The sequence below is a fragment of the Streptomyces sp. NPDC044033 genome (genome assembly GCF_056434425.1).
The window spans coordinates 766513-881534 of sequence record NZ_JBWKFF010000002.1 but is presented as its reverse complement, the minus strand read 5'-3'; the positions used below and the strand labels follow the sequence as shown (position 1 = coordinate 881534).

The following is a 115022-nucleotide window of genomic DNA, read 5'->3' as shown; positions in this document are numbered from 1 at the left end:
GTCCACGGCGAGCCCGCCCCCGACCCCGGCTGGCTCATGGCCCTGGGCACCTTCGACGTGGCGGCGCTGGAGAACGGCGGCCACGCCGAGGACGCCTCCGACCGGTTCTACTCCCCGCCGCTGAACCCCATCCGCCCTGGCCGCTCCCGCAAGATGGACGACGGCTGGGAGACGCGCCGCCGCCGCGACAAGGGCCTCGACTGGGTGCGCTACCGCCTCACCGCGCAGTCCCTGATCCGGGCCGTCGAGATCGACACGGCCTATCTCAAGGGCAACGCCGCGGGCTGGGCAGCCCTGTACGTCCTCGACGCCGCCACCGGCGCCGACCCCGCCGACCACACCGCCGGATGGACCGAGATCCTGCCCCGCACCCGCCTCCAGCCCGACACCCGGCACCGCTTCCCGCTGACGGACGTCCCCGCCGCCACCCACCTGCGCATCGACATCCACCCCGACGGCGGCATCGCCCGGCTGCGCGCCCACGGCTCCCTCACCGCCGACGGCACCCGCCGACTGGCCGCCCGCCACCGGGAGCTCAGCGGTTGAACCCGCCCGGACCGCGCGCCTCACGCACCGGCCCGCATCGGACCGCGCGCCTCACGCACCGAACCGCATCGGACCACGCGCCTCATGCACCGGCCCGCGCCGCCCCGGCCGACGCGGGCGAATGGGCGAGTGGACCCGCCGGCAGGACGTCACGCTCCGGCGAGCGTGTTCCAGAACATCAGCTCGTACGCCTGGAGGAGGCGGCCGTAGCGGTGCGCCAGCCGCTCCGTGACCCGGCCCGCGTCGAGCCCCGCCCGTACGGCGGACAGGCACTGCTCGGCGGCCTTCGGATCGGGCTCGGCGAAGAAGTCGAAGAAGCCGCACGCCTCGGCCCCGAAACCGTAGTGCTCGCGCAGCGCCCCACGCATGGTCGCGCAGTAGCCGCCCCACGCCGCGAAGTTGACGGCGAGCGCGATCACCACATCCGCCGGCTCGGCGTGCAGCGCGAGCCACGCCGCGTACGCCGGGTACGCCTGGCAGCCGGCCCGCGGCTCGTACGCCCGCACCGCCGCGTCATCCAGCCCGCACGCCTCGGCCAGCGCCCCCAGCCGCTCCAGGGCCACGGTCTCGCCCTGCGCCAGGGCGTCGAAGAAGGGCACCACGGACGGCTCCGCCGCCGCCCGCAGCGCCAGCTGATGGAAGCTGCGCCGGTCGCTCGTGATGATGTGGTGCTGCTCCAGGGCGAAGGCGGCTATGGCCTCGCGAGGCGCCTTGCCCTCGGCGATCAGCGGCACGAAGCGGTTCGCGGTGCTGCCCGGGGCCAGCTCCCGCACCGCCCCCGCCACGACCTCTTCAGCTGTACGGGCCATCGCTCCGCCTTCCTGCGCTGTGGACGGCAACCGGACCCCAGGTTCCCAGAAGCCGCTGACAATCCTCAGCGCACCGGGCGAAAAAGCCGAAAGCCGCCGTGCCGGGAGCGGAGAATCTCCGCTCCCGCCGCGACGGCCCGTCCACGAACCGTCAGCGCACGGCGGCCCGCGGCGCCTTCCCGACGTGGCCCGCCCCCGCGGAGCGGCCCGCGTCGTACTCCGCGACGGCCTTGTCGACGAACGCGTCGAGCACCTTGTCGCCGACGACCACCGGTATCTTCTTGCCGTTCATGTCGACATAGACGAACGACGTGGCGGTCTTGACCTGACCGGACAGCCGCTGCCGCAGCCGCTGCGCCGTCGCCCCGTCCCCGTCGCGCACCGCGTCGACCATGGCCAGCGCCGTACGGGCGGCCGTGCCCCACGCCTTCGTCGAGTCCAGCCACGGGCCGGAGTCGTCGATGAACCCGCGGTCCGCCAGCCGGGCGCGGAGCACGTCGGGCGCGGACCGCAGCGTGCGCAGCGTCGCGTCCAGCCGCCGGACATCGCCGTTCTTCCAGAACTTCTGGAAGGCGGCGGCCAGCTCGGGCGACTGCTGCGGGTTGAGCCGGGAGCCGTAGTTGGCGTCGGCGAAGGCCCGCAGCGCCCGCTCGGTCCGCGTGTCACCGCCGGCGACCTCGCGCAGCGCCCCGTTCCACGAGGCGCCGGGGTCGTACGCCCGGTCGTTCCAGGCGTAGTCGGCGACCGTGTAGAGCGCGATCTTCGAGGCCGAGGGCTGGATCATCGGGTTGGCGGTGATCCCGGCGAGGTCCCCCGCGAGCCCCTTCTCGCGCCCGTTGAACGGGCCGAGCAGCAGATGGTCGGTCACGTAGTCGTTGACCGGGTAGTTGTCCCAGGTCAGGATCGGATGCCCGAAGAGGTCCCGGGCGGTCTTCGCCTGCGCGCGGGTCATGGTCGGCGCGATCACGCCAACGCCGGTCCACTCGACCAGGACGTTCTTGTCGAGCTGGTCGGCGATCGCCTTCTTGTACGGCGACGGCTTGATGTCGTAGTACTCCGTCGGCACCATCTGCAGGGGCTCGGCGCCCTTGTGGGCGGCGATGAAGTCATGGTTCACGCGGTTGAGCAGATGCGCCTGAGCCGCCCCCGCCGCACCCCCGCCCGTACCGAACTTCTCCTTGTCGGCGTCGCAGTTCCACTTCGTGTAGCTGATGTCGTCGAGCGGCACGGCGAAGGTCCGTACGCCGATCTTCCACAGCGTCTCGAACTTGGCGGTCAGCGCCTTGGCCTCGGCGTCCGAGCTGTAGCAGACGGACAGCCCGGGGGAGAGGGCGTAGGTGAACTCGACATGGTCGGCGCGCGCCCGGTCCACCAGCTCCTTCAACTGGGTGAGCTGCGCCGCGGGGTAGGGGTCGCGCCACTTCGCGCGCAGATACGGGTCGTCCTTGGGCGAGTACGCGTAGATGTTCATCTTGTGCGCGGCGTAGAAGTCGAGCTGGTCCAGGCGGGCCTTGTGCGACCACGGGGTGCCGTAGAAGCCCTCGATGACCCCGCGCAGCGGTGTGGCGGGCCAGTCCCGGACCGTGACGCCGCGGACGTGCGCGTACGCGTGGCGGGTGTGGGGGAGCAGCTGGCGCAGCGACTGCGCGGCGTAGTACGTGCCGGTGGCGTCGGCTCCGGCCAGCGCGATCCGCCCCTCGCCGACGGCGAGCGCGTACCCCTCGGCGGGCAGTCCGGCCGTGCCGCGCGCGCCCAGGATCCGGAGCGCCTTCGCCGCCGACGGGCCGTCCACGTACACGGCCAGGTGCCCCGCCCGGGCGGCGGCCCGCCGCTCGACGCGGTGGGCGCCGGCCTGTTCGAGGGAGCGCCGCACCAGAGCGACCGCGGCCGGATCGGCCTTCGGGCCGGTCACGAGGTCGACGGTGCGCGTGATCGTGACGCCGCCGTGGCGGGCGTGTACGGACTGGGGCGTGGGCGTGATGGTGGGGGCGGCCGACGCGGGGGCCGCGCTCCCGCCGCCGCGGTCCGTCGCGCCGGCGGGGCTGAGGGGCAGAGCGGCGAGGGCGAGAGCGAGGGCGGCGGCCGCCGCCGGGCGCGTTCTGAGCATCCTGTGGTCCTCTCGGGTGAACGAGGTTTCCTGTGGCGCACGGGCATCAGACTCGGTGCATGATCCACCGACATCACACCGGGTGGCAATGGTCTTGCACGCCGTGCGCGGGATGTCGCCACGGCGCGGAACCAAACCCGCCGGGCCGGTCGTTCGCTCCGTTGAGAGGACGCGCTCCGCCCACAGCTGCTTCAGTGGCCGTGCCGCGCCCCTTGAGATCGTGCTCCTTCATGACCCGTCAGGAGAGTCCGCTGTGACCTTGCGGCAAGAGATCGTCGGCAACGCCATGCAGATGGCCGTCTGCACCCTGCAACCCGGCCAGACCGTCTACTGCGAGGCCGGAAAGTTCCTCTTCAAGACGGCGAACGTGACGATGGAGACCCGGCTGTCCGGACCGGGCGGCGGGCAGCCGGGCGGCGGCGCGGGCGCGGGCGGCGGCGGGCTCGGCGGCATGCTGCGGGGCGCCATGGGCACCGCGATGCAGGTCGGCCAGCGCGCGCTCGCGGGCGAGTCGCTCGCTTTCCAGTACTTCACCTCCACCGGCGGCGAGGGCACCGTCGGCTTCGCCGGCGTACTCCCCGGTGAGATGCGCGCCCTCGAACTGGACGGGAACCGCGCCTGGTTCGCCGAGAAGGACGCCTTCGTCGCCGCCGAGTCGACCGTAGAGTTCGGCATCGCCTTCCAGGGCGGACGGCAGGGCATGAGCGGCGGCGAGGGCTTCATCCTGGAGAAGTTCACCGGCCACGGCACCGTCATCATCTGCGGCGCCGGAAACTTCATCGACCTCAATCCGGCCGATTTCGGCGGCAAGATCGAGGTCGACACCGGCTGCATCGTCGCCTTCGAGGAGGGCATCCACTACGGCGTGCAGCGCATCGGCGGACTCAACCGCCAGGGGCTGATGAACGCCGTCTTCGGCGGCGAGGGCCTCTCCCTCGCCACGCTGGAGGGCGACGGCCGCGTCATCCTCCAGTCCCTGACCATCGAGGGCCTCGCCAACGCGCTCAAGAAGGCACAGGGCGGCGACAAGCAGGGGCCGACCGGCGGACTGTTCTCCACGCACGCCGGCTAACGGGCCTTGGTCGGGCCGGTGTCGGTAGGGGTATGCCGCGGCGGCAGGCGGGGCATACGCCGGTCCATGTCGCGAGGAGGGTCTGTACCTCGCGCACTACGCGGTGAGGCTCGGGCCGGCGCCGTGTCTTTGAGGGCTGTGGGCGGTCGTCGCAGCGTGCGGAGGGCGACGGGAGTGCCGTGGTGGTGTCGGCCGTTCCGCGTCATACCCGTCGGCACCGGCCGCGGCGTTCAGTGATCGGGCGGCAGCAGCCGCTCCAGGTAGGTGTCCAGTGCCAGCGCCGCCTCGGCCGGGGGCATCGCCTCGGGGGCGGTGACCGCGTCGAACATGAGGCCGTCGACCAGCGCGAGGAGCAGCCGGGCCTCGCGCTCCGGGGCGGGGGCGGGCTGTCCGCTCGACGCGGCGAGCGCCGCACCGAGCGCGAGCCGCAGCTCGTCGCCGATCGCGGTCAGTGTCTCGCGTTGAATGTCCGCGAGGACGGGCGAGGTCACGGACCGGGCCGCGAAGGCGAGGTAGACGCGGCACTCCGCGAGGCGCTGTGCGTCGAGCGGCAGCAGCTGACGCAGGGCGGCGCGCATCGACTGGCGCGGGCCCGCCGTCGCGTCGAGGCGGGCGATCCGGGCGCGGGTGCGCTCCACGACCCGCCGAAAGGCGAAGGCCAGCATCTCGTCCTTGGTCGAGAAGTGGTACTGCACTGCCCCGATGGACACGCCCGCCGCGGAGGCGACCTCGCGGACGCTGACCTGATCGAGGCCGCGGGTGCCCGCGATGTGCAGCAGCGCGTCGGCCAGCTGTTCCTGCCGAGATTCACTCATGCGAGTACAATACGACTGTATGGGACGCTATAGAAGCAGCCGGCATGCAGCGCTCGGTCTGTTCACCGTCACCGGGGTCGCGGTGGGCCTGGTCTGGGCGTGGTGGCTCATCGACCCCACCGCGCCGCAGGGCGCCCTCCTGCCTGCCGTCGTCAGCGCCGCTCTCGCGGCCAACATCCCCCTCACGCTGGCCAGTACGCGCCTTAAACGCGCCCTGGTGACCCCCGTGCAGCGATACCTGATCAACCCGCCGATCCGTCTTCTCCTGCACGTGGGGCTGATGCCGCTCGGCTACGCCCTGCTGGAGACCCGAGGTCGCGTCAGCGGCCACCCCCGCACCACCCCGGTCGGCAACGGCCGCCAGAAGGACACCTTCTGGATCGTCGCCGAGCATGGGCGGCGCGCCGGATACGTGCGCAACATCCAACGCTGTCCGCAGGTGCGGGTCAGGCTGCGCCAGGGATGGCGCTTCGCGTGGCGCGAGGGCACGGCCCACCTGCTCCCCGACGACGACCCGTACGCCCGGCAGCGACGGCTGGCCCGCTTCCACCCGCTGCGCGCCCTGAACGCGATCGTCGTCCGCGTCATGGGCAGCGAACTGATGACGGTGCGCATCGACCTGGCGCCCCACCCGCGGCGCGGCGCGCGCGGCCCAAAGCTCGGGGCCGGGCGCTGACAGCACCGCGACCGGCGGTACCGGCCTCGCTCGGCACTGCCACGGCCTCTCCCGCGGCGGCCACCCCGCCCGGCCTTTCCTGCCACACGGGCACGCACAACAACGATCCGCTGATGGGGTTCGCTCTGTGCACGAACAACGGCACCGCGCCCCAGACCTTCTGGGTACACGTGATCTGCGCCAGGGGAATCGATCAGGATGGTGACCACCTCACGATCGCACCCGGCCAGGTCAACCAGTCCACCGCCCGCTGCGGCATCACCGCCACCAGAGTCACGGAGGTCACGGTTCAGCCGTAGCCGTAGCCGTAGCCGTAGCCGTAGCCGCGAGGTAAATGGGGACACCGCTTCCTGCCACCCGCGTCGTCCCCGACCTCACGGGTCAGTACACCTACTGCGACCTCGCGCCGGCCAGGTAGAAGATCAGGAAGAAGAAGCCGACGATGAAGTGGACCGCCACCAGGTAGATGAAGACCCGGATCGTGAACCCCATGGGGGCCCGGTCCTCCTCGTTCATCTTCTCCGCCGGCGGCCGTACGGGGCCGTCGGCGGGTGTGGCGGGCGCCGTGCTCTCGGTGGGCTCGGCGACTCCGGCGGGCTCCGCACTCCCGGCGGGCTCCGCGCCCCCGGTCTTCGCGGCCCCTTCGGAGTCCGCGGCCCGCTCCGTTTCGAGGTCCCGCGTGGCATCGCTCATGGCATTCCCCTCCTGGCCTGCGCGACGTCGCCGAGGCACAGCTCGGCCACCCCGCTCTGCATCAGCGTGTGAACGAACAGCAACTCCGCACCGCCCGGCGTGGTGGCCGCGATGCGATGCGGGGTCAGCGAGTCGAAGTGGGCCGCGTCGCCGGGGCCCAGCGCGTAGACGGCCTCGCCGAGCGTCAGCCGCAGCCGGCCCTCGGTCACGTACAGCCACTCCTCGCCGGGATGCACCCTGACCAGCGACTCCTGCCGGCCCTCGCCCTGCGGCACCCGGAGCCGCAGGGCCTGCATCGCGCGGCCCGAGCCGCCGGCCCGCCAGTACGTCCAGCCGGCCGCCTCCTGGGCCTCCATCCGGTCGGCCCGCACGATGGGGTCCCGCTCGGGCGGGACTTCGCCCAGCAGGTCGGATACCGTGGTCCCGTACGTACGGGCCAACGCCAGCAGCATCGGCAGGGACGGCGTCCGCTGCCCCGTCTCCAGGCGGGACAGATGAGCGGGCGACAGCCCCACCCGCTGGGCAGCGCGTTCCAGCGTCATGTTGCTCCGCTTGCGCAGCGCGCGAAGCTGAGGGGCGACGGCGGGCACGTCGTCGGCGGGGCCCGCGGCCTCGGTGTCGGACTGGATGGTCATGTGTCCGGTATAGCCCTACCGTGCCTCAGCGGCAAAAGTATTGCCTCAGAGGCAAAAGTGCCGAACGGTATCAGCCGGGCAGCCCCCAGGGCGCCGATCCGCCGTTCGCCGGCACGTCACGCGGGCCGGGATGCGCGCGATGACCGCGCGGGGTCACCAGCGCCGTCTCGCCCCGCCGGAGCTCCACCGCGATGCGGCCCGCGCCGACCCGGCGCCAGCGCGGCCGGCGGCCGTCCTCGACCCGTACGTCCAGTTCGCCCTCCATCCCGTGGTCCAGCACGAGCGGGGACCCGGCCTCGCTGTGGACCCGTACCCAGTTCGTACGGCCGCGGCTGCGGTCGGCGTCCACGAGGAACGCGCCCTGGGTGCGCAGCGACGCGAACGAGGCGTCGGACCAGCGCTCAGAAACGGACGGGAACACCTTGACCACGCCGCCATGGCTCTGCACCGCCATGTCCAGCAGCGACTGCGCGGCGGTCAGCGGGGTCTCCAGCGCGAAGTTCCTGCCCTCCCGGTACATCGTGTTCGGCAGCAGCTCGGTATCCGCGACGATGTTGCGGTCGGTGAAGAACGTCAGGAAGTCCAGGGCCTGTTCGGGGGCGTCCATCACCGAGCACATGGACGAGGCCGCCGCGAAGCTGTAGCCGTGCCACGCGCCGCGCATGCTCGTCCAGTGGTCGAACGTCCGCCGCATCAGCGCGCGGTCGGCGCTCCGCTCCCAGGTGGACTCGCGCAGCGGGTAGAGCCAGAGCAGATGCGAGAAGTGCCGGTGCGAGTCGGCGAGCGGCACCCCCGCGCCGATCATGACCCCGTCCTCGGGGTCCCGCGCGTACGGCACGAGGCGCTCGGTGATCGCGCGCCACTGCTTCGCGCGCGGGTCCGGGATCCGCAGCAGCCGCGCGGACTCCAGCAGGGTGGCGGCGCCCCAGCGGATGAGTGAGAGGTCGTACGTGCAGTCCGCGGCGTTCGCGTACTCCGGCGAGCGCGTCATCGGCAGGTGCAGCTTGCCGTCGGGGCCCTCGTGGAGGAAGCGGGCGTAGTAGTTGACAGCCTTCGCCAGGATGGGGAAGAGGACGTCGCGCAGCGCGCGGCGGTCCATGGAGTGCCGGTAGGCGAGCCAGACGTTGTGCAGGCCCCAGGTGAGGTTGCCGAAGTTGTCGGAGATGTGGTCCGTGCCGGGTACGCCCACGGTCCACGCGCCGGGGCGTAGCTGCCAGTCGGAGGGGTGGCCGAGCGCGTAACTGCGCCCGTCGCGGTACTCCTCGGGCACCGACAGTTCCAGGTTCTTCTCGAAGCGGCGGAACGCCCCGGTGACCGCGTCGAGTTCGAGGTGGTTGGAGCCGTATATGGGCCAACTGGCTATCTGCACATTGAGGTTCCACCACAGCGCGGTCCAGTTGTTGCCCACCGCGGGGAACCACGGGCCCCACTCGGACAGCGCCGGGCCGTCCGCGCGCGTCGCGGACGCCAGCTTGTAGAGCTGGATCAGATAGAAGCTCTGGAGCCGCTTGTCGGGCACGGACAGGAAGCTGCGCCGGAAGTAGCGGTGCCACCAGTCACGGTGACTGGCAATCAGCTCGTCCGGGTCGGCCGCGAGCACGTGGGCGACCTCGCGTACGGCTCGGCGGGTCGTCTCCGCCGTGTCGCCCGGGAACCGGTGCGCGAGGTGCGCGGCGAGCAGCCGGCCCGTGCCGGTGCGGCGCTCGCGCCAGGCGGTGGTCCAGCCGCCGCCGGCGAGCAGCGGCTGCTCGACGTAGTGCGCGGCGCCGGCCGTTCCGACGCTCGGGTCGGGGTTGGGCGTGTACCCGGTGCGGTCGTCGGTGTTGCGGGTGGTCGCCGCGGTCAGCCAGTCGAACGTCCAGGCCGCGGCCTCCTCGCCGGGGCTCGGGCTGGTGGAGATCAGCAGCGTGGAGCGGGAGTTGTGGACGAGCGCGGAGAACCGCAGGCTGCCGCGGGTGGTGGTGACCGTGCCGCGCAGCTCGGCGTCCCACAGGTCCAGCGTCCAGTCGACGGCGGTGATCTCGCCGGCCAGGGTGAGCGTGAAGGAGCCGATGGGCAGGCGCGCGTAGCCGGTACCGGCCCGCCACCGGCCGCGTTCGTCCTGCGCCTGGGTGTGGCTGATCATCACGGTGAGCGTGCGGGGGCGCTCACCCCGGTAGACCTGGCAGCCGAGAAATCCGTTGGCGAGGAAGGGGCCCTCCCGCCAGCTCGCGGGCAGCGTCCGCCAGCGCATGGCCGCGGCGCGCACGGCGCTCTCGTGCACATCCTTGTACGAGCCTCCGGCGGCGTGGTCCCCGGCGCCCGGCGCGGCCCAGGCCGTGCCCGCGCCCGTGGTCCCGACACCGGCGGCGACGCCGAGCGCCGTGCCGAGGGCGGTGCCGACAAAGGATCTGCGAGGAAGTCCGGTCACGTATCTGCCTCCAGTTCGCGATGCTGAACCTTTTTGGCATCGTGCCGCCCGAGTGCGCCTCACGCCTAGACCTCCGACGTCTCCGGTTTTCCTGTGAACAGCTGGGAAACATCGATTACTTGGCATTGACATGTCCCGGTCTACGCGCGTCATGCTGGGGGGCATGCGAATCCCCCCACGCGTCACCCGTCTCGGCGTCGTCGCCGCCCTGGCCTCGGCCCTCTTCGTCTCCTCGCCCGCGATCGCGGCCACTTCGGCGGCCGCCCCCACGGCGGTCACCCCCACGACCGTCGCCGCGCCGGCGCCCGTAGCGGCCCCGGCGGCCCACCCCATCTCCGTGAAGTCGGTCGGGACCGTCTGCTACAAGGCGCTGCCGGGCCAGGTCCACGACACCCTCGACCTGATCAAGGCCGGCGGCCCCTTCCCCTACCCGAAGGACGGGACCGTCTTCTCCAACCGCGAGGGCGTGCTGCCGAAGCAGTCCAACGGCTACTACCACGAGTACACCGTCATCACGCCGGGCTCGCCCGACCGGGGCGCGCGCCGCATCGTCGCCGGTGAGAAGAAGCAAGAGGACTACTACACCTCCGACCACTACCGCAGCTTCAACAAGGTCGACTACGGCTGCTGATCTCCCGTCAGACGTGTGGCGGCCGTTTCGGAATTCTGTTCGCGAAGCGGCCGCCGTCGCGTGTGACGCCGCGCGCCGCGCCGGGTGAACTGGGGTCGTTCCGTGACTCTTGACGCTCCATAACCTCATGAGTTAAATCAAGGCGTGAATTAAGTCCATGAATCACGTCCGTGAAGTGAGCGCGGATCAGGACCTCGGCGTGGCGTTGTGCACCGCATGGCCTGTCAGGTGCATGGCAAGGCGGCCGGGGTCGCCGCCCTGCCGAGGAGCCCGCCGTGACGTACCGACCCGCAACTCCACCCCACCGGAGACGGGCGTGGTCACTCACGGCCGTACCGGCGGCGGTGGCCATGGCCTGCGCGGCGCTGCTGCCGACGCCCGCCGCCACAGCCGCGCCCGCCGCCACAGCCGCGCCCGCGTCGCCTGCCGCGCCCGCGGCATCCGTTTCCGGGGCCGCCGCGCCCGAGTCTGCCGTTCCCAAGGACGCCACTCCCGCGCCCGAGGCCGCCGCTCCCGAGGCCGCCGCGCCCGCGCCCGAAGCGCCCGCACCCGCCCCCGCCCGACCGCCCGGCACCCCGGACCTCGGCCCCAACGTGAGCGTCTTCGACCCCTCGATGCCGCGGGCGACCGTACAGGCCAAGCTCAACAAGGTCTTCTCGCGGCAGGAGAGCAGCCAGTTCGGCGGCGCGCGCCAGGCGCTGCTCTTCAAGCCCGGCTCGTACGACGTCGATGCCAACGTCGGCTTCTACACCCAGGTCGCCGGGCTCGGCCTCTCGCCCGACGACGTCACCATCAAGGGCGCGGTGCACGCGGAGGCCGACTGGTTCCGGGGCAACGCCACCCAGAACTTCTGGCGCAGCGCCGAGAACCTGTCCGTCACCCCCGCCTCGGGCGCCGACCGGTGGGCCGTGTCGCAGGCCGCGCCGTACCGCCGGATGCACGTCCGCGGCGATCTGCGGCTGGACGACGGCGGCTGGGCGAGCGGCGGGTTCATGGCCGACTCCAAGATCGACGGGAAGGTGCTGCCCGGCACGCAGCAGCAGTGGATCTCCCGCAACACCGAGTGGGGCGGCTGGACGGGCGCCAACTGGAACATGGTGTTCGTCGGAGCGCGGAACGCGCCCGCGGGCGCCTTCCCCAACCCCGCGTACACCAGGGTCGACCGCACCCCCGTCGTTCGCGAGAAGCCCTTCCTCTACGTCGACCGGGCCGGCGCCTACCGGGTCTTCGTGCCCGCGCTGCGCACCGGAACGCAGGGCACCACGTGGGCGGGCGGCGCGCAAGCCGGTTCGTCCCTGCCGCTGAGCCGGTTCTTCGTCGTCAAGCCGGGGGCCACCGCCGCCGACATCGACGCGGCGCTCGCGCAGGGCAAGAACCTGCTGGTCACGCCGGGCGTCTACCACCTCGACCGGACGATCCGGGTCACCCGGCCCGACACGGTGGTGCTGGGGCTGGGCCTGGCGACCCTCGTCCCCGACCGCGGCGTCACCGCGGTGTCCGTCGGCGACGTCGACGGAGTGAAGATCGCGGGCCTGCTCATCGACGCGGGCCCGGTCGAGTCGCCCGTCCTGATGGAGGTCGGGCCGGCCGGCTCCGCCGAGCGCCACACGGCGAACCCGACGTCGCTGCACGACGTGTTCTTCAGGATCGGCGGCGCGGGCGTCGGCAAGGCGGCCAGGAGCCTGGTCGTGGGCAGCTCCGATGTCATCGGCGATCACCTGTGGCTGTGGCGGGCCGACCACGGCGACGGCGTCGGCTGGAAGACCAACACCGCCGCGAACGGCCTCATCGTGAACGGCGCCGACGTCACCATGTACGGGCTCTTCGTCGAGCACTACCAGAAACACCAGACCGTCTGGAACGGCAACGGCGGCCGCACGTACTTCTTCCAGAACGAGATGCCGTACGACCCGCCGGACCAGGGCGCGTGGATGAACGGCGGTACCAAGGGCTACGCCGCCTACAAGGTGGCCGACTCCGTCACCCGCCATGAGGCGTGGGGGCTGGGCAGTTACTGCTTCTTCAACGTGAACCCCGCCGTCGCCGCGGAGCACTCCTTCGAGGTTCCACGGGCGCCGGGCGTCAGGTTCCACGACATGGTGACGGTGTCGCTGGGGGGCACCGGCACGATCAAACACATCATCAACGGCACCGGTGGTCCCTCGAATTCCTCGCGCAGTGTGGCGACCCTGGTCAACTACCCCTGACCACAGGGTGTTTCGGATGCGTACACCTCACGCGCACGCCGCCTGACGCGAACAGGTCGTCTACAGCCTCTCGGCAGTGGTGACCTGGCGTAGCGTCAGGCGGCGTGCGCGATGGCCTATTCGGTGGCTCATTTGATGGCTCCGGCGGTGAGGCCGGTGACGAGGTAGCGCTGGAGGAGCAGGAACCCGGCGACCACCGGCACGCTGACGACCAGTGAGGCGGCCATCACCTGGTTCCAGTAGACATCGGTCTGGGTCGCGTAGCCCTGGAGCCCGACGGCGAGGGTCCGGGTGGTGTCGTTGGTCATGACCGACGCGAACAGGACCTCGCCCCAGGCCGTCATGAAGGCGTAGACGCAGACGGCGACGATGCCGGGCACCGCGGCCGGCACGACGACGCGCAGCAGCGCGCCGAGCGGCCCGCAGCCGTCGACGAGCGCCGCCTCGTCGAGGTCGCGGGGGATGGAGTCGAAGTAGCCGATGAGCATCCAGATGGCGAAGGGGAGCGAGAAGGTCAGATAGGTGAGGATCAGCCCGCCGCGCGACCCGTACAGCGCGATCCCCGTGGTGTTGCCGATGCCGACGAAGATCAGGAAGAGCGGGAGCAGGAAGAGGATGCCCGGGAACATCTGGGTGGAGAGCACCGTGACGGAGAAGAAGCGGCGGCCCGCGAAGCGGTAGCGGCTTATCGCGTAGGCCGCGAAGACCGCGACCACCACCGCGCACAGCGTCGAGGAGACCGCCACGATCAGGGAGTTGAGGAAGTAGTGCGCGAGCGGCACGGTGTGCCAGATGTCGAGGTACGGGCGCGCGGTGAAGCCGCTCGGAATCCAGCTGAACGCGCCCTGCACGTCCCTCAGCGGCTTGAGCGAGCTGCTCAGCATCACATAGACGGGGGTGAGCGCGAAGACGGCGAGCAGCGTGAGGATGATCCGCCGGGTCCACAGGAACGAGGGGGGCGGGGCGCTCGGGGAACGGCGGCGCACGGTGTCGGGGGAGCGGCGCCGGACGGCGTACGGGGAGCGGTCTCGCACGGTGCTCGGCGGGCGGTACTGCGCGGTGTCACCCATCGGTTTCCTTTCTGCCGCGCGCGGTGGCCAGCAGATACCCGGCCGTCACCACGAGGAGGAACAGCAGGAGCAGTACGGACATGGCGGCGCCGGAGCCGAAGTTCCAGGTGACGAACGACGACTGGTAGATGTGGATGGAGACCAGGTCCGCGGGTTCGGGGGCGGACTTGCCGAAGAGCACGTACGGCGTGTTGAAGTCGTTGAAGGTCCACAGGAACAGGACAAGGACCAGGACCTGGTTGACGGGGCGGAGCGAGGGCATGGTGATCCGGCGGATCTGCTGCCAGACGCCCGCGCCGTCCATGGCCGCCGCCTCGTACAGCTCGCGCGGGATGTTCTGGAGTCCGGCAGTCAGGATGAGGAACGCGAACGGCCAGGACCGCCAGACGGACACGGTCACCAGAGCGGCGAAGCTGTTGTCGCCGATCAGCCAGAACGGCGGGGTGCCGAGGATGCCGAGCTGGTCGTGCAGGACGTGGTTCACCAGGCCCGTATCGCGCTGGAACATGAACGACCAGGTGATGACGGCCGCGTAGACGGGCAGCGCGTACGGGATGAGGAAGGCGGTCCGCAGCAGGCCCCGGCCGCGGAATCGGTCCTGCATCAGGACGGCCGCGGCCGTGCCGAGCAGCCAGGCCAGGCCGACGGCGAGGGCGGTGAAGCAGCAGGTGATCCAGAAGGAGTGCAGCAGGGCCGCGCCGACGGGGGCGTCGAAGTCGACGGCGACGCGGAAGTTGCCGAGCCCGGCCCAGGGCGCGGTGGTCCAGTCGCGCAGATACTGCTGGGTGAGGGCCTTGAACGCCATGACGACGCCGACGCCCATGGGGACGAGGTGGATGAGGAGTTCGAGGATGAGCGCCGGCAGCAGGAGGAGGTAGGGCAGGCCGATGCGGCGCAGACGGGCGGCCGCGGGGCGGCTCCGGACCCGGCTCACCGCGGGGGCATCTGCTGCTGGGCCTTGGCGAGGCGCTCCTTGACGCTCGCCTCGCCGACCTCGTGGCCGGCGGCGGCGTCGGCGAGCAGCTCCTTCATCGCCGTGCCGACGAGCGTCTCGAACTGGTTCTCCTCGGGCACCATGGGCAGCGGCGCGGCGCTCTTGGCCAGCGTCTCGCGGAGCACGGTGAGATCGGGCGTGGCGAACGCCTTGTCGCGCTGGGCCTCCTTGACCGGGGGGAGCGCGCCGAAACTGCTGTTGATTTTCTTCTGCTCCTCGGTCGAGGTCATGAACTTCACGAATTTCAGTGCGCCGTCGTGGTTGTCGGTGTTCTTGAATACGGCGAGATTGATGCCGGCGACCATCGAGTTGACGCCTCTGCCGCCGGTGGCGCCCTTGGTCCGTACGGGCACGGGCGCCACTCCGTAGTCTTTCGGGGTCATGTCGTGGGCCTTGAGGGCGCCCGCCGCGGACTGCCACATCAGCATGGCCGCCTTTCCGGCGGCGAAATCGCGTACGCACCGCTGGGTGGCGTATTCGGCATTTCCCGGGGCCACGATCCCGTCCTTGGCGAGGAGATCGACGAACTGCTTCACGGCCGCGACCGCTCCGGGCGAGTCGAAGCGGGGCCTTCCGGAGCTGTCGAAGAAATCCGCGCCGTGCTGTTTGCCGAGTACGAAGGCGTGGTGGGAGTTCTCGGAGTAACTGGCGCCCTCGATCGCGAGCCCCCAGCGGCCGTGCCCGGTGAGTTTTCTGCCGTCGGCCACCAATTCGTCCCAGGTGGCGGGCGGGGCGTCGATACCGGCCTGTTTGAAGAGTTTCTTGTTGTAGTAGAGGCCGTAGGCGAGGGAGTAGAGCGGCACGGCCGCCGGATCCTTGCCGGCCGCGCCGGTGGCGGCGAGCGCCGAGGGCACGAACCTGTCCTTGCCGCCGATGGCTTTGAACGCCGCGTCGTCGAAGGGCAGCAGCGCGCCCCCGGCCTGGAGCGAGGCGGACCAGGTGTTGCCGATGTTGAGGACGTCGGGGCCCTGGCCGGAGATGGTGGCCGCGAGTACGCGGTTGAGGAGGTCGCTCCAGGGGATCACTTCGAGTTTGACGGTGATGCCCGTGCGCCGCTGGAACTTCTTGAGCTCGGGGGCCAGCACCCGCTTGTCCTCTTCGACGGTCGCGCCCTGATTGCTGGCCCAGTACGTCAGCTGCTCGGGGTTGTCGTTGCTGCTGCCGCCGCCTCCCGCGGAGCCGCCGCCGCAGCCGGTGGCGGCGGTGGAGGCGAGGGCCGCGGCGAGGGTGGCGGCGGCGGTGGCCCGGATTCTGCGCATGGTCGGTGGCCCCTCTCAAGGGTGGTTGGGTCCGGTGTCCGATGGCATCGCTTTTTCAAGAGCCGCATTTCGTGAGCCGAATGGTTCCGTTCCTCTTCGGTGTCCCTTTCGTGCCTTAATTCAAACCGTGAGTTAAGTAGTGAGAGAAGGTCGCGTCAAGACTCCGCGCGGCGATATGTTCAGGCCAGGGAGGAAGTCACGATGAGTGAACGCAACCAGCGCACGGTTCGCGACCTACGCCGCGGCAGCAGGTCCGCCGTGCTGCGCCGGCTGTACTTCGAGGGCCCGCTGAGCAGACAGGAGCTCGGACCGGCCACCGGCCTCAGCTCCGGTTCGATCACCAACGTCGTCGGCGAACTCCTCGCGGACGGCCTCGTCGAGGAAGCCGGCTCCGTCGGCTCGGACGGCGGCCGCCCCCGTACGCTCCTGCGCGTCGCGCCCCGCAGCGGCTGTCTCATCGGCGTGGACGTGGGGGAGACCCGGATCCGGGTGGGACTCTTCGACCTCGCCCTGCGCCAGATATCCCGTACGGATCGCCCCCTGGACGGTCACGGGGACGGACAGGGCAAGGGTCACGGACAGGGCCAGGGCCACGGAGACGGCAAGGGCCATGGTCACGACGTCGGCCTCGTCGTCCAGCTGATCCTCGATGGGCTCTCCACGGTCCTCGGCGAGGTGCCGGACCACGCCGGGGCGGTGCTGGGCGTCGGCATCGGTGTCCCCGGCATCGTCGAGTACGGCACCACCGAGGACCACCCGGCCGAGGACCGCGCCACCGAGGGCGACACCGACACCACGGACGGGCCCAACGGCCCACGGGCAGCGGGGAGTTCAGGCGGTTCCGGGCTCGTGCGCGGCCCCGGCCCCGGCCCCGGCCCCGTAAGCGGTGCAGGCCCCGGCCTGGGGCCCGTACGCGGCGGCGCCGTGGTGCACGGCCAGACCATCGGCTGGGACGCGGTCCCCCTCGAAGCGCTGCTGCGCCGCTCCACCGACCTCCCCCTCCACATCGACAACGGCGCGAAGACCCTCGGCCAGGCCGAGCTGTGGTTCGGCGCGGGCCGCGGCGCCCGCAACGCCGTCATCGCGCTGCTCGGCTCCGGCGTCGGCGCGTGCGTGGTCGCGGACGGCAGCCCGTACGCCGGCGCGGGCGAATGGGGGCACACGACCCTCCAGGTCGGCGGGCGGCGCTGCCGCTGCGGCGCGCGCGGCTGCCTGGAGGCGTACGCCGGGGCCGGGGCGATCCTGGAGCGCTGGCGCGAGGCGGGCGGCGCGCCCCCCGGCGGCTTCGGCGGCCACACCGAGGAGAGCGCACTGGCCGCACTGCTCGCCGCCGCGGACGCCGACGACCTCACCGCCGTCCGACTGCTCGAAGAGACCGCCGAGTACCTCGGCGCCGGCATCGCCGATCTGATCAACCTCTTCAGCCCGGAACGCATCGTGCTCGGCGGCTGGGCCGGACTCCTGCTCGGCCCCCGGCTGCTGCCCGACGTACGGGTGGTGGCCGCCGCCCACGCCCTGCGCCATCCCCACGAACGCGCCACCATCGAACTCGGCCGGGCCGGGCCCGACGCCGTCACCCTGGGCGCCGCTACGCTCCCTCTCGCACGCCTTCTCGCAACCGGCGGCTCCCCCCGGGGTCCGATTGTCAGAAGCTCCCGATAGCGTTTCGGTAGAAACGGCGATCGGGGAGGCACTCGGTGACATCAGGAGCATCGGTGACAAACGCGCCCGAGGCGGTCACCTGTGGAGAGGCGATGCTGCTCATGCTCGCCGAGCCAGGCGTCCCTCTGGAACGGGCCGTGCGCTTTCGGCGCTCCGTCGCGGGCGCCGAGTCCAATGTGGCGACCGGCCTCGCCCGGCTCGGGCACCGCACACGCTGGATCGGCAGGCTCGGCACGGACCCGGCGGGCGAGGCGGTCCTGCGCGAACTGCGCGCCGACGGCGTGGACGTCGGCTACGTGGACCTGGACGAGACCGCCCCCACGGGCCTGCTGCTGCGCGACAGCCACCCGCACCGCGCCATAGACGTGCAGTACTACCGCGCCGGCTCGGCCGCCGCCCAGCTCGCGCCCGAGCACATCCGCCCCGAGGCGCTCGAAGGCGCCCGGCTGATGCACATATCCGGCATCACCCCGATGCTCTCGCCGACCGCCGCTGCCGCCACCCAGCGCCTCATCGAACTCGCGCGCGCCGCCGGGGCCCTGGTCTCCTTCGACCCCAACGTGCGGCGCAAGCTGGGCGGCGCCGCCCAGTGGGCGCAGATCGTCGGCCCGCTGCTGGCCGAGGCCGACCTGGTGCTGGCCGGCGACAGCGAGTTGGAGACGCTCACCGGCCGGTCCGCCGACGAGGCCGCCGCCGACCTGCTCGGGGGCCGGGCCCGTACGGTCGTGATCAAGCGCGCCGACCACTCGGCCACCGCCGTCACCGCCGAGGGCCGGTGGGACCGGCCGCCTTATGAGGTGCCGGTCACCGATCCGGTGGGCGCGGGCGACGCCTTCGCGGCCGGCTACCTCTCCGGCGTGCTGCGCGGGCTGCCCGAGCCCCGCGCGCTCGCCGAGGCCGCCTGCGTCGCGGCGCTCTCCGTGCAGAGTGCCACCGACACCGAGGGGCTGCCCACCGCGGCGGCCCGCGACCGGGCGCTCGCCGCCTTCACCGACGGCACGGACGCCGTGCACCGCTGACCGCTCACCGCGCCACCGCGGGCGTCCAGAACCGACCACCTATAGGCACTCAGATCAAGAAGGGCGGCGAAACTGCCGTGTACCGCTGGGAGATCACCCAGGCCGCGCTCGCGCAACGGGTCTTCGCCATCATCCGCAGTGACAGCTACGACCACGCGACGGCGACGGCGGACACCCTGCTCTCCGCGGGTATCACCAGTCTGGAGATCTCGCTGACGACGCCGTTCGCCCTGGAGTCCGTCACCACCCTGACCCGCGAGGTCGGCGACGACGTCATGATCGGCGCGGGCACGGTGCTGGACGCCCCCGCCGCCCGGATGGCCATCGACGCGGGCGCCCGCTTCCTGGTCTCCCCGGGCCTCGACGCCGAGGTCATCCGCACCGGCCATCGGTACGGCATCCCCGTCTTCCCCGGCGTCGCCACGCCCACCGAGATCGTCACCGCCATGGAACTGGGCGCGGACGCCCTCAAACTCTTCCCCGCCTCCGCCTACGGCCCCCGCTGGATCAAGGACGTACGGGCCGCACTACCGCAGGCCGCGCTGCTGCCCACCGGGGGCGTGACCCTCGAAAACGCCCCGGAGTGGATAGCGGCCGGGGCCGTGGCCTGCGGCATGGGCACGGCTCTCTCCGAGGGTGACCGCGACGCCGTGGCCAAGCGCGCGTCGGACCTGCTGGCCCGCTTGGCGGACGTCGAGATTCCGTAAGGAGTCGGAGAAGGGGCTGGAGAAGGGTCTGGAGGAGGGGCGAAGAGGGCCGAAGGAAGGCCGAGGGACAGCCCCGGCACTGCGGCCTGGACCGCTACCACGGCACGGGCTCGCCGTGGCGGTCCAGGAATTGCAGGCCGGGGCGCCGGCGAGGTACGTACGGCCTGCGCACCGTTCTCACGCCCTGGCTCCTGAAGAACCGCTCCGCGCGGCATCCTCGGCCACGGACAGCGCCGTGCGGACCAGCGCCGCCGTGGCCGTCGAACGCGACTGCTGCGGCCAGGCGATGGCGAGGACCACGGGCGGTGTGTTCGGGACCGGGCGGTAGACGACGCCGGGGCGCGGGTAGCGGGTGGCGATGGAGGAGGGCAGCAAGGGGGTGGGGCCGCCCAAGGCCACGAGGGTGAGGAGCTGGGCAAGGTCGCGGCCTGCCGTGCGGGTCTTGTGGACGAAGCCGGGCAGCTCCTCGGGGAGCAGGCCGAGGTCGGCGAGGGTCAGGTGGTCCTGGGCGGCGAGCGGGTGGGTGGCGGCGATGGCCGCGACGCACGGTTCGGCGGTCAGCGCCTCGCTGTCCAGGCCCGTACGGTCGAACGGCTCGTGGACCAGGGCCGCGTCGGCTTCCCCGCGGCGCAGGAGGTGCGCCTGTTCGTGCCAGCCGCACAGCCGGACGGCGACCGGTACGGCCTCGGGCTCCGACGCGAAGCGCGTCAGGATCGGCTCCAGCAGCCCCGCGTCCCCGTCGGCCTTGACGGCCAGGATCAGCTTCGGCTCCGGGGCCGCTGCCCGCTGGGCCCGCCGTTCGGCGGCCTGGAGGGCGTCCAGGGCGATCTTCGCCTCCGTGAGCAGCACCGTTCCGGCCGGGGTCAGCGCCACGCTGTGGGTGCTCCGCTCGAAGAGCGTGACGCCCATCTCCGTCTCCAACTGGCGGATCGCTCGGGAGAGGGGCGGCGGTGAGATCCCCAGCCGCTCGGCGGCGCGGGCGAAGTTGAGCTCCTCGGCGACGGCGACGAAGTAGCGCAGCGGTCGGGACTCCACATCCTCACCCTTCTGGTCGGCCTCCGCGGCGCGGCGGCGGCACGGTATTGCCCTGAGGGTAACAAGAGGGAGCGGATGGGACCTTCTGTTCGGGACGCCCGTACAGCAGGCTCGGTGACATCCCCGCCGCACACTCGTCGGCGCGGGTGTTCCTCAGCGGTTCTCCCGCACCCCTCAGCAGCGGTTCTCCCGCATCCTTCAGTGGAGTTGTTCATGATCGTCGTCACCACCCCGACCGGCCAGATCGGCCGGGAGGTCCTCGACCGCCTCCTCGACGCCAAGAGGCGCGCGAACGCCGCCGGTGCCGGGAAAGGCACGAGCGGCACGGCCGGAATCCGGGTGATCGTCCGCGACCCCGCGCGCCTCCCCGCCCATGTGCGAGAGAACGTCGAGGTCGTACAGGGGTCGCACGCCGACCCCGGCACGCTGAAGAAGGCGTGCGAGGGGGCCGACCGCGTGTTCTGGCTGGTTCCCCCGACGCCCGGGGCTCCCAGTGTGGAGGGACACTTCCGCGACTTCACCGAGCCGCTGCGCGAGGTGACCGGCGCGCAGGGCGGCGGCGTCGAGCGGATCGTCGGCGTCTCCACCCTGGGCCGCGGCGTGGCGAAGAACGCCGGCATCATCTCGGCCTCCCTCGCCATGGACGAGGCGATCGCCGAGATGGGCGTGCACTACCGGGCGCTCTGCGCCCCGTTCCTGCTGGAAAACCTGCTGGGCCAGACCGAATTGATCCGAGACGCGGGCCTGCTGGCCCTGCCGGGGGACGGCATCCTGCGGACCTGCACCACCCGCGACATCGCCGCCATGGCGGTCCGGCTGCTCCTCGACGACTCCTGGACCGGGTGCGAGGACGTACCGCTGGCCGGGCCTGACGACCTGTCGCCACAGGACATGGTCCGGATCGTCTCCGAGGTGCTGGACCGGCCGATCCGCCTCCAGCCGGTCGACGGCCCGGCCTACCAGGAGCGGCTGCTGGGCTTCGGGGCGAGCGAGGGCTGGGCGCAGGGTGCCGCCGACATGATGACGGCCCTGAACGAGCAGGGCTTCTACGGCGCCGCCCAGCCGAGCACCCCTGACGCCACGCCCACCGGCTTCCGTCAGTGGTGCGAGGAGGTTCTCAAGCCGGCCGTCCTCGGCTAGCTAGCGGCCACTCCCTCGTGCCCGCGCCGAACGGCCCAGGCGGTGGGACGATGGGGCAGCGGGGCGATAGCGCAGCGGGACTGAGAGCGAGAAACAAAGGGCGGTTCCGGTCGAACCGACTGGAACCGCCCTTGTTGCCAGCGGTATTGAGGAAATCTGGGAACGATCGTGATCCGTCCGGGCGTTACTCCGGTGATATCCCGTCGAATGGGGGTCCCCGTGACAACCGAAGCAACTGAAATCATCGACCTGTCAGCGATGGGCGAGGACTTCGTGCGCAATCCGTACCCCGTCTACGCCGAGCTGCGCGAGCGCGGTCCTGTGCACCGCGTGACGCTCGACGACGGCATCCCGGCCTGGCTCGTCGTCGGCTATGACGAGGTGCGCGCCACGCTCGGCGACGACCGCCTGTCCAAGCGGCTGGAGAACGCCTCCGAGAGCACCGCCCTCGGATTCGAGCCGCTCGGCTCCCATATGCTCAACACCGACCGGCCGGACCACACCCGGCTGCGCAAGCTCGTGGTGCGGGCGTTCACCCCGCGCCGCGTGGCGGCGCTGGAACCGCGGGTGCAGCAGCTCACCGACGACCTCCTCGACGCGATGGTGGCCGACGGCGCGCGCGGCGCGGACCTCGTCGACGCCCTCTCCTTCCCGCTGCCGATGAGCGTCATCTGCGAACTCCTCGGCGTGCCCTACGAGGACCGCGAGGAGTTCCGCACCTGGTCGAACATCGTGGTCGGGCCCGCGCCGTACGAGGAGAAGGGCGCGGCCATGGAAGAGGTCCGCGCGTACCTCGACCGGCTGATCGTCAGGAAGCGCGACGAGATCGGCGACGATCTGCTGAGCGACCTGATCCGGGCCATCGACGAGGACGGTGACCGGCTCTCCCACGACGAACTGCTCGCCACGGCCTGGCTGTTGCTCGTCGCGGGGCATGAGACCACCGTCAACCTGATATCCAACGGGGTCCTCGCCCTGCTCCGCCACCCCGGCCAACTGGCCGATCTGCGAGCCGACTTCTCGCTCCTGGACAACGCTGTCGAGGAGATGCTGCGCTACGACGGCCCGGTCGAGACCTCCACGTTCCGCTTCACCGTGGAACCCGTGGAGATCGGCGGCGTCCTGATACCGGGCGGCGGCGAGGTGGTTCTGGCGACGATCGCCGACGCGGATGCGGACTCGGGCCGCTTCACCGAGCCCGAGCGGTTCGACATACGCCGTGACGCGCGCGGCCACCTGGCCTTCGGCCACGGCATCCACTACTGCCTCGGCGCTCCGCTCGCCCGCCTGGAGGCGCGCGTCGCCATCCGCTCGCTCCTGGAGCGCTGCCCCGACCTCGCGCTCGACGCCCACCCGGCGGCGCTGGCCTACCGCGAGGGCATGCTCATCCGGGGGCCGCACCGGCTGCCGGTGAGTTTCTGACCCCGGGCGCCGTGGGCCCCTGAGGCGGGCCCTTCAAGCGGCCCCTGAAACGGGCCCCGGACATGGCCCCTGGCCCGTACGCGACACGTTCTTCTCCGCGGCTCGCCGCTCTGCCACGCTGAGCGCGTTGATCACGCACATCGCTGAACCGGTGTGCGTACGAGCGCCAAGGAGAAGCCGTGCGACGTGCCGTCACCCTGTCCGCCCTCGCCGCCGTACTCGCCGCGACCGCGGCGGGTGCGGCCCTCGCCGCCGGGTCCGGGACGGCCGCCCGGCCGGAAGCGCGGCACGGATCGCTGCTCGACGCCGTGCCGCGGCGCGGGGTGCTGCGCGTCTGCACCACGGGCGACTACGCGCCGTTCAGCCGACTCGACGCGCGGACGCACACCTACCGGGGCATCGACGTCGAGATGGCCGGCCAGCTGGCCGAGAGCCTCGATGCCAAGCCGGAGTTCGTGGCCACGACCTGGGCGAAGCTGGTCGACGACCTGTCGGCCGGGCGCTGCGACATCGGTATGGGCGGCGTCTCCATCACGCCGGCCCGTGCCCGTAAGGCGTATTTCGGCGAGCCCTACCTCACCGACGGCAAGACGCCGGTCGTGCGCTGCGAGGACAAGGACGCGTACCGGACGCTGCGGCAGATCGACCGGCCGGGCGTGCGGGTGATCGTCAACCCTGGCGGTACCAACGAGCAGTTCGCCCGCGCGCACATCAAGCACGCCGCCCTCACCGTTCACCCGGACAACACCACGATCTTCGACGAGATCGTCGCCGGCCGCGCCGATGTGATGATGACGGACGCGAGCGAGACCCGGTACCAGGCCAAGCTCCATCCCGAACTGTGCTCGGTCCACCCGGAGAAGCCCTTCTCCTTCTCCGAGAAGGCGTACGCGCTGCCGCGCGGGGACGAGCAGTTCAAGCGCTACGTCGACCAGTGGGTCCATCTGGCCACCCACGACGGCACTTTCGCCAAGATCCAGGAGGAGTGGATGAAATGACGGCCGCCGGGTGATCGGGGAGGGAGCGCGTACGGCCAGCGCCCGCGTACATGCCAGCGCCCGCGTACGTCCAGTGCTCGCGTACACGCCAGTGCCCGCGTACGGCCAGTGCCCGCCTGCCGTCAGTGCACGCGCACCGTCTGCGCGGGCGAGACGGAGCCCGCCGACGGGTGCGTGTCGCGCGGCCCGGACAGGACGTAGAGCACGCCCCGGAACTGGAAGGTCCCCCGGTGCCGCCCCGTGAGCCGGGCGTCGACGCGGGCCCGGTGCGCGGTGGTCTTGCCGCACTTCACATTCCGCCAGCGGCCGTGATAGCCCGAGCGCCCCTGCACACAGGCCCGCAGATACCGGCCGCGGTCGCCGCTCTCCGAGCCGCTGACGCGGGTTCCGAACATGTGCCCCACCCGCACTATGTGCTGGGGTATCCGGATCTCGGTGCCGCCCTTGGCGAACGCCGGGGCGGCGGGGAGCGCCACCGCGAGGATCGCGCCGAGAGCGCTCACGACGGCCAGGTGCGCCGCGCGCCGATTCATGCCGTTCATCACGTCAGTCCTTCCGGGTCGCCCCGCCCGGGCCGGGGTGACCACGGACGCGATCATTAGACACCCCGCTTCGCCGCCGTCCCAAGGCGCTGGGCCACCCCGGTCCTATTTGTCCGGACAATCAGACCTCAGGACTTCCCGTCATCAGTTCATCCGGCTAGGCTCCCTGCGTGGCGAAGGACCAACCCCTCCAGTTCAGCGTGGACCGCAGCAGTCCGGTGCCGCTCTACTTCCAGCTGTCCCAGCAGCTCGAAGCGGCGATCGAGCACGGCAAGCTGGCACCCGGCAGTCTGCTCGGCAATGAGATCGACCTGGCGGGGCGGCTCGGCCTGTCCCGGCCCACCGTCCGGCAGGCGATCCAGTCCCTGGTCGACAAGGGGCTCCTCGTCCGCCGCCGCGGCGTCGGCACCCAGGTCGTACACAGCCAGGTCAAGCGCCCCCTGGAGCTGAGCAGCCTCTACGACGACCTCGAAGCGGCGGGCCAGCGGCCCGCGACCCGCGTGCTGCGCAACACCATGGAGGCCGCCACCGCTCAGGTCGCGGCGGCCCTCGGCGTCCCCGAGGGCGCCGACGTCGTCATCGTCGAGCGGCTGCGCCTCGCCCACGGGGAGCCCATGGCCCACCTGCGCAACCACCTGCCCGCCGGGCTGCTCGACCTCGACAGTGCCGCGCTGGAGGCGACCGGCCTCTACCGCCTCATGCGCGCGGCCGGCATCACGCTGCACAGCGCCCGGCAGACGGTCGGCGCCCGCGCCGCCGTCGCCGAGGAAGGGGAGAGGCTGGGCGAGCCGGTGGGCGCGCCGTTGCTGACGATGGAGCGTACGACCTTCGACGACACGGGGCGGGCGGTCGAGTTCGGCTCGCACGTCTACCGGGCCTCGCGCTACGCCTTCGAGTTCCAGCTGCTCGTACGGCCGTGAGTGGCTGACCGTACGGCTCGGCGGTCAGAATGTTCTGACAAAGCCTTGACGCGGCGGTCCGCGCCCCGTTAGAACACCTCCAGTCGCCATCGGGCGGCCGCGGAGGAAGGCGGACCACGATGCGTAGGACCCGTACGGCAGCGGCTCCGGGGGCGGCGCTCGCGGCGGGCCGAGGCGACGTGGGACGCGAACGCGCACACCTCCGGCCGGCGGCCCCGACGGTCGCCCACTCCGCCGACAGCCCGCCGAATCGCGGCCCCGCGGGACGGCCGTCGTCGCCGTCCGCCTCTCCAATGGCGGAAAACCGCTCCCTGCGTGCCCCGCCGCCGTCACCGGGACGGACGTGCCGACGCTGGAGAAGTTCACCGCTCGCGGGACCCGCTGGCCCCCCGGCGAACGGTGGTAACGGATACTTGGGCGGCCGGGCCCGAATCCTTTCGGGCCCGGCCGCACCGTGACAGACAGTGAGAAGGGCAAGTCCTCGTGGCAAGGGTTCGGACAGGGGTACGTGCGCTCAGCGCCGTGCTGGCAGCGGTGCTCGGCGCGACCCTGGCAGGGTGCAGCAGTACGGGCGGCAAACGGGCGGAGGAGCGGGCCGCCAAGGCCGCCCAGGGACGGGCCGCCGTGGACACGCCGCGCTGGACCTTCGCGATGGTCACCCACTCGGGCGACGGCGACACCTTCTGGGACATCGTGCAGAACGGTGCGAAGCAGGCCGCGGCCAAGGACAACATCAAGTTCCTCTACTCCCACAACAAAGAGGCGAACCAGCAGGCCCAGCTCGTCCAGGCCGCCATCGACCAGAAGGTCGACGGGCTGATCGTCACCCTCGCCAAGCCCGACGCGCTCAAGGACGTCGTGGCCAAGGCGGAGAAGGCCGGCATCCCCGTGATCACCGTCAATTCCGGCTCCGAGGAGTCCAAGCGGTTCGGGGCGCTGACGCACATCGGCCAGGACGAGACGATCGCCGGCGAGGCCGTCGGCGAGGAGCTGAACCGGCGCGGCAAGAAGAAGGCCGTCTGCGTCCTGCACGAGCAGGGCAACGTCGGCCACGAGCAGCGCTGCGCGGGCGCGAAGAAGACCTTCGAGGGCGACCTCAAGAACCTCTACGTCGACGGCACCAACATGCCCGACGTCCAGGCGTCCATCGAGGCCAAGCTCCAGTCCGACAAGGACATCGACGCCGTCGTCACCCTCGGCGCGCCCTTCGCCCCCACCGCCGCCAAGGCCGCCGAACAGGCCGGCAGCAAGGCGGAGGTCGACACCTTCGACCTCAACGCCAAGGTCGCCCGGTCCCTGTCGGACGGCTCCCTCGGGTTCGCCGTCGATCAGCAGCCGTACCTCCAGGGGTACGAGGCCGTCGACGTGCTGTGGCTCTACAAGTACAACGCCGACGTGCTCGGCGGCGGCAAGCCGGTGCTCACCGGTCCCCAGATCATCACCAAGGAGGACGCGGCCGACCTGGAGAAGTACACGAAGCGGGGGACCCGATGAGCGCCCCGCTGACCGATACACCGCCGGCCGCGGGGGACGAGAGGCTGGTGCACCGCTCGCCGGGGCGCCGGCTGATGGGCCGCCCCGAGCTGGGCTCGGTGGTCGGCGCGATCGCCGTCTTCGTCTTCTTCGCGATCGTCGCCGACAACTTCCTCCAGGCGTCCAGCCTCAGCACCGTGCTGTACGCGTCCTCGACGATCGGCATCATGGCGGTGCCGGTGGCGCTGCTGATGATCGGTGGCGAGTTCGACCTGTCGACGGGCGTGATGGTCACCTCGTCGGCGCTGATCTCGTCGATGTTCAGCTACCAGATGACGGCCAACGTCTGGGTCGGCGTCGGGGTGTCCCTGCTGGTCACCCTCGCCATCGGCTTCTTCAACGGCTTCATGCTCACCCGCACCAAACTGCCCAGCTTCATCATCACGCTCGGCACTTTCCTGATGCTCACGGGCCTCAACCTGGGGTTCACCAAGCTGATCAGCGGCACGGTCTCCACCAAGTCCATCGGCGACATGGAGGGCTTCTCCTCCGCCCGTACCCTCTTCGCCTCGCACCTCTCCCTCGGCGACATCGACCTCCAGGTCACCATCGTGTGGTGGCTCGCCCTGGTGGTCCTGGCCACCTGGGTGCTGCTGCGCACCCGCGTCGGCAACTGGATCTTCGCGGTCGGCGGCGGCGCGGACGCGGCCCGCGCGGTCGGCGTGCCCGTCAACCGCACCAAGATCGGCCTCTATATGGCGGTCGCCTTCGCCGCCTGGATCTCCGGCCAGCACCTGCTCTTCTCCTACGACGTGGTGCAGTCGGGCGAGGGCGTCGGCAACGAGTTCCTCTACATCATCGCGGCCGTCATCGGCGGCTGTCTGATGACCGGCGGCTACGGCTCGGCGATCGGGTCCGCCGTCGGCGCGTTCATCTTCGGCATGACCAGCAAGGGCATCGTGTACGCGCAGTGGAACCCGGACTGGTTCAAGTTCTTCCTCGGAGGGATGCTCCTCCTGGCGACCCTGCTGAACGCATGGGTCCGCAAGCGTGCGGAGGCAAGCAAGTGACGGCCCTCGTCGAGCTCACCGACGTCAGCAAGTTCTACGGGAACATCCGCGCCCTGGAAGGGGTGTCCCTGGAGGTCCACGCGGGCGAGATCACCTGCGTGCTGGGCGACAACGGGGCCGGCAAGTCCACCCTCATCAAGATCATCGCGGGGCTGCACCGGCACGACGCGGGCACCTTCGAGATCGAGGGCGAGCCGGCCGGCCTCGGCTCCCCGCGCGAGGCCCTGGACCGCGGCATCGCCACCGTCTACCAGGACCTCGCCGTCGTCCCGCTGATGCCGGTCTGGCGGAACTTCTTCCTCGGCTCCGAGCCCACCAAGGGCGCCGGGCCCTTCAAGCGCCTCGACGTCCAGCGGATGCGCGAGACGACCCGCGCCGAGCTGCTGCGCATGGGCATCGACCTGCGCGACGTCGACCAGCCGATCGGCACGCTCTCCGGCGGCGAGCGGCAGTGCGTGGCCATCGCCCGCGCCGTCTACTTCGGCGCCAAGGTGCTCGTACTCGACGAGCCCACCGCGGCGCTCGGCGTCAAGCAGTCCGGGGTGGTGCTCAAGTACGTCGCCGCCGCCCGCGACGCCGGTCTCGGCGTGGTCCTCATCACGCACAACCCGCACCACGCCTACCTCGTCGGCGACCGCTTCGTACTCCTCAAGCGCGGTGCGATGGCCGGCAGCCACGCCAAGTCCGAGATCGCCCTGGACGAGCTCACCCGGCAGATGGCGGGCGGCAGCGAGCTGGAGCAGCTCAGCCACGAGCTGGCGCGGGCGCCGGGCCCGGACGTCATCGGCGGCCGCCCGGTGGAGGAGCCGGACGAGGGAGATGCCGAGGCGGACACCGAGGGGCCGGCCGGGGCAAGAGCTGCCGAAGGGGGCGGGAAACCGGTCGGCGAAGGGGGCACGGAAGGAAGCGGCAAGGGAGCCGACGAGGGGGACGACCGGTCCTCCGGCGCCTCGGCGGCGGACCGCACGGGGGAGTGACCGCGCGCCGCGCACCACGTGTGAGGCACAATCGGCCAGGGCGGGCCGAGCCCGCCGCGCCCGACCGCAGGACCGAGGCGACGCGCCTCCCGAGACACCCGCAGGGACGACGACTCGTGCGACCACGCACCCCAGGCGAACGCACCGGCCGCACAGCATGCGAAGCCCGCACCGGCCGCGCCGCGAGCACGGCCCGTACAGCGGCCGGCGCAGGATTCGGCGAAGGGGCCACGCGATGAGCATGTACCGCGAACGGGTGCACCGGGGCTCGGCCCGGGCGACCGTGCTCAAGACGGTGGGGACGCGCGAGCGGCGCTCGCACCTGACCGCGCCCCGGGTGCCCACCGTCGGCATCGACATCGGCGGCACCAAGGTGATGGCCGGGGTCGTCGACGCGGACGGCAACATCCTGGAGCAGGTGCGCACCGAGACCCCGGACAAGTCCAAGAGCCCCAAGGTCGTCGAGGACACCATCACCGAGCTGGTCCTGGACCTCTCCGACCGGCACGACGTGCACGCGGTCGGCATCGGCGCGGCCGGCTGGGTCGACGCCCACCGCTCCCGGGTGCTGTTCGCCCCCCATCTGTCCTGGCGCGACGAGCCGCTGCGCGACCGGCTCGCGGGCCGGCTCGCGGTGCCCGTCATGGTCGACAACGACGCCAACGCGGCCGCCTGGGCCGAGTGGCGGTTCGGCGCGGGCCGCGGCGAGGACCACCTCGTCATGATCACGCTCGGTACGGGCATCGGCGGCGCCATCCTGGAGGACGGCCAGGTCAAGCGGGGCAAGTACGGGGTCGCGGGCGAGTTCGGCCATATGCAGGTCGTACCGGGCGGCCACCGCTGCCCGTGCGGCAACCGCGGCTGCTGGGAGCAGTACAGCTCCGGCAACGCCCTGGTCCGCGAGGCGCGCGAGCTGGCCGTCGCCGACTCCCCGGTCGCGCACACCATCATCGAGCGCGTGGGCGGCCACGCCCACGAGATCACCGGGCCGCTCATCACCGAGCTGGCCCGGCAGGGCGACGCCATGTGCGTCGAACTTCTCCAGGACATCGGCCAGTGGCTCGGCGTCGGCATCGCCAACCTCGCCGCTGCTCTCGACCCCTCCTGCTTCGTCATCGGCGGTGGCGTCAGCGCCGCCGACGACCTGCTGATCGGCCCCGCCCGGGACGCTTTCCGCCGCCACCTCACCGGCCGCGGCTACCGGCCGGAGGCCCGTATCGTCAAGGCCCAGCTGGGCCCCGAGGCGGGCATGGTGGGCGCCGCCGACCTGGCCCGGCTCGTGGCCCGCCGCTTCCGGCGCGCCAACCGCCGCCGCGTGGAACGGTACGAACGCGCCGGGGTCACGGTGCGGCTCGCGCCGCGCGGGCAGGCGGGGCGCGGATGATCGCCGCCGACCGCACCGCCGCGTCCGACCAGCCGCACGACGCCGCGGGCGGCCCGACGGGCCCCGGCCGCCGCCCCCCGCGCCGCTGGCTCAAGCCCCTCATCGTCTTCCTGCTCATCGCGATCCCCGCCGGCTACCTCTACATCTCCGCGATGCAGAGCCGCGGCGGCGGCGACGCCAAGCAGGAACAGGCCGCCAAGACCGGCCTGGAGGAAGGCTGGCCGTCCCGGCTCCAGCGCCGCGTCTACGGCGTCTGGATCCCGCCGTACTCCGCGGACGTCGCCAGCTACGAGACCAACTCCTGGAAGCACAGCTCGCTGTACCTCCAGTTCACCACCTCCGCCGAGGGCTTCGAGACGTTCCTGAACAAGGTCGGCAGCGCGCCGGACGACCTCAAGGACGGGGAGATCACCATCGACGACGACCAGGCGGACGAGGTCGGCTGGAAGTTCAAGGGCGACCACCGCTGGACCGGCACCGTGCATACGCAGAAGAAGCCGCTTCCGACCCTCCAGATCACGGCGAACCTCGACGACCCGGAGCACCCCAGGGTGTTCACCGTCTCGACCAGCGCGCCGTGAACCGCGCCGAGTAGCGGGGGCTTCCCGGCCGACCTCGGCATGCTGTACCGACCCGCTCGGCTGGTACGCCCCGTTGAACCGGCCGGCCTCGGCATGCTGTACCGACCCGCTCGGCCGGTACGCCCCGCGGAACGGCGTACCGGAATGCGGAACGAGCCGGCCTGGGGAAGCGTGCCCGAACAGCAGCCGTGGCCGTGGGACGAGCCGATCTGGCGCGGGCACGCCGAGTACGTGTCGGCGCGGGGCGCCCGCTGACCACCCGGCCGCTGCCCGTATGGCGTGGACTCCCGCCGGTGGGCCGTACCAGGGCGCTCCCCCCTGCCCGGCGCCGGAGAGCGGTTCCGCCGAGGGCCACCGGCCTTCGGCCGCGGAGATCCCGACCTCTCGGACCACTTGTCCCGCGACGATGTCCACCGAGGCTGGTACCCGCGGGGAACCATGATTCATGATGGCCCGGCCAGCACCTTCCGAGGCGGAGTGGCGAACACCCCGCGGAGTGGAGACACGCCATGGACGGGCTCACCGAAGAGGAAAGCGCGATCGTCTCGCTGGTAGGCGAGTTCGTCGATCGTGAGGTGAGGCCGGTCGCGCGGGAACTGGACCACACCGACACCTACCCCGAGAAGCTCATCGAGCGGATGAAGGCCATGGGCGTCTTCGGCCTCGCGATCCCGGAGCCCTGGGGGGAAGCGGCGGTGTCGGCGCAGTGCTACGCGGCCGTGACCGAGGAACTGGCCCGGGGGTGGATGAGCCTCGCCGGTGCGATGGGCGGGCACACCGTCGTCGCCAAGCTGATCACCGCGTTCGGCACGCCGCGGCAGCGGGACACATACCTGCCGAGGATGGCGACCGGCGAGGTCCGGGCGACGATGGCGCTGACCGAGCCGGGCGGCGGCTCGGACCTTCAGGCCATCCGCACGGTCGCCCGCCGCGACGGCGAGCAGTACGTCGTGGACGGCTCGAAGACCTGGATCACCAACGCCCGCCGCTCCCAGCTGATCGCGCTGCTGTGCAAGACGGACCCCTCGGCGGACCCGCCCCACAAGGGAGTGAGCATCCTGCTGGTCGAGAAGGGCCCGGGCCTCCAGATCTCCCGCGACCTGCCGAAACTCGGCTACAAGGGCGTCGAGAGCTGCGAGCTGGCCTTCGACGGCCTCCGCGTCCCCGCCGGTGCGCTGCTCGGCGGGCAGGAGGGCCACGGGTTCGCGCAGATGATGCGCGGCCTGGAGATCGGCCGGATCCAGGTCGCGTGCCGCGCGGTCGGCGTCGGCCGGGCGGCGCTGGAGGACGCGCTGCGCTACGCCCAGGAGCGCGAGAGTTTCGGCCAGCCCATCTGGCAGCACCAGTCGATCGGCAACTACCTGGCGGACATGGCCACTAAACTGGAGGCCGCCCGCCAGCTCGTACGCTACGCCGCGCGCCGCTACGACTCCGGTGAACGGGCCGACCTGGAGGCCGGGATGGCCAAACTGTTCGCCTCGGAGACGGCGATGGAGGTCGCCCTCAACGCCGTCCGCATCCACGGCGGTTACGGCTATTCGACGGAGTTCGACGTCGAACGCTACTTCCGGGACGCCCCACTCATGATCGTCGGCGAGGGCACCAACGAGATCCAGCGCAACGTCATAGCCCGCCAACTGGTCAAGCGCCACCGCATCTGAAAGGGGCCGACGTGCCGCACCCGCTCAAGGGCATCACCGTCGTCTCGCTCGAACAGGCCGTCGCGGCGCCGCTCGCCACCCGCCAGCTCGCCGACCTCGGCGCACGGGTCATCAAGGTGGAACGGCGGGGCACCGGTGACTTCGCCCGTGGCTACGACCGCACGGTGCACGGACAGTCCAGCTATTTCGTCTGGCTCAACCGCGGCAAGGAAAGCGTCGAACTGGACGTCAAGGACCCCGAGGACCGGGCGCTGCTCGACGCGCTGCTGGCCCGCGCCGACGTCTTCGTGCAGAATCTCGCGCCGGGCGCAGCCGCCCGCCTCGGGCTCGACGCCGCCACTCTCCGCGCGGCGCGGCCCGAACTGATCCACTGCTCGATGTCCGGCTACGGCCCCGAAGGCCCCTACCGCACGAAAAAGGCGTACGACCTGCTCGTACAGTGCGAGACAGGACTGGTGACGGCCACCGGCACGCCGGCGGAACCGGCCAAGGCCGGGCTCTCGATCGCCGATATCGCCACCGGGATGTACGCGTACAGCGGCATCCTGACGGCGCTGTACGAACGCGAACGCACCGGCCGGGGCACCGCCTTGAGCGTGGCCATGCTCGACGCGCTCGGAGAATGGATGAGTCAGCCCGCCTACTTCTCCCACTACGGCGGCGAACCCGCACGGCGCACCGGGGCGCGGCACCCCTCGATCTCGCCCTACGGCCCCTACCGCACCGGCGACGGGACGGTGTTCCTCGGCGTCCAGAACGACCGCGAGTGGGCCGTGCTGTGCCGAACCGTGCTCGGCCGTCCGGAACTTGAAGACGACCCCAGATTCGTGACCAATGTGGCCAGAGTCGCGCACGATGCCGAGGTCACCACGGTGATCGAGTCGGCGTTCGCCCGGCTGACCGCCGGCGAAGCCATCGGCCTGCTCGACGCCGCCGGGATCGCCAACGCCACGCTGCGCACCCCGGACGAGTTGCTCGCCCACCCCCAGCTGACCGCGCGCGACCGCTGGCGTGCCGTGGAGACTCCGGGCGGGCCGGTGCGCGCGCTGCTCCCGCCGGTCGAGGTGGACGGCAGCGAGCCGCTGATGCGCCCGGTGCCCGCCCTCGGCGAGCACAACACGGCCCTGCGTACCGAATTCGGACCACGCGGGGCGGATCGGCGCGCGGTTGAACGGCGTACGGCCGGGCCACGCGCGGCCGAACGGCGTCAGGGCGCGGACGAGACCGTCGAACGCCGGGAGACCATCCTGCCCGGGCCCGCCCGGGACCTGGGCGCGCTGCTCGACGTCACGGTGCCCGACCTGGACGCGGGGGAGGGGCTGCCGCTGCTGTGGCACTGGCTCTACCTGCTGGACTGCCCGGCCCTGGCCGACCTCGCCTCCGACGGACACCCGTTCCGCGGTGCCGTCCCCGCGCACCCCGGGCCCGGGCACCGGCGCATGTGGGCAGGCGGGCGCGTCCGCCAGCGGGGGGTGCTGCGCTGCGGCGAACAGGCGGTTCGCCGTACGAAGGTCCTCTCCGTCCAGGAGAAGCAGGGCCGTTCGGGGCCGTTGAAGTTCGTGGTGGTCGGGCACCGGATCGAACAGCGCGGCGAGGTGGTCGTCGACGAGGAGCAGGACATCGTGTACCGGCCGCTGCCGGCCGGGCGCTCCGCGGCCGCCGAGCCCGGCGCGCCCGTGGCGGCCACACCGGACGAATGGGCCATCGACGTCTCGCCCGTCCTGCTGTTCCGGTTCTCGGCGCTGACGTACAACGCGCACCGCATCCACTATGACCGCGACTACTGCCGCGACGTCGAGGGATACCCGGGCCTCCTCACGCATGGCCCGCTGCAGGCGATCGCCATGGCGGAGAAGGCACGCGCCGGCGGCCTCTTCGGCCGGGTGTCGTTCGACTACCGGCTGACCGCCCCGCTCTTCGACGACCAGGGCATGGTGGTCGGCGCGGCCCCCGGCGAGCAGGGGGAGACCCGCACCGCGGTCCGCGATGTCTACGGACGGCGGACCGCGACCGGCACGCTGCGGAGGCAGGACCGGTGACGGCCGCTCTCACCGGCGCCCGCACGTTCCTGTTCGTACCCGGCGACCGGCCCGACCGGTTCGCCAAGGCGTGGGCGGCAGGCGCCGACGCCGTCGTCCTCGACCTTGAGGACGCGGTCGCCCCGGATGCGAAGGCGGCGGCGCGGGAGCACGTCCGCGACTGGCTCGACGAGGGGCGCCACCGCGCCGTGGTCCGGATCAACGCCGCCGGGACCGACTGGCACGAGGCCGACGTCGAAGCCGTGGCGGGACGCGTGGCCGCGGTGATGGTGCCCAAGGCCGAAGACCCCGCCGCGCTCGGCGCCCTCGCCCGCGCGCTGCCCGCAGGCACCGCGCTGCTCCCGCTGATCGAGACCGCGGCGGGGATCACCAGGGCGGTGCGGGTCTGCGGGGTCGAATCGGTCGTGCGCCCGGCATTCGGCAGCGTCGACCTCGCGGCGCAGCTCGGTGTCGACCACCGGTCGAAGGCGGCGTTGAACCACGCCCGGTCCGCGCTCGTACTCGCCGCGGCGACGGCCGGGTGCGCCGCGCCGATCGACGGTGTGACCACCGCGATCGACGACCAGGCGGCGTTGGCGGACGACCTCGGCAACGCGGCGGCGCTCGGGTTCACCGGAAAGCTCTGCGTCCACCCCCGCCAAGTCGCCGCGGCCAACGCCGCCTTCACCCCGACGGACGCGCAGATCGCATGGGCGCGCGCCGTGCTCGCGTCCGCCGAGGGCGGCCATGTGACGACGCTGAACGGAGAGATGATCGACCGGCCGGTGGTCCTGCGTGCGGAGGCGGTCCTGGCCCGAGCCCGACCCTGAGTCCGAGCCTGAGCACCGGGCCGGGCGGACTCGACGGCGCGGCCGTGGCCAACTCGGCGGGGCGTCCCATCGAGACGGCCCTGACTCTGCCCATCCCGGAGATGCGCTTCGACCCGGCGCCGGAACGGCATTTGGCGCGGCTGGTCATCGAGGCCGCGGGCGAGATCGGACAGCAGGTCTCGACGGCCTGACGGCCCGTCTGCCTGACGGCCCGTCGGTCTGACGTTCTGTCGGCATGACGGCCTGTCGGTTCTACGAGAGTGTGTCGGCCCCCGGTCTCCGGCAGCGCGCCGCTGACGGCACGGCCGCCGCGAGCCACCGGCGCCCAAGCGACTGCCCCCTGCGGCAGCGGCCGAGATCCCGAGCCGCGGTTGCGCGTATCGGCCGACCGCTGCGGGGCCGTCAAGCGGTGGCACGAGGCTGTTGCCGTCGTACCGGTCCGCAGGTGATGGGGAAGCCCGGTATCGACGCCAAGATGACCGCCATCGCCCGCCGGCTCGGTGAGGCACTGATTCCGGTGAGCGTCTGACGCGGCCGGCTGTCGGTCGGCCCGGAACGTGGCGACTTTCCGCACCGCGCCGAGAGCTCCGGGCCCGCCGACGGGGGCAGTACGTACACAGCCCCGGGCATCCGCGGCCGGCACCGCTACCATGACCACTCCCGTCAAGGCGATCGGCTGGTGATCCGCACCGGGCCCGGGCAGGCCGCGACTACCATCAAAACGGTCCACACCGGGCACGACCTGCACAACTGACCCCTGAGTGCCGTTGGGCGCGCAGGCGACGCGGCGGGCGGTCCCGCCGGCCCCGGCCGGGCTGCGGCGGGCAACACGGCCCGGCGGTTGTGACAGATTGTGAGAGATGAGAGCGTGCGGAGCGTGAGCGAGACGACGACTGAAGCCCTGCAGTACCGGTGTGACGGGCCGGAGCAGGCCCCGGTCCTGATCATGGGGCCATCCCTCGGCACCACGTGGCACATGTGGGATCGGCAGATCCCGGAGCTGACCCGCCACTGGCGCGTGCTCCGGTTCGACCTGCCGGGGCACGGCGGCGCGCCCGCGCACCCAGCCACCGCCGTCGGCGACCTCACCGACCGGCTGCTGGCCACCCTCGACCAGCTGGGCATCGACAGATTCGGCTACGCCGGCTGCTCGATCGGCGGGGCGATCGGCGCCGATCTCGCCCTGCGCCACCCGCACCGCCTGGCCTCGCTCGCCCTCGTCGCCTCCTCCGCCCGGTTCGGGACCGCGGACGCCTGGCGGCAGCGCGGCGTCGTCGTCCGTACGAACGGGCTCGACCCGATCGCCCGCTCCGCGCCGGAGCGCTGGTTCACCCAGGGGTTCGCCGCGTCCCAGCCCGCGATCGTGGAATGGGCCGTACAGATGGTCCGCACCACCGACCCCGGCTGCTACATCGCCGCCTGCGAGGCGCTCGCGTCCTTCGACGTCCGCGCGGAGCTCGGCCGCGTCGGCGTGCCGACCCTGGTGCTCGTCGGCGCCGAGGACCAGGTCAGCCCGCCCGCCGACGCCCGCGTCCTGGTCGCCGGGATACCCGACGCCAGGCTCGCCCTGGTCCCCGGCACCTCGCACCTCGCCCCCGTCGAGCAGCCCGCCGCCGTCACCGATCTGCTGGTCCGCCACTTCACCACCTCCTGGCAGAGCGGATACGAGAAGACCGGCCCCCAGGCGATCACCCCGCCCGTGCCCAAGCCGCAGCTCACGCCCCCGCCGCCGCCGCCCGTGGCAGCGCCCGCCATGCCCAGCGGCCCCGTCGCCGCCATCGCCTCCGCCGAGCAGCCCGTCGCGACCGGCGGCCCCGCCGCCGAGGCGTACGAAGCGGGCATGAAGGTACGGCGCGAGGTGCTCGGCGACGCCCATGTGGACCGCGCCGAAGCGGCCAAGGACGACTTCACCGGGGACTTCCAGGACTTCATCACCCGCTATGCCTGGGGCGAGGTGTGGACCCGCCCCGGGCTCGACCGGCACACCCGCAGCGTCATCACCCTCACGGCGCTGGCCGCCCGCGGCCACCTCGACGAGCTGGCCTCCCACACCCGCGCCGCGCTCCGCAACGGCCTCACCCCCGAAGAGATCAGGGAAGTGCTGCTGCAGACCGCCGTCTACTGCGGGGTGCCGACCGCCAATTCCGCCTTCGCCGTGGCGCAGCGCGTGATCCGGGAGGAGACCAGCCCGCACGCGTAGCAGGATGGAAACATGAACCTCACCAAGCACAGCCACGCCTGCGTCCGGTTGGAGAAGGACGGGCGGACCCTCGTCATCGACCCGGGCGGCTTCAGCGAGCAGGACGCGGCCGTCGGCGCGGACGCCGTGCTGGTCACCCACGAACACCCGGACCACTTCGACGAGGGACGGCTCCGGGCCGCCCTGGACGCCAATCCGGCCGCCGAGATCTGGACGCTGCGCAGCGTCGCCGAGCAGGTCTCCGCGGCCTTCCCGGGTCGCGTCCACACCGTCGGCGAGGGCGACGCCTTCACCGCCGCCGGGTTCGACGTCCAGGTCCACGGCCAACTGCACGCCGTCATCCATCCCGATATCCCGCGCATCACCAATGTCGGCTACCTGGTGGACGGCTCCGTCTTCCACCCCGGCGACGCGCTGACCCTCCCCGGGCAGTCCGTCGACACCCTGCTGATCCCCGTGATGGCCCCGTGGAACAAGGTCGGCGAGATCATCGACTACGTCCGCGAGATCGGGCCCCGGCGCGCCCTCGACGTCCACGACGCGCTCCTCACCGGCCTCGCCCGGCCCGTCTACGACCGGATGCTCGGCCCGGACGGACCCGGCGTCGCCGGGGCGGACCACCTCCGGCTCGACCCCGGCGAGAGCGTCGCCCTGTGACCGCCGCCTTGTGACCGCCGCCCCGTGACCGCCGATCCGCGACCGCCGATCCGTGGTCATCGCTCCGTGACCACCGGAAGGCGATCGTCGGAGGGTGACTGTCGGACCCGGACGGTAGGTTTACGGGCATGCGCATCGCCACATGGAACGTCAACTCGATCACCGCCCGGCTGCCTAGGCTGCTGGCCTGGCTGGAGAGCAGCGGCACCGATGTGCTGTGCGTCCAGGAGACCAAGTGCGCCGAGGCGCAGTTCCCCTTCGACGCGCTGCGCGAGCTCGGCTACGAGGCCGCCGTCAACGCGACCGGCCGGTGGAACGGCGTGGCCCTGCTGTCCAGGGTCGGCCTCGACGACGTGGTCGTCGGGCTGCCCGGCGGCCCGGAGTACGACGGCGCGCTGGAGCCCCGCGCCGTCTCGGCCACCTGCGGCCCCGCCCGCGTCTGGTCGGTGTACGTGCCCAACGGCCGCGAAGTCGACCACGCCCACTACACGTACAAGCTCCGCTGGTTCGAGGCGCTGAAGGCGGCGGTCGCGGACGACGCGGCCGGGGAGCGCCCCTTCGCCGTCCTCGGCGACTTCAACGTCGCGCCCACCGACGAGGACGTCTGGGACCCGGCGCTCTTCGAGGGCGCGACCCATGTCACCCCCGCGGAGCGCTCGGCGCTCGCCGCCCTCCGCGAGACCGGTCTGTCCGACGTGATGCCCCGCCCGCTCAAGTACGACCGCCCGTACACCTACTGGGACTACCGCTCCCTCGGCTTCCCGAAGAACAAGGGCATGCGCATCGACCTCGTCTACGGAAACGGAAGCTTCGCCAAGGCCGTCTCCGACTCCTACGTCGACCGGGAGGAGCGCAAGGGCAAGGGCGCCTCGGACCACGCCCCCGTGGTCGTCGACCTGGACCTGTGACGCGGCGCCCGGCCGCTCGGAGCCTGTGCCGTGTCCCCGACCGGGGGTATGGCGCGGGCTCTCACCCCACCAGTTCCCGCAGCTCGATCGCGTCGGCGAACGCCCGCATCCCCGCGTCATTGGGGTGCAGATGGTCGCCGCTGTCGTAGGCGGGCAGCATCCGCTCGGGCCGGTCCGGGTCGCGGATCACGGCGTCGAAGTCCACTACGGCGTCGAAGTGGCCCTCGCCCGAGCGGACGAAGGAGTTGACCTTCTCGCGCTGCCCGTCGGCCGCGGGCGTGCAGTACGTCTCGCCCGCGCACGGCGCGATGGTCGCCATCACCACGCGCACCCCCCGCGCGTGCGCCCGCGCCGTCACGGCCCGCAGCCCCGCGACGACCTCCTCGGCCGAGGTGCCCGCGCGGACATCGTTGACGCCCTCGAAGACGAGGACCGTACGGGCCGAGGTCTGGCCCAGCACATCGCGGTCCAGCCGGTGCTGCGCGCTCACCCCGCTGGCGATCGTGGACACGCCGTCCCCCGGATAGCGGTCGGTCACCACGCGGTTCCCGGAGATGGCCTGATTGACCACCCCCAGCCGCGCCACCGCGTGCTGCGCCGCGAGCCGGCTCCACAGCAGATCGGGCCAGCGCCGGTTGGCGTCGGGCGTCGAGTTGGCCCCGTCCGTGATCGAGTCGCCGAGCGCCACCACCGTCCCCGGCCCGCCCCCGACGTCCACCCCGGTCAGCAGCGGCCAGGTGGTGAGCGACTGGCCGTACGAGCCGCCGGCGCGCTCGCCCGTACGGTCCCCACTGCCGTCGGCGCTCAGATAGGAGCGCTGCAAGGCCAGGCTGTGCACCGGCAGCGCGCTCACCGTCCCCGGCAGATGCACGCTCACCAGCAGATTGGCCCCCGCGGGCACCCGGAACCCCACCGGATCGCTGAACTGCTCGGCCCCCGCCGCGACTTCGGCACCCGCCCGGCCGCCGAACCGCAGCGGCACGGGCCGGCCGGCGGCCGCCGCGCCGCTCGCCTGGAGCGCCACGCTCGCGTGCCCGATCGCCAGGGGCCGCCCCGCGAAGGTGTTGGCCAGCCGGATACGGGCCCGCGGCCCGCCCGCGCTGGTGTGCACGACGAGCCGCAGCGTCCGGTCCCGCCACGGCCCGACCGCGGTGTACCCGGACGCGGACGCCGCCCAGCTCCCCGTCCACCCCTGGGGCACGGCCCGCACCGCCACCGCGAACACATGCAGATCGGCCGCCGCGCCGGGGTCCTTCGGCAGCACCACGGACGCGATCTCCCGGCCGCGCGCCACCGGCACCGTCACCACATACAGCCGGGTCTTCTCGGCGCGTTGACCGGCGGGGGAGTTGAGGTGCGGCAGCGCGACCGCCTTCGTCGCGAGCGGGCCGGCCCGCCAGTCCGGGGCGCTCAGCGCGTACGTACCGCGCGAGCCGTCCCGGTAGCGCACCGTACCGCTGCCGCTCGCCGTGCCGCCCGTACCGGCGACGAGAAAGGAGACGGCGTCGCCGCGCCCGGTCAGCCGCACGCGCTGCCCGTCCGCGCGCACGTTGTCCGGCGTCCCGGCGGCGGCCCGCGGCAGGCGCAGCCGCACCCCGTCGAAGCCGAGGGCGCGCCCCGGCGTCCAGCCCGCGGCGGCCAGGTCCTGGGCGGAGAGCGAGCTGCCGCCGCCGTCGAAGTCGGCCGTCTGCGGCCGGGCGTCGTCGCTGACGGCCGTATTGTCGAAGAGCCGCTCCAACGGGAGCGGCTCGGAAGGGCGTTCTGCGGCGAGGGCGGGCGAGGCCGTGACGGCCAGGGTCAGTGCGACGCCCGTCGCGACGAGCCCGGCCGCGGCCGCGGGTCTGTGCCGGCCGTCGCCGCCGCGCGCGCCGTGGAACGTGTGTACGAGCATGTGTGCAGCCTCCCGTGTCCCGCCGGGGCGCGAACCGGTCCGTGCGGCCGGTGCGCGCGCCGGTCCATGAGCCGGTGTGTGAAGAGGGGCGCTCGGGGCCCCGGTGGCGACCCTGCTCTGGCGGGATGAAGCTAAAGAGGCGACCGGGCGACGTCAAGGAGGCCCAATGGGCCAAGAGGGTGTGCCGCGCGCCTGTGGTGGGGCCGTCCGTGCGGGTGGGAACCTGTGCGGTATGAACATTCCCTTCTTGGACAACTGGCGCAAGCGGCACGGGCCGGAGCACGGGATGACGCCGGCCGAGGCGCTCGACATGAATCCGGAAGGCATCGCCGAACTGCTCTCGGAGTGCGAACTGCTGCGCGCCCAGGCCCAGTCGGCGGGAGGCGCGCTGGACGACTCGCCCGCGTCCCTGGCGGCGCTGGACCAGTTGCAGCCGCGCTGGCGCGAGGATCCGGAGCTGCTGCCGTGGCTCGGCAACGACGCCGGGCTGTATCTGGGCACGGTCGTCGTCCGTACGGTCTCCGGGGCGGTCTGGCACATCCGGCCGGACGGCCAGCCCGTCGTCCGGCTCGGCAACGGCCGGGAGATCGACGTGGTCGAGGCGGGCCAGGGATGGGCGGCCGACGGCGCGCCGGAGCTGTCCCAGCTGTACGCGGAGATCGCGGAGAGCTGACGGGCCTCCGGCGCTTGAGGGCGCGAGCGCGGGACACCGGCCGCCACGGTCGGGGCCAGGGGCGTCCGGCCCCGGCTCCCCGGCTCCGCCGGCTGCTCCTAGCTGGTGAACGGGATCGAATACTCCAGCCGCCACCGGTCCGCCCGCACCACGATGTCGGCGGTCTCCACGGCCCGGTCGTCGGCGTCGAAGTGCGTGCGCTCGACGACGGTCACGCACTGCCCGACCGCACAGCCCAGCGTCTCGGCCTCACGGCTGGTGGCCGGCCGTGAACCGACCAGGTCCTGTGCCCGTACGACCCTGATGCCGATGGCGGCCAGCCGCCCGCGCACCCCGCGCCGGGCGTACGGGCCGCGCTCCGGATGGACGACATCCGTGCCCTCGGTGACCGACAGCGGCTCCCAGCTGGTGGCGAGCTGCACGGGGCGCCGGTCGGCGAGGTACTCGTACTGGGTGCAGACCACCCCGGCGTCCGGCGCGAGCCCCAGCCGGACGGCGATCCGGCCCGGCGCGGCCGTCTCGGTGGAGACGGCCTCCCAGGTCAGCGCGGTGTCCTCGGAGGGGGCCCGGTCGAGCGCCGGGCACGCCTCGGGGTCGCGTCCCTGGTCGTACCCCCGGATCACCGTGGCGAAGGGGGAGTCGACGGCGCCCGTGGAGCGCAGCAGGGCGCCCAGCGGGGCCCGGTCGCTGACGAACACCCCACGCCCGAACTGCCCTTCCGCGTACCCGGCCGCCTTGAGCACGCGCACCGCGCGGTCCACGGTCTGATCGCTCGCGTCGTACGCGCGCTTGAGCTCGGAGCGGGAGGGGATGCGGTCGCCGACGGTCAGGGAGCCTTCGTCGATCCGCTGCCGGAGGTCGTCGGCGATGCGCTGGTAGACGGGCCTGAGGTCATACACCTGGGGTCCTTTCGCACGAAGTGCCCCTCAGGCTAGGTACCCAGGCCCGCTCTGCGTACCTAGGTCAAAGGTCGGTTAATCCCCGCTGTGTGCGTGTCGTCCGGGAAGTCCCCTATTGGGGTGGATAGTTTGCGTTGACCGCGACACGGTTGAGAGTGGGTAGAGCTGGGTATGGCCGTCGATCCATTGATCGAGCTGCGTGATGTGAACAAGCACTTCGGCTCGTTGCACGTCCTGCGGGACATCAATCTCACCGTCGGCCGCGGGGAGGTGGTGGTCGTCATCGGCCCCTCCGGCTCCGGCAAGTCGACCCTGTGCCGGACCATCAACCGCTTGGAGCCGGTCGAGTCGGGCACCATCCTCCTCGACGGGAAGCCGCTGCCCGAGGAGGGCAAGAGCCTGGCGAAGCTCCGCGCCGAGGTCGGCATGGTCTTCCAGTCCTTCAACCTCTTCGCCCACAAGAGCGTGCTGGCGAATGTCTCGCTGGCGCAGATCAAGGTCCGGGGACGCAAGAAGGAGGAGGCCGACCAGCGCTCGCGCGAACTGCTGGAGCGCGTCGGACTCGCCTCCCAGGCCGGGAAGTACCCGGCCCAGCTCTCCGGCGGCCAGCAGCAGCGCGTCGCCATCGCCCGCGCGCTCGCGATGGACCCCAAGGCGCTGCTCTTCGACGAGCCGACCTCCGCGCTCGACCCGGAGATGATCAACGAGGTGCTGGAGGTCATGCGGCAACTCGCCCGCGACGGAATGACCATGGTCGTCGTCACCCACGAGATGGGGTTCGCCCGCTCGGCCGCCAACCGGGTCGTGTTCATGGCTGACGGGTGCGTCGTCGAGGACCGCGCGCCCGAGGAGTTCTTCACCGCGCCCGAGAGCGACCGCGCCAAGGACTTCCTCTCCAAGATCCTCAAGCACTGAGCGGGGGAGCAGACATGAGCCCGGCTTCCTGCCCCACAGCCACCGACCCCGCAGCCACCGACCCCGCGGTTTCCGGCCGTACGCCCGCGCACCCCGCGGCTTCCGGCCGTACACCCGCGCGCCTCGCGGCCCTTCCCCTCCCGGCCCGCCGGATCGCGGCGGCCCTCGCCCTCGCCGGACTGGCCCTGTCCGCCGCGGCCTGCGGCAAGTCCGGCAGCCCGCCGGTCAAGGGCCCGCCGGCCGGCGCGCTGCCCGTCTACCGGGTGGCCGACGGCTTCCGGCTGCCCGACTCGACCACCTGGAAGCGGGCCCGCGGCCGCGGCCACCTCGTCGTCGGCGCCAAGGAGGACCAGCCCTATCTGGGCGAGAAGGACCCCGCCGGCGGCCGCTACTCCGGCTTCGACATCGAGATCGCCAAGATGATGTCGGCCTCTCTCGGCTTCCCTCCCAAGACCATCCGGTTCAAGACCATCGCCTCCGCCAACCGCGAGACCGCGCTCCAGAACGGCCAGATCGACTACTACGTGGGCACCTACACCGTGAACGCCCTGCGCAAGAAGCAGGTCGGCTTCGGCGGCCCGTACTACATGGCGGGCCAGGGACTGCTCGTACGGACCGACGAGAAGGACATCCACGGCCCCCGCGACCTCGACGGCAAGAAGGTCTGCTCGGCCGCGGGCTCCACACCGCTCCAGCGCATCGAGGCCGACTACCCCGAGGCCGACGCCGTCGCCTACGACACGTACTCGATCTGCGTCGACAACCTGCTCACCTACCAAGTGGACGCGGTCACCACCGACGACAGCATCCTGATGGGGTACGCGGCCAAGGTGCCCGAGGAGCTGAAGCTCGCGGGCAAGCCCTTCTCGAAGGAGCCGTACGGCATCGGCGTCCCGCGCGGCGACAACGCGCTGCGCCTCGCGCTCGACGACGCCATCGAGGCGCACGAGAAGAACGGCGACTGGAAGAAGGCGTACGACGCGACCCTCGGGCTGTCCGGGGTCCCCGCCCCCAAGCCGCCCGCCGTCGACCGCTACCCGGCGAGCTGAGGCAAGGACCGCCATGGACGTACTCACCGAAAACTTCTCCCTGTACGGCAAGGGCCTGCTCGGCACCGTCGAACTCACCGTCTACGCCGGGCTCCTCTCCCTCGTGCTCGGCTTCGTGATGGCCTCCTTCCGCGTCGCACCGGTCGGCTCGCTGCGCGCGTTCGGGACCGTATGGGTGGCCGTGCTGCGCAACACCCCTCTGACGCTGCTGTTCTTCGCGGTCCTGCTGGGGCTGCCGAGGTTCGGGCTGGTGCTGCCCTTCCAGCTCTTCGCCGTTCTCGCGCTCGGCTGCTACACCTCCGCCTTCATCTGCGAGGCGGTCCGCTCCGGCATCAACACGGTGCCCGTCGGGCAGGGCGAGGCGGCGCGCGGCCTGGGCATGACCTTCGGGCAGACGCTCGGCGGCGTGGTGCTGCCGCAGGCGTTCCGCTCCGTCATCCCGCCGATCGGCTCGACGCTGATCGCCCTCGCCAAGAACTCGGCGATCGCCGGATCGTTCAGCGTCACCGAACTCCTCGGGACGTACAAGACGCTCAACGAGCTGGGCTACAGCATCATCTGGTCCTTCGTCTGGATCGCCGTCGGCTATCTGATCGTGACCCTGACCATCAGCGCGGTCTTCAACGTGCTGGAGAAGCGCTGGGGAGTGGCCCGATGAGCGACACCGTGCTGTACGACGTGCCGGGCCCCCGGACCCGGCGCCGCCACCGGGTCTACGGGCTGCTCGCGACCGCCGCGATCCTCGCCGTGCTCGGCTGGGCCCTCTATCTCCTGTTCGACACCGACCAGTTCACGGCCCGCAAGTGGACGCCGTTCGCGTACAAGGGCATCCAGGAGCTGCTGCTGCGGGGGCTCGGCAACACGCTGAAGGCGTTCGTGTACTCCGCCGTCCTCGCGCTGGCGCTCGCCGCCGTGCTCGCGGCGGGGCGGCTCTCGGAGCACCGGCCGGTGCGCTGGGCGGCGACGCTGCTGGTCGAGTTCTTCCGCGCGATGCCCGTACTGGTGATGATCTTCTTCGTCTTCGTGGCGCTCAAGGTGCAGCCGCTGCCCGCCCTGGTCACCGGACTGACGCTGTACAACGGCTCGGTGCTCGCCGAGGTGTTCCGTACGGGCGTGCACTCCGTCGACCGCGGGCAGCGCGAGGCGGCGTACGCGCTGGGGATGCGCAAGATGCAGGTGATGTCGTACGTCCTGGTGCCGCAGGCCGTACGGGCGATGCTGCCGACGATCATCAGCCAGCTGGTGGTGGCCCTCAAGGACACCTCGCTCGGCTACCTCATCACCTATGAGGAATTCCTCCACGCGGGCAAGCTGATCGCCTCCAATCTCGACTACGACCTGCCGTTCATCCCCGTCGTCATGGTGATCTCCCCGATCTACATCGGTATGTGCATGCTGCTGTCGTGGTTCGCCAACTGGGTCGCCAAGCGGCAGCAGCGCAACCTCAAGACGGAGGCGGTGGAGGTGAACGCCGCCGAGCCGGGCACGCTGCTGCCGGGCGCTCCGCAGCAGTAGCGGGCCTTCGGCGCCGGCGGGTCCGCGTGGCTCACACCGGCTTGAACCAGGTGCCCAGCGCCTTGTGCAGGCCGTCGTCCGTGGTGCCCTGCCAGGCGACGTAGCAGTCGGGCCGGAGCAGGAGCGCGGTGTCGAGCTCCGGGACGGCCACGGTGTCGACGTGCGGCGCCCAGGGGCCCGTGTCGAGGGAACCGGTCGGGTCCAGGAGGAGCGGGCGGGCGGTGCGGGTCAGCTCGCGCAGACCCGGCAGATCCGGCGCCCACCGGCCGACGAGCGGCCCGGACGCCGGCCCCATGTCGTACGTGATGTCCGCGCCGGACAGCAGATCCGCCAGGTGCTGCCGGGTCGACGGCTGCGTGATCAGTTCGCCGAACAGCACGCGCAGCGCGGTCACACCTTCGCCCGGGCGGGTGAGCAGCGACTGCGCCTGCGTGTGCATGGCGACCCGTCGGGCCACCGGCGCCCGTTCCGATTCGTAGGTGTCCAGCAGCCCCTCGGGCGCGCGGCCGCGCAGCTCCGCGGCCAGCTTCCAACCGAGGTTCACCGCGTCCTGCAGGCCCATGTTGAGCCCCGGACCGCCGATCGCCGAGTGCACGTGCGCGGCGTCCCCGAGCAGGAGGACGCGGCCCGCGCGGTACCGCGACGCGATCCTGGTGTTGCCGCCGAAGAGCCGCCTCATCAGGTGGGGGCCCGGCCCCTTGGGCGGAGCGACCGGTACGTCCACGCCGAGCACGCGGGAGGCACTGGCCCGGAGTTCGCCGAACGACGCCTCGCCTTCGGCCGGCTGGTCCCACTCCGCGGTGCTGATCTTCGGCTCCTCGCCCGGGAAGGGCGCCCAGGTGAACAGGCCGCGCTCCGTACGCAGATGCTGGAACGGCGGTACGACGCCGAAGCCGGGCACGGTCAGGCCGCCGTCGGCCCCGACCAATTCCTCGGGCACGCTCACATGGCCGGTGCGCGACACCGAGTCGTCCGCGGTCACGCCGGGGAACTCGATCCCGGTGAGCTTGCGGACCGTGCTGTGCCCGCCGTCGGCGCCGACCAGGAACGCCGCTTCGACCGGCTCCCGGTCGCGTATCTCGATCACTACGGAACGCTCGCCCTGCGTCAGGCCGATGACCTCGTGGCCGCGGCGGATCTCGACGCCCAGTTCGGCGGCGCGCTCGGCGAGCATGAGCTCGGTCCGGCGCTGCGGCATCATCAGTGTGTAGAGCGAGTTGTCCGGCAGATCACGCAGATCGAGCGGGAACGCGCCGAACACGAAGCCGGGCGCGGGCTCGGGCACGGCGCCGGGCGCGGTCAGCCGCTCGTACAGTCCGCGCCGGTCGAGCATGCGGACGACCTGGCCGACCAGGCCGTTGGCGCGCTGCTCGTCGACCGGTTCGGCGAAGCGCTCCAGGACGAGCGGGCGCGCGCCGGCCAGGGCGAGTTCGCAGGCGAGCATCAGGCCGTTGGGGCCGGCGCCCGCGATGACGACGTCGATCATGGATCGACTCCTTTCGGGCAATTCTCCGAGGAGATTTTCGGGCAGGATTTCGGGCAGGGGGCATCGGCCCGACCGCCTGTCGGGCTATCGGTCCGCGGTGGGCGGTGGGCGGTGGGCGGTCCGCGGTGGGCGGCTAGGGGGTGGGCAGTCCCGCGGTGATCCGGGCGATGGCGTCCGCGAGCAGGCGTTCTACCGGTACCGGCGGGTCGGTGCGCAGGTGGTGCGCCATGGCGGTGTTGATCGCGGCGGCGACCGCGGACGCGACGAGGTGCGGGTACAGGTCCTGGTTGAGGTCGGTGCCGGTGTGGTCGGCGACGGCCGCGGCGATCTCGGCCTCGGCGGTGGCCCCGGCCCGCAGCATCTCGCCGCGCAGCGCCGGTTCGGCGAGCATCGTGCGCACGCCCGCCGTCCACTTCGCCGCGTCGGGGACGGGGTGGGCGGCCGACGCGGTGTCCGGTCCGAACTGCGGGAGCACCGCGTGCGTGACCGCGTCCCACAGCGGCTCCGCCGAGCGCTCGCGCAGCGCCTCCGCGACGCGCAGGCAGCGGTCGAGGTGGCGGGCGACGATCGCCTCGCCCTTGCTGGAGTAGTAGTTGTTGAACGTGCGCGGTGAGACGCCCGCGGCCTCGGCGATGTCCTCGACCCTGACGTTGTCGAGCCCGTGCTCGACGACCAGCCGCAGCGCCGCCCAGCTGAGCGCGGCGCGGGTCTCGGCCTTCTTCCGTTCTCGCAGCCCCATGGAACGACCGTAGCGAAAATTGCGCGCTACGCAAAGATGCGTGGCGCGCAAAGTTTTGGCGCATGCGTGACGAGCCTCGGAATAAGCACTGCGACACCAGGCCGCACCACTCCTACCATCAGCGAATGACGGACCCTCTCTATCCCGCGAAGCCCCGCCCCGGAGACTCGGTCGCGGTGCTGTCCCCCTCGTCCGGCCTGCCCGGCACCCTCCCGCTGCCCTACGAACTGGGGCTGCGCAGACTGCGGGAGGACTTCGGGCTGAAGCCGGTGGAATACCCGACGACCCGGAGGATGGGCTCGACGCCCGAAGCGCGGGCCGCGGACATCCACGCGGCCTTCGCGGACCCCGGCATCAAGGCGGTGATCGCCAGCATCGGCGGCGACGACCAGCTGACCGTCCTGTCCCACCTCGACCGCGACCTGATCGGCGCCAACCCCAAGCCGTTTTTCGGGAGCAGCGACAACACCAACCTGCTGCTGTTCCTGCGCAACTCGGGCATCGTCGGGTACCACGGCGGCACGGTGATGGTCGAGTACGGACGCCCCGGCGCGATGCACCCGCTGACCGCGGATTCGCTCAGAGCGGCGTTGTTCACCTCCGGCGCGTACGAGCTCACTCCGGCACGTACCTACGGGGACGTCGACCGGCCCTGGGAGGACCCCCGCACCTTCGAGTCCGAACCGGAGATGCGACCCGCCGACGGCTGGGTCTGGCACAACGGCGACCAGGTGGTCGAAGGGGCCGGTTGGGGCGGCAACCTGGAGATCCTCTCCTGGCTGCTGATGGCCGACCGCGAGGTGCTGCCGGTCGCGGCCTACGCCGGAGACGTGCTCTTCCTTGAGACGTCCGAGGAGATGCCGCCCGCCGAAGAGGTCTACCGGGTCCTGCGGAGCATGGGTGAACGCGGGCTGCTCCAGCAGTTCCCCGCGCTGCTGATGGCCAGGGCCAAGAGCTGGTCGTTCGAGAAGCGGCTCGGCGCCCAGGAGGGGGCGCGCTACCGCCGGGAGCAGCGCGAGGCCGTCCTGCGCGCCTTCCGGGAGTACGCTCCCGGCGCCATGGTGGTGTTCGACGTCGACTGCGGCCACACCGACCCGCAGTTGGTGATCCCCGTCGGAGGGCGCATCCGGGTCGACGGCCCGGCGCGCCGCATCACGGTCACCTACTGAGCCGGCGCTCGCACGCGCCGCCGGTCGCCACCCCGCGGCCTGGTTCCACGTCCTCGCCCGGCGCCCTCACTCGTCGCCGCCGAGCCACAAGTCGGGCCCGAAGACCTCGTAGTGGATGTCGGCGGGGCGTATGCCGGCTGACAGCAGCTGGGTACGGGCCGAGCGCAGGAAGGGGAGCGGGCCGCAGAGGTAGGCGACGGTGCCCGCGGGGATGTCGAGCGTGCCGAGGTCGGCCAGGCCCGTACGGTCCGCGGGCCAGTCGCCCTTGGGGTCCTCGTACCAGACGTCCGCGGTGGCGGCGGGCAGCGCGGCGGTGAGGCGGCTCAACTCGGCGCGGAAGGCGTGGGTGTGCTCGCTGTGGTCCGCGTGTGCGACCAGGACGCGGCGCGCGGAACCGGTGGCGGCGAGGCGGGTGAGCATGCCGATCATCGGGGTGCAGCCGATACCCGCGGAGGCGAGTAGTACCGGGGAGTCGCCACCGCCCAGCACGACATCGCCGAAGGGGGCGCTGACCAGCAGCGTTTCGCCCGGCCCGACATGGTCGTGCAGGTAGTTGGAGACCTCGCCGTCCGGCGACCCGGTGGCGCGCTTGACCGAGAACTGGAGCCCGTCCTCGGGGTCGCCCGAGAGGCTGTATTGGCGGATCTGCCGGGCGCCGTCGGGGAGCCGTACCCGCACGGAGACGTACTGGCCGGGCCGGGCGATGGGCGCCGGGCCCTCGTCGGCGGGCCGTACGACGAAGGTCGCGACCTCGTCGGTCTCCGGGACGCGGGCGGCGACCCGGTAGCGCCGCCAGGTGTCGCCGTCCGGGGCCCCGGCCTCCGCGTACAGCCGGGCCTCGATGCTGATCAGGGCGTTCGCCATCAGCCAGTACACCTCGTCCCAGGCCGCGACGGTCTCGTCGGTGGCCGCGTCGCCGAGCACCTCGGCGATGGCCTCGAAGAGGTGGTGGCGCACGATCGGGTACTGGTCGGCGGTGATGCCGAGCGAGGCGTGCTTGTGCGCGATGCGCGAGAGCAGCGCGTCGGGCCGGGTGTCGGGGTGGGTGACGAGGGCCGTGGCGAAGGAGGCGAAGGCGCCCGCGAGGGCCTGGCGCTGGGCGCCGTTGGCCTGGTTTCCGCGGTTGAAGAGATCGCGCAGCAGATCGGGGTGGGCGGCGAAGAGCTTGTCGTAGAAGAGCGGGGTGATCTCTCCGATGGCGCCCCCGACCGCGGGCAGGGTGGCGCGGACGGTCTCGGCCGACGTGGGTGACAACATCAGCGGCTCCAAACTTGCATCTTGAATTCGTATTTTAGGTTGTGCGGAAAGACCGCGGTACGGGGCATGGGGATCAGCTGCCGGGGCGGGGGCTCAGGCCGAGCAGGACCGGACCGGTCGGCTCGGCGACCAGATCCTGGACGGTGATCGGGTCGAGCGAGGCGAAGAACGCCTCCTGGGCCCGGCGCAGCGCCGAGCGCAACCGGCAGGCCGCGCGCAGCGGGCAGGGCGGATCGTCCTCGCAGCCGACGACGTCGCCGACCCCCTCCAGCTCGCGAACGAGGTTGCCCACCGAGCCCGTACGGCCGGCGAGCGTGAGGGTGAGTCCGCCGCCCCGCCCTCGGCGGGCCTCGACGACGCCGAGGTGCTGGAGCCTGCTGACCACCTTCGCGGCGTGCGTGTACGGCACTCCGACGGCCCCGGCCACCTCGCGGGTGGTCGGGGCCTCGGTGTCGCCCGCCACCGCCAGGCGCATGGCGATGCGCAGGGCGATGTCGGTGCTCTTGGTCAGTCGCACATCCGTATTCTAGCTAATTGGTTTTTTGGACTCCAATATGGGGGCGGTACTTGGCGCGGCCGGTGATCGGTGATCGGTGACCGGTGGTTGGCGGCCCGGCCCGGCCTGGCCCCTGGCCGGCGGGCGGCGGTCAGCGGTCAGCGGTCGGCGTCAGGCCGAGGCCGTCCGCCGTGCCGCCTTGGCGTCGCGGCTCGGCCGGGGCGTGCGCCCGGTCCGGGTCTCCACCCACTCGGCCAGCCGGGACAGCAGCCAGTTCATCACCACGAAGATGACCGCGACCTCGAAGTACACCTGGAGGAAGTCGTTCTCCAGGAACGAGCCCAGCACATTGCCCTGGTGCATCAGCTCGGGGTAGCTGACCACGTAGCCCAAGGTGGTGTCCTTCAGAGCGCGCACGGCCTGCCCGATGATGGTCGGCAGCAGCGCCCGTACGGCCTGGGGCAGCACGATGAGCCGCATGACCTGCCCGTGCCGCAGCCCGATCGCGTACCCGGCCTCGCTCTGGCCGCGCGGCAGCGCGAGCACGCCGGCCCGGAAGATCTCGGCGAAGTTGCCGATGCTGTGCATCACGATGGGGATGACGAGCTGCCAGAACGGCGGCATGCGCAGGCCCAGGGACGGCAGCCCGAGCAGGAAGAAATACACCACGAACAGCAGCGGCAGCGAGCGCAGCAGCTCCACCACCGCCCCCGCGGGCAGTGAGACGAGCCGTCGGCGGGAGAGCCGCAGCAGGCCCATCACCGCGCCCAGCGGCAGCCCGATGGCGATCGACACCACACCGGCCAGCAAGGTGTCGCCCAGCGCGCTGAACAGGAACCGCTGGATCGACGCCTGGGTCAGCGGCTGCCACCGGGCCCAGTCCAACTGGCCGTGCCGGCCCAGCTGGAGCAGGACGACGGCGGCGAACAGCGCGATCAGGGCCGCGGCCGCGGCCGTGCCGATCCGCCGCTGGCGGCGGCCGCGCGCTCCGGGTGGCTCGAAGAGCACGCCCGCGGCGCCGCCGAGCGGCCGGCGGCCGCCCCGGTCCGGACGCGGGGAGCGCCGCTCCCGCCCGCTCGGCCCGGCTTCTTTGGCGGCCGGGGCGGGGGCTGCCGGCTGGGGCTGCGGCCGGGTCTGGGTCATCGCTGCTGTGCTCTCTTCCGTGCTCCGCGCCGTCTCGCCGGTGCGCTGTGCCGAGTCGCTCGTGCTCCGCGCCGTGCCGTCCGCGGTCCCCGGTCCGTCTGTGCCCGGTCCCGTGCCACTCGTGCTCCGCGCCGTGCCGTCCGCGATCCCGGGTCCGTCCGTGTCCGGCCCCGTGCCACTCGTGCTCCGCGCCGGCCCGCTCATCGGTGGATCCTCAGCCGTCGCTCCAAGCCCCCGGTGATCAGTCCGCCCGCGAGGGTCAGCGCCACATAGAGCACCGTCGCGGACGCGAACAGCGCGAGCGGCTCGACGTACTGCACATTCAGCTGCCGGATGACACCGGACAGTTCGTTGACGCCCGCGACCGAGCCCACCGCCGTGCCCAGCGCGGTGGCGATGAACATGTTGCCCAGCGGCTGCACCATCGAGCGCAGCGCCTGTGGGAGGACGACCAGGCGCAGGCACTGGAAGGTGGTCAGCCCCACGGCGCGGGCTGCCTCGACCTGGCCGGCCGGTACGGTCTCCATGCCGGAGCGCAGGATCTCGCAGATGTAACTGGCGATGTAGACGGCCAGTCCCACGGTCACGGAGGTGTTCAGCGACAGCGTGAGCCCGAGCTGGGGCAGCACGAACACCGTCACCACCACGACCAGCAGCAGGGGCAGGTTGCGCACCGTGTGCACGTAGAAGGCGGCCGTCGAGCGCAGTACGCCCAGCGGCGCCACCCGGCACAGGCCGAGCAGGCCGCCGAGGATGAGGGCGGCGGCGAAACTGACGAGGGTGAGCAGGACGGTGCGTCCGAACCCGGCCAGGATCTCCCCGAAGTGGTCGGTGACGACGTTCACGGCCGGCCTCTCAGGAGCCGCTGGAAGCGGTGGGCGTGGCCGGGGCTGACGGGTCGGCGCCCGCGTTCCCCGGCGTGGGGGGCTCGGGGGCCGGCTGCTTCGTCAGCGGGCTGACGTTGTCCTTCCACGACTGCTTCCACAGCCCCTGCTTCTCGACGGTGCGCAGGAAGCCGTTGACGATCTCGGTGAACTTCGGGTCGTTCTTGGGCAGCCCGATGCCGTACGAGGCGGAGCCGAAGGTGAAGGGCCGCACCTCCAGGGAGGTGTCCTTCTGCGCCCGGGCCACGATGACCGCCTGGTTGTTGATGAAGGCGTCGCCGCGGCCGTCGCGCAGGGCCTGGAGGCACTGGCTGATGGTCTGGAAGATGACCGGCGTGGCGTGCGGCGCGACCTTCTTGAGGGATTCCACGGACGGGCCGGCCGTGGTGATCACCTTGCGGCCGTCGAGGTCGGCCGCCTTGTCGATGTCCTTCATCCCCTTGCGGACGAGGACGGCCTGGCCGAGGTTCATGTACGGGCCGCCGAAGGCGACCTTGCGCATCCGCTCCGGCGTGATCTTGTACGTGGAGACGACCGCGTCGGCCGTACCGTTCTGGAGCAGCGCCTCACGGGTGTCCGCGTTGATCGAGACGTGCTTGACCTCCGGCTTGCCCAGCAGGTACTTCGCGAGCATCGCCGTCAGGTCCGCCTCGAAGCCCTGGTACTTCCCGTTGAGCGGGTTCTTCTCCGAGAAGCCGGGGTCGGTGTCCGAGGTGGCCGCCGTCAGATGGCCGTTCTTGCGGATCCGGTCCAGGGTGGGCGAGCTGGGCAGGTCCTTGCCCACGGGGGTCCGCGAGAGCAGGGCGTCGCCCGACTTCGCACCGTCGCCGGGCTTGTCGGGCAGCTCCGAGGAGCCGCAGGCGGTGAGGGACGCGGCGCAGGCGATGGCGGCCGCGAGCACAGCTGGTCTCCGGAGAGTCATGACCGGTTCCTTTCACGGCCGCGGACGGTAGACCTGTCCCCTGGAAGGGGCGTCCGGGCGGAGGGGGCAACCAGAGACTGTGTCGTAGAAACTACGAACACATGAAGCTCTGTAGTGCGCTTCACCATAGTCGGGCCCCGCACCGTGTCAAGAGTTTGTTCGGGTTCGGTATGCGGCGGGTTCGCCCGCCCGCCCCCGCCTGTCGGCCCGCCGTTCCCGCCCGTCGCCGGTCAGTCGCCGAACGTGTCCGCGCCCCGGTCCCGCCGCTGCCGGCGCGGTACGTACACGGCGGGGTCCCGGCCGGTCAGCGAGGTGCGCAGCCGGTTCAGCGTCTCGCCGGCGTCGGCCGCGCGGGAGGCCCCCCGCTCCTTGAGGGCCAGCAGCAGCGCGTCGTTGAGGACGATCGAGGCCAGCTCCTCACTGGCCATCCCGCCGCTGGAGTAGAGGGCGGTCAGGGCGACGTCGACCCGGTCGCCGAGCACCGGCCCGAGCGAGTCGGTGATCAGGATGCTCGCCGCGTCCACCTGTGCCGCGTGGGCCAGCACCACCTCGATGTCGGTCAGCAGGCGCCCTGGGGCGTACACGACCACGACGTCGCCGGCGGACACCGGCAGCAGCGCGTCCGCGAGCTGGAAGCCCGTGGCCGCCGCGACGCGGGTGCGGAAGCCCAGCCGCCCCATGCGCAGCGCGAGGTGGCGGGCGGCCAGTTCGGAGGCGCCGACGCCGAAGGCGGTCACCGCGCGCGCGTCCGCCAGCAGGTCCACCGCCTGGCCGAAGACCGCGGAGTCCACCAGGCGGCGGGTCTGCTGGAGCCGGTCCACCGCCTCGTCGAAGATCTGGTCCAGCGTCGCGTCGGTGTCGCCGGAGGTGGTGCGGCGGCGCACCGAGGACGGTCGGCTGCTGTCCACGAAGCGCTGGCCGAGTTCGCGCTTGAGCTCCGGCAGGCCCGTATAGCCGAGCGCCTTGGCCGTACGTACCACCGTGGCGTCGCTGGTGCCGGCGGCCTGCCCGAGCTGCTCGGCGGTGGCGAACGGCACGTCCTGCACGTGGTTGCGCAGGTACTCCGCGACCTGTCGCTCCGCCGGGGAGAGCTGGGCCAGCCGCTCGGCGACGCGGGCGTGGAAGCCGTCCGGGGCGGGGCCCGGGCCGGTTGCGGTAGTTTTCATGACAGCTATTGACTCCTCTGTAGTGCTCGCTACTATCGGGCCGTAAGCGGCTACGAGAGCCGGAACAACTCGTAGCGGATGCTACAGACGGCTACACACGCCGAGCGCGCCACTTCTGAGGGAAGCCCATGCAGACACCTCCCATCCCGCTGATCGAGATATCCGGGTCGCCCCGCGAACGCGGCCGCCAGTACGGCGAGGCCGCCCGCCCCCAGATCGAGGCGGCGCTCGCGTTCTACCGTGCCTCGTTCGCCAAGACCCCCGGGCTCGAATGGCACGAGGTCACCCGCCGCGCCGAACTCTGGCTGCCCTGCGTCGAGGACTTCGCCCCCGACCTGCTGGAGGAGTTGCGCGGGGTGGCCGAGGGCGCGGGCGCCGGGCTGCTCGACCTCATGGCGCTCAACGCGCGCGGGGAGATCGTCTACGACCGCACCTTCGCCCGGATGGGCGCGGAGACCACGGGCACGGAGACCACGGGCGCGGACGCCGCTGGACCGGCGGCCTCGGACGCCCAGGAGCCCGACGCCGACGGCTGTTCGTCCTTCGCCCTGCTGCCGCCCGCCGCGGGCGACGGCCACGTCTGGTGCGGGCAGAACTGGGACTGGCGCACCGGCGCCGAGCCCACCCTCGTCGCGCTCCGCATCGTCCAGCCGCCCCGGCCGACCGTGGTGATGGTGGTCGAGGCCGGCCAGATCGGCCGGCACGGCGCCAACTCCGCCGGCATCGCCCTCAACGCCAACGGCCTCGGCGGCCGGTTCGGCGACGAGATCGGCGTACCGCAGCCCTTCATCCGGCGGCGCATCCTGGACCAGGCCAACTACAAGGACGCCCTCCAGGTCCCCTTCACGGCCCGTCAGCAGATCCCCACCAACCTCCTCCTCACCCACCGCGACGGCATCGCCATCGACCTGGAGACCACCCCCGGCCGTCACCAGTGGCTGTACCCCCAGGACGGGCTGCTGGTCCACGGCAACCACTACCAGGCCCCCGTTCCCCCGCAGTTGGAGCGCACCTACCGGCCGTTCTCGGTCGATTCGCTCTACCGGGTCCCGATCATCGAGGCGGCGCTGCGCCAGGCCCGCGACCGCAGCGACTCGGCGGAGATCCGCAAGGTGATCGAAGGGGGCCTCACCGACCACTTCGGGCTGCCGCACTCGGTGTGCAACCACCCCGTCACCGAGACCGACCCGCTGCTGCACACGAGCACCATCGCCTCCAACATCGTGGACCTGACGACCGGCGAGTACCACGTCGTCGCGGGCCTGCCCTGCTCCTCGCCCTACCTGCCGCTGCCGTGGAACGTCTACGACGGCCCCGGAGGACAGTGATATGGCCCCGGACCAGAGCGACATGACGGGCACTCAGCAACCGCGGCCGACCGCGGACCGGTCGCCCGGCAGCGCGGCCGATCCCCTCATCCGCGTCAGCGGCGTACAGAAGTTCTTCGGCGACAACCAGGTCCTGCACGACATCGACCTGGACATCCGCGGCGGCGAGGTCGTCGTGCTGCTCGGCCCCTCCGGCTCCGGGAAGACCACGCTCTGCCGGTGCGTCAACCGCCTGGAGACCATCGACGGCGGCATCATCGCGGTGAACGGCTCCCCGCTGCCCGAGGAGGGGCGGGCGCTGGCGCGGCTGCGCGCGGACGTCGGGATGGTCTTCCAGTCCTTCAACCTCTTCGCCCACAAGACCGTCCTGGACAACGTCACGCTCGGCCCCGTGAAGGTCCGGGGGACCTCCCGGGGCGAGGCCGAGGACCGGGCCCGCGCCCTGCTGGAGCGCGTCGGCCTGGCCGACAAGGCCGGCGCCCGCCCGGCCCAGCTCTCCGGCGGCCAGCAGCAACGGGTCGCCATCGCCCGCGCGTTGGCCATGGAGCCGAAGGCCCTGCTCTTCGACGAGCCCACCTCGGCCCTCGACCCGGAGATGATCAACGAGGTCCTGGACGTCATGGTCTCCCTGGCCGACGAGGGCATGACGATGCTGGTGGTCACCCACGAAATGGGGTTCGCCCGGCGGGCCGCCGACCGGGTGGTCTTCATGGACGGCGGACGCATCGTGGAGTCCGCCCCGCCGGAGGAGTTCTTCGGGAACCCGCGGACCGACCGGGCGAAGGAATTCCTGTCGAAGGTGCTCCAGCACTGAGACGATCTGGTGCTCTGGTGCTCCGGCGATCCGCTGCTCCGGCGATCCGCTGCTCCGGCGCTCCGGTGCCGAGACGCGCGGGATCGCCTTCGCCCGCCTCGGCACCGCGGCGACCGTCGGCGAATCCGTCGATCGGTGCCCTCGGTGCCTTCTGCGCCCTCGGTGCGTTCGGGCCGTCGCCGTGATGATGTCTGCCGGGGGCGGCGGGCCGGGACGGCCGCCCGCCGCGGTGGCTCGACGTGCGCCGCGCAGCCACGAGGGGAGTCTCGTATCCGCCTCGGTCCGCATCCTCGGATGCGGGCCGAGGCGGTGGCGTATCACCACACGCGTTGACACGTGGTCAGCCTGGTGGCTGTAATGGTGCACGTGCCACGTGGCGTCGACCAAAGAGCAGTGGGCAGGTCGGCAGCCGGGCGAGCACCCATTCATCAAGGGGCCACGCCATGAGTACAGACTCAGCGTCCCGCGCTTAGCGCGTCCGCGCGCCGCCCTTGTGCCACGCCCCCGCTTCCCGGCGGCGTGCCGCGCGCGCAGCACCGACTTCCACCCTCATCGCGGTCACGCCATCGCCACGCCACCGTCGCGCCGTGGCGGACCCACGCACGTCTTCGGAGAGCCCACACCACCATGCCCACATCCTTCAACCAGTCCGTCATCGAGGAGTTCCGCGCCAACGGAGGAAAGGTCGGCGGCCCCTTCGAGGGCGGTGACCTCCTGCTGCTGACCACCACCGGCGCCACGTCGGGCGTGGAGCGCACCACACCCCTCGGCTACGTTCGCGCCGGCGGCCTGCTGCTGGTCGTCGGGTCCAATCTCGGCGCGTCCCGCCATCCCGCCTGGTACCACAACCTGCTCGCCCACCCCGCGGTGCGCGTGGAGCTCGGCGCCGAGGCGTTCCAAGCGGTCGCGGTACCGGCCGAGGGCGCCCGGCGCGACCAGCTGTTCGAGCACGTGGTGCGCGCGGCACCCGGGTACGGGGACTATCAGGCCGCGACCGCCCGTACCCTGCCGGTCGTGGTCCTGGAGCGCCCCGCGCCGGGGGAGGAGGGGCCGCGGGAGATCACCAACCTCGCCGAGAAGCTCATCGAGGTCCACGTCTGGCTGCGCGCCCAGCTGCGGCACGTGAGCGAGGAGGCCGCCGCCCATCTCGCCGCGCGCGCCGCCCACCAGGGGCCCGGCGAACCGCCGTCGCCGGGTCTCGGCCTCCAGATCCGGCAGCACTGCCTGGCGTTCTGCCAGGCGCTGGAGTTCCACCACACCAGCGAGGACGCGCACTTGTTCCCGGGCCTCGCGCAATATCACCCCGAGCTGCGCTCCGCGCTCGACCGGCTCGCCGTCGAGCACCGGACGGTCGCGCGCGTCCAGGGCGAACTCGTCGCCCTGCTGGCCGACATCGGCACCGCCGATCCTCGTCGCTTCCGGGACGAACTCGCCCGGATGACAGAGGAACTGACGGCCCATCTCGACTACGAGGAGGAAGCGCTCATCCCCGCCCTGACCGAAATCCCCTGGCCCCCGGCCCCGCCGAGCCCCGACGCGGCCGAAGGAGTCACCACCGCCTGACCTCGACGGCGGGGGCTGCGACGATGGTCCGCATGCGAGAGAAGGAAGAAGAGGGACAAGAGGCAGCGGGGGAGAGAGCGGAAGGGGTGGTGGAGGAAGTCATCCCCATCCTTCATGTCGAGAACGCCGCCGCCGTCCTCGGCTGGTACGAGCGGCTGGGCTTCACCCGGCAGTGGGAACACCGATTCGAACCGGACCTCCCCGCGTTCGTGGAGGTCGCCAGGGGAGAGGTGCGGCTGTTCTTGTCCGAGCACAAGGGCGACGCCCGCCCCGACACGCTGGTCTACCTCCGCGTCCGTGAAGTCGACGCCATCGCGGCCGAGTTCGGTGTGCCCGTGGAAGTAGCCCCCTGGGGGCGCGAAACCGAACTTCGCGATCCCGACGGCAACCGGCTGCGGGTGGGCACGCCGACGGACTGAGGACGTGCGTACGGGCCGACGTGCTCCAGGTGCCGAAGCCGCCGCACGGAGGCATCCGGGACGCTCGCCCGTACACGCCGGGTTCTGCTCCGGCGTACGGACGGCGAGACTCCACCGGCAGCGGGCCGTACCGACGCCGCGGCCCCGCTGCCGGGGCCGTATCCGCGTGCCGTGACCGGCTCCTGAGTCAGTCGGCTCCCGGGCCGTCTTCGACGCGGTGGCCGGCGGCGTCCTCGGCCACTGCCACGAACCGCTCCAGGACGGGGGATGTGCTGTCCGAGCGCCAGGCCAGGGCGATGGTGGACACCGGCGCGTCACTGATGTCGACGAACGCCAGATCCGGCCGGTAGTAGAAGCGGCGCGCCCGCTCGGTCGTGATGCTGATGCCGCGGCCGGTCGCGGCCGCCTGCAACTCGCTCTCGAACGAGCTCGCTTCGGCGCCGACCACCGCGGCGGCGCCGTCCCTCCGGTCGTTGAACATCCAGAAGTCCCGCCACGGCCCGCCGCCGGGTGAGGCGATCAGCGGCTCGTTCAGGAGGTCGTCGACACCGACCTCGTCGTTCGAGGCAAGGCGGTGGCCGATCGCCATGGCGGCGACCAGCTTCTCCTGAGCGAGTACGAGATGCTCCAGGCCCGCCGCACCGTGCGGGAGGCGGAGGAAGGCGACGTCGGTCGACCCGTCAGCCAGGCCCGCGGAGGTGTCGGTGAAGTCGAACTCGCGGACCTCGACGTCGACTTCGGGAAATCGCCGGTGGAACGTCTTGAGCACCAGCGGAGCGAACTCCATGGCGGCGGCGACCAGAAAGCCCACCGTGAGACGGCCGCTCTTCCCCGCGCCCACGAGTCTGGCCGCCTCGACGGCGCTGTCGAACGTCTCCACCGCGGCGCGCGCGTTGACCAGGAATTCGGCGCCCGCGGCGCTCAGAGTGACGCCGTGCGGGTGCCGGACCAGCAGTCGCGACCCGAGCTCCCGCTCCAGTTGCTGGACCTGCCGGGACAGCGACGGCTGCGCCACCTTGAGGCGGGCCGACGCCCTGGTGAAGTTTCCTTCCTCTGCGACGCATATGAAGTAGCGAAACTGCCGCAGATCAACTGTCATGGGCCAGGAGCGTACTCGTGCGCGCCCTCAGTCCGTCGTGACCGTGCTGAGAGCCTCGGACTCGGCACCGACCCCGTGCCCTGGTACGCCCGTCGACGGGCCCTTGGCGACGGCGGCCCCGTAACCCCCGGAACGGCGCGGCAGGATCACCAAGGACGCCACGACTCCGACGACTGTCAGGAGGCCGGCCAGCAGTACCGCCCGACTGTAGCCCTCGGCCCCCGGCAGCCCGGCGGCCACCGACAGCCCGATCGCCAGCCCGACGGCGGAGCCCACCTCTTGAGTAGTGGTCAGCATTCCGCCGGCCAGGCCGTGGTCCTCCGGCTCGACGTCCTCGATTCCCGCGACCGTCCAGGCCGGGAAGGCGATCCCGTACCCCGCTCCGGCGAGCGAGGCCCCCGGCAGCACCGTGGCCGCCCATGCCCCGTCGGCGGACAGCGAGAACCCGAGGATGCCCAGAGCGATGGCGAACAGCGTCATTCCCGCGACGATCACCGGTTTGGTGCCGAACCGGGCGACCAGCGCCGGGCCGGCCCACGCGCTGAAGAGCAAAAAGGCGCCGGCCATGGGGAGCAGCCCGAGGCCGGTCTCAAGGGGCGTGAAGCCGATCACGATCTGCATGTGCAGCGCCACGATGATGAAGGTCGGCCCCAGCCCGGTGTTGGCCAGCAGGGAGACCACGTTGGCACCACTGACCGAACGCTTCCGGAACAGGCCCAGGGACATCAGCGGATCGGTCGCCTTCGACTCGACCCGCACGAAGGCCGCGAGCAGGATCAGCGCCGCCGCCCCCAGGCCGAGGGTGAGCGGATCTCCCAGCCCGGCATGCTCACTGTTGGCAAAGGCGTAGACCAGCGCGGTGAGTCCACCCGCTACGAGCAGTGCTCCGGCCACGTCCAGGCGCGGCCTCGACCGCGACTCGGGCAGCCCCTTCGGCAGGGCGCGCGCGAGGGCCACCACGAGGACGCCGAGGGGGACGTTGATCCACAGCACCCACCGCCAGCCCAGTACGTCCGTGATGAATCCGCCGAGAATCACTCCGGCGGCCAACCCGCTCGCCGCCACTGCGGCCCATGCCCCCAATGCGCGATTCCGCTCTTTCCCCGACGGGAACGTGGTCGTCAGCAAGGAGAACGCGGCCGGCGAGAACAGCGCCGCCCCCAGTCCCTGCAGAGCTCTCGTGATGATCAGCATGAGCGGGCTGGAGGCGAAGCCGCCGACCAGTGAGGCGACGGTGAATACGGCAATTCCGGCGACGAAGATTCTCCTTCGGCCGAAGATGTCCGCGGCCCGCCCGCCCAGCAGAAGAGATCCCGCGATCGCCACGCCGTAGGCGTTGACGACCCATTGAAGGCCACCGGAGCTGAAACCCAACTCCCGCTGAATCTCGGGCAGCGGGACGGTGGTGATGGAGAAGTCGAGGATGGCTATGAATTGTGCCGCACACAACAGGAAGAGCGCTAGACCTCGACCGAGGAAAGTCACGGTACACCTTTCGTGCAAAGGGAATCGCAGTGACGACGATCCCGACTTTTGCACGTGCCCGGCGGGAGTGTCCAAGAGCAACCACTCTCATCCGGTATAGCTTTTTGCTCTCACTCCTGCCGCGAGGGGGAGGAGCCAAATTCGCTCATCGCTCGGGGAACGGCGCTGCGGCCGCCGCGCGACAGTTGGCGGAACAGGCGTCGCCCGTATCCCGATTCACCCGCTGCCCGGCGCTGATTCCGGCCCGGGCCTCAAGGAATGCCGCACAGGTATGGGCCCATGCCTGAAACCTATGCATTGCCGCACGGAGCAGCGCCGGAATTATCTGGTAACTTCCTGGGGAACCGAATGAGTTGGCGGAAGGCGTGGGTGTTCGGGATGGGTTCATTCGCGACTCCCCGCTCTGCGGGCCCTGGGTGTCCCGGCGTCCGGGGAGCGGCGTGGATCAGTCCGGTGCGGCTCGCCGGGCGCCCCGCACCGGGACTGTGCGCCACCAGTCATCGCGCTGAGGCGGCCGATGGCGCGGCTGTGCTCGTCGATGAGCTGGCCACACCGCGCGCGACGCGCTCGGACCGCCTGGGTGACGCCCGCCGCCCGACGCCTGAACACCTGACGCCGACATCCGACGCCTGACACCGACGCCCGGGCACCGCCCGGCGGCCCGGCCCGCCACGTCCCCCACCTGTTTCCCCACCTGACGAACCACTCCGCGGGCAGCGGTGCCCGACGAACCCGATGGGATGATCGATGAGAATTTCTTGCCCCGCCCGGCTGAGACGAGCGGGCAGAGCGACCAGAGTGGCCGTGGTCGGCGGCATGGTGATGGCGGCCCTCGCCGCGGTTCCCGCCGGAGCGGATCCGCTGCCCCGGCCGCCCCTCCAGGACCTGGGCGTGTCCGGCGCTCACTACACGCTGACCGAGAAGACGGACCAGTTCACCACGCCGCCGGCCGCGGAGTACGCGCCCGTCGGAATCGACGGGGCACTGACCGGTACGGACCGCACCACCCTTCCCGGCCAGAACGACGCCGCATGCGCGAAGCGCGCCGGGAATCTGCCCGGAGCGGCGCTGCCGACCGGCTCGATGTTCTGCTGGGACACCGCGGCACAGGGCGACAAGAGCAACGTGGAGTCGATGCCCTGGGTCCCGCAGGGCATCGCCACCTCCGGAGAGGCGCAGCTGGACGGTATCCCGGTCGGTGGGAAGAACCGCGCCGCGGTGATCAGCTGGACGTGGCAGAACTCGCCCAAGGGAACGACGGACTACCGCCACAACTCGGTGAAGCTGGCATTCGCCAATCTCGACGACAAGAAATACCGGTTCGTGCTGCCCGTGTGGGTGGACGGGGCGGGCAAGCAGCGACGGATCTACGGGCACGCCGGCGGGCTGGCCTGGTACGGCCCGTACCTCTTCATGTCCGACACCGGCGCGTGGAACGGTCAGACGCGACCGGGCGCGGACAAGCCGGGTATACGGGTCTTCGACACCCGCAAGATCTACCGGAAGAAGGACGGCGGAGGCGGCGACTACCAGTACGTCATGCCGGAGGTTCGGAGCTACCTTTCCGGCGGCGCCTCGTTCCACTTCCTCTCGCTGGACCGCCACAGCACGGGCGGCGCCTCCCTCGTCAGCGGTACGTACAAGACCTCCAAGGACTCCCCGAACGGTGGCACGGAGCTCTACCGCTACAGGTTCGGTGACGACTACCGCCTCCAGCCGAAAGCTGTACAGGGGTGGAAGTCGACCGTGACCCAGGACGGGGCCAACGCGATCAGCGACGTACAAGGCGTGCAGGCCGACGGGGACACCCTGTTCGTCAACATGTCCAAGGGAAGCCTCACCAACCGCCGGTTCGCCACGGTCGGCGTCGCGGGGTCCCCCGCCGACTGGACGATCCAGTCCCGCAAGGACTGGGCGTTCCGCCCCCAGGACCTCTCCCTCTGGTACGGAACCCAGGAGCTCTGGGGCCTCACCGAGGGCGAGGAGGAGCGCGTGGTGTTCTCGGTGAAGACGGACCTGCTCCGGTAGCGGCAGGGGCCGCCAGCGGTGGCGGGGAGCGTCGCCGTTCTCCGGGCGGCCCGGCGCGTCGGCGGCCGGTTCCGCCACGCCGGGGCCGTACGCGCCCTGTCGTGGCGGGGGAGTCGCGAGTTACGCTCCGGCCTCTGTCATCTGCCCGGAGGTTCCACGGATGGCCAGCCCCAGAACGACCTCCCCCCGCCGCCTGGCCGCGCTCGGCGCGACAGCCGCCCTCGTGGCGGGGCTCGGCATCGCGCCGACCGCCGCCGCCCACGACGCCCCGGACCGTCAGCCGGCCGCGGCCACCGCGCACGGCGCCTCGGACCGTCAGCCCGCCGCCGTCGGCACCGGCCGTACGTCCGCGAAAACGCCCGTCGCCGTCGGCTACGGCGGCGCGGTCTCCAGCGTGGACGCCGATGCCTCGGCCGCGGGCATCGACGTGCTCCGGCGCGGAGGCAACGCCGTGGACGCGGCGGTGGCGACGGCCGCCGCGCTCGGCGTCACCGAGCCCTACTCGGCCGGTGTCGGCGGCGGCGGATACTTCGTCTACTACAACGCCGAACACCGCAAGGTGTACACCGTCGACGGGCGCGAGCGCGCCCCGCTGAGCGCCGGCGAGGACCTCTTCCTGGAGCACGGGCAGCCCATCCCCTTCGCGGACGCCGTCACCAGCGGCCTCAGCGTGGGCACCCCGGGCACGCCCGCCACCTGGGACACCGCCCTCGACGCCTGGGGCACCCGGTCGCTGCGCCAGGTGCTGAAGCCCGCCGAGCGCATCGCCCGCGACGGCTTCACCGTCGATCCGACCTTCCAGAAGCAGACCGCGGACAACGAGTCCCGCTTCAAGGACTTCCCGGCCACGGCCAAGCTCTACCTGCCCGGCGGCCGCCCGCCCGCCGTGGGATCGACGATAAGGAACCCCGATCTCGCCCGCACCTACGAGCTGCTCGGCAAGAAGGGCGTCGGGGCGCTGTACGACGGGGAGTTGGGGCGCGACATCGTACGTACCGTACGCAAGCCGCCCGTCGACCCGGCGTCCTCGCGCGTGGTGCGGCCGGGTGACCTGACCCGCGACGACCTGGGCGATTACTCGACGAAGCGTCAGGCGCCGACCCACATCTCCTACCGGGGGCTCGGGGTCTACGGCATGGCGCCGTCCGCATCCGGCGGTACCTCCGTCGCCGAAGCCCTCAACATCCTTGAGAAAAGCGACGTCTCACGGCTCAGCGAGAAGCAGTATCTGCACCGCTATATCGAGGCCAGCCGCATCGCCTTCGCCGACCGCGGCCGGTGGGTCGGCGACCCGGCGCAGGAGGACGTGCCCACCAAGGGGCTGACCTCGCAGCGGTTCGCCGACTCGCGGGCCTGCCTGATCAAGGACGACGCGGTGCTCACCAGCCCGCTGGCGCCCGGCGACCCGCGCCACCCGAAGCCCTGCGCCTCGACGGGCGTGGCCGCCCCGACCACGTACGAGGGCGAGAACACCACCCACCTGACGGTCGCCGACAAGTGGGGCGACGTCGTCAGCTACACCCTCACCATCGAGCAGACCGGCGGCAGCGGCATCACCGTCCCGGGCCGCGGCTTCCTGCTCAACAACGAGCTGACCGACTTCTCCTTCGCCCCCGCGAACCCGGCCGTCCACGACCCGAACCTCCCCGGCCCCGGCAAGCGCCCGCGCTCCTCGATCTCCCCGACGATCGTCCTCGACCGCCACGACCGGCCGCTCTTCGCCCTCGGCTCGCCCGGCGGCGCGACCATCATCACCACGGTCCTGCAGACCCTCCTCAACCACGTCGACCGCGGCATGCCGCTCGTCGACGCCATCGCCTCACCCCGCGCCAGCCAGCGCAACGCGGCGACGACCGAGCTGGAACCGGCGCTGTGGAACAGCCCGGTGCGGGGCCAACTCGAAGCGCTGGGACACGTCTTCAAGCTCAATCCGGAGATCGGCGCGGCGACCGGTGTGCAGCGACTTCCCGACGGTCGCTGGCTGGCCGCCGCCGAACCGGTCCGGCGCGGCGGCGGATCCGCGATGGTGGTGCGCCCGGCCGACCGCCACTGACGTCAAAACCCTTGCCTTGGAGTCCACTTCGACGAGTGCATAGGGGGGCAATGCTTCCTCCGCCCCCCTGTAGGGGGACTCTGGTGGGCACGAGTGTCCGACTGACGCGGTATCCGACGGTCAGCGGCGGCGCGCATACGAGGTGCCCGCACCCGACGTCCGGGCCACCCTCCTGGACGCACTCCCTACGGCCAGGGGGGCGTACGTACGGCCCCAGTCGAGCCCGCGTGGAGCCGAGGCGGCGCGCGTACAGCCCGGACGGTCGCGGTGATGGCCGTCCGGGCCGTACGGCATGTCAGCCCAGCAGGCCGATGACGGCCTTCGCCGAGTCCAGCTCGCCCAACCGGGGGAAGATCCTCTCGATGCTGTTGCGGTGGGCGTCGCCGTTCATGTCGGTGACGGCGTCCGTCACGATCGTCACGTGGTAGCCGTGCTCGTGCGCGGCCCGGGCGGTGGACTCGACGCCGATGCTGGTGGCGATGCCCGCGAGGACGATCTGGGTGACGCCCCGGCGGCGCAGTTCGAGGTCGAGGCCGGTGCCGTAGAAGGCGCCCCACTGCTGCTTGGTGACGGTGATGTCGTCGGGCCGCTGGCCGAGCTCGGGCACCAGCTCGGTCCAGTCGTCCGGCAGTTCGCCGCCCGGCATGCCGGCCTGGGTGCGGCCCGGCGCCCCGCCCGCGACATTGACGAGGACCACCGGGAGGCCGCGCTCGCGGAACGCGGCGGCCAGCTCGGCGGAGCGCGCGACGACATCGGCGGCGGGCGAGAAGGTCGGCAGGGCGGTGATGCCCTTCTGAAGGTCGATGAGAACGAGCGCGGTGTTGGCGTCGAGAGTGGTGGCTGGCATGTTCGGTACTCCTAGAGGTAATTGGTGATCCGTCAGGAAAACTGTTCGCGCGTATGTCCGTGCCTCCGCCACGCCGCTACGGGCGGCCGGCCGGCTCACTGCTCGGCTCGGGTGCGCGGCGAGACGTCGGCGCGGGTGCCGGTTGCTGTTGAGGCGTCAGCATGTAGGTCAGCACGATCCGCTGACGATGTATCAACTCCATTGCCTATAGCATCCTCAGGCGGGGCGTCGGCCCGTACGGCCGCAGTCCGCCGCGCTTCCTCGGGGCGTTCCGCCGTCAGCCGCTTGAGGAGTTCCGTCGCCTCGATCAGGGTCCGCTGCTCGTCGGGGGTGAGCCGGTCCGCGATGGCCCCGGCCAGCCAGCTCTGTTTGGACCGCAGCAGGGACGCGAGCGTACGACGGCCCTCCTCCGTGATGGAGAAGACGACCTGGCGGCCGTCGGTGGGGTCCGGGGAGCGCTCAAGCAGGCCCCGCTCCTCCAGGTGGCCCAGCGTCAGCCGCATCGACTGGGGCCGTACCAGTTCGGCGCGGGCGATCGCCGCCGTGGTGGCGGCGCCGCCGGTCGCGATCCGGCCCAGCGCCGAACGCTGGGTGGGGGTGAGTTCGCCCTGCGGGGACGCCGCACGCAGGTGCCGCGACAGCTGGGCGACGGCAGCCGAGAGGTCGGCGGCGGCGCGTACCTGTTCCTGATCGGGCATGGCCCCACCGTAAGAGCTCGACAGGTAAACTTGCAAGTTTGCCTGTCTTCCGTGCGGTGTGGGGACGCGCGCGGCCGACCGCCACGAGTGACGTACCGGGCGTCGGCCGACCGGAGGAGACCGCCGAGACGCGGACCGGCGGGACCCTTGCCACAGTTCGTGGCGGGTCATACGGTCGCATCCACACGTAGATCCACTTGATCCACGCGTGTTCAGCCTGGTTGACGCCCTGGCAAAGGAGCAATTCATGGCCAAAATCGTCCGCGCCGCACTTGTACAGGCAAGCTGGACCGGCGACAGCGATTCGATGATCGCCAAGCACGAGGAACACGCCCGCGCGGCGGCCGCCCAGGGTGCCAAGGTGATCGGTTTCCAGGAAGTCTTCAACGCCCCGTACTTCTGCCAGGTTCAGGACAACGAGCACTACCGCTGGGCCGAACCGGTACCCGACGGCCCGACCGTGCGCCGCATGCAGGATCTCGCCCGCGAGACCGGCATGGTGATCGTCGTGCCCGTCTACGAAGTGGATCAGCCCGGCTTCTACTACAACACCGCCGCCGTCATCGACGCCGACGGCAGCTACCTCGGCAAGTACCGCAAGCACCACATCCCGCAGGTCAAGGGGTTCTGGGAGAAGTTCTACTTCCGGCCCGGCAACGCCGGCTGGCCCGTCTTCGACACCGCGGTCGGCAAGGTCGGCGTCTACATCTGCTACGACCGCCACTTCCCGGAGGGCTGGCGCGCCCTCGGTCTCGGCGGGGCGCAGATCGTCTACAACCCCTCCGCCACCTCGCGCGGCCTCTCCGCCTACCTGTGGCAACTGGAACAGCCCGCGGCCGCCGTCGCCAACGAGTACTTCGTCGCCGCGATCAACCGCGTCGGCACGGAGGAGTACGGCGACAACGACTTCTACGGCACCTCGTACTTCGTCGACCCGCGCGGCCAGTTCGTCGGCGAGAAGGCCAGCGACAGCAAGGAAGAGCTGATCGTGCGCGACCTGGACCTCTCCCTCATCGACGAGGTCCGCCAGCAGTGGGCCTTCTACCGGGACCGCAGGCCCGACGCCTACGACGGCCTGGTCCAGCCATGAGCACCCCGGCCTCCCTGCACGCCCGCCACCAGGCGGTCATGCCGGACTGGCTCTCGCTCTACTACGAGCGGCCGCTGGAGCTCACGCACGGCGAGGGCCGCCACGTCTGGGACGCCGAGGGCAACCGCTACCTCGACTTCTTCGGCGGCATCCTCACCACGATGACCGCCCACGCCCTGCCCGAGGTCACCAAAGCCGTCGGCGAGCAGGCCGCCCGCATCCTGCACACCTCCACCCTCTACCTCGACCGCCCGATGGTCGAGCTCGCTGAGCGGATCGCCCAGCTCTCCGGCATCCCGGACGCCCGCGTCTTCTTCACCACCTCCGGCACCGAGGCCAACGACGCGGCGCTGCTGCTCGCCACCTCCTACCGCCGCTCCAACCAGATCCTGGCGCTGCGCAACAGCTACCACGGCCGTTCCTTCGCCTCCATCGGGATCACCGGGAACTCCAGCTGGTCGCCCACCAGCCTCTCGCCGCTCCAGACGCTGTACGTACACGGCGGCGTCCGCAGCGACGGCCCGTACGCGCACCTGACGGACGCCGAGTACACCGCGGCCTGCGTGGCGGACCTCACCGACATGCTCAGCCAGACGCACGGCAACATCGCCGCCCTCATCGCCGAACCGGTGCAGGGCGTCGGCGGGTTCACCAATCCGCCCGACGGGCTGCTCGCCGCCTTCCGGGAAGTCCTCGACCGGCACGGCATCCTGTGGATCACGGACGAGGTGCAGACCGGCTGGGGCCGCACCGGCGAGCACTTCTGGGGCTGGCAGGCACACGGCCAGGCGGGCCCGCCCGACCTCCTCACCTTCGCCAAGGGCATCGGCAACGGCATGTCGATCGGCGGCGTCGTCGCCCGCGCCGAGGTCATGAACTGCCTCGAAGCCAACTCCATCTCCACCTTCGGCGGTTCCCCCGTCACCATGGCCGCGGGCCTCGCCAACCTCACCTACCTCCTGGAACACGACCTCCAGGGCAACGCGCGCCGCGTCGGCGGCCTCCTCATCGAGCGGCTGCGCGCCGTCGCCGCCGGGCTCCGGGTCGTACGGGAAGTACGCGGCCGGGGCCTGATGATCGGCGTGGAACTGGTCCACGCCGACGGCTCGCCCTCACCCCGCGCCGCCGCCCTCGCCCTCGAACGCGCCAGGGAGAACGGCCTGCTGGTCGGCAAGGGCGGCCGGAACGGCAACGTGCTGCGCATCGCGCCCCCGCTGTCGCTGTCCGTAGCAGAGGCGGAAGAGGGCGCGGCGCACCTCGAAGACGCGCTGCGCCAGGCCCAGTTGGCCATCGGAGGAGAGGAGCAGCCATGACCCGCACGCTCATCAGGGGCGGCCTGGTCGTCACCGCCGCCGAGGAGACCCACGCCGATGTGCTGATCGAGGACGAGAAGATCGTCGCCCTCGCCGCCTCGGACAGCGCGTACGCCGCCGGCTGGACGGCGGACCGCACGATCGACGCCACCGGCAAGTACGTGATCCCCGGCGGGATCGACGCCCATACGCACATGGACTTCCCCTTCGGCGGCACCTTCTCGGCCGACTCCTTCGAGACCGGGACCCGCGCCGCCGCCTGGGGCGGCACCACCACCATCGTGGACTTCGCGGTCCAGACGCGCGGCCAGGCGCTGCGCGAGGGGCTCGACCTCTGGCACGCCAAGTCCGACGCCCAGTGCGCCGTCGACTACGCCTTCCACATGATCCTCTCCGATGTGAACGAGAGCACCCTCAAGGAGATGGACCTGCTGGTGGGGGAGGGGGTCACCTCCTTCAAACTGTTCATGGCCTACCCGGGCGTCTTCTACAGCGACGACGGGCAGATCCTGCGCGCGATGCAGCGCTCCGCCGGCAACGGCGGGCTGATCATGATGCACGCCGAGAACGGCATCGCCATCGACGTCCTCGTGGAGCAGGCCCTCGCGGAGGGCCGTACCGACCCCCGCTACCACGGCGAGGTCCGCAAGACGCTCCTGGAAGCGGAGGCCACCCACCGGGCCATCCAGCTCGCCCGCGTCGCCGGGGCCCCGCTGTACATCGTGCACGTCTCGGCCGAGGAAGCGGTGAACGAGCTGACGCAGGCCCGCGACAAGGGCCTGCCGGTGTTCGGCGAGACGTGTCCGCAGTACCTCTTCCTGTCCACGGACAACCTCGCCGAGCCGGATTTCGAGGGCGCGAAGTACGTGTGCAGTACGCCGCTGCGGCCCCGGGAGCACCAGGCGGCGCTCTGGCGCGGGCTGCGCGGGGACGATCTCCAGGTGGTGTCGACGGACCACTGCCCGTTCTGCTTCACGGGCCAGAAGGACCTGGGGCGCGGCGACTTCTCGAAGATCCCGAACGGTATGCCGGGCGTGGAGAACCGGATGGACCTCCTGCATCAGGCGGTCGTGGACGGGCATATCTCGCGCCGCCGCTGGATCGACATCGCCTGCGCGGCCCCGGCGCGGATGTTCGGCCTGTATCCGAAGAAGGGCACCATCGCGCCCGGCGCGGACGCGGACATCGTCGTCTACGACCCGCACGCCGAGCAGGTCATCTCCGCCGAGACGCACCACATGAACGTCGACTACTCGGCGTACGAGGGACAGAGGATCACCGGCCGGGTCGAGACCGTACTCTCGCGCGGTACGGCCGTACTCGACCAGCGCCGGTTCACCGGGCGCGCCGGACACGGCCGGTACATACCGCGCGGCACCTGTCAGTATCTGAGCTAGGAGGCTGCGGACATGGACTTCGGACTCGTCCTTCAGACCGACCCGCCCGCCACCGCCGTCGTCGACCTGATGCGGCACGCGGAGGAGCGCGGCTTCACCCATGGCTGGACCTTCGACTCGGCTGTCCTGTGGCAGGAGCCGTTCGTCATCTACAGCCGCATCCTGGACCACACCGAGCGGCTCGTCATCGGCCCCATGGTCACCAACCCCTCCACCCGCACGCCGGAGGTGACCGCCTCCACCTTCGCCACGCTCAACGACATGTACGGCAACCGCACGGTCTGCGGCATCGGCCGCGGTGACTCCGCGATGCGGGTGGCGGGCCGCAAGCCCAACAACCTCGCCACGCTGAGCGAGTCGATGCATGTCATCCGCGAACTCGCCGAGGGTCGCGAGATCACGGTCGACGGCACGCCGCTGCGCTTCCCGTGGGTGCGCGACGGCAAGTTGCCGGTGTGGATGGCGGCGTACGGGCCGAAGGCGCTGGCGCTCGCGGGCCGCGAGGCGGACGGCTTCATCCTCCAGCTCGCCGACCCGTATCTGACGGAGTGGATGATCAAGGCGGTGCGGGACGCGGCTGCGGAGGCGGGCCGCGACCCCTCGGACGTCAAGATCTGCGTCGCCGCCCCCGCGTACGTGGGCGACGATCTCGCGCACGCGCGGGAGCAGTGCCGCTGGTTCGGCGGCATGGTCGGCAACCACGTGGCCGACCTGGTCACGCGCTACGGCGAGCACTCGGACATGGTGCCCGAGGCCCTGACCGCGTACATCAAGGCCCGCGAGGGCTACGACTACGCGCACCACGGCCGCAGCGGCAACCCCGACACCGCGTTCGTACCCGATGAGATCGTGGACCGGTTCTGCCTGCTGGGCCCGGTGGAGGCGCACGAGGAGAAGCTGCGCGTCCTGCGGGAGCTGGGCGTGGACCAGTTCGCGCTGTACGCGATGCACGACGCCAAGGAGACGACGATCGACGCGTACGGGGACCGGATCATCCCCGAACTGGGCTGACCGTGATGGGGTGCGTGTCGTGAGAACCGTGGGACGCGCCTTGTCCTTCGAGCGGCGTCAGACTGTCGGCCGTACCGTGCTGTTCGTGTTCATCCGCCGGTGGGCGTAGGGCAGAAGATGCTGAGTGATCGGGGGGCACGGGCCAGGGCGTGCTGGAGCATTTCCGTCAGGTCGGGGACCGTAAGGCCGAGTTCTTGTAGCCAGCGAGCCACCTGGGAAATCGGGGTGTCCATGACTTCTGCCCTCTCGATGAGGTCGTGCAGGTCGATGTCGCTGTCGATGGTCAGGAGCAGGTCGCTGTCCCCGCTGATCCTCAGTAGTTCGAGGGCCGAGGCGGAGGACAAGCCCTCCCGGAGGTCTGGGCAGGAGACCTTGATGCCGTAGCCGGCGAGCCGTTTCACCAGGACCGAGTGGGGTTTCAGCAGGTTGCGGGCCGCCGCCATCACGTGGGCGAACGGCATGGCGTCGGCGGCGGTGCCCCCGCCCCATACGAGAGGGCCGACCCGCCGCGGTCGGCTCGGTGGTGCGGTACATACGTACCGCACGGTCACGCAACTCCAGCGAGTATTTTCGGGGTGCAGCCATGGCCGCAGGTCCTCGCATGAGTCCCATCTGACCTGCTGTCAGCATCCTCCGCATCCCGGGGGAACCTCAAAGCGCGTGTACTCGCGTTTCGTGGCCCTGCGGGTCCGGCACGCCGGACGTGAGATCCGCAAGGCCACGGCCGGCACCGGGCTCCCGATCTGCCGGCTGCTGGCCGATGGCCTGCCGACCAGGACGAACCCGCGCAGTTCTGGCTCTCCAGCCTGCCCGCGACTACCCCGTTGCCTGTCCTCGTGCGCACCGCGAAGCTCCGCCGGCGCATCGCGAACGACTACCGCGAGATGAAACAGGTCCTGGGCCTGGCCCACTTCGAAGGCCGGACCTGGCCGGGCTGGCACCACCACGTCACCCTCGTCTCGGTCGCCCACGCCTTCTGCACCCTGCAGCGACTGAACCGATCCCCCAAAGAGACGGCGTCGGCCTGAGCCCCTCTACCGAGTCGTCCGCGAGCTGCAGTTACTCCCCACCATCTGGACCGGCGCCTGCCCCACCTGTCACCGCGACATGCCAGCCCCCGCACCAACATGACCAAGCCCTATTAGTAGGTATCGGGCAGCGGGCTTCTCGTCCGGGTGAGTTCCCGGCCTCGGAAGCTACCTGCGCGGTCCGGCGCCGGTTGCTGGTTGTGCCTGGCCCTGTTCCGATCACGAGGGGCCGGGCCCGGCGAACCACAGGAGGAGGCCATAGTGCCGAGGGGAGAACGCCCGTTGGGCGCGGGGGACGGGGCGCCGATTCGTCTGGCGGCGGAGCTGCGGTCGTTACGGCAGCGGGCGGGCAGCCCGACCTATCGTGAACTGGCCCGGATCTCTCATTACTCGGTTGCCGCACTTTCTTCGGCTGCTGCCGGGGCCAAGCTGCCCAGCCTGTCGGTGACGGTCGCCTATGCGACGGCCTGCGGAGGCGACCGCGCCGAGTGGGAGGAACGCTGGCACGCCCTGGCGGCGGAGCATGCGCAAGAGGGAGCGGCACCGTCGCCGACGGAGGCCGCGCCGGGGGTACGTGCCGAGGACGCGCCGTACGCGGGACTGGAGGAGTTCCGGGCCGAGGATGCGGACAGGTTCTTCGGCCGCGAGCAACTGATCGAGGAGGTGGCGGCCCGGCTGGGGTCGTGGCGGTTCGTCACGGTGGTCGGGGCGTCGGGCGCGGGCAAGTCGTCGCTGTTGCGCGCGGGGGTCGTACCGCGCTGGCTGCGGACTTCCCCCGAGCGGCCGGTGGTGGTCCTCATCCCCGGGCCCTGTCCGTTGGAGGAGATCGCGATCAGGTTCGCCGGACCGGCCCACACCTCACCCGGCGCACTCGTCAGTGACCTGGAAGACTCGCCCCGTGCCCTGCACCGCGCCGTATGCCAGGTCCTCGCGGACCGGCCGGACGGGACGGAACTCCTGCTGGTGGTCGACCAGTTCGAAGAGGTGTTCACCCTCTGCCACGACCCCGCGGAACGGACCCGGTTCATCGACGCGCTGCTCACCACCGCCACGGCGGAGAACAGCCGGTGCCGCGTCGTCGTCGGCGTGCGCGCCGACTTCTACGCGCACTGTACGGACCACGCCGAGCTGGGCTGCGCGATGAGCCAGGCGCAGGTGCCGGTCGGCCCCATGACCACCGACGAGCTGCGCCGGGCCATCGTCCGGCCGGCGGTGGGCGCCGGCTACCAGGTGGAAGGTGCTCTGGTCGCCGATCTCGTCAGCCAGGCGAAGGGGCAGGCCGCGGTGCTCCCGCTGCTCTCCCACGCTCTCCTGGAGACCTGGCGCCGCCGCCGCGGCACCACCCTGACGCTGGCGGGCTACCACGCCACCGGTGGCATCGACGGAGCCCTGGCCCATACGGCCGAGACCCTGTACGGCGCGCTGTCCCCTGGACAGCGACGCGCGGCCCGCGATCTGCTGCTGCGGCTGACCGCGCTGGGTGAGGGAACCGAGGACACCAGGCGCCGCGTCATCCGCGCCGAACTCGACCCATGCCCGGACACCGCGTCGGCCCCGGTGGGCTCCGCGTGGACGGCGCTGCCCGCGCAGCGCAACGAGCGCGCCGCCGACACAGCTCTCGTCGTCGAACGCTTCGCGACGGCGCGGCTGTTGACGCTCGATCTGGATAGCGTCGAGATCACCCACGAGGCGCTGATCCGCTGCTGGCCCCGGCTGCGCGGCTGGCTGCTGGAGGACCGTGAGGGGCAGCGGATCCACCACGCGCTCACCCAGGCGGCGCACGCGTGGGAGGCGGTGGGGCGCGATCCCGGCGCGCTCTACCGGGGTGTGAGGCTGGCCGGGGCCCGCCAGTGGACGGCCGGCCACGGTGCCCAGGTGCTCAGCGGCCGGGAGCACGCTTTCCTCGGCGCGAGCCTGGCCGCCCAGGCGGCCGAGGAGCGAGCGGCCCGGCGCGGAACCCGCAGACTGCGCCACCTCACACTGCTGCTCGCCCTCCTCCTCGTCTGCACGGCGGCCGCCGCCGGACTCGCTGTCCAGGCCCAGCACCGGGCCACCAGGGAGCGCGACACGGCCGTCTCGCAGCGCATCGCGGAACAGGCCGCGGCCCTCCGTCCGACCAACCCCGCAGGCGCCCTCCAACTCGGCCTGAGCGCGTACCGCCTGCGCCGCACCGCCACCGCCCGCGGCACGCTGCTCAGCTCCTACGCCACGCCGTACGCGACCCGCCTCGTCGCCGCCGACCGGTTCGACGCCGTCGCGCTGCGCCCCGGCGGGCACGTACTGGCCACCGCGGAACGCGGTCGGGCCCTACGGCTGTGGGACATCGCCGACCCGCACCGGCCGCGCCCGCTGACCACGCTCGACGGGCGGCCCGGTGCGGTCCATTCAATGGGGTTCAGCCCCGACGGGCGGCTGCTGGCGGCGGCGGACGAGAGCGGCAGAGCGCTTGTGTGGGACGTCTCCACGCCGTCGCGTACGGGGGCCCCTGCCGTGCTCAAGGGCATCGCCGTCGCTGTCGCGTTCGGCCGGGACAGCGGCACGCTCGCCACCGTCGGCGACAGCGGGCACGGCGCAGCCGTCCGGCTGTGGCACACCGCCCGCCGGTGCCGCACCTCCCCGGCCGTCGCCCCGGCCGGCGTGTTGCCCGGCCACGGGGAGCAGCTGGACTCGCTCGCGTTCGGACGCGACGGCCGGACCCTCGCCGCCGGCGGATCCCGGGGCGCCTGGCTGTGGGACCTGGACGATACGGGCCCCGCCGGCCCGGACGGTGCCGAGCCCTGCGCCCCGAAGCGCCGTGCCCGTCCGGCAGGACCCGTGAACGCCCGCGCCGAACGCATCCGTATCAGCACCGTCCCGGTCCGAACCCTCGCGCTCTCCCCGGACAGCAGTACGCTCGCCGTAGCGGGAGACGACTACGCCCTACGCCTGTGGAACATCACCGGGCCCGGCCGCCCGGCCCGCACCCCCGTCGTCTTGACCGGACACACCGACAATGTCGGTGCGCTCGCCTTCAGCCACGACGGCCGCACCCTCGCCAGCGGCAGCGTGGACGCCACCGTCCGGCTCTGGGACACCGCCGACCCCGCTAAGGCCCACTGGCAGACCACGCTCAGCGGCCATGCCGGAGACGTTCCCTCGCTCGCCTTCAGCCAGGACGGCCACACCCTCGTCAGCGCGGGCGGCGCCGACCGCACGGCCCGGCTCTGGGACCTCCCGGGACCGGCCCTGCGCGGCCACACCAACTCGCTGTACGGAGTGGCCTTCAGCCCCGACAGCCGTACGGTCGCCACCGCCAGCTACGACAGCACCGTACGGCTGTGGAACGTGAGCAACCCGAACCGGCCCGAACCGCGCGCCACCCTGACCGGGCACACCGCCGCCGTCAACGACGTGGCCTATACGCCCGACGGCCGCACCCTCGCGTCGGCCAGCCTCGACCACACGGTCCGGCTCTGGGACACCGCCGGACCCGGCGCCCCGCGCCCCCTGACCCGGCTCACCGGCCACCACGACGCCGTCAACACCGTCGCGTTCAGTCCGAACGGCCGGATCCTCGCCAGCGGCGGCCCGGACGTACGGCTGTGGAACACCACCGACCCGCTTCGCCCGAAGCAGCTCGCCGTCGTCACGCCCCAGGGGAACCGAGTGGAATCACTCGCCTTCAGCCGAGACGGACGGGTCCTCGCCACAGGAGGCGCGGACCACACCGTCCAGCTGTGGGATACCACACGGCTGACAGCCCCGCATCTCCTCGCCAAGCTGACCGAGCACCAGGACAGGGTCACAGCCGTCGCGTTCAGCCCCCAGGGCCACATCCTGGCGACAGCGGGCGACGACCGCACCCTGCGGCTCTGGGACGTCACCGACCCCCGGGCCCCGCCCCGCTCGCCGCACCCGGCGGCTACACCAACGCGGTCAGAGCCCTCGCCTTCAGCCCGGACGGCCGGACGCTGGCCACCGCGAGCACCGACCGCCCCGTACGGCTGTGGAACCTTGCCGACCCCCGCCACCCCACCGAACTGGCCTTGCTCTCCGGGCATACGAAACCCGTCGACGCGCTGGCCTTCGCCCCCAACGGCCGCACGCTGGCGACCGCCGGCGAGGACTGGACGGCACTGCTCTGGGACCTCGGCACGGACCGGGTCGCCGACCGGATCTGCCGCACGACGGCCCATCAGGGCCTCTCGCGCGCCGAGGCACGCCAACTGCTGCCCGGACTGCCGTACCGGCCGCCGTGTGGTGCTCCCCGCTGAACCGGCGGGAGTCCTGGCACGGCTCGTTGTCCAGCATCCGTTCATTCACCGCGGCACGCCGATCGTGAACAACGCGAGGCCGGTATCTCTTGAGTCGCCGGCCGGTCAGGCTCGGCCGGCGAGCACCTGTGGACACCGCAGCGGGAGAGGCACGGACGAAGCCGTGCACACCCCGCGAGAAGGAGATGACCATGTTTGCACCAACCAAGAAGGCCGCGGCCGCCACACCGGCCCCCGCTTTCGGCAGCGTGACACCCGATCGAGAGGAACTGGCCATGTCACGATTCCCGACCGTCAGCAACGGAACGGCCCTGTCCCGCCGGTTCCGGCAACTGGGCCTCACCGCCCTTGCGCTGGCCGGGGCCCTCGCCTTCTCCCCGGTCGCACCGGCAACTCCGGCAGCCGCTGCCCCCGCCGCAGTCAATGGCTGCGGCTGGAACGCCAGCACTCCCACGGATCACGCCTACTACGAGCACTGCGACCCCAACACGAACGTCTGGATCCTGGTCAAGAGGAACATCCGAGGGAACTACCACCGGTGTGTCGGTCCCGGCCGGACCGTCCTGGACAGCGACGCGTACGCCGCCATGTACGACGGAGGGACCTGCAGCCACCCCGGCGACACCCGTGAATGACCCGCCCAGAGGCGGATAGTGACGCGTGTCCCACCCCCTGGTTGGGTGGGACACTGCCGGGGACCCTCGGTCGGGTGTCGGCCCCACGGCGCACGGGTCGACAGGTAGAAGGTGCAGACGGGCAAGGGATCCGTCCAGGAGAACTCCGTTAGGTTGCCCTGGATCTTGGGTTCTGGCTGGTGGGTTTTCTGGGCGGGGCGGTACGGGGCTGCCGTGCCGGGGGTTTGGCGGCGGCGCGCGCGGTCGACACCGGCAGGATCTGCGGGAGTGGCGGGTGCTGAGGGGACGCCCCGCCGCCACTCATCCGGCCTCCGGGGAGCACGCGGCCCAGGTGTGGTCGCTCGGCCGGATACTGGTGCCCCGCTGTTGGCACCGCTGGAGATGCGCCGATGTGATCAGCCGGCGTCAGGCACGGGGATAGGGCCGCTCCGCGCGGCGCACCGCCCAGCCGCCGCTTGAGGCCGCGGCCGTCCTCAAGCTGCACCGTTTCCCCGGGGAGCGAGGGTGTGGAAGTGCTCGTACCGCTTGTTCGCCGGTCAAGTCCCCTTGTTCTGGGCGTACTTCCCGTGCCGGGGCCAGGTAGATAGGCTTCAGCCGCCGAACCCCTCTTCACGTCGGGGTTCGAGGCCCTACCAGATCAGTCCAGCAGACGAGATGTGCGGCGGGGCCTGGGACGGGGCTTGGCCCGGTCGTGCGGAGGAGAGGCTTCCCATGGCGTTGGCTCCCGGCAAGAGCTACCAGATCGTGAACAAGCGCACCGGTCTGGCGATCGTGCCCAGGAACTGGTCCACCGGGCCGGCGTCCGTGGACCAGTACCACATTGGGGTGCCTCGAAGTTTCCGGACAGGGGCCCAATAGGGTTGCCCTGAACAGGAAACGAGGAAGCAGAAGTGTCACCACCCAGCGTCCGGCACGTGTGGCAGGACTGTGCTTCTGCTCGATCCGGAGCACGTCCTTGACCTCCGCCACGGCAGCACCGTCCAACTCCGATGTCGACGGCAGTCGGTGGTGAGCGCTGTCAGCTCGCCGAGGGTTCGCGCCGACAGGGCACCGTCCAGGCGCGGGTCCAACTCGGTCGCGGTCAGCCGACCGTCCCCCGCCGCGACACGCAGCACCTCCGCGGCCCGGTCTCGGTCCGCATGAGAGGCCCGCAGTTCGGGCGAAGAGCTGGGTCCAGCACCTCCAGGCGGCAGGCCGGCACCTGGCCTCCCAACCCGAGACAGCCTTCTGCGCCGCCCTCAGCGGAGAACACAACCTCCTCGCAGTCGCCGTGTGCCGCGATGTGCCTGCCCTGTACGACTTCGTCACCTCCAAGCTCGCCGCCATGCCCGGCATCGCCTCCTTGGAGATCAGCACCCGCGCCCGACGCCTCAAACAGGGAACCTCCCTCATCGCGCACGGCGGCCTGGCGCAAACGTGAGCTGGTCGCCTCGCCGGGCAAGGGGTGTTGATCCGGCAGCAGCGTCATTGGCGAGAAGTAGGCGTCCCCTTCCCGGTCCAACGCCCCACCCCAGCCCCATGACCTGCGAAAACGGGATGAAAACCTCTCATTTTAGGGAGGCCCCGAGTGCCAGCACGCCGACCAGCGGTTTGCTCCGAGTTCAGCAGCGCCCGGAACCGACACTCGCAGGATGGTTCAGCACTCTCGGTGGACACGATTGGCTCCGTGTCGTTCGGGTCTCGACTTTCGGCAATCTGATTGATCGTCAGGATCCTGATGTCCTGCAGTCGCAGTTGGGGGCGGGCCGGGGCCCGCTGGACGGCGTGGATTTTCTGCGTCCGTGGGCCGGTAGGGGCGAGGGCAGCGCACCGGACCGCCGTTGCGGTCGGCCGATCTCCAAGCCTACGGAGTCGCCGCCCGCCCGGCGCGCCCGCCCGAGCAGCAGGACCACCATGAACCAGCGGAAGCGGTTTCCGTGCTTGGCCGTCAGGGCGCGCCGGGCGTGCCGCAGTTCGGGGGCCGGTAGCACCCGGGCCCGCGCCGGGACGGCGGGGCCGTGCGGGGTGCCGTCGAACGAGCAGGCTGCGAGCGCCACTTCCGGATCGGCATGGATCCGGCCGACCTTGCCGGAGCGGGAAGGGGTGTACACGTAGAGGCGCCCGCCGTCGGGTGCGGCCCACACCGGGGTCGTCACCGGCGTGCCGTCTCGCCGATAGGTCGTCAGGGCGAGGTACTCCTCGGCGGCCAGGCCGCCCGGCGGGCCGCCCGCGTCCCAGGTGTCCGGCCGGTCCGGCCCCGGGTCCGCTACTCCGGCCGGGGCGGCGGCGAGCGGGGCGTAGAGCGCGGACGATTCCTGATACAAGCCCGCGGCGAAGTAGTAGCCGTTGGTCACTGCGATCAGCACGGCCGACGTCACGCAGTACAGCACCGTGCCCAGACCCGGCACCTGCTCAACCGGCAGCGCGTATGCCATCCATACCCGCACGGCCGAATCGACCAGCAGGGCGACGCCCCACAGCACGGTCGAGACCCGCCAGATACGGCGGAACGCCGGTAGCCGCTCCCAGAGTTCGTCCCAGTCGGCCGCCACCCCGAGCCCGCGGGTGCGGCGCTCCAGGAGCGGCCGGCTGTAGAGGAACGCGAGCGGGCGCCCGGCCCGGGCGGACACCAGGAACCACAGGCCCGCCACCCCGGTGAGGTAGCCCTCCCGGGCCAGCAGGGCGCGCGGGCTGCCGGACAGCGCCGAGACCAGTGCGCCGAGCGCCATCGTGGAGAGGATGAAGACGCCGAGGCCGTCGACCCGGCGGTATCGGACCAGCCGGACGGCCACCACGCCCGCCGGGGCGGCCGCGGCCACCACCAGCGTCGGGTACACACCGAGTCCCGCGGCGCGTAACCCGTAGAAGAGGCCGACCGGAACGACGATGTCCACCAGAAGGTCGCGGCCGGGGCGCCGGCGGGCCGGCGGACGGGCCGTCATCGGCCAGCCCCGGTTTCGGGCCCCGCCTCCGCGCGGGTCACCCGAGTCGCTTGGTCGAACAGCTCGACCAACTCCTCCGCGTACGCCGCTAGATCGAGGTCGGGTTCGGAACGCAGCAGGAACGGCAGTCCGTCGATGGACCGCTGGATCGTCGTCGCCATCACGAAGGTGTCGAACACTCGGAACTCACCTGCGCGCTGCCCCTCCGCCAGGACCCGCCGCACCGGGTCAACCGCGGCGCGCTCGTCGCCCCCGTCGTAACTGCGCCCGCCGTCCTCGGCCCGGTGGTCCAGGAACACCGACATGAGCGCGCGCATCCGCGTCGGATGCTCGGCGATGTAGCCGACCAGCGCGCGGATGTAGGCGTGCAGCATTTCGCGGGGCCCGGTCGCCGCACGGGTGTGCTCGGTCATGTGGCGGGCGATGTCCGCGTACGCCTCCTCGACGAGAGCGGCGATCAGCTCACTCTTCCCGGCGAAGTGATACGAGATCAGGCGGGTGCTGCTCAACCCGGCCCGCTCCGCGATCCGGGCGAACGTGGCCTGGCCGTAACCCAGTTCGGAAATGGTCTCCACCGTGGCGGCCAGGATCTGCGCCCGGCGAGCGGTGGATGTGACGGACTCGGTCCGCTCATTTACTCGCATGAGTAAAAAATACTTCGATTGAGTAAAACTGACAAGAGGTGTGGCCGGGCATGGGGACCGGGCGGCGGAGAGAGGGGGATGGGGCTTGTAGGGTCTCGCGGCACGTGGCGCAGGCCGAGCTTCTGACCAGCGGGTTTCAGGCTGTCTCACGGCGATGGCACACGGCACAGCCTTACGAGACGTGGCACATCCTCAGCACGCTTGTGCGGATGGCCAGGACCGCGCTCCGCCGACCTGCGGAATCTCAGTTCGATGCCGCGTTCATCTGCGTGAGATCTCGGGCCGGGATCTCGCCGGAACGGGCGGCACCACCGTGCGAGGCCTGGCACTCCCCGTACTCCGGGGGCTGGGAGCTGGGCTGGGAGCGCGTCGATGGCGGGCCGGCCGCGGGGGAGGTCCGGCGGGAGCTGTTCGACGACCCGGCGGCCGCCGGCTACGCCGGCGAGATCACCCTGTGCCCGGAGTGGGGAGAGGCGACCCGCCTCGCGCGCGAACTCCTGCAGCCGGGCACCACGGTCATCCTCGACACGGCTATCCGGGCAGACCCTTGTCTCAACTGGGAATTACTCTGTTGGGTTCACCGCGAAGGATCACTCATTCACCCAGGCCAGGATGCGGCTGCGTCCCATGGCGCCGAGCCAGGTGGCGGAAGGCTTGGGAGTGCGGGTGAAGGTCTCACGGTCGACCGCGATCAGCCCGAACGTAGGCGCGTAGCGACCCCACTCGTAGTTGTCCAGGGCGCTCCAGTGGAAGTAGCCCCGGACGTCGATGCCGTCGTCCATGGCGTCGGCGAGGGCGTCCAGAGCGACTGAGGTGTACTGGATGCGGCGGGCGTCGTCGGCCGTGGCGATGCCGTTCTCGGTGACGATCAGCGGGACGCCGGGCGCCTTGGCGGCGCTGTCACGTACGGCCTGACCGAGGGCCCGGGGGTAGAACTCCCAGCCCGAGAGGGTGCTTTCGGCATCCTCGGGGACGGGCAGGGCGCCGTCCGGGCCGACAAGGGTGCGGGTGTAGGACTGCACGCCGAGCCAGTCGTCACCGCGGGCCGCCTCCAGGAAAACGTCCTCCCACTGCTGCCGGACGGGGGCGGCGGCCTCTTCCGCCCCGGGCAGCGGCTGATACGCCTGATTGGCCACGGACCATCCTGTACGCACGTGCGGGGCGCGGGACTTGACCGCCTCGACGGCGCGGGCGTGGGCCCGTATCAACGCCTCGGACGTGGCACCGTCCGGCAGCGGCATGCCGGTCGCGGGCAGCGGCTCGCCGGAAAGGTGGGCACGGTGGACGGCGGCCATTATGGCGACCATGTTCGGCTCGTTGATGGTGCAGGCGTGGTCCACGCCGGTGGCGTAGACGGGCGCGGCCGCCGTGAGATAGCGGGCGAAGAGGTCGTCCGAGCCGGCGGCCGCCCAGCCGCCGCGTTCCGTGAACCACCGAGGTGCGGTGAAGTGATGCAGCGTCACCAGGGGCCGTAGTCCGCGTTCGTGTGCGCCTTCGATCATGCGACGGTAGTGGGCGATCGCGGCCTGGGAGAATTCGCCGGGCGCGGGTTCGATACGTGCCCACTCGATGCTGAACCGGTAGTCGGTGAAGCCCAGTTCGGACAGCAGATCCATGTCCTCGCGCCAGCGGTGGTAGCTGTCGCAGGCGTCGCCGCTGGGCTCCTTGATGAATGGGGTCTGCATGTGCTCGAACTGCCACCAGTCGCTGTTGGTGTTTCCGCCCTCGGTCTGGTGTGCGGAGGTGGAGGCGCCCCAGAGGAAGCCGTCGGGCAAGTGGCGTGCGGATGCCATGAGTCGAGTTCTCTTTTCGTCGAGGGAGCGGAAGGAGGAAAACGGCATGAACGCGGCTCCGGTGGGCCTGGGAGAGTGGTTCAGCGCGGGTCGGCGAGGGCGTCCCTGCGACGGGTGTCCAGCTCTTCCTGGACGCGTGCCGTGTCCGCCGCGTACGGCCGGTAGAGCAGCGTCAGGAACAGGCCGTTCACCAGCATCAGTACGACGAGGACCCACAGGAACACCATGCGCAGGCCGACCGCGTCGGCGAGGAAGCCCGCGCCGAGGCTGTAGCCGGCCCAGGCGATCGCCTCGGCGATGGAGCAGTACAACACGAAGGCAGCACCCCGGAGTTCGGGCGGGGTGATGGCCATGACCATCGGTCGGTCGATGCTGGGGTTCATCCCTTGCGCCGCGCCGATCAGGGCGAAGAAGGCGCCGAACACGAGGATGCTGTCGTAGGGGAACTGGGTGCCGAAGAAGGCGAAGGCGGCGAAGACGAACTGGACCGCTTGGAGGACCGTGACCGGCCCGGAGCGCGGGTTGCGCCGGGACACCCGGTCGACGGCGAAGCCGCCCAGGAGGGTGCCGAGGAAATAGCCGACACCGAACGGCAGGATGACCAGCGAGGCCCGCTGCGTGCTGAAACCGTGCTCGTCCACCAGGAAGACCACGCCGAATGTGAGCACCAGCAGGTGCCCGGAGAGCAGACGCGAGACGATCAGGATCACCAGGCTGCGGATCTTGAGGAGCGAGAACACCTTGCCCCAGGAGAGCTCGGAGGCGGCCTCCCTGGTCGCCTTGTCGAGGTCGGCGAGCTGCTGCTCGGCGGCTCCCCGGCCCGGGTCGCGGAGCCAGATCAGCAGGGCGACCCCGAGCAGGAGGTTGAAGCCGCCGATGCCCCACAGCCCCCAGCGCCAGCCCTCGTCCACTCCGGCGAGCTGCCCCTTGAGTGGCCCGATCACCGCGCTGACCAGGGAGATCGCCCCATACACCAATCCGATCGCGCGTCCTCGGGACGAGCTGCCGAACAGGTCGCCGACGAGCTCGGAGACGATCGGGTTCGCGGCGGCGTAGCCGGCCGCCAATATGGTGTAAAGGATCAGGAGTTGGGTGAAGTTCTGCGCGAAGCCGGCCGCCACGCCCCACAGGCCCCACAGGCCGGTGGCCACCACGAGCACGCTCTTGCGTGACCAGCGCTGGGCCGCCCACACCCAGAATGGGCCGGTGAACACGCCCACGATCTTGCCGGCCGCGGTGAGGATGCCCAGGGCGCCGAGGGAGACGCCGAGGGACTGTCTGATGAGTGGGAACAGGCTGCTGACCAGGCTGGCCCCGGTGCTGTCGACCAGCATGGTGCCACCGAGCAGGGAGAGCTGGCGCCAGCGTCCCTTGATGTGTGCGGGTGTTCCTGAGGGGCCCGCGGCGGTTTGCGCGGGGCCCCCGCTGAGCTCGGGCATCGTGCTTTCTCGATTCTCTGCGGTCGAGCAGCGAGCAGATGGGGGCAGCCCGCCGGCCATGGAGAGGCGTGGCCTCGGCGGGTGGGTGGGGCAGTGATGGGCCCGAAGGGCGCCGGAGGAGCCGGGTGCGTCCTGCCCGGCTCGCGCTCAGAGTTTCGCGAGATCCTCGGCGACCCGGCGCAACGCGTCGGTGGGGACCATCGCGCCTGCCATCGCGGCGACATCGATGAGTGGGGTCGCCCCGATCATCTGAAGCAGTTCGGAGTCGGCGATACCGGGCAGGTGGGCGCGCAGGACTTCGATGCCGGACGGATCGGAGATCAGTGCCTGGACCGGTGTGCGCAGTGACAGGCGGCCTTGCGGGTAGTCCTCGGGGCACGGCAGCGGTTCGGCCGCCCGAGCCGCCTGCGCGCGCTGCGCCCCGACGAGCAGGTGCGCGTCGGTCACCGGCCCCTTCGCGGGCAGCCCGAGGCGTTCGAACTGGCTGGGCGGCGTGTCGCCCGCACGCATCAGGTCGACCATCAGCGTCGCCATGCGCAGTTCCGCGGCGTCATCGACGATGGGGGTGTGCTGCTCGGGGTCGCTGTCCAGGTCGAAAAGGAGCGTGCCGTGGTGATACGGGTTGAGGAGGGCCCGGCCCGGCACGCGTACGGTGCGGACGTTCTTGGTGAAGGAGAACGGTTCGGCCAGTTCCAGGTCGGTGAGTTCGGCGGGGGAGAAGCGGCCACGCATGTGCGTGGGCATCAAGGTGTGTTCGTACAGGGGGGAGTTGGTGGGCGTCGCGGGTGCGCGCATGTACACGTAGCGGCCGTCGGTGGCGTTGACGTGCCCGCCGTAGATGCCGAAGAGTCCTGCCTCCCGTGTGGGTGTGTCCTCGGCCATGGGGAGTGGGGAGCCCTGCATGTCGTCGGGGCGGTCGACGCCGAAGAACTCCAGGAGGGTCGGCGCCAGGTCGACGGTCTGGACGAGCGCCTCGCGGCGGGCGCCGGCGGCGGCCGTGCGCGGGTCCCAGGCGAAGAGCGGCAGGTGGACGAGTTCGTTGAACCAGGGCTGGACGCTCTTGCCCCACCACCCCTTCTCGCCGAGCAGCAGGCCATGGTCGGTGTTGACGATGAGCAGCGTGTCGTCCCACAGCTGGAGTTCGTCCATGGTGTCCAGGACACGTCCCAGTGAGTGGTCGCACATGGACAGCAGTGCCGCGTACTCGTTGCGTCCATGGTTGATCTGCTCGTCCGTCTCCACGACGCGCTTGTAGTCGGGCCAGTCGAAGTGCGGGCCTTCGTACTCGTGCGGGTAGAGGTCCTTGTACCGCTGGGGGCTGAAGAAGGGCTCGTGCGGATCGAAGGTCTCGATCTGGACGAACCACCGGTCGGCGTCCCGGTTGGTGCGCACGAACTCAAGGCCCGCGTCGAAGGTGAGGGTCTGGGAGTGCCGGTCCTCGGTGGCCATGTGCTGCCGGTTCACCCAGTACTGCCGGTAGCCGTCGCCGAACCGCACCTTCTTGAGGTCTTCGGGGATGGGCGGGTCGGCGACCTGCCCCTTCCAGGGGTCGCCTTCCTGGCCGCGGAAGAACTCCCAGGTGTGGTAGCGGCCGTGGTAGGTGGCGCCGCCGTCCTCCCAGTAGTGCGGGTGGTCGCTGACCAGATGGGTGTAGACGCCGTGTTGCTTGAGCAGTTCGGGCATGGAGTCGTCGAACGGCTCCAGCGGGCCCCAGCTGCGGTGCAGGAAGTTGTGGCGTCCGGTGTGCAGTTCGCGGCGTGCGGGCATGCAGGGCAGGGACCCGGCGTATGCGTGGTCGAACGTGACGGCCCGTTCGGCGAGGCGGGCGAAGTTCGGGGCGTGTGTCCAGTCGCCGCCGTACGGGGGCAGCATGTGCCGGTTGAGGCTGTCGAACATCACCATGATGGCCTTCATCCGGTGGTCTTCCCTCCTGTCATGCGGTGCAGGGTCTGCTCCAGCCAGTCGACCCAGTAGTCCATCGCCCCCGCGCCGAGGCGGTGCAGTGCGTCGTGGACCTCGCGGTCGAGTTCCTGGTCGAGGCCGGGCATCGGGTCCTCGTAGTGCAGCGTGCGGTCGCGGTTGCGGTTCTTGGCGACCTGGGCCCGGCGATAGGCGAGTTCGGTCCTGAGCAGTTCGACGGCCGCGTCCCGGTCGAGCGGCGCCGTCACACTGAACCGGGCGGTGAAGACGATGTCCTGGAGGCGGGTGGAGGGTTCGTACGGCGAACGGATCCACTCCCGCAGGGCGTCGTGGCCGTGCTCGGTGAGCCGGTACACCTTGGCGTCCGGGCGGCCCTCGCGTACGTCCGTCTCGTGCTGGACCCATCCCTGGGTCTCCATCTGGGTGAGCTTTCGGTAGATCTGACTGTGATGTGCCTTGGCCCAGAGGAACTGGCCCTCCGTCTCCAGCCATTTGCGCAGTTCGTAGCCGTCGTAGGGGCGGCGGGCCAGCAGACCCAGCAGCACGTACTCGAACTTCATGTGTCCGACTTCCTATGTGTGTTCTCTCCTATGTGTAAATTCATATACTCGACGGATGGAGACGTCAATGGACTGCTGTACACCGAGATCCGGGCGCGGCGCTGCCGGGCCGCTGCCCGAACCGTCCGCGCGCCGGCCGGAGCACGCTCAAGTGCGCTTGGCCGGCGGGGAGTTCCAGATGGGGGACGCCTTCGGTGAGGGGTATCCGGCGGACGGTGAACGGCCTGTTCACACGGTGCGTGTCGCCCCCTTCGCCATCGACGTCACCGCGGTCACGGTGGCGATGTTCCGGGTCTTCGTGGAGGACAGCGGGTACGTCACCGTGGCCGAACGGGAGGGCAGCTCGGCGGTCTTTCACCTCGCGGTGGCCGCCGGGCGGGCGGACATCGCCGTGGCCGACCCGGCCGTCCCCTGGTGGCTCGACGTCCGGGGCGCCGACTGGCGGCACCCGCACGGCCCGCTGTCCGACGCGGAGGACGAGCACCCCGTGGTGCACGTCGCCTGGGAGGACGCCGTCGCCTACTGCGCGTGGGCGGGCCGGCGCCTGCCGACGGAGGCCGAGTGGGAGTACGCGGCCCGCGGGGGCCTCGAAGGCAGGCGGTTCGCCTGGGGCGATGAACTGTTGCCGGACGGCGAGTGGCGGTGCAACATCTGGCAGGGGCGCTTCCCCTACGTGAACACCGGTGCCGACGGCTGGCTCGCCACCGCGCCCGTACGGACCTACCCGCCCAACGGATTCGGCCTGTACGAGGTGGCCGGGAACGTGTGGGAGTGGTGCGCCGACTGGTTCGCACCGGACTACTACGCACAGTCCTCCGCGGTCGCCCCCCGGGGACCGCGGAGCGGGAGCCGCCGGGTGATGCGCGGCGGCTCCTACCTGTGCCACCACTCCTACTGCCACCGCTACCGGGTGGCCGCCCGGTCGGCCAACACACCCGCCTCCAGCAGCGGAAACTGCGGGTTCAGGACGGTATCGGCCGAGTGACCCCAGGGCTCAGGCGATGAGCATCCGCCACACGCGGCGGACATGGCCCGCCATGTCGATCGACGGGTCGCTCAGCCACTGCAGCATGATGCCGTCGGACGCGGCGATGAGTGCGGAGGCGGTGAAGCCGGGATCGACGTCGGCGCCGACGCGGCCCTCGCCTGCCTTTGCCGCCACGTATGCGGCGATGGTGGCGCGCAGCAGGTCGAAGCGTTCCCTGAAGTAGGCGTGGGCCGGATGGGCCGCGTCGGTCGAGGCGGCGGCGAGGGTGACGTACAGGCGGGCACGGGCCGCGTTGGTGGCGGTGGCCGTCAGAGCCAGGGCCAGGAACTCGCCCGGATCCCGAACGGCGTCGGGGGAGTCGAACCGGATCTGCGCCGCCCGGTCGCTGGCGCACAGAACCTCCGTGAGGAGGTGGTCCTTGGAGTCGAAGTAGTGCATCAGGCCCGTGAGGCTGCTGCCGCTCTGCGCGGCGACCGCCCGCAAGGTCGTGTTCCGGTCGCCTTCCCGGCCGAAGATCTCCAGCGTGACCCGGAGGATCTCCTCCCGCTTGGCCACGCCCTTGGCGTACGAGTTCTTCGCTGTCACCGGGTCAGTTTATGGGCGGGGATCACTCCGCGGATGGGCTGCCTCTTGCCAGCAAAAACAGTACGCCGTACTGTTTTGCGGTGTCCGCGCCATCCGCAACCGTCCGCGAGGGCCATCAGGTCCCTCGGGGTGGCTGCGGCCCTGGGCGTCAGAACCTGGCCCCCGGCGAGCGGTTTTTCACGGACCAGCGCCCCTGTACCTCCGCTTCTCCCGCGAGACCGGCCGCACAGTTCCTCCCCATCCGCGCCGCACGCGTGCTGCCGGACCCTCACGCACCAGTAAGGAGCACACAGTGGCCGACGCCCCGAAGGCGACCTCCGCCACCACCGAAGCCACGCAGGAAGTGGCAACCCGGCTGACCCTGGACGAGAAGGCGCGCCTGACGACCGGCGCGAGCTGGTGGACCACCGAAGCCGTCCCGCACGCCGGCATCCCGGAGATCCGCCTCTCGGACGGGCCGCACGGACTGCGCCTGCAAAGCGATGAGCAGGCCGATCACCTCGGCATCAACGCCAGCGCCCCCGCGACCTGCTTCCCGCCCGCCGTCACCCTGGCAAGCACCTGGGACACCGACCTGACCGAGCGTGTCGGCCGCGCACTCGGCCGCGAGTGCCGCGCCCACGGCGTGCACGTGCTGCTCGGCCCCGGACTGAACATCAAGCGCAGCCCCCTGTGCGGCCGCAACTTCGAGTACTACTCCGAGGACCCCCTCCTCAGCGGCGTGCTCGGCACCGCCTGGGTGAAGGGCCTCCAAGCCCAAGGCGTCGGAGCCTCCCTCAAGCACTTCGCAGCCAACAACCAGGAGAGCGGCCGCATGTCGGTCAGCTCCGACATCGACCCCCGAACCCTGCGCGAGATCTACCTGCCCGCCTTCCGTCGCGTGGTCACCGAGGCCCGGCCCTGGACGGTGATGTGCGCCTACAACCGCCTCAACGGCGTCCACTCCTCGCAGAACCACTGGCTCCTCACCGACCTGTTGCGCCACGAATGGGGCTACGAGGGCGTCGTCGTCTCGGACTGGGGTGCCGTCCTCGACCGGGCCCGTTCCCTCGCCGCCGGACTCGACCTGGAAATGCCCTCCTCATCGGGTGTCGGCCCCGCTCGTCTGGTCGCCGCGGTGAAATCCGGCGAACTCGACGAGAAGACCCTGGACGTCAGCGTCGCCCGCGTCGCCGAACTGGCCCGCAAGGCGACGGCCCACGCTCAGCCCGTCGCCGACTACGACCGGGACGCCCACCACGCCCTGGCCCGCGAGGCAGCCACCCGCGGAGCCGTGCTCCTCAAGAACGACAATGAGCTGCTGCCGCTGGACCCTGCGGCGGACACCCGCATCGCGGTGCTCGGCGAATTCGCCCGCACCCCCCGCTACCAGGGCGCGGGCAGCTCGAAGGTCACTCCCACCCGGCTCGACGACACGCTCACCGCCCTGGCCGCCGCCGCGCCCTCCACACGAATCGAGTTCGCCCCCGGGTTCCCCGTGGAAGACCCGGGCGGTGATGCGGCAGCACTGCGGGAGGAGGCCGTGCGCACCGCGCGGGCAGCGGACGTCGTCCTTCTCTTCCTCGGACTCCCGCCGAGTTTCGAATCCGAGGGATACGACCGCGATCACCTCGAACTCCCGGCTGAACAGATCGAGTTGCTGGCCGCGGTAACGGACGTCAACCCGAACACGGTCGTGATCCTCGCCAACGGCAGTGTCGTTCGCCTCTCCGGCTGGATCGACCGCGTGCCCGCCGTCCTGGAGGGCTGGCTCCTCGGGCAGGCCGGCGGTGCCGCCACCGCGGACCTCGTCTTCGGTACGGCCAATCCGTCAGGACGTCTGGCCGAAACCATCCCGCTGCGCCTCGCCGACACACCTGCGTTCACCGACTGGCCGGGAGAGAGGGGCCATGTCCGATACGGAGAGGGCCTCTTCGTCGGATACCGCCACTACGACGCACGCGAACTGGTGGTCTCCTATCCCTTCGGCCACGGACTCTCGTACACCACTTTCGACTACGCCGACCTGCGGGTGACCCAGGGCGACGCCGGTCTCGACGTCACCGTGGCGATCACCAACACCGGCCCGCGTGCGGGACACGAAGTCGTGCAGGTGTACACGCGTGCTCCCGGCTCGCAAGTAAGGCGGCCGGTAAGGGAATTGCGGGCATTCTCCGCCGTCCTCCTCGCGCCGGCCGAGACCCGTGACGTCACCCTCCACATCGCCCGCGCGGACGTCGCCCACTTCGACATAGGCGCCGACGCCTGGCTGGTCGAAGGGCTCGACTACGGCGTCGAGGTCGGCGCCTCCAGCCGGGACATCCGTCTCACCACGACCGTCGCGATCGACGGGGACCCACATGTCGACGCCCTGGACGCCGACTCGACCGTCGGCGAGTGGCGCGTGCACCCCGTCGGGGGGCCCGCCGTCGAACGTCTCCTGGAACGAGTACGGAAGACCATGGGTGACGCGTACCCGCAGGACGGCAGTTCCCGCTCCCGGATGATCGCTGACATGAGGCTCAGCCAACTCGCCAAACTGCCGATCGTGCCGTTGGGCTTCGCCGACATCGAGGCTCTCCTCGCGGTCGTTCGACACGAGCCCGTGCGGCCCTCGCGCGACGCCTGACGGGTGCGGGCCGCGCCGATCTCCCGAAGTGGGCATCGCCGGGACAGCCGCGGTGCGGGTGATGCCGCGCGACTGTGACGCTCATGTGATGCTCCGGGCCCCGAAAGGACGCCAAGTCGGCCGAGGAATCGGCCCTGAACTGCAGTTTCTGTTACGCCGCCCTCTGTGACATCTTTCCGATGACGCACCATGTGGAGTGCGTGGCGATTCTGAAACCTGCCGCAAAGACAATCTGACCTGCGAGTTTGTGGGTTGCGCCCTATGTGCCGTGTGGGCGCTACGGGCGATATCTTGACGCTGGAATGACGCTCTCCGAGGTGTCTTGACGCTCATATGACGCTCGTCCTGATGGGGCGTCAGCTATGTTGAGCGGCTTGCCAGATGGCCTGATGGTCAACCCTGTTAGGTGGGATCACCGAGAATTTTGCGGGGCGCCCGGGCGGTCATGCCTGGCTACATGCTCGGGTGCCCAACAGATTCTTCGTCTGTTGGTGGTATAGAGGCAACGCATCGCTGACCAGCGCAAACAGTGCCTGTCGCGGCTTTGGCAGGATTACTGGCCCGGATATGGTCCGGATCTTGACCGATGTGGTCCTTCGAGCGGGGTGGCCGCCCTGCGCCACGCGGCGGTCGGAGCCGAAAAGGAGGGGGAGTGTCGCCCACTGCATCCGCTCGCACACTGGTGTGACATAGCCATCGGCCGATACCGCCCTGTATGCCGAAACCCGCACGCTGCTGGCGTAGAGCGACAATCCGCTCCCCGTGGCCGCGTGCGGTGGTGGCCATTCGTCGTGAGCTATGGCGGTCCCACATGGCACATGTCGTAGAAACCGTCCATGGGCGTCCAGTTGATCCAGGGTGAGCGCGTAAGTCGAGGTCAGAGCCCTGTGATGTGACTGCGTCCGCGGGGTTGGTAACCCGCCCGTGATCGCTTGTGATCGCTTGTGACAGGTGAGGACCCCCGTCGGATCGCTCCGGCGGGGGTCCTGCGTAGACGGGGACCTGATACGACGACGCCCCGCTGGCTTGCTGCGGCGGGGCGTCCTCGTGCAGATATTCCGTTGATGTTGCGGGCGTCAGGCACTCAGGCCGAGCGGGTGCCAGTCCGAGAAGTCGAGGCTCTCCTGACCAGGGCCGGGGGTGCGTCGAGACTTCCGAGGCGGTTTCGGTTCCTTGGTTGCGTAGGCAGGTACGGGCAGGATGCTTGAGAGGGTGGACACGAGATGGGGCAGCACCTCTGGCCTGTCTCATAGGCCACACGGTAGCCCGGGTACGCCCACGCCACCGGTCAGGCCCGCAGGTATGTGAGGACGGCCAGCACCCTGCGGTGGGTCTCGTCCGCCGGAGGCAGGTCCAGCTTGGTGAGGATGCTGCTGATGTGCTTGCCGATCGCAGCCTCGGAGACTGTCAGCTCCTTTGCGATCGCGCCGTTGGACTTGCCCGCCGCGATCAGCGTCAGCACCTCGCGCTCGCGCGGCGTGAGCCGCTTCAGCGGATCGCGGCGGCGGCGCAGCAGCTGGCGCACCACCTCCGGGTCGACCACCGTCCCGCCGTTCGCGACCTCGTGCAGTGCGTCGACGAACTCCTCGACCTGGCCGACGCGATCCTTCAGCAGGTAGCCAACCCCCGAACCGTCACCGGAGTCCAGGAGCTCGGAGGCGTACGTCCGTTGCACGTACTGACTGAGGACCAGGACGGGCAGCGCCGGCCGCTGCTCGCGCAGCCGCACGGCCGCGTGCAGACCCTCGTCCTGGAAGCCGGGCGGCATGCGTACGTCCGTCACCACGATGTCGGGCGCGTGCTCCTCGACCGCAGCGACCAGCGCCTCCGCGTCCCCGACGGCCGCCACCACCTCGTGACCGCAGCGGCCGAGCAGGCCGATGAGTCCTTCCCGCAGCAACACGCTGTCCTCGGCCAGTACTATGCGGAGCGATCGGCTGCCTCGGTCAACTCGCAAGGAAACTCCACACGTAACAGGGTCGGTCCGCCCGGCGGACTGGACAGGGCGAGTCTGCCATCCAGAACCGACACCCGGTCCGCGAGACCGGTGAGTCCGCTACCCGCTGAGGTGTCCGCACCGCCCCGGCCGTCGTCGCGCACGTGGAGGAACAGGCGGCCGTCGCGGTGACCGCCGCTCACCTGCGCACGGTCGGCCCCGCTGTGCTTGGCGACGTTGGCGAGCGCTTCGCAGACCACGAAGTACGCCGCGGACTCGACCGCCTGGGGCAGTCGGCCCGGCAGTTCGAGGTCGACGTCGACGGGGACCATGGAGCGGTCCGCGGCGTCGGCGACCGCGGCCTGCAGGCCGTAGTCCGCGAGGACCTTGGGATGGATGCCGTGGATGAGCTCGCGCAGCTCCGCGAGCGCCTTGCCTGCCTCCTCGTGGGCCTTGGCAAGCTGGTCGGCGAGTGGGCCGGGCGGTGCGTCCAGCCGGGCCAGGCCGAGGGCCATTGTCAGGGCTACCAACCGCAGTTGGGCACCGTCGTGCAGATCGCGCTCGATACGGCGCCGCTCCGCCTCGAAGGCGTCCACCAACCGGAAGCGGGAGCTGGCCAGTTCGACCACCCTGGCACCGAGTTCGCCCTCGCGGGAGGCGATCAGCAGCCGGGTCAGCTCGGCGCGGGCGCCCGCCGCAACACCGAGCGCGTAGCAGCACAGACCCATGAGGAGCAGGCCCAGCACGGCGACGCCGAACGCGGTCGGCCACGTGGTGACGGTCCACTGCTTGAGCACCTTCGTCTCGTCGCCACCGCCAACCGTGGCCATCAGCAGCGGGGCGGAGACCATGGACAGCGGGAACAGCAGCGCGACCGTGACCGCCAGAGCGTCGAGCGGCCACAGCAGCCCGGCGAACAACAGCGCGTACCCGAGCTCCCGCCAGGTCGCCTGCTCGCGCAGGCGGGTGGTCAACCAGGTCCACAGTCCCGGCGCGGTCGGCTCCTGGTGCTGGCCGGACGCCGGTTCATGGTCGATCAGGCGCAGCCTGCGCCGCTCCAGCCAGGCCACCGGAATCCCGCTGAGGGCGACTACGACGAGCAGGGGAAGCCCGACCAGGACGACGGTGAGGACCCCGCAGACCGCGGCAACCGTCACGATCGCCACCAGGGCGGCCACGCCGGTCACCGCGCCGGTCAGCAGATATGCGACAGAGCGCCAGGGCCAGACCGACAGTAAGAAGTCCGGCCGGGACATGGCCTGCCACACATTCCGAGGGTGCATGGGGATCACCGTAGGAGGGCGAACCTGCGCGGCGCCATCGGCCCAGGGCGTGGATCGGGGGTAGGGCCAGCCCCACCCCCGTACCGGACCGGGAGATCACGGGCTCGGGCAGCGGCCCCTGAAGGTCACGAGGCGTAGGCCGCAGGACGAGCCACGCAGGGCGCTGCCAACGAGAGACGCGGGTTCGTCACCTTCTGGCGCATGTCATGACCGGCGTCCCGGCGTTCCAACATTCCGAACCAGTTGCGGCCGCTTGTGCAGGCGCGGTTGAACAAAGTGGGGGGTTTACATGAAATTCCAGCTTCTCGGTCAGGTCGAGGCGAGAGACGGGGCGCGTCGCATCGCGCTGTCGGGCTCCAAGGTGCATACGGTTCTGGCCGTGCTGCTGCTCGCCCATGGTCGAGTGGTGAGTGACGAGAGGCTGAGTGAACTGCTGTGGGGGTGGGACCCGCCGGCCACGTGGAACGCTCAGATCTACACCTACATGTCGAGACTGCGAAAACTCCTCGGCCCCGGGGTCGACCTGGTACGCCGCCCTCCTGGCTACCAGTTGGTCGCCGACGGGGCGCACGTCGACGTCGTCGAGTTCGCGCGGCTGGAGCGGCTCGGGCGCCGGGCGTTGGCGGAGCGGCGGTTCGCCCAGGCCGCCGACACGCTCCGGCAGGCACTCGACCTGTGGCAGGCACTCGACCTGTGGCAGGGCTCGGCGCCGGCCAATGTCACGCCGCATCTCACGGAGGTGGAGCTGCCGCAGCTGGAGGAGGTCCGGATGAGCGCTCTGGAACACCGGATCGAGGCGGATCTCGCGCTCGGCCGACATGGGCGGCTGATCTCCGAACTCACCCGGCTCGTCAGCCGCGATCGCAGGGAGCAGCCGGATCGCCGTGGAACCCGAGGCGGCCATTGCCGTCATCGAGGCCTGCGGACGGCTGCCGCTCGCACTACGGGCCGCGGCCGTCCGGCTCTCGGCCCGGCCGCACTGGCCGATGACGCGGCTCGCGCGACGCCTGGACGATCAGGCATCTCTTCTCGCGGAGTTGAGGGTGGGCCCGCTCGATGTACGGCGGACACATTCCGCAGCGCTGCGGCAACGGCTGCTGGATGAACAGGAGTTGATGAAACGGATCGCCTTGGGAGCGGGACGGGAACTCACCGCAGTGGGGCCGCGCTGCTTTTCGGGCTGCCCGAGGCCGTGACTGAGGAGTTCCTGGATCGGCTGGTCGAGGCGTCGTTGCTGGAGGCATGTGGCATCGACGCCACCGGCGCGCCCCGCTTCCGCTTCCATCCCTTGCTCCGTCTTACCGCAGCGAGCCTGGAGGAGTCCCGTGCGGGGAGAAAGCTGCTGCGGGCGGTCTGAGGCGGGCTGTCCTCTGGGGACTTGTCACGGTGGCCGCAGCTCGGGGTGAGCTGGATTTACACCGTGGGGTAGGTCTGGCCCTACCTCAAGTCTCGTCCCTGCCGCACTGCGCCGTGAGGGGCTCTTGCGATCTGGTGGAGGCATCAGGAAAACGAGGAGGGACGCCACGCGCCCGGGTGTGCCCGGGCGGCAGTCGGACACAGGGTCCTGCGACGGCAGGCACCTGCCGCGCCGTCCCGGGTGCCCAGGCCGCTCCGACGGCGCCGTCTCCCGAAGTTCCGTCCCGCTCAGATGCGGGGGAGGACCGACACCGACATGAGTAGGAACAGATGACCGACGATGCGATCCAACTGCGCTCCGTGACCCGGAGGTACGGCTCCGGCGGTACATCCGTCACCGCCCTCGACCAGGTGTCGCTCGGCTTCCCGAAGGGCACGTTCACCGCCGTGATGGGACCGTCCGGCTCGGGCAAGTCGACATTGCTGCAGTGCGCCGCGGGCCTGGATCGGCCCACCTCCGGCTCGGTCACCGTCGGCAGGACCGAGCTGAGCGGGCTCAGTGAGACCAAGCTGACCCTGCTGCGCCGCGAGCGCATCGGCTTCGTGTTCCAGGCGTTCAACCTGCTGCCCTCGCTGACCGCCGAGCAGAACGTGGCCCTGCCGCTGCGGCTGGCCGGCCGCCGCCCCCCGAAGGCCCGGGTCCGCGAGGTGCTGGAGCAGGTCGGACTGGGCGAGCGGGCGCGGCACCGGCCGACGGAGATGTCCGGCGGCCAGCAGCAGCGAGTCGCCCTGGCCCGCGCTCTGATCACGCGCCCCGAGATGCTGTTCGGCGACGAGCCGACCGGCGCGCTCGACTCGCAGACCAGCCGTGAGGTACTCGCCCTGCTGCGCGGCATGGTGAACCGCGAGGGCCAGACGATCATCATGGTCACCCATGACCCGGTCGCCGCCTCCTACGCCGACCGTATCGTCTTCCTCGTCGACGGCCGCGTCAATGGCGAGCTGGTCGGCGCCTCCGCCGAGGACATCGCCGGGCGCATGACCAAGCTGGAGGCCGTGCCGTGCTGAGCACCGCCCTGCGCACCCTGCGCACCCGCTGGGTCACATTCGTCGGCAGCTTCGTCGCTCTCTCGCTGGGCGTGGCGCTGATCGCCGTCATGGGACTGGCCCTGGCGTCCTCGCTGGACGCACCCGACCGCAAGCCCGAGCGGTTCGCCGCGGCACCGGTCGTCGTCAAGGGCATGGACACCCTGCGGGTGCCCACCTCGATCGGCGACCGTACCCAGAAGCTCGCGCAGCCGCGCGCCGTACCCGACAACGTGGTCGCGAAGCTGGAGGGCCTCGGGACCGTCGTCGAGGACCGGTCGTTCGCCGTACGGGCCCAGGGCGGCCCCAGCGATCTGGTGGGCCACCCCTGGTCCACCGCTGCCTTCGCGCCGTACCGGCTCGACGCGGGACGCGCGCCGAAGGCCGCGGACGAGGTCGTCGTCAGTGGCAACTGGGCCCGGCCGGGCACGCGAGTGCGGACCGACGTCGGCACCGTACGGGTCGTCGGCACCGTGGCAGGACTCGGCTTCGAGAACGCCGTCTTCCACACAGACGCCCGTGCCGCCCAGTTGGCGCCGCGCAGCGTCCAACTCGTCGTCGACGCGGACGCGGCTGCCGTATGCGAGGCGGTGCGCGGCAGCGACGGCGTCCAGGTCCTCACCAGCGACGCGCGCCGGTACGCCGACGCCGATCCCGACCGGGACAGCGAGGCCCTCACCGCGATGAACGCCATGTTCGGCACGGCCGGTGGTGTCACCGGGTTCGTGTCGGTGTTCGTGGTGGCGTCGACCTTCGCGTTCACGGTCGCCCAGCGCCGCCGCGAGTTCGGGCTGCTGCGCACGGCTGGGGCGACTCCGGGGCAGATTCGCCGCATGGTCGTCTCCGAGGCCCTCCTGATCGGTGTGCTCGCCTCTGCGGCCGGCTGCGTGCTCGGCTCCTACGGGGCGCCGAAGCTCGCCGAGTGGGCGGTCGACGAGGGCCTCGCGCCCCGCTGGTTCACTATCGGCGACTACACCTGGCCATACCACCTGGCCTTCTGGACAGGCCTGCTCGTGGCGCTGTCCGGAGTACTGGCCGCGTCCTGGCGCGCAGGGCGCACCGGCCCCACCGAGGCGCTGCGCGAGGCGGCCGTGGACACCCGGACGATGACGTGGGGCCGCTGGCTGTTCGGCGCCGGTCTGCTGCTGACCGCCGTCGTGACGCTGGTCCTGGCCCTGGCGACCGATCCGAGCGGCCTGCTGCACCGCAAGACCTACGTGAGCCGGCCCATGCTGTTGATCACCGCGGTGGCGCTGCTCGCGCCGGTGCTGGTGCGCCCGCTGACCCAGCTGATCGCCTGGCTACCGGCCCAACTGCCCGGCGCCACTGGAATGCTGATACGGGAGAACGCCGCCGCCGGCGTCCGGCGCACAGCCGCCATCGCGGCGCCCGTCCTGGTCACGGTCGCGCTGGCAGGATCGCTACTGGGCGCCACCGCCACCCTCAACGAGGCGAAGGCCACCGAGGTCCGCGAGCAGACGGCCGCCGACTTCGTGGTCACCCCTGCGGGCGACACGGGCTTCGACAACTCGACTCTGAAGAAGCTACGTTCCGTGCCCAGCACTGAGGTCTCCGCGACCTCGTCGAGCGCCGTGTACGTCCTGGAGGAGGGCGCGGCGCTCATCAAGTCCGAAGCCCGCGCCGCCGCCGACCCCCGCCTGCTCGCCGACACCGCCCGACTGCCGCTCGCCGCCGGGAAGGTGAGCGACCTGGACGACGACTCGATCATCGTCAACGAGGAGTGGGAGCGGCACGCCGTGGGGCAGAGCGTGGACGTGTGGCTCGGCGACGGCACGAAGAAGTCCCTGAAGATCGTTGCGGTCATGACGATCGGCACCGGCAACAACGGCGTCTACGTCACGCCGCGCAACGCTCCGAACGCGCCCGTCGACCGGGTCGACGTACGCCTCGCGGACGGCGCCGACGCGGCTGCCGTGGCCGCCGGACTGCGGGACGCGGTCCGGGCGTCGAGCGGGGAGGTGCTCACCAACGAGCAGTGGGCGCAGACGATGTACCCCGAGACCAACCGGACGACCCGAATGGGCTTCCTGCTGGTCCTCGGCATCGCCCTGCTGTACACCGGCATCTCGCTGGCCAACACCATGGTCATGGCGGCCTCCGACCGGGTCCGCGACCTGGCCGTGCTGCGGTTGGCCGGGGCCACCAGTTGGCAGGTGTTACGGCTGGTGGGCGCCGAGGCGCTGATGGTGGTCATGGTCGGTGGAGTGCTGGGAGCGCTGGCCGCGGGGCTCAACCTGATGGGCATATGGAGCGCGCTGGGCCTGCTCTCGGTGTGGACGTCGATCGAGATCCCGTGGGCAACGCTCGGTGCGACCGTGGGCGCCTGCGCGGTGCTCGCCGTGGTCTCGGCGGTCACCGCGGCCAGCCTCTCCCTGCGTCGCAGGGCGGTGGAGTTGGCGGGTGTACAGGAGTGACCCGCTGAACCGGCGCCGGGCGGTCCCTTCCCCTTCCCGTCCGGCGCCGCCCCTGCGTCGCACGGCGACCCCCGTGGCCTGCGTCGGCTTTGTCCGGGTGAGGTGGCGCGGGCGCCCCTTTCGGCAGCCCGGCGGCCCCGGTCGTTTGGCCGCGGCCCATGAGTGACGGCCGGGGGTGTGTCCGGTCCGGCGCCTTCGTCAGGCAGCCGCCGGAGCGGACAGTTCAGCCATCGCCACCGCGATCTGCCGGGGGCCGGTGAACGACTCCCGGCCGTGTGCGGCCAGCATGTTGTCGACGATGAGCACGTCGTCGCGCTGCCAGCCGAAGCGAGTCGAAGCCGAGCGGTGGGCGGCCCGCAGGTGCGCCACCGTCTCGTCCGGGATGCGCCCGCCGTCGCCGAAGTAGGTGTTGGTGGGCAGGTTCTCGTCGGCGAAGATCTCCCGCAACCCCTCCTGGACCTCCGGCGCGACCGAGGTGAGGTGCCAGAACGTGGCGTGGTTGAACCACACCTCCTCGCCGGAGACCGGGTGAGTGTGCACCGCTGCCCGGATCGCTGTGGTCCGCAACCCGCCGTCCGCACGCCACTCGGCCGCGATGCCCTTGCCCCGGCAGTACTCCACGGCCGCGTCCCGATCGGTGGTGTTGAACGCCTCCTGCCACGGCACGACGAAGTCGGCGTGGAAGTTGCGCACTACGCGCCAGCCGCCGCGCCGCTCGAACTCCCCCCGCACCGCGGGGTCGATCGCCCGGTACACCTCGCGAATATCCGCGAGCGGGGTCGCCCCTTGGGTGTGCGCGGGCTCCACGCAGTAGAAGTTGGGCTTGATTCGCTTTGACGGTCATTCGAGATCAGGGGTTCAGCCCCGGGAGGATGTCCATCATGGAGAGCATGGGGAGAAGAAGTCTCGCCGCCCTCGCCGTTCGTTTACGCCGGGGTTCAAGGCCGAGATCGTCGGCCTGCGCCGGCGGGGTGACCGCTCGGGCGGGCAGGTCGCCGAGGACTTCGAACTGACCGAGACCGCGGTGCGGGACTGGGTGAAGCAGGCCGAGGTCGACGCGGGCGAGCGTAACGGGCTGAACAGCGGTGAGCGTGAGGAACGGGCCGCGCTGCGGCGGGAGAACCGCCGGCTGCGCGAGGATGTCGACGTCCTCAAGCGGGCCACGGCTTTCTTCGCGCAGGAGGCCCGGTGACGGTGCGCCCGTTCATCGAGGCGGAAAGCAGGCAGGTCACAGCGCCAAACGGGCGGGTGAGCTGATGAAGGTCTCCCGGACCGCCTTCTATGCCCGTCGCTCCGGCCTGCCCGGCCCCGTGCGGTGCGGGATGCCGAGCTGACCAAGAGATTGTCGAGGTCCATGCGAAATCGCGCGGAACCTATGGGGCCCCGCGCGTGCACGCCGTGCTCATACGCGAAGGTGCCAGGTGCGGCCGCCGTCGTGTCGCACGACTGATGCAGGCCGCCGGACTGCAGGGCCGGCACCGCAGACGACGGCATGTGACCGCAATCGCTGAGTACACCGGTCAGCAATTCGCTGCGCTGGGAAACGAGTTCGGGATTCGACTGTTGGTCAGCCGCACCAGTCAGTGCTGGGACAACGCGCTCGCCGAGTCGTTCATCTCGACCATCAAACGCGAACTGCTCGGCACCTCCGCCTGGCCCAGCCGGGCCGCAGCCCGCACCGCGATCTTCGACTTCATCGAGGGTTGGTACACCCTGCACCGACTGCACAGCAGACTCGGCTACCTCAGCCCCGCCGAATATGAGACCGCACTCGCAGCCTGACCACCGCACCAATAGTGTCCGCCAAAGCGGAACACGCTCAGTCCGCCGGGGCTCCGGATTCAGTGGCGCTCATGAGCACGAGCGAGTTCATCAGGCGCCTCACCAGGACGAACACATGCTGGGCGCCTGAACCGGACCCTCCACCCGGAAAGATCCGGAGCTGACTGGCGATGGCTCACAGTTCCCGCGAAATCTCGGGGGGCAGCTTGGTCGAGCGGGTAAGACGCGCCGCTGTCACCTGCTCGACAGTCAACCGCACTGCGGTCCGTAGATCGGCCCCGCCAAGCCGGGCACCGGCGAGGTTCGCCCCATCAAGCCGGGCGAGAGAGAGGTCCGCCCCGCTGAACCATGCGTCGGCGAGGTTCGCGCCGATGAACCAGGCACCGGCGAGGTTCGCCCGCTCAAAATGGGCACGAGTCAGGTTCGTACGGGAAAGCAGAGCACCGGAGAGATCCGTCCCCCTGAACCCGGCACCAGAGAGATCCGCCTCGTCGAGCTGGGCGCGTGAGAGGTTCGCCCCACTGAACCGGGCGCCGGGGAGGTTCGCCTGCCTCAGCGCGGCGGAGTGAAGGTGGAGGTTGCTGAAGTCAAGGCCCTGGATAGCACGGCTGCGGGGGATGCGGTGTGTGAGCTCGCTCAGCGCCTTCAGTGCCTCATGCACGTCAGTTTCGGGCTCGGCGGGCAACGTTGGCCGCAGCACGGGGGGCGGCTCGCTTGCAGGAGGGGTAGTTCGCCACACCGCGCTGATGCGGTCCCACCAAGTGGAGGGTGGTATCGCACATGAACTCTGAGGCACACGGCGCCGGATGAAGAGGGCCAGGGTTGGTACCGCGAACAGTGCCGCACCGAGCCCACGGTGGCCGAGTTGCGTCAGGAGCTGGATGCCCGCGGAACGGGTGTGCCGATTGTCGGAACCGAGGCGTACCAGAGCCTCCCTGAACCGATCGTCGTGCACGGCCATCGCCTCGACGCTTTTGGACCTGCGCATGTCTCATCCCATCGCAGAGGCAGAGATCCCATCCCCGGGAGCTGGCGCATTCACCCTGAAGAGCGAATGGGTCATGCGGTCCGCGTCATCGGAGGCCCTCCCAAGAACGGCATAGCCCGGCGCGTGAGCGCCGGCGGGGCTGGATGGCTGCCCGGTCGCGCGGGCGGTACGCGGTACAGGGAAGGTTTATATCGTTGGAAGAAAGCCGTACAGGCGTTGCGCAGAGACTCGCCGGCCGGAGGGGGGCGATCGTCGGGGCGCGGCGCTCCGTTCGGGTCAGCGGCGGCCGAGGGTGCTCTCGCGCTCGATCAGGCGGTATTCCGGGGTCAGTTCATGTCCCGAGCGATCCTCGGGCCGCTCCAGACGGTGCAGCAGCGACTGCACCGCGAGCCGGGCGATCGCGAGCTTGTCCGGCGAGATCGTGGTCAGTGTGACCGCACCGAACCGGCCCTCCGCGATGTCGTCGAAGCCGACCACCGCCACGTCCCACGGCACCCTGAGGCCCCGCTCGTGCAGCACCCGCATCGCACCGATCGCCACCAGGTCGTTGTACGCGAACACGGCGTCCGGGCGGACCCCCGAGTCCAGCATCCGGGCCATCGCGTCGGCGCCGTCGCCCCGGTCCCAGCCGCTGGTCTCACCGACCAGCGTGTCCGGTGCCGGCAGTCCTGCCGCAATCAACTCCGCGCGCCAGCCGTCCAGTCGCAGGTGCGCGGGCCGGCTGGCCGAGTCGGTGCGCGCGCCTAGGTAGACGATCTGCGTACGGCCGCGGCCCAGCAGATGGCGCACCGCGGTACGGGCCGCGGCGACGTTGTCGATGGCGATGTGGTCGTAGGGCAGGTCGTACTCGCGCTCACCGAGCAGCACCAGCGGCACGTCGTCGTCCCGGCCGCGCAGATCCTCCGCCTCCAGCTCCAGCGGGCTCAGGATGAGTCCGTCGATCACCCGCGCCCGGAAGCTCTGGCTGACCAAAACCTCTTGCTCGCGGTCGCCCTGGGTGTGGTCGAGGAGCACGGTGACATCGTGCGCCGCCGCCGCGTCGATCACGGCTCCCGCGAGTTCGGCGAAGTAGGGGTTGCCGAGCTCGGGGACGGCGAGGGCGATGATGCCCGTACGCCCTTTGCGCAGGTTACGGGCGGTCAGGTTCGGTCGGTAGCCGAGCTCGTCGATCGTCTGTTGGACGTGCCTGCGCATCGCCGGAGTCACATGCCGGTAGTTGTTCACGACATTCGACACGGTCTTGATCGAGACGCCGGCGTGCTCCGCGACGTCCTTGAGGCTCACCCGCACGGAATCTCCCTCGGCTCGGCACGCCCGCCCCTCGGGCGCGCTCGTCCTGGCTCTGGACAGCGCGCCGGATCACGTGCTGTCATGCGAACTGCTGTTCTTTGCAACGTTGTACAGATGAGTTGTACCGACTTGAGCGGCGAGTCGCCACCCTTCCTCACCGCGTTTTAGCAGACGCGTTCCCCTACAGGAGGATCCGTGCGCACCAGAACCCTCAGACGAACCGGCCGACATTTGGCCCTGCTCCTCACAGCGACACTCGGACTCACGGGGCTCACCATGGCCCCGCACGCCACGGCCGCGGACGATCCGGTCGTGCCGAAGGGGCTCAAGGGCGAGTACTACACCCAATCCGCCCCGGGGGCATTCGACTTCGGCAAGTTGAAGGCGACGGGATTCGATCCGAACATCGACTTCGGCAGCCTCGAATCCCGGCTGCAGTCCGCCACCGGGCAGTCGGATCATGCCAGTGTGCGCTGGACCGGGAAGCTCGTGCCCGAGAAATCCGGCTCGACGACGTTTTCCATCATCGGGGACAACGGCTTCCGGCTGTGGGTCGGTGGGAAGCTGGTCATCGACCACTGGGTCGATGACTGGGACAAGGAACAGACCTCCAAACCCGTTGCGTTGACGGCCGATCAGGCGGTCGACATCAAGGTCGAGTACTTCGAGCACGTCGGCGGATCCAATCTGCATCTGCGGTGGACCGAGCCCGGCGAGCGGAAGCAAGCCATCCCGTCGTCGGCGTTCCGGCTGCCCGACGACTGGAAGTACGACGGTGCCATCGGCACGACCGTCCTCGGTGACGGGCGGAGCCTGAAGCTCGACTTCGCGCAGAAGATCGGCAGGGTGCCGGGTCAGGTGAACGGCCATGTCTCGGCCGTGATCGGGGGCAGCAAGTGGCCGCTGAGCCGCGTCAAGGCGGACCCGGACGACTCCCGGGCCCTGCTGATCGGGCTGAAGGAGCCCGTCGTCGGCAACAAGAACGGCGACGCGCCGGGCCTCGTGGACGTGGCGTACGACGGGAAGGGCGGCCTGACCGGAACGGACGGCGTCGCCGTCGGCTCCTTCTGGTCGAGTGGGCCCAACCACTCCACACACGAACTGAGCACCACCTGGGGCGACGGAGTGACGCCCGCTAACGCGCACCGCGAGTACCCGCGGCCGCAGCTCACCCGGTCCGAGTGGCGGAATCTTAACGGGAGGTGGCAGTTCGCCGCGGCCAAGGCGGGCGACGCCGTACCGGTGGGCAAGCGACTGGGCGAGAAGATCCTGGTGCCCTACCCGGTGGAGTCACAGCTGTCCGGGATCGAGCGCCACGAGGACCGCATGTGGTACCGGCGCACCTTCACGGTTCCGGCGGACTGGAAGGTGGGCCGCGGCAAGCGGCTCCAGCTGAACTTCGGCGCCGTCGACTGGCAGGCGCAGGTGTACGTGAACGGCAAGAAGGTCGCCGATCACAAGGGCGGGTACGACAAGTTCAGCGCGGACATCACGGACGCGCTGAAGCCGGGGCGCACCCAGGAGCTCATCGTCGGCGTGTACGACCCGACCGACGCGGCGAACGGTGAGAACCCGCCGATGGGCAAGCAGCGCCTCGACCCCAGCGGCATCTGGTACACCCCGTCCTCCGGGATCTGGCAGACCGTGTGGATGGAGCCCGTCGCCGCGGACCATGTCGCCGATCTGAAGCTGACGCCCGATGCGAGCGGCAGGCTGACCGTCGAGACCAGGGGCGTACGTGACGGCCTTCCGGTCACCGCCACCGCGTACGCCGGAAAGCGCAGGGTCGGCACCGTTACGGGCCGGTCGGGGAGTGCGCTCGACCTGAAGATCCCCAAGCCGCGCTTGTGGACGCCGGACGACCCCTATCTGTACGACCTCAAGGTGAGCGTCGGCGGGGACCGGGTCAGGAGCTACTTCGGGATGCGGTCGATTTCCGTGGAGCGGGTGGACGGCACTCCGCGCACCGTGCTGAACGGGAAGCCCACCTTCATGATGGCCACGCTGGACCAGGGGTTCTGGCCCGACGGGCTGCACACCGCGCCGAGCGACAAGGCGCTCGCGTACGACCTGAAGATGCACAAGCGGATGGGGTTCAACTCGGTCCGCAAGCACATCAAGGTCGAGCCGGACCGGTGGTTCTACTGGGCCGACAAGCTGGGGCTGCTCGTATGGCAGGACATGCCGGCGATGGCGGCGGGGACGAACCCGAGCACGGCGGCGCGCGCCGAGTACGAGCGTGAGATGCGGACCATGATCGACCAGCACTACAACCATCCGTCGGTCATCATGTGGGTCACGTTCAACGAGGGCTGGGGGCAGTACGACGAGGCCCGCATAGCCGACCAGGCCAAGGCGTGGGACCCGACGCGGCTGATCAACTCGATGTCGGGTCTCAACCTCGGGGTCGATGGCGGTACGGGCGACATCATGGACGAGCACGGGTATCCGAGCCCCGCGCTGCCGCCGCACCCGGACGGCAAGCGGGCTCTGGTGGCAGGGGAGTACGGGGGGCTCGGGCTCGGTGTTCCCGGGCACGCGTGGTCCGTGCAGCAGTCGTATGTGGACGTGGATCCGGCCACGTACACGGATGACTATCTCAACAAGCTGAACGAGGTGCGGGCCTTGGCCTGCAAGGGGGGCAACGGCGCCGTCTACACGCAGATCTCCGATGTGGAGGGCGAGTTGAACGGCCTGGTCACCTATGACCGCAGGGTCGTGAAGCCCGATGTGAAGCGGGTGCACGATGCGCAGCGGGCGTTGATCCGTGACGCTTCGCAGGCTCAGCCCGCCGGGTGTGCCTGAGCTGTTCTGATCGCGCCATGAAGGGAGGGCGGCCGGCTGCTCGTCATGGGCGATGGTCGCTCTCCTCTCTCCCCGGCGGCGTGTGGCCGGTGCGGGCAGCCCGGGTGTACCCGTGCTCGCCCTCTTGAGCTCGTCCTCGTCCGGTCCCGGCTCCCTCACGTGACCGGGGGCCGTGCGCGTAGGCCCTGATGGCCCCCGGCCCGTACGACGAGGACCGGAGCGGGGCAGCGGCGGGCATCGGGCAAGCCCTTGCCGCGATGGGCCGCGCGTCCGGCGGACGACGAGGCGCGCCCCGGTCGGCGGCAATCACCCGCCGGGGCCCGGCCCTCGGCCTGCTCCAGCCGGTAGATCACGTCCAGGAGGGCCATCACCTGACGGCGGTGCTCCCGCGACAGCTCGCCGGCGCGCATCGCCATCAGGCTTCGCGACATACCGTCAACTCTGCTACCGCATGGCTGGGTTGACTCGCCTGACAACCCATCACCCGACCGGCCGAAACGGAGAATTCCCCGGCCGCCCAGTAGTGCGCGAAGGCGCGCGCTGGGTATGTTGTGATACGAGACTGTCTCGTATCACAACATCGAGGGAGAGGGATGAACTATGTCCAGGCCGGCCATCTGGGATGACTCGAAGCGCTGGTGGGCACTGGCGGTTCTCGTCATCTGCGTACTCGTCAACGGGTTGGACGCGACGATCCTGTACGTGGCCATGCCGGAACTCGTGCAGGAGTTGGGCGCTTCCAACACCGACCTCCAGTGGTTCCACAACGCCTACCTGCTGGTCTTCGCCAGCCTGATGCTGCCCTTCGGCGTCTTCGCCGACCGGATCGGCCGCAAGCGGTTACTGATGGCGGGTCTGGTGGTGTTCGGACTCGCCTCGGCGTACGCGACGTCCGCGGACAGCTCCGGCGGGCTCATCCTCGGCCGGGGCCTCATGGGACTCGGCGCCGCGATTGTCACCCCCGTGTCGCTGGCCATGCTCCCGGTGCTCTTCGCGCCGAAGGAGCGCGCGCGAGCCCTGGCCATCTGGTCCGCGGGCGTGGCCCTGGGGCTGCCGATCGGCCCGTTGGCCGGCGGCTGGCTGCTGGAGCACTTCTGGTGGGGCTCGGTCTTCCTGATCAACGTCCCGGTCCTGGTGGTGGCGCTGGTCGCGGGACTGCTGCTGTTCCCCGAGCACAAGGGGGCGAAGAAGCACGCCTTCGACTGGACGGGCGCCGTCCTGTCCGTGATCGGACTGGTCTCGCTCACCTACGCGCTGATCCAGGCGCCGGAGGAGGGGTGGCTGAGCGCGACCACCCTCGGCGGCCTGGCCGCCGGAGTCGTGGTGCTGGCGCTGTTCATCGTGCGTGAACGCACCACCGACCACCCCCTACTGGACGTCTCGGCGTTCGGGAACCGGCATTTCGGGGCCTCCATCGTGGCTCTCCTGCTGGTGCACTTCGCGATGACCGGCTTCCTGTTCATGCTCAGCCCATATCTCCAGGCCGTGCTCGGCAACACCTCGCTGGGCACCGGGGTGCGGATGCTGCCCGTGGTCCTCGCGGTCATGGTCGGCGCGGGTTCGGCCGAACGCCTCGCGCCACGGGTGGGGCCGCGCGGCCCCGTGGTCACCGGCCTGCTGCTGATGTCCGCCGGTCTGGTGATGTTCTCCACCACCGAGGCTGATTCGAGCGACTCCTACGTCGCGGTCTGCCAACTGCTCCTGGGGCTCGGCATCGGTCTGACCCTCGCGATCGCCATGCATACCGCCCTGGCCACGGTGGCCGACGAGAAGTCGGGCGAGGCGTCCGGGGTGACCAGCGCCTTCCGCCAGGTCGGCGGCGTCATCGGGGTGGCCGTCCTGGGCAGTGTGCTCGGCACCGCCTACCGCGGTGACCTGGAGCCCGCGGTCAAGGGGCTGCCCAAGCCCGCGGCCGACGCCGCCGGTGACACGGTCGGCGCCGCTCTCCAGGTCGCCCGCCAACTGGGCGCGGGCGGGGAGAAGCTGGCCCTCAAGGCCCGCGAGGCGTATGTCGACAGCATGGACCTCGCCCTGATCGGCGGAGCCGTGGTGCTGCTCGTCATGGCGGCCGTGGTGTTCGTATGGATGCCCCGGAAGGCCCCCGTGCACCCCGAGCCGGCCACCCTCGCGGAGCCCGCCTCCACGAAGGGCGAGCGCGTAGGATGATTCGTGCCAGGTGGGCGACGTACCAACCACCGGAAGCACCGAGAGGCTGACGGTAACGATGCATGAGATCCGCGAAGATCAGCCGTCCGGCATACGGCGTGGCGGCCGCCCGCGCAGCCGCAGCGCCGACGGGGCCATTCTCCGGGCGACCGTATCGCTGCTGGGGGAGTCCGGCTTCCAGGGCCTGACGATGGAACAGGTCGCCCGGCGGGCGGGCGTCGGCCGGGCCACGGTCTACCGGCGCTGGCGCACCAAGGAAGAGATGATCATCAACGCGCTGGACACGTTGATGGCGGACTTCGACGTGCCCGAGACCGGAGATCTTCGCGGAGACCTGCTCGCCATGACCCGCTGGCTGCGGGACGGCCTGCTGAACGCACCCGAGGGACGGCTGCTGCCGCACTTGGCCGCCCAGGCGGTCAGCGATCCCAACTTCCCCTCCAGTCACATGGAGACCTGGGTCTGCCCCTGGCGTGACGCCGCGGAGCGGGTGCTGACCCGCGGGCGCGACGAGGGTCTCGTCCGCCAGGATGTGAACCTCGTGGGCGTCGTCGACATGCTGGCCGGAGTGATCATCCTCCGGCTCTTCCTCGGCCAGGGGCGGCCCCTTCATGACGAACAGATCCAAGACATGATCAACACCGTGCTCGATGGCGCCCTGGTCAACAGCCCCGAGAGCACCGGAAGCTGACGTTCCGTCATTTTGCCGTACGGGCTCCGGCGACCCCGCGGCCACCGCGGCGGGGGTCATTGAGAGGGCCCGCCCATGCCCGTACCGGCACCCGCGCCCCGGCCGCCCGGCCACCCTTCCGGGACGTGCTCGCCCACCAGTGGCCGGCCGGCGTGCTCCGCGCGCTCGGCAAACTGAGGGAACACGCCCGTACGGGTGACGACCCGCTGCGCCGAGGCCAACGGCTGCTCACCGTCAGTGAGGCGTGGCAGCGGCTCACCGCGGGTCTCGGCTACCCCGAACCGCTCGGCCACGGGCCGTGGCGCCACTGGCCGCGGTGGACTTCGCCGAGACCCGAGGAGGAGAGCGCCCCGCATGAAATGGTTCCAGAGCCACCGCGCGCTGCGCGGCACGGCCCTTCGACTGTTCTGCTTCCCGCACGCCGGCGGCGGTGCGGGCTTCTACCGCGACTGGGCCGGGCTCCTGCCGCCCGGCGTCGAGATGCACGCGGTCAAGTACCCCGGCCGCGACGACCGGATGGCCGAGCCGTTCATCGAGAACATGGACGATATGGTCGACCAGGCCGTCACCGCGATGACGCCGCTGCTGCGGAACGTCCCCAGCGCCCTGTTCGGCCACAGCATGGGCGCCTCGGTGGCGTACGAGGCCGCCCGGGAGATCGCCGCCCGCGGGCTGCCCGCCCCGCGCCATCTGTTCGGGCAACTGCGCGCTCCTTGCCTGCGCCTCGCGGACGGGTGCCGCCAGCGTGGCAGGGTCCGGCTGGCGAAAACCTGGACGGCGGCGCGGCGTGCGGTCAGCCGCCGGGGGCGGCGGCGCGCGCGAGAACTCCGTCGACGATGTCCTCCAGGCCCTGGCGGTAGGTATCACGGGCGGTCAGCTCGGCCCATTGGCCGGAGAGCGCCGCGAGGCGGGGGAGCTCGACCGGGTCGATGGCGGTGATGGCCTGGTCGCGGTAGGCGGGGCGGTCGAGCTTGGCGCGGCGGCGGTCGCTGGTGTCGCGGAACATGATCTCGCCCGCGGTGTAGTACCAGATCACGCGGTAGGCGTAGACGGCCTGTTCCGGGGTGAGTCCGGCGCCGACGGCGGCGTCCACGACGTTCTCGACGATCCGGAGCGCGGAGACGGCCATCAGGTCGTCGGAGATGACGACCTCGACGATCCACGGGCACTTGGCGAGGACGTCGTGCAGGACCTGGGCCGCGGCGAGAAGGCGGTCGCGGGGCCGGTCGGGGAGGTCGGGGCGGGGGATCTGCTGGGCGTAGTCCTCCAGCAGCAGGAGCAGCAACTGGTCCTTGTCGTGCACGTAGCGGTAGAGGGCCATGGGGGTTATGGACAGCTCACGGGCCAGCCGCCGCATGGACAGATGGTCGACGCCCTCGCTGTCCAGGATGTGGCGGGCGGTGCGGATGATCGTCTCGCGGGACAGCCTGCCGGGGCGGTTCGGTCCGGCTGTGCGGGCAGGTGGGGGATTCAACTGGCCGCCTTTCTCTGTTTTCTGGTTTCTGGGTGCTTACGAGGTGTTTGACGGGGGGTCGGCCGCATCGTATCGGCGTGGTGTGGATGGCATCGGCACGGGATAGTGGTGACAGAAAGGTCAGTGAGGGTTACCTTGGTATACGCGTATACTCGTTCTGCGTGAAAGCTACTTGGGGGCGGCGTGTGAAACCAGGGTCCGAACCAGGGGAAAGCTCCGGAGACGGCGAGCAGCACCCGGCGGAAACCGCGCCGCACCTCTCCGGGCGACAGGCCCTGGCCGCGCTGTTACGCCCGTACCGCGGCGGACTGGCCGCCGTGCTCGCGCTCCAGGCCGTCAGCGCCCTGGCCGGACTGGCCCCGCTGCTGGCCGTGGCGGAGCTGGGCCGGACGCTGCTCGGGGACCCGCCCGTGGACCACGGCCACGTATGGGCGGTCGTCGCGCTGGGCGCGGCCGGTCTGCTCGTACGCGTCCTCCTCGGCACCCTCTCCGGCGGCCTCGCCCACCTCATCGACGGCCGGCTCCAGCTGACCCTGCGCCGCACGCTCGCCCAGCGGCTCGCCCGGGTGCCGCTGGGCTGGTACGCGCGCCGCAGCTCCGGCGAGCTGAACCAAGTCGCTCAGAACGATATCGCTCAGCTCCACCACCTCTTCGCCCACACCCCCGGCGAACTCACCTCCGCCGTGGTCGTCCCCGCCGCCTCACTCGCCTATCTGGCCTGGGTCGACTGGCGGCTGACCCTCGTCGCGGCCGTGCCGGCGCTGCTCGGCCTGGCGTGCCACCGCGCGCTCGCCTCCGACGGGCGGCGGCGCGACAAGCAGGCGGTGGGCGCCGCCATGGGCCGGATCACCGGCTCCGCCGTCGAGTTCGTCGAGGGCATCGCGGTGGTGAAGACCTTCGGCGGCGCGGACCGCGCCCACCGGCGCTTCACCGATGCGGCGGACGACTTCGCCGACTACTTCCTCGGCTGGGTCAAGAAGGTCGCACCGCTCGCCTCGGTCGCCACCCTCGTGCTCTCCCCGCCCTTCGTCCTCCTCACCGTTCTCACCGGCGCCACCGCCCTCCTCGCCGCCGGCTCCCTCGCCCCCGCCGACCTGATGCCCTTCCTGCTGCTGTCGATGGCGCTCACCGCCCCCGTCGCGGCCCTCGGCCACGGCATGGACAACGTGCTCGCCGCCCAGCAGTCGGCCGAGCGCGTCAACGCCCTGCTGGCCCTGGCCCCGCTGGCCGAGCCCGCCGCCCCCGCCCTGCCGCAGGGGCACCGCGTGGAGTTCCGCGACGTCCACTTCGCGTACGAGAGCGACCAGCCCGTCCTGCGCGGCATCGACCTGACCCTGGAGCCCGGCACGACGACGGCGCTCGTCGGCCCCTCCGGCGCCGGCAAGTCCACCCTCGTCCAACTGCTCCCCAGGTTCCTCGACCCGACGTGCGGTCAGATCCTGCTCGGCGGCGTGGAGTTGCGCGATATGCAAAGCCGCGAGCTGTATCGCCGCATCGCCTTCGTCTTCCAGGACGTCCGGCTGCTGCGCACCACCGTGGCCCGCAACATCGCCCTCGCCGTGCCGCACGCCGACCGCGACGCCGTCGAACGGGCCGCGAGGGCCGCCGGAATCCATGAATGCGTCGCGGCCATGCCGCGCGGCTACGACTCCGTCATCGGCGAGGACGCCGGACTCTCCGGCGGCGAGGCCCAACGCCTGTCCATCGCGCGGGCGTTGCTCCTCGACGCGCCCGTCCTCGTGCTCGACGAGGCCATGGCCTTCGCCGACCCCCGGACCGAGGCCGCCGTGGGCCACGCGCTCGACGCCCTGGCCGCGGACCGCACGCGGCTCGTGATCGCCCACCGCCTGGAGACCGTCACCCGGGCGGACCGCATCGCCGTCATGGAAGACGGCCGCATCGTCGAGAGCGGCACCTATAGGGAACTGCTCGCCAAAGAAGGGAAGTTCGCGACGATGTGGCGAGCGCAGCACGGGCGCCCAGGGCGGGACGCCGCACCGGCGGGCACCGAGCCGAGCCTGCTGGGAGGCGAGGGCCGGTGATCCGCCTGCTCCTCCGCGTGCTCGGCGAACGACACGCCCGCCCACTGCGCCGTGCCATCGCCCTGATGGCGGCCGGCGCGGTCGCCGAAGGGCTCTCCTACGCGCTCCTGGTGCCCCTGTCGCGCGCCCTCCTCGGGGGCAGCGCGCACGACGCCTGGCCGTGGCTCGCCGCCTTCGCGGCGGCCGTCGCCGGCTACGCCGCGCTGCACGCCGTCAGCGACCTGGCCGGCTACGGCACGGGCGCGGCGCTCTCCCGCGGCCTCCACCACCGGCTCGGTGACCACCTCGCCCGGCTGCCGCTGGGCTGGTTCACCCCGAACCGGGTGGGCGAGGTGACGGTGCTCGCCGGCCGCAGCGTGCTGGAGGTCATGTCCGTCCCCGCACACCTGCTGAAGCCCCTCACCAGCGCGTACCTCACCCCGCTGACCGTGCTGGCCGTGATGTTCTGCTTCGACTGGCGGCTGGCGCTCGGCGGGCTGATCGCCGCGCCCCTGATCGCTTGGGTGCTGCGCGCGACCTCCCGCGCCACGGCGCGGGCGGACGCCGAGCGGGCGCGTCGCGGCGAGGAGGCCGCGGGCCGGGTCGTGGAGTTCGTACGGGCCCAGCCGGTGCTCCGCGCGGGCGGCACGACCGGCGAGGGCTACCGGCTGCTGGACGACGCGCTCCAGGAGCAGTGGCGGGCCGGACGGCGCTCGTCCCTCGCCGCGCTGCCGGGCGTGCTCGGCCTCTCCTTCGCGGTGCCCGTCGCCTTCACCGCCCTCCTGGCGATCGGCGCCCAACTGGCCCTGAGCGGACGCACGGAACCGGCCGACGTGCTCGTGATGCTGGTCCTGGCGGCCCGCTGCGTGGACCCGCTGCTGGCCGTGTCGGACCTGAGCGGCATCATGCGCGGCGCGCGCGGCGAGCTGGAGCGCGTCGACGCCGTGCTCAAGGCCCAGCCGCTGCCGGAGCCCGTCGAACCGCGGGAACCGGTGGGGGACGGGATCGCCCTGGAGTCGGTCTCGTTCCGCCGCGGCGGACGCACGGTCATCGACGGGGTGTCGCTGACCGTCGCCGAGGGCGAGCGGCTCGCGGTCGTCGGCCCGTCCGGCGCGGGCAAGAGCACGCTCCTGCACCTCATGGCCCGCTTCCACGACGTGGACGGCGGGACCGTACGTCTGGGCGGCGCCGATGTGCGCGACATCGCCACGGACCGGCTCATGTCCCGGTTCTCCGTCGTCTTCCAGGACGTCTACCTCTTCGCGGGCACCATCGAGGACAACGTGCGCCTCGGACGCTCGGACGCCACCCCCGCCGACCTCCGCGCGGCAGCCGCCGCCGCACGCCTCGACGAGGTCGTCGCCCGGCTGCCGGACGGCTGGGCGACCGAGGTCGCAGAGGGCGGCGCGGCGCTGTCCGGGGGCGAGCGGCAGCGTGTGTCCATCGCCCGCGCCCTGCTCAAGGACGCCCCCGTGCTCTTTCTCGACGAGGCGACCTCCGCGCTCGACCCGGAGAGCGAGGCCGCCGTACAGGACGGGCTGAACGCGCTGATGCGCGGCCGGACCGTGGTGCTGGTCGCGCACCGGCTGCACACGGTCGAGGACGCGGACCGGATCGTCTTCCTGGACGGCGGGCGCGTCGTCGAGTCGGGAACACACCAGGAGTTGTGCCGGCTCGGCGGGCACTACGCACGCTTCAGAGCCCCGGCAGCCGTCTGACACACGGCAGTCGAAAGCTCGTCGTACGTTCCACCGCCGGCAGCGGGGGGGGGGGGGGGGGGGGGGGGGGGAGGGGGGGGGAGGGGGGGGGGGGGGGGGGGGGGGGGGGGGCCGTCGTGCCATCCGCCGCAGCGAGTAAT

Annotated in this window: 98 protein-coding genes and 6 pseudogenes (1 of these 104 running past the window's edge); 63 read left to right on the top strand and 41 right to left on the bottom strand. The window is 71.1% G+C overall.

The window, feature by feature from the left end; all coding sequences use genetic code 11:
• On the top strand, window positions 1-546 hold the 3' portion of the coding sequence (gene alc, locus AC07AB_RS07425) for an allantoicase (protein WP_478561457.1). 597 nt of this gene lie to the left of the window's left edge; the window shows 546 of its 1143 coding nt (coding positions 598-1143); the start codon falls outside the window, past its left edge; its stop codon occupies window positions 544-546.
• 149 nt (window positions 547-695) lie between these two features.
• Here alc and AC07AB_RS07420 read toward each other — a convergent pair whose 3' ends face one another.
• Window positions 696-1355, bottom strand: coding sequence for a thiaminase II/PqqC family protein (locus AC07AB_RS07420; RefSeq protein ID WP_478561454.1), 660 nt, complete (start codon window positions 1353-1355; stop codon window positions 696-698).
• 151 nt (window positions 1356-1506) lie between these two features.
• Window positions 1507-3462, bottom strand: coding sequence for a beta-N-acetylglucosaminidase domain-containing protein (locus AC07AB_RS07415; protein ID WP_478561451.1), 1956 nt, complete (start codon window positions 3460-3462; stop codon window positions 1507-1509).
• A gap of 253 nt (window positions 3463-3715) precedes the next feature.
• On the opposite strand from AC07AB_RS07415, the gene AC07AB_RS07410 reads away from it, so the two are divergent.
• Window positions 3716-4534: an AIM24 family protein gene (locus AC07AB_RS07410; RefSeq protein ID WP_478561448.1), complete on the top strand. Its 819-nt coding sequence runs from the start codon at window positions 3716-3718 to the stop codon at window positions 4532-4534.
• Window positions 4535-4764: 230 nt separating this feature from the next.
• Here the strand turns inward: AC07AB_RS07410 and AC07AB_RS07405 are convergent, their stop codons facing one another.
• Complete coding sequence (locus AC07AB_RS07405) at window positions 4765-5349, bottom strand: TetR/AcrR family transcriptional regulator (protein ID WP_478561445.1); 585 nt, start codon at window positions 5347-5349, stop codon at window positions 4765-4767.
• Between the two features lie 238 nt (window positions 5350-5587).
• On the opposite strand from AC07AB_RS07405, the gene AC07AB_RS07400 reads away from it, so the two are divergent.
• Together AC07AB_RS07400 and AC07AB_RS07395 are read left to right on the top strand one after the other, a co-directional pair.
• Complete coding sequence (locus AC07AB_RS07400; protein WP_478561616.1) at window positions 5588-6025, top strand: nitroreductase/quinone reductase family protein; 438 nt, start codon at window positions 5588-5590, stop codon at window positions 6023-6025.
• Window positions 6026-6138: 113 nt separating this feature from the next.
• Window positions 6139-6324, top strand: a complete 186-nt coding sequence (locus AC07AB_RS07395; RefSeq protein ID WP_478561442.1) for a hypothetical protein — start codon at window positions 6139-6141, stop codon at window positions 6322-6324.
• Between the two features lie 91 nt (window positions 6325-6415).
• Here AC07AB_RS07395 and AC07AB_RS07390 read toward each other — a convergent pair whose 3' ends face one another.
• From AC07AB_RS07390 to AC07AB_RS07380, 3 genes are all read right to left on the bottom strand, one after another.
• On the bottom strand, window positions 6416-6718 hold the full coding sequence (locus AC07AB_RS07390) for a DUF6126 family protein (protein ID WP_478561439.1): 303 nt from the start codon (window positions 6716-6718) through the stop codon (window positions 6416-6418).
• Window positions 6715-7353, bottom strand: a complete 639-nt coding sequence (locus tag AC07AB_RS07385; RefSeq protein WP_478561436.1) for a helix-turn-helix domain-containing protein — start codon at window positions 7351-7353, stop codon at window positions 6715-6717. The genes AC07AB_RS07390 and AC07AB_RS07385 overlap by 4 nt, the downstream gene beginning before the upstream one ends.
• Window positions 7354-7423: 70 nt before the next feature.
• Window positions 7424-9763, bottom strand: coding sequence for a glycosyl hydrolase family 95 catalytic domain-containing protein (locus AC07AB_RS07380; RefSeq protein WP_478561433.1), 2340 nt, complete (start codon window positions 9761-9763; stop codon window positions 7424-7426).
• Window positions 9764-9926: 163 nt separating this feature from the next.
• On the opposite strand from AC07AB_RS07380, the gene AC07AB_RS07375 reads away from it, so the two are divergent.
• Together AC07AB_RS07375 and AC07AB_RS07370 are read left to right on the top strand one after the other, a co-directional pair.
• The gene (locus AC07AB_RS07375) at window positions 9927-10394 is read left to right on the top strand and encodes a guanyl-specific ribonuclease (RefSeq protein ID WP_478561430.1); all 468 of its coding nucleotides are present in this window, start codon (window positions 9927-9929) and stop codon (window positions 10392-10394) included.
• A gap of 350 nt (window positions 10395-10744) precedes the next feature.
• Entirely contained in the window at window positions 10745-12601 is a 1857-nt protein-coding gene (locus AC07AB_RS07370; protein ID WP_478561613.1) for a coagulation factor 5/8 type domain-containing protein, read from the top strand.
• A 128-nt stretch (window positions 12602-12729) separates the two neighbouring features.
• Here the strand turns inward: AC07AB_RS07370 and AC07AB_RS07365 are convergent, their stop codons facing one another.
• Genes AC07AB_RS07365 through AC07AB_RS07355 form a run of 3 tightly spaced genes read right to left on the bottom strand, consistent with a single transcriptional unit; the run spans window position 12730 to window position 15924 of the window.
• On the bottom strand, window positions 12730-13671 hold the full coding sequence (locus AC07AB_RS07365) for a carbohydrate ABC transporter permease (protein ID WP_478561427.1): 942 nt from the start codon (window positions 13669-13671) through the stop codon (window positions 12730-12732).
• Entirely contained in the window at window positions 13664-14605 is a 942-nt protein-coding gene (locus AC07AB_RS07360; protein WP_478561424.1) for a carbohydrate ABC transporter permease, read from the bottom strand. Before AC07AB_RS07360 ends, AC07AB_RS07365 begins: the two co-directional genes overlap by 8 nt.
• Window positions 14602-15924, bottom strand: coding sequence for an ABC transporter substrate-binding protein (locus AC07AB_RS07355; RefSeq protein ID WP_478561421.1), 1323 nt, complete (start codon window positions 15922-15924; stop codon window positions 14602-14604). Before AC07AB_RS07355 ends, AC07AB_RS07360 begins: the two co-directional genes overlap by 4 nt.
• A 201-nt stretch (window positions 15925-16125) precedes the next feature.
• Here AC07AB_RS07355 and AC07AB_RS07350 point away from each other — a divergent pair, with 201 nt between their 5' ends.
• The 3 genes from AC07AB_RS07350 (at window position 16126) to AC07AB_RS07340 (ending at window position 19312) form a co-directional block, all read left to right on the top strand.
• The gene (locus AC07AB_RS07350) at window positions 16126-17586 is read left to right on the top strand and encodes an ROK family transcriptional regulator (protein ID WP_478561418.1); all 1461 of its coding nucleotides are present in this window, start codon (window positions 16126-16128) and stop codon (window positions 17584-17586) included.
• Window positions 17587-17678: 92 nt separating this feature from the next.
• Complete coding sequence (locus AC07AB_RS07345) at window positions 17679-18605, top strand: sugar kinase (RefSeq protein WP_478561610.1); 927 nt, start codon at window positions 17679-17681, stop codon at window positions 18603-18605.
• Between the two features lie 77 nt (window positions 18606-18682).
• Window positions 18683-19312, top strand: coding sequence for a bifunctional 4-hydroxy-2-oxoglutarate aldolase/2-dehydro-3-deoxy-phosphogluconate aldolase (locus AC07AB_RS07340; protein WP_478561415.1), 630 nt, complete (start codon window positions 18683-18685; stop codon window positions 19310-19312).
• A gap of 177 nt (window positions 19313-19489) precedes the next feature.
• Here the strand turns inward: AC07AB_RS07340 and AC07AB_RS07335 are convergent, their stop codons facing one another.
• Window positions 19490-20347 carry a LysR family transcriptional regulator gene (locus tag AC07AB_RS07335; protein WP_478561412.1) on the bottom strand — a complete coding sequence of 286 codons (858 nt, stop codon included), beginning with the start codon at window positions 20345-20347 and terminating at the stop codon, window positions 19490-19492.
• A 213-nt stretch (window positions 20348-20560) separates the two neighbouring features.
• Here AC07AB_RS07335 and AC07AB_RS07330 point away from each other — a divergent pair, with 213 nt between their 5' ends.
• The 3 genes from AC07AB_RS07330 to AC07AB_RS07320 all read left to right on the top strand — a co-directional run bounded on the left by AC07AB_RS07330 (window position 20561) and on the right by AC07AB_RS07320 (window position 23907).
• A complete protein-coding gene (locus AC07AB_RS07330; protein ID WP_478561410.1) occupies window positions 20561-21487 on the top strand; it encodes an NAD(P)H-binding protein in 927 nt (308 codons plus the stop codon).
• 258 nt (window positions 21488-21745) lie between these two features.
• A complete protein-coding gene (locus tag AC07AB_RS07325) occupies window positions 21746-22909 on the top strand; it encodes a cytochrome P450 family protein (protein ID WP_478561607.1) in 1164 nt (387 codons plus the stop codon).
• 179 nt (window positions 22910-23088) lie between these two features.
• Window positions 23089-23907 carry a transporter substrate-binding domain-containing protein gene (locus tag AC07AB_RS07320; RefSeq protein WP_478561407.1) on the top strand — a complete coding sequence of 273 codons (819 nt, stop codon included), beginning with the start codon at window positions 23089-23091 and terminating at the stop codon, window positions 23905-23907.
• A 122-nt stretch (window positions 23908-24029) separates the two neighbouring features.
• On the opposite strand, the gene AC07AB_RS07315 is transcribed toward AC07AB_RS07320, so the two are convergent.
• Window positions 24030-24449, bottom strand: a complete 420-nt coding sequence (locus tag AC07AB_RS07315) for a hypothetical protein (RefSeq protein ID WP_478561404.1) — start codon at window positions 24447-24449, stop codon at window positions 24030-24032.
• A gap of 200 nt (window positions 24450-24649) precedes the next feature.
• Between AC07AB_RS07315 and AC07AB_RS07310 the strand changes: the two genes are divergently transcribed.
• The 14 genes and pseudogenes from AC07AB_RS07310 to AC07AB_RS07245 all read left to right on the top strand — a co-directional run bounded on the left by AC07AB_RS07310 (window position 24650) and on the right by AC07AB_RS07245 (window position 39128).
• Window positions 24650-25369, top strand: coding sequence for a GntR family transcriptional regulator (locus tag AC07AB_RS07310; protein WP_478561604.1), 720 nt, complete (start codon window positions 24650-24652; stop codon window positions 25367-25369).
• Between the two features lie 483 nt (window positions 25370-25852).
• Window positions 25853-26863, top strand: coding sequence for a sugar ABC transporter substrate-binding protein (locus AC07AB_RS07305; protein WP_478561401.1), 1011 nt, complete (start codon window positions 25853-25855; stop codon window positions 26861-26863).
• Window positions 26860-27912 carry an ABC transporter permease gene (locus AC07AB_RS07300; RefSeq protein ID WP_478561398.1) on the top strand — a complete coding sequence of 351 codons (1053 nt, stop codon included), beginning with the start codon at window positions 26860-26862 and terminating at the stop codon, window positions 27910-27912. The genes AC07AB_RS07305 and AC07AB_RS07300 overlap by 4 nt, the downstream gene beginning before the upstream one ends.
• The gene (locus tag AC07AB_RS07295) at window positions 27909-28889 is read left to right on the top strand and encodes an ATP-binding cassette domain-containing protein (protein ID WP_478561395.1); all 981 of its coding nucleotides are present in this window, start codon (window positions 27909-27911) and stop codon (window positions 28887-28889) included. The genes AC07AB_RS07300 and AC07AB_RS07295 overlap by 4 nt, the downstream gene beginning before the upstream one ends.
• Window positions 28890-29124: 235 nt before the next feature.
• Complete coding sequence (locus tag AC07AB_RS07290; RefSeq protein WP_478561393.1) at window positions 29125-30273, top strand: ROK family glucokinase; 1149 nt, start codon at window positions 29125-29127, stop codon at window positions 30271-30273.
• A complete protein-coding gene (locus AC07AB_RS07285; RefSeq protein WP_478561390.1) occupies window positions 30270-30854 on the top strand; it encodes a hypothetical protein in 585 nt (194 codons plus the stop codon). Before AC07AB_RS07290 ends, AC07AB_RS07285 begins: the two co-directional genes overlap by 4 nt.
• Before the next feature lie 509 nt (window positions 30855-31363).
• On the top strand, window positions 31364-32515 hold the full coding sequence (locus AC07AB_RS07280) for an acyl-CoA dehydrogenase family protein (RefSeq protein WP_478561387.1): 1152 nt from the start codon (window positions 31364-31366) through the stop codon (window positions 32513-32515).
• Window positions 32516-32526: 11 nt separating this feature from the next.
• Window positions 32527-33657: pseudogene (locus AC07AB_RS07275) on the top strand (CaiB/BaiF CoA transferase family protein); the annotation flags it as partial.
• Window positions 33658-33807: 150 nt separating this feature from the next.
• The gene (locus AC07AB_RS07270; protein ID WP_478561601.1) at window positions 33808-34554 is read left to right on the top strand and encodes an HTD2 family dehydratase; all 747 of its coding nucleotides are present in this window, start codon (window positions 33808-33810) and stop codon (window positions 34552-34554) included.
• Window positions 34551-35363 (top strand): HpcH/HpaI aldolase/citrate lyase family protein, encoded by an 813-nt coding sequence (locus tag AC07AB_RS07265; RefSeq protein ID WP_478561384.1) that lies wholly within the window; start codon window positions 34551-34553, stop codon window positions 35361-35363. The genes AC07AB_RS07270 and AC07AB_RS07265 overlap by 4 nt, the downstream gene beginning before the upstream one ends.
• A 44-nt stretch (window positions 35364-35407) precedes the next feature.
• On the top strand, window positions 35408-35554 hold the full coding sequence (locus tag AC07AB_RS07260; RefSeq protein WP_478561381.1) for a hypothetical protein: 147 nt from the start codon (window positions 35408-35410) through the stop codon (window positions 35552-35554).
• A 686-nt stretch (window positions 35555-36240) separates the two neighbouring features.
• A complete protein-coding gene (pcaDC, locus tag AC07AB_RS07255) occupies window positions 36241-37563 on the top strand; it encodes a bifunctional 3-oxoadipate enol-lactonase/4-carboxymuconolactone decarboxylase PcaDC (protein WP_478561378.1) in 1323 nt (440 codons plus the stop codon).
• A gap of 12 nt (window positions 37564-37575) precedes the next feature.
• Window positions 37576-38220: an MBL fold metallo-hydrolase gene (locus AC07AB_RS07250; RefSeq protein ID WP_478561375.1), complete on the top strand. Its 645-nt coding sequence runs from the start codon at window positions 37576-37578 to the stop codon at window positions 38218-38220.
• Window positions 38221-38348: 128 nt separating this feature from the next.
• Window positions 38349-39128, top strand: a complete 780-nt coding sequence (locus AC07AB_RS07245) for an exodeoxyribonuclease III (RefSeq protein ID WP_478561372.1) — start codon at window positions 38349-38351, stop codon at window positions 39126-39128.
• Window positions 39129-39189: 61 nt separating this feature from the next.
• Here AC07AB_RS07245 and AC07AB_RS07240 read toward each other — a convergent pair whose 3' ends face one another.
• The gene (locus AC07AB_RS07240) at window positions 39190-41019 is read right to left on the bottom strand and encodes an SGNH/GDSL hydrolase family protein (RefSeq protein ID WP_478561369.1); all 1830 of its coding nucleotides are present in this window, start codon (window positions 41017-41019) and stop codon (window positions 39190-39192) included.
• Between the two features lie 232 nt (window positions 41020-41251).
• On the opposite strand from AC07AB_RS07240, the gene AC07AB_RS07235 reads away from it, so the two are divergent.
• Window positions 41252-41692 carry a DUF6278 family protein gene (locus AC07AB_RS07235; protein WP_478561366.1) on the top strand — a complete coding sequence of 147 codons (441 nt, stop codon included), beginning with the start codon at window positions 41252-41254 and terminating at the stop codon, window positions 41690-41692.
• Between the two features lie 98 nt (window positions 41693-41790).
• Here the strand turns inward: AC07AB_RS07235 and AC07AB_RS07230 are convergent, their stop codons facing one another.
• Window positions 41791-42591: a GntR family transcriptional regulator gene (locus AC07AB_RS07230; protein WP_478561363.1), complete on the bottom strand. Its 801-nt coding sequence runs from the start codon at window positions 42589-42591 to the stop codon at window positions 41791-41793.
• Between the two features lie 171 nt (window positions 42592-42762).
• Here AC07AB_RS07230 and AC07AB_RS07225 point away from each other — a divergent pair, with 171 nt between their 5' ends.
• The 4 genes from AC07AB_RS07225 to AC07AB_RS07210 are packed head-to-tail and all read left to right on the top strand — an operon-like array spanning window position 42763 to window position 46070.
• Entirely contained in the window at window positions 42763-43506 is a 744-nt protein-coding gene (locus AC07AB_RS07225; RefSeq protein WP_478561360.1) for an amino acid ABC transporter ATP-binding protein, read from the top strand.
• 14 nt (window positions 43507-43520) lie between these two features.
• Window positions 43521-44555, top strand: a complete 1035-nt coding sequence (locus AC07AB_RS07220) for a glutamate ABC transporter substrate-binding protein (protein WP_478561357.1) — start codon at window positions 43521-43523, stop codon at window positions 44553-44555.
• A 13-nt stretch (window positions 44556-44568) separates the two neighbouring features.
• Entirely contained in the window at window positions 44569-45213 is a 645-nt protein-coding gene (locus AC07AB_RS07215) for an amino acid ABC transporter permease (RefSeq protein WP_478561354.1), read from the top strand.
• Window positions 45210-46070 (top strand): amino acid ABC transporter permease, encoded by an 861-nt coding sequence (locus AC07AB_RS07210; RefSeq protein WP_478561351.1) that lies wholly within the window; start codon window positions 45210-45212, stop codon window positions 46068-46070. Before AC07AB_RS07215 ends, AC07AB_RS07210 begins: the two co-directional genes overlap by 4 nt.
• 31 nt (window positions 46071-46101) lie before the next feature.
• Here AC07AB_RS07210 and AC07AB_RS07205 read toward each other — a convergent pair whose 3' ends face one another.
• Window positions 46102-47556: an FAD-dependent monooxygenase gene (locus AC07AB_RS07205; protein WP_478561348.1), complete on the bottom strand. Its 1455-nt coding sequence runs from the start codon at window positions 47554-47556 to the stop codon at window positions 46102-46104.
• A gap of 133 nt (window positions 47557-47689) precedes the next feature.
• Window positions 47690-48295, bottom strand: a complete 606-nt coding sequence (locus tag AC07AB_RS07200) for a TetR/AcrR family transcriptional regulator (protein ID WP_478561345.1) — start codon at window positions 48293-48295, stop codon at window positions 47690-47692.
• Between the two features lie 125 nt (window positions 48296-48420).
• Between AC07AB_RS07200 and AC07AB_RS07195 the strand changes: the two genes are divergently transcribed.
• Complete coding sequence (locus AC07AB_RS07195) at window positions 48421-49464, top strand: S66 family peptidase (protein ID WP_478561342.1); 1044 nt, start codon at window positions 48421-48423, stop codon at window positions 49462-49464.
• Between the two features lie 66 nt (window positions 49465-49530).
• Here AC07AB_RS07195 and AC07AB_RS07190 read toward each other — a convergent pair whose 3' ends face one another.
• From AC07AB_RS07190 to AC07AB_RS07165, 6 genes are all read right to left on the bottom strand, one after another.
• Entirely contained in the window at window positions 49531-50721 is a 1191-nt protein-coding gene (locus tag AC07AB_RS07190) for a globin domain-containing protein (protein WP_478561339.1), read from the bottom strand.
• A 73-nt stretch (window positions 50722-50794) separates the two neighbouring features.
• Window positions 50795-51238: an RrF2 family transcriptional regulator gene (locus AC07AB_RS07185; protein ID WP_478561336.1), complete on the bottom strand. Its 444-nt coding sequence runs from the start codon at window positions 51236-51238 to the stop codon at window positions 50795-50797.
• Window positions 51239-51388: 150 nt separating this feature from the next.
• Window positions 51389-52360: an amino acid ABC transporter permease gene (locus AC07AB_RS07180; RefSeq protein WP_478561333.1), complete on the bottom strand. Its 972-nt coding sequence runs from the start codon at window positions 52358-52360 to the stop codon at window positions 51389-51391.
• Window positions 52361-52560: 200 nt separating this feature from the next.
• Window positions 52561-53205, bottom strand: a complete 645-nt coding sequence (locus tag AC07AB_RS07175; RefSeq protein WP_478561330.1) for an amino acid ABC transporter permease — start codon at window positions 53203-53205, stop codon at window positions 52561-52563.
• A 10-nt stretch (window positions 53206-53215) separates the two neighbouring features.
• Window positions 53216-54166 (bottom strand): glutamate ABC transporter substrate-binding protein, encoded by a 951-nt coding sequence (locus AC07AB_RS07170; protein ID WP_478561327.1) that lies wholly within the window; start codon window positions 54164-54166, stop codon window positions 53216-53218.
• Between the two features lie 230 nt (window positions 54167-54396).
• Window positions 54397-55332: a MurR/RpiR family transcriptional regulator gene (locus AC07AB_RS07165; RefSeq protein WP_478561324.1), complete on the bottom strand. Its 936-nt coding sequence runs from the start codon at window positions 55330-55332 to the stop codon at window positions 54397-54399.
• A 128-nt stretch (window positions 55333-55460) separates the two neighbouring features.
• Here AC07AB_RS07165 and AC07AB_RS07160 point away from each other — a divergent pair, with 128 nt between their 5' ends.
• From AC07AB_RS07160 to AC07AB_RS07145, 4 genes are all read left to right on the top strand, one after another.
• Window positions 55461-56660 carry a C45 family autoproteolytic acyltransferase/hydolase gene (locus AC07AB_RS07160; protein ID WP_478561321.1) on the top strand — a complete coding sequence of 400 codons (1200 nt, stop codon included), beginning with the start codon at window positions 55461-55463 and terminating at the stop codon, window positions 56658-56660.
• Between the two features lies 1 nt (window position 56661).
• Window positions 56662-57474 carry an amino acid ABC transporter ATP-binding protein gene (locus AC07AB_RS07155; RefSeq protein ID WP_478561318.1) on the top strand — a complete coding sequence of 271 codons (813 nt, stop codon included), beginning with the start codon at window positions 56662-56664 and terminating at the stop codon, window positions 57472-57474.
• Window positions 57475-58101: 627 nt separating this feature from the next.
• Window positions 58102-59037, top strand: a complete 936-nt coding sequence (locus AC07AB_RS07150; protein ID WP_478561315.1) for a nitroreductase/quinone reductase family protein — start codon at window positions 58102-58104, stop codon at window positions 59035-59037.
• Window positions 59038-59123: 86 nt separating this feature from the next.
• Window positions 59124-59456 carry a glyoxalase superfamily protein gene (locus tag AC07AB_RS07145; protein WP_478561598.1) on the top strand — a complete coding sequence of 111 codons (333 nt, stop codon included), beginning with the start codon at window positions 59124-59126 and terminating at the stop codon, window positions 59454-59456.
• A 187-nt stretch (window positions 59457-59643) separates the two neighbouring features.
• Here AC07AB_RS07145 and AC07AB_RS07140 read toward each other — a convergent pair whose 3' ends face one another.
• Window positions 59644-60555, bottom strand: coding sequence for a LysR family transcriptional regulator (locus AC07AB_RS07140; RefSeq protein ID WP_478561312.1), 912 nt, complete (start codon window positions 60553-60555; stop codon window positions 59644-59646).
• A gap of 27 nt (window positions 60556-60582) precedes the next feature.
• A complete protein-coding gene (locus tag AC07AB_RS07135) occupies window positions 60583-62040 on the bottom strand; it encodes an MFS transporter (protein WP_478561309.1) in 1458 nt (485 codons plus the stop codon).
• Window positions 62041-62838: 798 nt separating this feature from the next.
• Between AC07AB_RS07135 and AC07AB_RS07130 the strand changes: the two genes are divergently transcribed.
• Together AC07AB_RS07130 and ggt are read left to right on the top strand one after the other, a co-directional pair.
• Entirely contained in the window at window positions 62839-64068 is a 1230-nt protein-coding gene (locus AC07AB_RS07130) for a hypothetical protein (protein ID WP_478561306.1), read from the top strand.
• Between the two features lie 160 nt (window positions 64069-64228).
• Window positions 64229-66121: a gamma-glutamyltransferase gene (gene ggt / locus AC07AB_RS07125; protein WP_478561303.1), complete on the top strand. Its 1893-nt coding sequence runs from the start codon at window positions 64229-64231 to the stop codon at window positions 66119-66121.
• 295 nt (window positions 66122-66416) lie between these two features.
• On the opposite strand, the gene AC07AB_RS07120 is transcribed toward ggt, so the two are convergent.
• Window positions 66417-66968, bottom strand: coding sequence for an isochorismatase family protein (locus tag AC07AB_RS07120; protein WP_478561300.1), 552 nt, complete (start codon window positions 66966-66968; stop codon window positions 66417-66419).
• Window positions 66969-67237: 269 nt separating this feature from the next.
• A pseudogene (locus AC07AB_RS07115) lies at window positions 67238-67666 on the bottom strand (MarR family winged helix-turn-helix transcriptional regulator); the annotation flags it as partial.
• A gap of 247 nt (window positions 67667-67913) precedes the next feature.
• On the opposite strand from AC07AB_RS07115, the gene AC07AB_RS07110 reads away from it, so the two are divergent.
• The 4 genes from AC07AB_RS07110 to AC07AB_RS07095 are packed head-to-tail and all read left to right on the top strand — an operon-like array spanning window position 67914 to window position 72477.
• Window positions 67914-68756: a nitrilase-related carbon-nitrogen hydrolase gene (locus AC07AB_RS07110; RefSeq protein ID WP_478561297.1), complete on the top strand. Its 843-nt coding sequence runs from the start codon at window positions 67914-67916 to the stop codon at window positions 68754-68756.
• Entirely contained in the window at window positions 68753-70069 is a 1317-nt protein-coding gene (locus AC07AB_RS07105; RefSeq protein ID WP_478561295.1) for an aspartate aminotransferase family protein, read from the top strand. The genes AC07AB_RS07110 and AC07AB_RS07105 overlap by 4 nt, the downstream gene beginning before the upstream one ends.
• Window positions 70066-71466 carry a dihydropyrimidinase gene (gene hydA, locus AC07AB_RS07100; RefSeq protein WP_478561292.1) on the top strand — a complete coding sequence of 467 codons (1401 nt, stop codon included), beginning with the start codon at window positions 70066-70068 and terminating at the stop codon, window positions 71464-71466. The genes AC07AB_RS07105 and hydA overlap by 4 nt, the downstream gene beginning before the upstream one ends.
• A 12-nt stretch (window positions 71467-71478) precedes the next feature.
• Window positions 71479-72477: a TIGR03842 family LLM class F420-dependent oxidoreductase gene (locus AC07AB_RS07095; RefSeq protein ID WP_478561289.1), complete on the top strand. Its 999-nt coding sequence runs from the start codon at window positions 71479-71481 to the stop codon at window positions 72475-72477.
• Between the two features lie 89 nt (window positions 72478-72566).
• On the opposite strand, the gene AC07AB_RS07090 is transcribed toward AC07AB_RS07095, so the two are convergent.
• Window positions 72567-73028: a hypothetical protein gene (locus tag AC07AB_RS07090; protein WP_478561622.1), complete on the bottom strand. Its 462-nt coding sequence runs from the start codon at window positions 73026-73028 to the stop codon at window positions 72567-72569.
• 103 nt (window positions 73029-73131) lie between these two features.
• On the opposite strand from AC07AB_RS07090, the pseudogene AC07AB_RS07085 reads away from it, so the two are divergent.
• From AC07AB_RS07085 to AC07AB_RS07065, 5 genes and pseudogenes are all read left to right on the top strand, one after another.
• Window positions 73132-73505, top strand: a pseudogene (locus AC07AB_RS07085) (IS701 family transposase); the annotation flags it as partial.
• 147 nt (window positions 73506-73652) lie between these two features.
• Window positions 73653-77312: pseudogene (locus AC07AB_RS07080) on the top strand (nSTAND1 domain-containing NTPase); the annotation flags it as partial.
• Window positions 77222-77758, top strand: a complete 537-nt coding sequence (locus AC07AB_RS07075; RefSeq protein WP_478561596.1) for a WD40 repeat domain-containing protein — start codon at window positions 77222-77224, stop codon at window positions 77756-77758. The pseudogene AC07AB_RS07080 and the gene AC07AB_RS07075, both read left to right, overlap by 91 nt.
• A 185-nt stretch (window positions 77759-77943) precedes the next feature.
• Window positions 77944-78393, top strand: coding sequence for a DUF6355 family natural product biosynthesis protein (locus tag AC07AB_RS07070; protein WP_478561594.1), 450 nt, complete (start codon window positions 77944-77946; stop codon window positions 78391-78393).
• 711 nt (window positions 78394-79104) lie between these two features.
• Complete coding sequence (locus AC07AB_RS07065) at window positions 79105-79251, top strand: hypothetical protein (RefSeq protein WP_478561286.1); 147 nt, start codon at window positions 79105-79107, stop codon at window positions 79249-79251.
• A 35-nt stretch (window positions 79252-79286) separates the two neighbouring features.
• Here AC07AB_RS07065 and AC07AB_RS07060 read toward each other — a convergent pair whose 3' ends face one another.
• Window positions 79287-79508 (bottom strand): DUF1707 SHOCT-like domain-containing protein, encoded by a 222-nt coding sequence (locus AC07AB_RS07060; RefSeq protein ID WP_478561283.1) that lies wholly within the window; start codon window positions 79506-79508, stop codon window positions 79287-79289.
• Here AC07AB_RS07060 and AC07AB_RS07055 point away from each other — a divergent pair.
• Entirely contained in the window at window positions 79409-79813 is a 405-nt protein-coding gene (locus AC07AB_RS07055; protein WP_478561592.1) for an Lrp/AsnC family transcriptional regulator, read from the top strand. The two genes, AC07AB_RS07060 and AC07AB_RS07055, sit on opposite strands and share 100 nt — an antisense overlap.
• A 286-nt stretch (window positions 79814-80099) precedes the next feature.
• Here AC07AB_RS07055 and AC07AB_RS07050 read toward each other — a convergent pair whose 3' ends face one another.
• The 6 genes from AC07AB_RS07050 to AC07AB_RS07025 form a co-directional block, all read right to left on the bottom strand.
• Window positions 80100-81314: a VC0807 family protein gene (locus AC07AB_RS07050; protein ID WP_478561280.1), complete on the bottom strand. Its 1215-nt coding sequence runs from the start codon at window positions 81312-81314 to the stop codon at window positions 80100-80102.
• Entirely contained in the window at window positions 81311-81958 is a 648-nt protein-coding gene (locus AC07AB_RS07045) for a TetR/AcrR family transcriptional regulator (RefSeq protein WP_478561277.1), read from the bottom strand. The genes AC07AB_RS07050 and AC07AB_RS07045 overlap by 4 nt, the downstream gene beginning before the upstream one ends.
• A 590-nt stretch (window positions 81959-82548) precedes the next feature.
• Window positions 82549-83751: a glycoside hydrolase family 1 protein gene (locus AC07AB_RS07040; RefSeq protein WP_478561274.1), complete on the bottom strand. Its 1203-nt coding sequence runs from the start codon at window positions 83749-83751 to the stop codon at window positions 82549-82551.
• An 80-nt stretch (window positions 83752-83831) separates the two neighbouring features.
• Complete coding sequence (locus AC07AB_RS07035; protein ID WP_478561271.1) at window positions 83832-85190, bottom strand: MFS transporter; 1359 nt, start codon at window positions 85188-85190, stop codon at window positions 83832-83834.
• Between the two features lie 147 nt (window positions 85191-85337).
• Entirely contained in the window at window positions 85338-87104 is a 1767-nt protein-coding gene (locus AC07AB_RS07030) for a sulfatase (protein ID WP_478561268.1), read from the bottom strand.
• A complete protein-coding gene (locus AC07AB_RS07025) occupies window positions 87101-87670 on the bottom strand; it encodes a PadR family transcriptional regulator (protein ID WP_478561265.1) in 570 nt (189 codons plus the stop codon). The genes AC07AB_RS07030 and AC07AB_RS07025 overlap by 4 nt, the downstream gene beginning before the upstream one ends.
• 55 nt (window positions 87671-87725) lie before the next feature.
• Between AC07AB_RS07025 and AC07AB_RS07020 the strand changes: the two genes are divergently transcribed.
• Window positions 87726-88655, top strand: a complete 930-nt coding sequence (locus tag AC07AB_RS07020) for a formylglycine-generating enzyme family protein (protein ID WP_478561262.1) — start codon at window positions 87726-87728, stop codon at window positions 88653-88655.
• Between the two features lie 9 nt (window positions 88656-88664).
• Here AC07AB_RS07020 and AC07AB_RS07015 read toward each other — a convergent pair whose 3' ends face one another.
• A complete protein-coding gene (locus AC07AB_RS07015) occupies window positions 88665-89243 on the bottom strand; it encodes a TetR/AcrR family transcriptional regulator (RefSeq protein WP_478561259.1) in 579 nt (192 codons plus the stop codon).
• A gap of 292 nt (window positions 89244-89535) precedes the next feature.
• Between AC07AB_RS07015 and AC07AB_RS07010 the strand changes: the two genes are divergently transcribed.
• The gene (locus AC07AB_RS07010) at window positions 89536-91851 is read left to right on the top strand and encodes a glycoside hydrolase family 3 C-terminal domain-containing protein (RefSeq protein ID WP_478561256.1); all 2316 of its coding nucleotides are present in this window, start codon (window positions 89536-89538) and stop codon (window positions 91849-91851) included.
• 1288 nt (window positions 91852-93139) lie between these two features.
• Here AC07AB_RS07010 and AC07AB_RS07005 read toward each other — a convergent pair.
• Window positions 93140-93808, bottom strand: coding sequence for a response regulator (locus tag AC07AB_RS07005; protein ID WP_478561253.1), 669 nt, complete (start codon window positions 93806-93808; stop codon window positions 93140-93142).
• Window positions 93772-95070 carry a sensor histidine kinase gene (locus AC07AB_RS07000; RefSeq protein ID WP_478561250.1) on the bottom strand — a complete coding sequence of 433 codons (1299 nt, stop codon included), beginning with the start codon at window positions 95068-95070 and terminating at the stop codon, window positions 93772-93774. Before AC07AB_RS07000 ends, AC07AB_RS07005 begins: the two co-directional genes overlap by 37 nt.
• Window positions 95071-95359: 289 nt before the next feature.
• Between AC07AB_RS07000 and AC07AB_RS06995 the strand changes: the two genes are divergently transcribed.
• The 4 genes from AC07AB_RS06995 to AC07AB_RS06980 all read left to right on the top strand — a co-directional run bounded on the left by AC07AB_RS06995 (window position 95360) and on the right by AC07AB_RS06980 (window position 99947).
• Complete coding sequence (locus AC07AB_RS06995; RefSeq protein WP_478561247.1) at window positions 95360-96175, top strand: AfsR/SARP family transcriptional regulator; 816 nt, start codon at window positions 95360-95362, stop codon at window positions 96173-96175.
• A gap of 87 nt (window positions 96176-96262) precedes the next feature.
• Window positions 96263-96427, top strand: coding sequence for a hypothetical protein (locus AC07AB_RS06990; protein WP_478561244.1), 165 nt, complete (start codon window positions 96263-96265; stop codon window positions 96425-96427).
• Between the two features lie 329 nt (window positions 96428-96756).
• A complete protein-coding gene (locus tag AC07AB_RS06985) occupies window positions 96757-97494 on the top strand; it encodes an ABC transporter ATP-binding protein (RefSeq protein ID WP_478561242.1) in 738 nt (245 codons plus the stop codon).
• Complete coding sequence (locus AC07AB_RS06980; protein ID WP_478561239.1) at window positions 97488-99947, top strand: ABC transporter permease; 2460 nt, start codon at window positions 97488-97490, stop codon at window positions 99945-99947. The genes AC07AB_RS06985 and AC07AB_RS06980 overlap by 7 nt, the downstream gene beginning before the upstream one ends.
• Window positions 99948-100145: 198 nt before the next feature.
• Here AC07AB_RS06980 and AC07AB_RS06975 read toward each other — a convergent pair whose 3' ends face one another.
• Window positions 100146-100754, bottom strand: a complete 609-nt coding sequence (locus tag AC07AB_RS06975) for a TauD/TfdA family dioxygenase (RefSeq protein WP_478561236.1) — start codon at window positions 100752-100754, stop codon at window positions 100146-100148.
• A gap of 10 nt (window positions 100755-100764) precedes the next feature.
• On the opposite strand from AC07AB_RS06975, the gene AC07AB_RS06970 reads away from it, so the two are divergent.
• From AC07AB_RS06970 to AC07AB_RS06960, 3 genes and pseudogenes are all read left to right on the top strand, one after another.
• The gene (locus AC07AB_RS06970) at window positions 100765-101139 is read left to right on the top strand and encodes a transposase (RefSeq protein ID WP_478561233.1); all 375 of its coding nucleotides are present in this window, start codon (window positions 100765-100767) and stop codon (window positions 101137-101139) included.
• Window positions 101140-101228: 89 nt separating this feature from the next.
• Window positions 101229-101426 (top strand): annotated as a pseudogene (locus AC07AB_RS06965) (IS3 family transposase); the annotation flags it as partial.
• Window positions 101427-101441: 15 nt separating this feature from the next.
• Window positions 101442-101729, top strand: a complete 288-nt coding sequence (locus AC07AB_RS06960) for an integrase core domain-containing protein (protein ID WP_478561590.1) — start codon at window positions 101442-101444, stop codon at window positions 101727-101729.
• 175 nt (window positions 101730-101904) lie between these two features.
• Here the strand turns inward: AC07AB_RS06960 and AC07AB_RS06955 are convergent, their stop codons facing one another.
• Both AC07AB_RS06955 and AC07AB_RS06950 read right to left on the bottom strand, forming a co-directional pair.
• Window positions 101905-102690: a pentapeptide repeat-containing protein gene (locus tag AC07AB_RS06955; protein ID WP_478561231.1), complete on the bottom strand. Its 786-nt coding sequence runs from the start codon at window positions 102688-102690 to the stop codon at window positions 101905-101907.
• Between the two features lie 303 nt (window positions 102691-102993).
• The gene (locus tag AC07AB_RS06950; RefSeq protein ID WP_478561228.1) at window positions 102994-104007 is read right to left on the bottom strand and encodes a LacI family DNA-binding transcriptional regulator; all 1014 of its coding nucleotides are present in this window, start codon (window positions 104005-104007) and stop codon (window positions 102994-102996) included.
• A gap of 195 nt (window positions 104008-104202) precedes the next feature.
• Here AC07AB_RS06950 and AC07AB_RS06945 point away from each other — a divergent pair, with 195 nt between their 5' ends.
• Entirely contained in the window at window positions 104203-106812 is a 2610-nt protein-coding gene (locus AC07AB_RS06945) for a PA14 domain-containing protein (RefSeq protein ID WP_478561225.1), read from the top strand.
• A gap of 155 nt (window positions 106813-106967) precedes the next feature.
• On the opposite strand, the gene AC07AB_RS06940 is transcribed toward AC07AB_RS06945, so the two are convergent.
• The gene (locus AC07AB_RS06940) at window positions 106968-107243 is read right to left on the bottom strand and encodes a hypothetical protein (RefSeq protein ID WP_478561222.1); all 276 of its coding nucleotides are present in this window, start codon (window positions 107241-107243) and stop codon (window positions 106968-106970) included.
• A gap of 169 nt (window positions 107244-107412) precedes the next feature.
• Between AC07AB_RS06940 and AC07AB_RS06935 the strand changes: the two genes are divergently transcribed.
• The 3 genes and pseudogenes from AC07AB_RS06935 to AC07AB_RS06925 all read left to right on the top strand — a co-directional run.
• The gene (locus AC07AB_RS06935) at window positions 107413-108978 is read left to right on the top strand and encodes an MFS transporter (protein WP_478561219.1); all 1566 of its coding nucleotides are present in this window, start codon (window positions 107413-107415) and stop codon (window positions 108976-108978) included.
• A 58-nt stretch (window positions 108979-109036) separates the two neighbouring features.
• Window positions 109037-109669 carry a TetR/AcrR family transcriptional regulator gene (locus AC07AB_RS06930; RefSeq protein ID WP_478561216.1) on the top strand — a complete coding sequence of 211 codons (633 nt, stop codon included), beginning with the start codon at window positions 109037-109039 and terminating at the stop codon, window positions 109667-109669.
• Between the two features lie 354 nt (window positions 109670-110023).
• Window positions 110024-110353: pseudogene (locus AC07AB_RS06925) on the top strand (thioesterase II family protein); the annotation flags it as partial.
• A 109-nt stretch (window positions 110354-110462) separates the two neighbouring features.
• Here the strand turns inward: AC07AB_RS06925 and AC07AB_RS06920 are convergent.
• Window positions 110463-111143: a TetR/AcrR family transcriptional regulator gene (locus tag AC07AB_RS06920; RefSeq protein ID WP_478561213.1), complete on the bottom strand. Its 681-nt coding sequence runs from the start codon at window positions 111141-111143 to the stop codon at window positions 110463-110465.
• A gap of 185 nt (window positions 111144-111328) precedes the next feature.
• Between AC07AB_RS06920 and AC07AB_RS06915 the strand changes: the two genes are divergently transcribed.
• On the top strand, window positions 111329-113185 hold the full coding sequence (locus AC07AB_RS06915) for an ABC transporter ATP-binding protein (RefSeq protein ID WP_478561210.1): 1857 nt from the start codon (window positions 111329-111331) through the stop codon (window positions 113183-113185).
• The gene (locus AC07AB_RS06910; RefSeq protein ID WP_478561207.1) at window positions 113182-114882 is read left to right on the top strand and encodes an ABC transporter ATP-binding protein; all 1701 of its coding nucleotides are present in this window, start codon (window positions 113182-113184) and stop codon (window positions 114880-114882) included. Before AC07AB_RS06915 ends, AC07AB_RS06910 begins: the two co-directional genes overlap by 4 nt.
• The last annotated feature ends 140 nt before the right edge of the window (window positions 114883-115022 follow it).

Bases quoted from the DNA above. Each gene is read 5' to 3' on its own strand.
- AC07AB_RS07420 (WP_478561454.1), bottom strand. From the start codon at position 1,355: ATGGCCCGTACAGCTGAAGAGGTCGTGGCGGGGGCGGTGCGGGAGCTG.
- AC07AB_RS07415 (WP_478561451.1), bottom strand. From the start codon at position 3,462: ATGCTCAGAACGCGCCCGGCGGCGGCCGCCGCCCTCGCTCTCGCCCTC.
- AC07AB_RS07405 (WP_478561445.1), bottom strand. From the start codon at position 5,349: ATGAGTGAATCTCGGCAGGAACAGCTGGCCGACGCGCTGCTGCACATC.
- AC07AB_RS07395 (WP_478561442.1), top strand. From the start codon at position 6,139: ATGGGGTTCGCTCTGTGCACGAACAACGGCACCGCGCCCCAGACCTTC.
- AC07AB_RS07390 (WP_478561439.1), bottom strand. From the start codon at position 6,718: ATGAGCGATGCCACGCGGGACCTCGAAACGGAGCGGGCCGCGGACTCC.
- AC07AB_RS07385 (WP_478561436.1), bottom strand. From the start codon at position 7,353: ATGACCATCCAGTCCGACACCGAGGCCGCGGGCCCCGCCGACGACGTG.
- AC07AB_RS07375 (WP_478561430.1), top strand. From the start codon at position 9,927: ATGCGAATCCCCCCACGCGTCACCCGTCTCGGCGTCGTCGCCGCCCTG.
- AC07AB_RS07370 (WP_478561613.1), top strand. From the start codon at position 10,745: ATGGCCTGCGCGGCGCTGCTGCCGACGCCCGCCGCCACAGCCGCGCCC.
- AC07AB_RS07365 (WP_478561427.1), bottom strand. From the start codon at position 13,671: ATGGGTGACACCGCGCAGTACCGCCCGCCGAGCACCGTGCGAGACCGC.
- AC07AB_RS07355 (WP_478561421.1), bottom strand. From the start codon at position 15,924: ATGCGCAGAATCCGGGCCACCGCCGCCGCCACCCTCGCCGCGGCCCTC.
- AC07AB_RS07350 (WP_478561418.1), top strand. From the start codon at position 16,126: ATGAGTGAACGCAACCAGCGCACGGTTCGCGACCTACGCCGCGGCAGC.
- AC07AB_RS07345 (WP_478561610.1), top strand. From the start codon at position 17,679: ATGCTGCTCATGCTCGCCGAGCCAGGCGTCCCTCTGGAACGGGCCGTG.
- AC07AB_RS07330 (WP_478561410.1), top strand. From the start codon at position 20,561: ATGATCGTCGTCACCACCCCGACCGGCCAGATCGGCCGGGAGGTCCTC.
- AC07AB_RS07325 (WP_478561607.1), top strand. From the start codon at position 21,746: ATGGGCGAGGACTTCGTGCGCAATCCGTACCCCGTCTACGCCGAGCTG.
- AC07AB_RS07315 (WP_478561404.1), bottom strand. From the start codon at position 24,449: ATGAACGGCATGAATCGGCGCGCGGCGCACCTGGCCGTCGTGAGCGCT.
- AC07AB_RS07300 (WP_478561398.1), top strand. From the start codon at position 26,860: ATGAGCGCCCCGCTGACCGATACACCGCCGGCCGCGGGGGACGAGAGG.
- AC07AB_RS07290 (WP_478561393.1), top strand. From the start codon at position 29,125: ATGAGCATGTACCGCGAACGGGTGCACCGGGGCTCGGCCCGGGCGACC.
- AC07AB_RS07285 (WP_478561390.1), top strand. From the start codon at position 30,270: ATGATCGCCGCCGACCGCACCGCCGCGTCCGACCAGCCGCACGACGCC.
- AC07AB_RS07280 (WP_478561387.1), top strand. From the start codon at position 31,364: ATGGACGGGCTCACCGAAGAGGAAAGCGCGATCGTCTCGCTGGTAGGC.
- AC07AB_RS07250 (WP_478561375.1), top strand. From the start codon at position 37,576: ATGAACCTCACCAAGCACAGCCACGCCTGCGTCCGGTTGGAGAAGGAC.
- AC07AB_RS07245 (WP_478561372.1), top strand. From the start codon at position 38,349: ATGCGCATCGCCACATGGAACGTCAACTCGATCACCGCCCGGCTGCCT.
- AC07AB_RS07240 (WP_478561369.1), bottom strand. From the start codon at position 41,019: ATGCTCGTACACACGTTCCACGGCGCGCGCGGCGGCGACGGCCGGCAC.
- AC07AB_RS07235 (WP_478561366.1), top strand. From the start codon at position 41,252: ATGAACATTCCCTTCTTGGACAACTGGCGCAAGCGGCACGGGCCGGAG.
- AC07AB_RS07225 (WP_478561360.1), top strand. From the start codon at position 42,763: ATGGCCGTCGATCCATTGATCGAGCTGCGTGATGTGAACAAGCACTTC.
- AC07AB_RS07220 (WP_478561357.1), top strand. From the start codon at position 43,521: ATGAGCCCGGCTTCCTGCCCCACAGCCACCGACCCCGCAGCCACCGAC.
- AC07AB_RS07215 (WP_478561354.1), top strand. From the start codon at position 44,569: ATGGACGTACTCACCGAAAACTTCTCCCTGTACGGCAAGGGCCTGCTC.
- AC07AB_RS07210 (WP_478561351.1), top strand. From the start codon at position 45,210: ATGAGCGACACCGTGCTGTACGACGTGCCGGGCCCCCGGACCCGGCGC.
- AC07AB_RS07205 (WP_478561348.1), bottom strand. From the start codon at position 47,556: ATGATCGACGTCGTCATCGCGGGCGCCGGCCCCAACGGCCTGATGCTC.
- AC07AB_RS07200 (WP_478561345.1), bottom strand. From the start codon at position 48,295: ATGGGGCTGCGAGAACGGAAGAAGGCCGAGACCCGCGCCGCGCTCAGC.
- AC07AB_RS07195 (WP_478561342.1), top strand. From the start codon at position 48,421: ATGACGGACCCTCTCTATCCCGCGAAGCCCCGCCCCGGAGACTCGGTC.
- AC07AB_RS07190 (WP_478561339.1), bottom strand. From the start codon at position 50,721: ATGTTGTCACCCACGTCGGCCGAGACCGTCCGCGCCACCCTGCCCGCG.
- AC07AB_RS07180 (WP_478561333.1), bottom strand. From the start codon at position 52,360: ATGACCCAGACCCGGCCGCAGCCCCAGCCGGCAGCCCCCGCCCCGGCC.
- AC07AB_RS07170 (WP_478561327.1), bottom strand. From the start codon at position 54,166: ATGACTCTCCGGAGACCAGCTGTGCTCGCGGCCGCCATCGCCTGCGCC.
- AC07AB_RS07165 (WP_478561324.1), bottom strand. From the start codon at position 55,332: ATGAAAACTACCGCAACCGGCCCGGGCCCCGCCCCGGACGGCTTCCAC.
- AC07AB_RS07160 (WP_478561321.1), top strand. From the start codon at position 55,461: ATGCAGACACCTCCCATCCCGCTGATCGAGATATCCGGGTCGCCCCGC.
- AC07AB_RS07155 (WP_478561318.1), top strand. From the start codon at position 56,662: ATGGCCCCGGACCAGAGCGACATGACGGGCACTCAGCAACCGCGGCCG.
- AC07AB_RS07150 (WP_478561315.1), top strand. From the start codon at position 58,102: ATGCCCACATCCTTCAACCAGTCCGTCATCGAGGAGTTCCGCGCCAAC.
- AC07AB_RS07140 (WP_478561312.1), bottom strand. From the start codon at position 60,555: ATGACAGTTGATCTGCGGCAGTTTCGCTACTTCATATGCGTCGCAGAG.
- ggt (WP_478561303.1), top strand. From the start codon at position 64,229: ATGGCCAGCCCCAGAACGACCTCCCCCCGCCGCCTGGCCGCGCTCGGC.
- AC07AB_RS07120 (WP_478561300.1), bottom strand. From the start codon at position 66,968: ATGCCAGCCACCACTCTCGACGCCAACACCGCGCTCGTTCTCATCGAC.
- AC07AB_RS07110 (WP_478561297.1), top strand. From the start codon at position 67,914: ATGGCCAAAATCGTCCGCGCCGCACTTGTACAGGCAAGCTGGACCGGC.
- AC07AB_RS07105 (WP_478561295.1), top strand. From the start codon at position 68,753: ATGAGCACCCCGGCCTCCCTGCACGCCCGCCACCAGGCGGTCATGCCG.
- hydA (WP_478561292.1), top strand. From the start codon at position 70,066: ATGACCCGCACGCTCATCAGGGGCGGCCTGGTCGTCACCGCCGCCGAG.
- AC07AB_RS07095 (WP_478561289.1), top strand. From the start codon at position 71,479: ATGGACTTCGGACTCGTCCTTCAGACCGACCCGCCCGCCACCGCCGTC.
- AC07AB_RS07070 (WP_478561594.1), top strand. From the start codon at position 77,944: ATGACCATGTTTGCACCAACCAAGAAGGCCGCGGCCGCCACACCGGCC.
- AC07AB_RS07065 (WP_478561286.1), top strand. From the start codon at position 79,105: ATGGCGTTGGCTCCCGGCAAGAGCTACCAGATCGTGAACAAGCGCACC.
- AC07AB_RS07050 (WP_478561280.1), bottom strand. From the start codon at position 81,314: ATGACGGCCCGTCCGCCGGCCCGCCGGCGCCCCGGCCGCGACCTTCTG.
- AC07AB_RS07045 (WP_478561277.1), bottom strand. From the start codon at position 81,958: ATGCGAGTAAATGAGCGGACCGAGTCCGTCACATCCACCGCTCGCCGG.
- AC07AB_RS07040 (WP_478561274.1), bottom strand. From the start codon at position 83,751: ATGGCATCCGCACGCCACTTGCCCGACGGCTTCCTCTGGGGCGCCTCC.
- AC07AB_RS07035 (WP_478561271.1), bottom strand. From the start codon at position 85,190: ATGCCCGAGCTCAGCGGGGGCCCCGCGCAAACCGCCGCGGGCCCCTCA.
- AC07AB_RS07030 (WP_478561268.1), bottom strand. From the start codon at position 87,104: ATGAAGGCCATCATGGTGATGTTCGACAGCCTCAACCGGCACATGCTG.
- AC07AB_RS07025 (WP_478561265.1), bottom strand. From the start codon at position 87,670: ATGAAGTTCGAGTACGTGCTGCTGGGTCTGCTGGCCCGCCGCCCCTAC.
- AC07AB_RS07020 (WP_478561262.1), top strand. From the start codon at position 87,726: ATGGAGACGTCAATGGACTGCTGTACACCGAGATCCGGGCGCGGCGCT.
- AC07AB_RS07000 (WP_478561250.1), bottom strand. From the start codon at position 95,070: ATGCACCCTCGGAATGTGTGGCAGGCCATGTCCCGGCCGGACTTCTTA.
- AC07AB_RS06995 (WP_478561247.1), top strand. From the start codon at position 95,360: ATGAAATTCCAGCTTCTCGGTCAGGTCGAGGCGAGAGACGGGGCGCGT.
- AC07AB_RS06985 (WP_478561242.1), top strand. From the start codon at position 96,757: ATGACCGACGATGCGATCCAACTGCGCTCCGTGACCCGGAGGTACGGC.
- AC07AB_RS06955 (WP_478561231.1), bottom strand. From the start codon at position 102,690: ATGGCCGTGCACGACGATCGGTTCAGGGAGGCTCTGGTACGCCTCGGT.
- AC07AB_RS06940 (WP_478561222.1), bottom strand. From the start codon at position 107,243: ATGTCGCGAAGCCTGATGGCGATGCGCGCCGGCGAGCTGTCGCGGGAG.
- AC07AB_RS06935 (WP_478561219.1), top strand. From the start codon at position 107,413: ATGTCCAGGCCGGCCATCTGGGATGACTCGAAGCGCTGGTGGGCACTG.
- AC07AB_RS06930 (WP_478561216.1), top strand. From the start codon at position 109,037: ATGCATGAGATCCGCGAAGATCAGCCGTCCGGCATACGGCGTGGCGGC.